At 55.6% G+C, this 98,995-nt stretch carries 94 protein-coding genes, 2 tRNA genes and 1 pseudogene; 53 read left to right on the top strand and 44 right to left on the bottom strand.

Annotated elements, in window-relative coordinates; all coding sequences use genetic code 11:
* The first annotated feature begins 223 nt into the window (after nucleotides 1–223).
* Nucleotides 224–1,558: an adenylate/guanylate cyclase domain-containing protein gene (locus tag GOV89_RS19920; RefSeq protein WP_171175851.1), complete on the top strand. Its 1,335-nt coding sequence runs from the start codon at nucleotides 224–226 to the stop codon at nucleotides 1,556–1,558.
* A 255-nt stretch (nucleotides 1,559–1,813) separates the two neighbouring features.
* On the opposite strand, the gene GOV89_RS19915 is transcribed toward GOV89_RS19920, so the two are convergent.
* The 5 genes from GOV89_RS19915 to GOV89_RS19895 all read right to left on the bottom strand — a co-directional run bounded on the left by GOV89_RS19915 (nucleotide 1,814) and on the right by GOV89_RS19895 (nucleotide 8,633).
* Nucleotides 1,814–3,097: an adenylate/guanylate cyclase domain-containing protein gene (locus tag GOV89_RS19915; RefSeq protein ID WP_170756997.1), complete on the bottom strand. Its 1,284-nt coding sequence runs from the start codon at nucleotides 3,095–3,097 to the stop codon at nucleotides 1,814–1,816.
* A 367-nt stretch (nucleotides 3,098–3,464) separates the two neighbouring features.
* The gene (locus GOV89_RS19910) at nucleotides 3,465–3,833 is read right to left on the bottom strand and encodes a nuclear transport factor 2 family protein (protein WP_171238893.1); all 369 of its coding nucleotides are present in this window, start codon (nucleotides 3,831–3,833) and stop codon (nucleotides 3,465–3,467) included.
* An 89-nt stretch (nucleotides 3,834–3,922) separates the two neighbouring features.
* Entirely contained in the window at nucleotides 3,923–5,779 is a 1,857-nt protein-coding gene (locus tag GOV89_RS19905; protein WP_171238892.1) for a BTAD domain-containing putative transcriptional regulator, read from the bottom strand.
* 437 nt (nucleotides 5,780–6,216) lie between these two features.
* On the bottom strand, nucleotides 6,217–7,416 hold the full coding sequence (locus GOV89_RS19900; protein ID WP_171238891.1) for an integrase arm-type DNA-binding domain-containing protein: 1,200 nt from the start codon (nucleotides 7,414–7,416) through the stop codon (nucleotides 6,217–6,219).
* Between the two features lie 182 nt (nucleotides 7,417–7,598).
* Nucleotides 7,599–8,633 (bottom strand): LacI family DNA-binding transcriptional regulator, encoded by a 1,035-nt coding sequence (locus GOV89_RS19895; protein WP_171238890.1) that lies wholly within the window; start codon nucleotides 8,631–8,633, stop codon nucleotides 7,599–7,601.
* A gap of 136 nt (nucleotides 8,634–8,769) precedes the next feature.
* Between GOV89_RS19895 and GOV89_RS19890 the strand changes: the two genes are divergently transcribed.
* The 8 genes from GOV89_RS19890 (at nucleotide 8,770) to GOV89_RS19855 (ending at nucleotide 15,576) form a co-directional block, all read left to right on the top strand.
* A complete protein-coding gene (locus GOV89_RS19890) occupies nucleotides 8,770–8,955 on the top strand; it encodes a hypothetical protein (RefSeq protein ID WP_171174115.1) in 186 nt (61 codons plus the stop codon).
* A 23-nt stretch (nucleotides 8,956–8,978) separates the two neighbouring features.
* Nucleotides 8,979–10,124: a TRAP transporter substrate-binding protein gene (locus GOV89_RS19885; protein WP_171234234.1), complete on the top strand. Its 1,146-nt coding sequence runs from the start codon at nucleotides 8,979–8,981 to the stop codon at nucleotides 10,122–10,124.
* A 111-nt stretch (nucleotides 10,125–10,235) separates the two neighbouring features.
* The gene (locus GOV89_RS19880; RefSeq protein WP_171174111.1) at nucleotides 10,236–10,748 is read left to right on the top strand and encodes a TRAP transporter small permease; all 513 of its coding nucleotides are present in this window, start codon (nucleotides 10,236–10,238) and stop codon (nucleotides 10,746–10,748) included.
* An 11-nt stretch (nucleotides 10,749–10,759) separates the two neighbouring features.
* On the top strand, nucleotides 10,760–12,088 hold the full coding sequence (locus GOV89_RS19875; protein ID WP_171238889.1) for a TRAP transporter large permease: 1,329 nt from the start codon (nucleotides 10,760–10,762) through the stop codon (nucleotides 12,086–12,088).
* Nucleotides 12,089–12,100: 12 nt separating this feature from the next.
* Nucleotides 12,101–13,408 (top strand): histidinol dehydrogenase, encoded by a 1,308-nt coding sequence (gene hisD / locus GOV89_RS19870; RefSeq protein ID WP_171174107.1) that lies wholly within the window; start codon nucleotides 12,101–12,103, stop codon nucleotides 13,406–13,408.
* Nucleotides 13,401–14,162 (top strand): SDR family NAD(P)-dependent oxidoreductase, encoded by a 762-nt coding sequence (locus GOV89_RS19865; RefSeq protein WP_171238888.1) that lies wholly within the window; start codon nucleotides 13,401–13,403, stop codon nucleotides 14,160–14,162. The genes hisD and GOV89_RS19865 overlap by 8 nt, the downstream gene beginning before the upstream one ends.
* Entirely contained in the window at nucleotides 14,159–15,139 is a 981-nt protein-coding gene (locus GOV89_RS19860) for a zinc-binding dehydrogenase (protein WP_171238887.1), read from the top strand. Before GOV89_RS19865 ends, GOV89_RS19860 begins: the two co-directional genes overlap by 4 nt.
* A 23-nt stretch (nucleotides 15,140–15,162) precedes the next feature.
* Nucleotides 15,163–15,576, top strand: a complete 414-nt coding sequence (locus tag GOV89_RS19855) for a universal stress protein (RefSeq protein ID WP_171238886.1) — start codon at nucleotides 15,163–15,165, stop codon at nucleotides 15,574–15,576.
* A gap of 81 nt (nucleotides 15,577–15,657) precedes the next feature.
* On the opposite strand, the gene GOV89_RS19850 is transcribed toward GOV89_RS19855, so the two are convergent.
* Nucleotides 15,658–17,706, bottom strand: coding sequence for an ASKHA domain-containing protein (locus GOV89_RS19850; RefSeq protein WP_171238885.1), 2,049 nt, complete (start codon nucleotides 17,704–17,706; stop codon nucleotides 15,658–15,660).
* Nucleotides 17,707–17,912: 206 nt separating this feature from the next.
* On the opposite strand from GOV89_RS19850, the gene guaB reads away from it, so the two are divergent.
* From guaB to GOV89_RS19835, 3 genes are all read left to right on the top strand, one after another.
* Nucleotides 17,913–19,361, top strand: a complete 1,449-nt coding sequence (gene guaB, locus GOV89_RS19845; protein WP_171238884.1) for an IMP dehydrogenase — start codon at nucleotides 17,913–17,915, stop codon at nucleotides 19,359–19,361.
* 74 nt (nucleotides 19,362–19,435) lie between these two features.
* Nucleotides 19,436–20,593, top strand: coding sequence for an RsmB/NOP family class I SAM-dependent RNA methyltransferase (locus GOV89_RS19840; protein WP_171238883.1), 1,158 nt, complete (start codon nucleotides 19,436–19,438; stop codon nucleotides 20,591–20,593).
* 110 nt (nucleotides 20,594–20,703) lie between these two features.
* On the top strand, nucleotides 20,704–22,995 hold the full coding sequence (locus GOV89_RS19835; RefSeq protein WP_171238882.1) for an ATP-binding protein: 2,292 nt from the start codon (nucleotides 20,704–20,706) through the stop codon (nucleotides 22,993–22,995).
* Here the strand turns inward: GOV89_RS19835 and GOV89_RS19830 are convergent, their stop codons facing one another.
* On the bottom strand, nucleotides 22,996–23,589 hold the full coding sequence (locus tag GOV89_RS19830; RefSeq protein ID WP_171174090.1) for a sulfotransferase family 2 domain-containing protein: 594 nt from the start codon (nucleotides 23,587–23,589) through the stop codon (nucleotides 22,996–22,998).
* Nucleotides 23,590–23,781: 192 nt separating this feature from the next.
* Here GOV89_RS19830 and recA point away from each other — a divergent pair, with 192 nt between their 5' ends.
* From recA to GOV89_RS19810, 4 genes are all read left to right on the top strand, one after another.
* Nucleotides 23,782–24,849: a recombinase RecA gene (gene recA / locus GOV89_RS19825; protein ID WP_171238881.1), complete on the top strand. Its 1,068-nt coding sequence runs from the start codon at nucleotides 23,782–23,784 to the stop codon at nucleotides 24,847–24,849.
* Nucleotides 24,850–25,030: 181 nt separating this feature from the next.
* Entirely contained in the window at nucleotides 25,031–27,703 is a 2,673-nt protein-coding gene (alaS, locus tag GOV89_RS19820) for an alanine--tRNA ligase (protein ID WP_171238880.1), read from the top strand.
* Between the two features lies 1 nt (nucleotide 27,704).
* On the top strand, nucleotides 27,705–27,992 hold the full coding sequence (locus GOV89_RS19815) for a DUF1330 domain-containing protein (RefSeq protein ID WP_171174084.1): 288 nt from the start codon (nucleotides 27,705–27,707) through the stop codon (nucleotides 27,990–27,992).
* 347 nt (nucleotides 27,993–28,339) lie between these two features.
* Complete coding sequence (locus tag GOV89_RS19810; RefSeq protein WP_171238879.1) at nucleotides 28,340–28,963, top strand: transglutaminase-like cysteine peptidase; 624 nt, start codon at nucleotides 28,340–28,342, stop codon at nucleotides 28,961–28,963.
* 186 nt (nucleotides 28,964–29,149) lie between these two features.
* Here GOV89_RS19810 and GOV89_RS19805 read toward each other — a convergent pair whose 3' ends face one another.
* The 6 genes and pseudogenes from GOV89_RS19805 to GOV89_RS19780 all read right to left on the bottom strand — a co-directional run bounded on the left by GOV89_RS19805 (nucleotide 29,150) and on the right by GOV89_RS19780 (nucleotide 34,760).
* On the bottom strand, nucleotides 29,150–29,641 hold the full coding sequence (locus GOV89_RS19805) for a hypothetical protein (protein ID WP_171238836.1): 492 nt from the start codon (nucleotides 29,639–29,641) through the stop codon (nucleotides 29,150–29,152).
* Between the two features lie 465 nt (nucleotides 29,642–30,106).
* Nucleotides 30,107–31,924 (bottom strand): translational GTPase TypA, encoded by a 1,818-nt coding sequence (gene typA / locus GOV89_RS19800; RefSeq protein WP_171174078.1) that lies wholly within the window; start codon nucleotides 31,922–31,924, stop codon nucleotides 30,107–30,109.
* A gap of 76 nt (nucleotides 31,925–32,000) precedes the next feature.
* Nucleotides 32,001–32,336, bottom strand: a pseudogene (locus tag GOV89_RS19795) (multidrug efflux SMR transporter).
* Nucleotides 32,337–32,695: 359 nt separating this feature from the next.
* Entirely contained in the window at nucleotides 32,696–33,865 is a 1,170-nt protein-coding gene (locus GOV89_RS19790) for an HD domain-containing protein (RefSeq protein ID WP_171238878.1), read from the bottom strand.
* Nucleotides 33,862–34,107 (bottom strand): hypothetical protein, encoded by a 246-nt coding sequence (locus tag GOV89_RS19785; RefSeq protein WP_171174072.1) that lies wholly within the window; start codon nucleotides 34,105–34,107, stop codon nucleotides 33,862–33,864. The genes GOV89_RS19790 and GOV89_RS19785 overlap by 4 nt, the downstream gene beginning before the upstream one ends.
* A complete protein-coding gene (locus GOV89_RS19780) occupies nucleotides 34,107–34,760 on the bottom strand; it encodes an alpha/beta hydrolase (RefSeq protein WP_171174070.1) in 654 nt (217 codons plus the stop codon). Before GOV89_RS19780 ends, GOV89_RS19785 begins: the two co-directional genes overlap by 1 nt.
* A gap of 179 nt (nucleotides 34,761–34,939) precedes the next feature.
* Between GOV89_RS19780 and GOV89_RS19775 the strand changes: the two genes are divergently transcribed.
* The 11 genes from GOV89_RS19775 to GOV89_RS19725 all read left to right on the top strand — a co-directional run bounded on the left by GOV89_RS19775 (nucleotide 34,940) and on the right by GOV89_RS19725 (nucleotide 43,819).
* On the top strand, nucleotides 34,940–35,398 hold the full coding sequence (locus GOV89_RS19775) for an Rrf2 family transcriptional regulator (RefSeq protein WP_171238877.1): 459 nt from the start codon (nucleotides 34,940–34,942) through the stop codon (nucleotides 35,396–35,398).
* Between the two features lie 51 nt (nucleotides 35,399–35,449).
* Nucleotides 35,450–36,493, top strand: coding sequence for a cysteine desulfurase family protein (locus tag GOV89_RS19770; RefSeq protein ID WP_171238876.1), 1,044 nt, complete (start codon nucleotides 35,450–35,452; stop codon nucleotides 36,491–36,493).
* 18 nt (nucleotides 36,494–36,511) lie between these two features.
* Nucleotides 36,512–38,032, top strand: coding sequence for a Fe-S cluster assembly protein SufB (gene sufB, locus GOV89_RS19765; RefSeq protein WP_171238875.1), 1,521 nt, complete (start codon nucleotides 36,512–36,514; stop codon nucleotides 38,030–38,032).
* Nucleotides 38,033–38,034: 2 nt separating this feature from the next.
* Complete coding sequence (locus GOV89_RS19760; protein ID WP_171238874.1) at nucleotides 38,035–38,805, top strand: FkbM family methyltransferase; 771 nt, start codon at nucleotides 38,035–38,037, stop codon at nucleotides 38,803–38,805.
* Between the two features lie 47 nt (nucleotides 38,806–38,852).
* Entirely contained in the window at nucleotides 38,853–39,608 is a 756-nt protein-coding gene (gene sufC, locus GOV89_RS19755) for a Fe-S cluster assembly ATPase SufC (RefSeq protein WP_171176171.1), read from the top strand.
* Nucleotides 39,608–40,888, top strand: coding sequence for a SufD family Fe-S cluster assembly protein (locus GOV89_RS19750; RefSeq protein WP_171238873.1), 1,281 nt, complete (start codon nucleotides 39,608–39,610; stop codon nucleotides 40,886–40,888). The genes sufC and GOV89_RS19750 overlap by 1 nt, the downstream gene beginning before the upstream one ends.
* Nucleotides 40,888–41,373 carry a YIP1 family protein gene (locus GOV89_RS19745; RefSeq protein WP_171238872.1) on the top strand — a complete coding sequence of 162 codons (486 nt, stop codon included), beginning with the start codon at nucleotides 40,888–40,890 and terminating at the stop codon, nucleotides 41,371–41,373. Before GOV89_RS19750 ends, GOV89_RS19745 begins: the two co-directional genes overlap by 1 nt.
* A complete protein-coding gene (locus GOV89_RS19740; RefSeq protein WP_171238871.1) occupies nucleotides 41,370–41,939 on the top strand; it encodes a Yip1 family protein in 570 nt (189 codons plus the stop codon). Before GOV89_RS19745 ends, GOV89_RS19740 begins: the two co-directional genes overlap by 4 nt.
* A gap of 11 nt (nucleotides 41,940–41,950) precedes the next feature.
* Complete coding sequence (locus GOV89_RS19735; protein ID WP_171238870.1) at nucleotides 41,951–43,171, top strand: cysteine desulfurase; 1,221 nt, start codon at nucleotides 41,951–41,953, stop codon at nucleotides 43,169–43,171.
* 77 nt (nucleotides 43,172–43,248) lie between these two features.
* Nucleotides 43,249–43,325, top strand: a tRNA-Arg gene (locus tag GOV89_RS19730).
* Nucleotides 43,326–43,330: 5 nt separating this feature from the next.
* On the top strand, nucleotides 43,331–43,819 hold the full coding sequence (locus GOV89_RS19725) for a hypothetical protein (protein ID WP_171174053.1): 489 nt from the start codon (nucleotides 43,331–43,333) through the stop codon (nucleotides 43,817–43,819).
* 62 nt (nucleotides 43,820–43,881) lie between these two features.
* Here GOV89_RS19725 and GOV89_RS19720 read toward each other — a convergent pair whose 3' ends face one another.
* Complete coding sequence (locus GOV89_RS19720; protein ID WP_171234259.1) at nucleotides 43,882–44,451, bottom strand: DUF882 domain-containing protein; 570 nt, start codon at nucleotides 44,449–44,451, stop codon at nucleotides 43,882–43,884.
* Between the two features lie 355 nt (nucleotides 44,452–44,806).
* Between GOV89_RS19720 and GOV89_RS19715 the strand changes: the two genes are divergently transcribed.
* Genes GOV89_RS19715 through GOV89_RS19700 form a run of 4 tightly spaced genes read left to right on the top strand, consistent with a single transcriptional unit; the run spans nucleotide 44,807 to nucleotide 49,048 of the window.
* On the top strand, nucleotides 44,807–46,414 hold the full coding sequence (locus tag GOV89_RS19715; RefSeq protein ID WP_171238869.1) for a murein L,D-transpeptidase: 1,608 nt from the start codon (nucleotides 44,807–44,809) through the stop codon (nucleotides 46,412–46,414).
* Between the two features lie 34 nt (nucleotides 46,415–46,448).
* Nucleotides 46,449–47,540, top strand: coding sequence for a UDP-3-O-(3-hydroxymyristoyl)glucosamine N-acyltransferase (lpxD, locus tag GOV89_RS19710; RefSeq protein ID WP_171174047.1), 1,092 nt, complete (start codon nucleotides 46,449–46,451; stop codon nucleotides 47,538–47,540).
* A 32-nt stretch (nucleotides 47,541–47,572) separates the two neighbouring features.
* Nucleotides 47,573–47,830 (top strand): acyl carrier protein, encoded by a 258-nt coding sequence (locus GOV89_RS19705; RefSeq protein ID WP_171238868.1) that lies wholly within the window; start codon nucleotides 47,573–47,575, stop codon nucleotides 47,828–47,830.
* Between the two features lie 9 nt (nucleotides 47,831–47,839).
* Entirely contained in the window at nucleotides 47,840–49,048 is a 1,209-nt protein-coding gene (locus GOV89_RS19700; protein WP_171238867.1) for a beta-ketoacyl synthase, read from the top strand.
* 62 nt (nucleotides 49,049–49,110) lie between these two features.
* Here GOV89_RS19700 and GOV89_RS19695 read toward each other — a convergent pair whose 3' ends face one another.
* Nucleotides 49,111–49,719, bottom strand: a complete 609-nt coding sequence (locus GOV89_RS19695) for an invasion associated locus B family protein (protein WP_171238866.1) — start codon at nucleotides 49,717–49,719, stop codon at nucleotides 49,111–49,113.
* Nucleotides 49,720–50,165: 446 nt separating this feature from the next.
* Between GOV89_RS19695 and GOV89_RS19690 the strand changes: the two genes are divergently transcribed.
* Nucleotides 50,166–51,713 carry a helicase HerA-like domain-containing protein gene (locus GOV89_RS19690; RefSeq protein WP_171238865.1) on the top strand — a complete coding sequence of 516 codons (1,548 nt, stop codon included), beginning with the start codon at nucleotides 50,166–50,168 and terminating at the stop codon, nucleotides 51,711–51,713.
* Nucleotides 51,714–52,181: 468 nt separating this feature from the next.
* On the opposite strand, the gene GOV89_RS19685 is transcribed toward GOV89_RS19690, so the two are convergent.
* From GOV89_RS19685 to GOV89_RS19660, 6 genes are all read right to left on the bottom strand, one after another.
* Nucleotides 52,182–53,495 carry a branched-chain amino acid ABC transporter permease gene (locus GOV89_RS19685; protein WP_171238864.1) on the bottom strand — a complete coding sequence of 438 codons (1,314 nt, stop codon included), beginning with the start codon at nucleotides 53,493–53,495 and terminating at the stop codon, nucleotides 52,182–52,184.
* Nucleotides 53,492–54,502 carry a branched-chain amino acid ABC transporter permease gene (locus GOV89_RS19680; protein ID WP_171238863.1) on the bottom strand — a complete coding sequence of 337 codons (1,011 nt, stop codon included), beginning with the start codon at nucleotides 54,500–54,502 and terminating at the stop codon, nucleotides 53,492–53,494. The genes GOV89_RS19685 and GOV89_RS19680 overlap by 4 nt, the downstream gene beginning before the upstream one ends.
* On the bottom strand, nucleotides 54,502–54,963 hold the full coding sequence (locus tag GOV89_RS19675) for a hypothetical protein (RefSeq protein ID WP_171238862.1): 462 nt from the start codon (nucleotides 54,961–54,963) through the stop codon (nucleotides 54,502–54,504). The genes GOV89_RS19680 and GOV89_RS19675 overlap by 1 nt, the downstream gene beginning before the upstream one ends.
* Before the next feature lie 2 nt (nucleotides 54,964–54,965).
* Nucleotides 54,966–55,796: an ABC transporter ATP-binding protein gene (locus tag GOV89_RS19670; protein WP_171238861.1), complete on the bottom strand. Its 831-nt coding sequence runs from the start codon at nucleotides 55,794–55,796 to the stop codon at nucleotides 54,966–54,968.
* Nucleotides 55,793–56,581 (bottom strand): ABC transporter ATP-binding protein, encoded by a 789-nt coding sequence (locus GOV89_RS19665; RefSeq protein WP_171174031.1) that lies wholly within the window; start codon nucleotides 56,579–56,581, stop codon nucleotides 55,793–55,795. The genes GOV89_RS19670 and GOV89_RS19665 overlap by 4 nt, the downstream gene beginning before the upstream one ends.
* A 106-nt stretch (nucleotides 56,582–56,687) precedes the next feature.
* On the bottom strand, nucleotides 56,688–57,869 hold the full coding sequence (locus GOV89_RS19660; RefSeq protein ID WP_171174029.1) for an ABC transporter substrate-binding protein: 1,182 nt from the start codon (nucleotides 57,867–57,869) through the stop codon (nucleotides 56,688–56,690).
* Between the two features lie 155 nt (nucleotides 57,870–58,024).
* Between GOV89_RS19660 and GOV89_RS19655 the strand changes: the two genes are divergently transcribed.
* Nucleotides 58,025–59,122: a PQQ-dependent sugar dehydrogenase gene (locus tag GOV89_RS19655; protein WP_171174027.1), complete on the top strand. Its 1,098-nt coding sequence runs from the start codon at nucleotides 58,025–58,027 to the stop codon at nucleotides 59,120–59,122.
* Here GOV89_RS19655 and GOV89_RS19650 read toward each other — a convergent pair.
* Entirely contained in the window at nucleotides 59,119–60,123 is a 1,005-nt protein-coding gene (locus GOV89_RS19650; RefSeq protein WP_171174025.1) for a GlxA family transcriptional regulator, read from the bottom strand. The genes GOV89_RS19655 and GOV89_RS19650 overlap by 4 nt on opposite strands.
* A gap of 169 nt (nucleotides 60,124–60,292) precedes the next feature.
* On the opposite strand from GOV89_RS19650, the gene GOV89_RS19645 reads away from it, so the two are divergent.
* Nucleotides 60,293–61,663, top strand: coding sequence for a class II 3-deoxy-7-phosphoheptulonate synthase (locus GOV89_RS19645; RefSeq protein ID WP_171238860.1), 1,371 nt, complete (start codon nucleotides 60,293–60,295; stop codon nucleotides 61,661–61,663).
* Between the two features lie 61 nt (nucleotides 61,664–61,724).
* On the opposite strand, the gene GOV89_RS19640 is transcribed toward GOV89_RS19645, so the two are convergent.
* Complete coding sequence (locus GOV89_RS19640; RefSeq protein ID WP_171174021.1) at nucleotides 61,725–62,399, bottom strand: PAS domain-containing protein; 675 nt, start codon at nucleotides 62,397–62,399, stop codon at nucleotides 61,725–61,727.
* A gap of 245 nt (nucleotides 62,400–62,644) precedes the next feature.
* Here GOV89_RS19640 and GOV89_RS19635 point away from each other — a divergent pair, with 245 nt between their 5' ends.
* The 11 genes from GOV89_RS19635 (at nucleotide 62,645) to GOV89_RS19585 (ending at nucleotide 73,101) form a co-directional block, all read left to right on the top strand.
* Entirely contained in the window at nucleotides 62,645–63,535 is an 891-nt protein-coding gene (locus GOV89_RS19635; RefSeq protein WP_171238859.1) for a YicC/YloC family endoribonuclease, read from the top strand.
* A gap of 17 nt (nucleotides 63,536–63,552) precedes the next feature.
* A complete protein-coding gene (gene gmk, locus GOV89_RS19630) occupies nucleotides 63,553–64,194 on the top strand; it encodes a guanylate kinase (protein ID WP_171090030.1) in 642 nt (213 codons plus the stop codon).
* Nucleotides 64,191–64,715 carry a gamma carbonic anhydrase family protein gene (locus GOV89_RS19625; protein ID WP_171174017.1) on the top strand — a complete coding sequence of 175 codons (525 nt, stop codon included), beginning with the start codon at nucleotides 64,191–64,193 and terminating at the stop codon, nucleotides 64,713–64,715. Before gmk ends, GOV89_RS19625 begins: the two co-directional genes overlap by 4 nt.
* 28 nt (nucleotides 64,716–64,743) lie before the next feature.
* A complete protein-coding gene (locus GOV89_RS19620; protein ID WP_171238858.1) occupies nucleotides 64,744–65,790 on the top strand; it encodes an ATP-binding protein in 1,047 nt (348 codons plus the stop codon).
* A gap of 193 nt (nucleotides 65,791–65,983) precedes the next feature.
* Nucleotides 65,984–67,024, top strand: coding sequence for a substrate-binding domain-containing protein (locus GOV89_RS19615; protein WP_171090036.1), 1,041 nt, complete (start codon nucleotides 65,984–65,986; stop codon nucleotides 67,022–67,024).
* Between the two features lie 93 nt (nucleotides 67,025–67,117).
* Complete coding sequence (gene pstC / locus GOV89_RS19610) at nucleotides 67,118–68,590, top strand: phosphate ABC transporter permease subunit PstC (protein ID WP_171238857.1); 1,473 nt, start codon at nucleotides 67,118–67,120, stop codon at nucleotides 68,588–68,590.
* Nucleotides 68,587–69,918, top strand: a complete 1,332-nt coding sequence (pstA, locus tag GOV89_RS19605) for a phosphate ABC transporter permease PstA (protein WP_171238856.1) — start codon at nucleotides 68,587–68,589, stop codon at nucleotides 69,916–69,918. The genes pstC and pstA overlap by 4 nt, the downstream gene beginning before the upstream one ends.
* Before the next feature lie 12 nt (nucleotides 69,919–69,930).
* Nucleotides 69,931–70,728 (top strand): phosphate ABC transporter ATP-binding protein PstB, encoded by a 798-nt coding sequence (gene pstB / locus GOV89_RS19600; protein WP_171090042.1) that lies wholly within the window; start codon nucleotides 69,931–69,933, stop codon nucleotides 70,726–70,728.
* Nucleotides 70,729–70,753: 25 nt separating this feature from the next.
* Nucleotides 70,754–71,455 (top strand): phosphate signaling complex protein PhoU, encoded by a 702-nt coding sequence (gene phoU / locus GOV89_RS19595; protein WP_171234567.1) that lies wholly within the window; start codon nucleotides 70,754–70,756, stop codon nucleotides 71,453–71,455.
* Between the two features lie 12 nt (nucleotides 71,456–71,467).
* Complete coding sequence (gene phoB, locus GOV89_RS19590) at nucleotides 71,468–72,157, top strand: phosphate regulon transcriptional regulator PhoB (RefSeq protein WP_171090046.1); 690 nt, start codon at nucleotides 71,468–71,470, stop codon at nucleotides 72,155–72,157.
* A 176-nt stretch (nucleotides 72,158–72,333) separates the two neighbouring features.
* A complete protein-coding gene (locus tag GOV89_RS19585; protein ID WP_171238855.1) occupies nucleotides 72,334–73,101 on the top strand; it encodes an SDR family oxidoreductase in 768 nt (255 codons plus the stop codon).
* Here GOV89_RS19585 and GOV89_RS19580 read toward each other — a convergent pair.
* Both GOV89_RS19580 and GOV89_RS19575 read right to left on the bottom strand, forming a co-directional pair.
* The gene (locus GOV89_RS19580) at nucleotides 73,098–73,967 is read right to left on the bottom strand and encodes an acyl-CoA thioesterase II (protein WP_171238854.1); all 870 of its coding nucleotides are present in this window, start codon (nucleotides 73,965–73,967) and stop codon (nucleotides 73,098–73,100) included. The genes GOV89_RS19585 and GOV89_RS19580 overlap by 4 nt on opposite strands.
* A gap of 52 nt (nucleotides 73,968–74,019) precedes the next feature.
* Nucleotides 74,020–75,252, bottom strand: a complete 1,233-nt coding sequence (locus GOV89_RS19575; protein WP_171238853.1) for a serine hydrolase — start codon at nucleotides 75,250–75,252, stop codon at nucleotides 74,020–74,022.
* 194 nt (nucleotides 75,253–75,446) lie between these two features.
* Here GOV89_RS19575 and GOV89_RS19570 point away from each other — a divergent pair, with 194 nt between their 5' ends.
* Entirely contained in the window at nucleotides 75,447–76,058 is a 612-nt protein-coding gene (locus GOV89_RS19570) for a 2-hydroxychromene-2-carboxylate isomerase (RefSeq protein WP_171238852.1), read from the top strand.
* 18 nt (nucleotides 76,059–76,076) lie between these two features.
* Here GOV89_RS19570 and GOV89_RS19565 read toward each other — a convergent pair whose 3' ends face one another.
* Both GOV89_RS19565 and GOV89_RS19560 read right to left on the bottom strand, forming a co-directional pair.
* Nucleotides 76,077–77,111, bottom strand: coding sequence for a phosphotransferase family protein (locus GOV89_RS19565; protein ID WP_171238851.1), 1,035 nt, complete (start codon nucleotides 77,109–77,111; stop codon nucleotides 76,077–76,079).
* Between the two features lie 14 nt (nucleotides 77,112–77,125).
* Nucleotides 77,126–77,944, bottom strand: a complete 819-nt coding sequence (locus tag GOV89_RS19560; RefSeq protein ID WP_171238850.1) for an SDR family oxidoreductase — start codon at nucleotides 77,942–77,944, stop codon at nucleotides 77,126–77,128.
* Nucleotides 77,945–78,093: 149 nt separating this feature from the next.
* Here GOV89_RS19560 and GOV89_RS19555 point away from each other — a divergent pair, with 149 nt between their 5' ends.
* The 3 genes from GOV89_RS19555 to GOV89_RS19545 all read left to right on the top strand — a co-directional run bounded on the left by GOV89_RS19555 (nucleotide 78,094) and on the right by GOV89_RS19545 (nucleotide 80,420).
* Entirely contained in the window at nucleotides 78,094–79,089 is a 996-nt protein-coding gene (locus GOV89_RS19555; RefSeq protein ID WP_171238849.1) for an NADPH:quinone oxidoreductase family protein, read from the top strand.
* A 129-nt stretch (nucleotides 79,090–79,218) separates the two neighbouring features.
* Entirely contained in the window at nucleotides 79,219–79,668 is a 450-nt protein-coding gene (gene aroQ / locus GOV89_RS19550) for a type II 3-dehydroquinate dehydratase (protein ID WP_171238848.1), read from the top strand.
* Entirely contained in the window at nucleotides 79,665–80,420 is a 756-nt protein-coding gene (locus tag GOV89_RS19545) for an autoinducer binding domain-containing protein (RefSeq protein WP_171173992.1), read from the top strand. Before aroQ ends, GOV89_RS19545 begins: the two co-directional genes overlap by 4 nt.
* 379 nt (nucleotides 80,421–80,799) lie before the next feature.
* On the opposite strand, the gene tsf is transcribed toward GOV89_RS19545, so the two are convergent.
* The 5 genes from tsf to GOV89_RS19520 all read right to left on the bottom strand — a co-directional run bounded on the left by tsf (nucleotide 80,800) and on the right by GOV89_RS19520 (nucleotide 84,593).
* Entirely contained in the window at nucleotides 80,800–81,675 is an 876-nt protein-coding gene (tsf, locus tag GOV89_RS19540) for a translation elongation factor Ts (protein WP_171238847.1), read from the bottom strand.
* 76 nt (nucleotides 81,676–81,751) lie between these two features.
* On the bottom strand, nucleotides 81,752–82,543 hold the full coding sequence (gene rpsB, locus GOV89_RS19535; protein ID WP_171234285.1) for a 30S ribosomal protein S2: 792 nt from the start codon (nucleotides 82,541–82,543) through the stop codon (nucleotides 81,752–81,754).
* A gap of 166 nt (nucleotides 82,544–82,709) precedes the next feature.
* On the bottom strand, nucleotides 82,710–83,546 hold the full coding sequence (locus GOV89_RS19530) for a lysophospholipid acyltransferase family protein (protein WP_171238846.1): 837 nt from the start codon (nucleotides 83,544–83,546) through the stop codon (nucleotides 82,710–82,712).
* 5 nt (nucleotides 83,547–83,551) lie between these two features.
* Complete coding sequence (locus GOV89_RS19525; protein ID WP_171238845.1) at nucleotides 83,552–84,307, bottom strand: GNAT family N-acetyltransferase; 756 nt, start codon at nucleotides 84,305–84,307, stop codon at nucleotides 83,552–83,554.
* 103 nt (nucleotides 84,308–84,410) lie between these two features.
* Nucleotides 84,411–84,593, bottom strand: a complete 183-nt coding sequence (locus tag GOV89_RS19520) for a DUF3553 domain-containing protein (protein ID WP_050602459.1) — start codon at nucleotides 84,591–84,593, stop codon at nucleotides 84,411–84,413.
* 43 nt (nucleotides 84,594–84,636) lie between these two features.
* Here GOV89_RS19520 and GOV89_RS19515 point away from each other — a divergent pair, with 43 nt between their 5' ends.
* The gene (locus tag GOV89_RS19515; RefSeq protein WP_171173985.1) at nucleotides 84,637–85,233 is read left to right on the top strand and encodes a histidine phosphotransferase family protein; all 597 of its coding nucleotides are present in this window, start codon (nucleotides 84,637–84,639) and stop codon (nucleotides 85,231–85,233) included.
* On the opposite strand, the gene GOV89_RS19510 is transcribed toward GOV89_RS19515, so the two are convergent.
* From GOV89_RS19510 to GOV89_RS19470, 9 genes are all read right to left on the bottom strand, one after another.
* Nucleotides 85,230–86,492, bottom strand: a complete 1,263-nt coding sequence (locus tag GOV89_RS19510; RefSeq protein ID WP_171238844.1) for a glutamate-5-semialdehyde dehydrogenase — start codon at nucleotides 86,490–86,492, stop codon at nucleotides 85,230–85,232. The two genes, GOV89_RS19515 and GOV89_RS19510, sit on opposite strands and share 4 nt — an antisense overlap.
* A gap of 33 nt (nucleotides 86,493–86,525) precedes the next feature.
* Complete coding sequence (gene proB / locus GOV89_RS19505; protein WP_171173981.1) at nucleotides 86,526–87,632, bottom strand: glutamate 5-kinase; 1,107 nt, start codon at nucleotides 87,630–87,632, stop codon at nucleotides 86,526–86,528.
* Complete coding sequence (gene obgE / locus GOV89_RS19500; protein WP_171238843.1) at nucleotides 87,620–88,654, bottom strand: GTPase ObgE; 1,035 nt, start codon at nucleotides 88,652–88,654, stop codon at nucleotides 87,620–87,622. Before obgE ends, proB begins: the two co-directional genes overlap by 13 nt.
* A 38-nt stretch (nucleotides 88,655–88,692) precedes the next feature.
* Nucleotides 88,693–89,229, bottom strand: a complete 537-nt coding sequence (locus GOV89_RS19495) for a GNAT family N-acetyltransferase (protein ID WP_171238842.1) — start codon at nucleotides 89,227–89,229, stop codon at nucleotides 88,693–88,695.
* Nucleotides 89,226–89,834, bottom strand: coding sequence for a LysE family translocator (locus GOV89_RS19490; RefSeq protein ID WP_171173977.1), 609 nt, complete (start codon nucleotides 89,832–89,834; stop codon nucleotides 89,226–89,228). The genes GOV89_RS19495 and GOV89_RS19490 overlap by 4 nt, the downstream gene beginning before the upstream one ends.
* A 96-nt stretch (nucleotides 89,835–89,930) precedes the next feature.
* Nucleotides 89,931–90,200 carry a 50S ribosomal protein L27 gene (gene rpmA, locus GOV89_RS19485; protein ID WP_039535512.1) on the bottom strand — a complete coding sequence of 90 codons (270 nt, stop codon included), beginning with the start codon at nucleotides 90,198–90,200 and terminating at the stop codon, nucleotides 89,931–89,933.
* Nucleotides 90,201–90,211: 11 nt separating this feature from the next.
* Nucleotides 90,212–90,826, bottom strand: coding sequence for a 50S ribosomal protein L21 (locus GOV89_RS19480; RefSeq protein ID WP_171238841.1), 615 nt, complete (start codon nucleotides 90,824–90,826; stop codon nucleotides 90,212–90,214).
* A gap of 210 nt (nucleotides 90,827–91,036) precedes the next feature.
* On the bottom strand, nucleotides 91,037–91,837 hold the full coding sequence (locus GOV89_RS19475; RefSeq protein WP_171173973.1) for a DUF2059 domain-containing protein: 801 nt from the start codon (nucleotides 91,835–91,837) through the stop codon (nucleotides 91,037–91,039).
* Entirely contained in the window at nucleotides 91,837–92,679 is an 843-nt protein-coding gene (locus GOV89_RS19470) for a DUF2059 domain-containing protein (RefSeq protein ID WP_171238840.1), read from the bottom strand. Before GOV89_RS19470 ends, GOV89_RS19475 begins: the two co-directional genes overlap by 1 nt.
* 123 nt (nucleotides 92,680–92,802) lie before the next feature.
* On the opposite strand from GOV89_RS19470, the gene GOV89_RS19465 reads away from it, so the two are divergent.
* A tRNA-Ser gene (locus GOV89_RS19465) sits at nucleotides 92,803–92,892 on the top strand.
* Between the two features lie 328 nt (nucleotides 92,893–93,220).
* Here GOV89_RS19465 and GOV89_RS19460 read toward each other — a convergent pair.
* The 3 genes from GOV89_RS19460 to GOV89_RS19450 all read right to left on the bottom strand — a co-directional run bounded on the left by GOV89_RS19460 (nucleotide 93,221) and on the right by GOV89_RS19450 (nucleotide 95,957).
* Nucleotides 93,221–94,294, bottom strand: coding sequence for an isocitrate/isopropylmalate dehydrogenase family protein (locus GOV89_RS19460; RefSeq protein WP_170466879.1), 1,074 nt, complete (start codon nucleotides 94,292–94,294; stop codon nucleotides 93,221–93,223).
* A gap of 96 nt (nucleotides 94,295–94,390) precedes the next feature.
* Nucleotides 94,391–94,639: a hypothetical protein gene (locus tag GOV89_RS19455; RefSeq protein ID WP_171238839.1), complete on the bottom strand. Its 249-nt coding sequence runs from the start codon at nucleotides 94,637–94,639 to the stop codon at nucleotides 94,391–94,393.
* Between the two features lie 55 nt (nucleotides 94,640–94,694).
* Nucleotides 94,695–95,957: an AraC family transcriptional regulator gene (locus GOV89_RS19450; RefSeq protein ID WP_171238838.1), complete on the bottom strand. Its 1,263-nt coding sequence runs from the start codon at nucleotides 95,955–95,957 to the stop codon at nucleotides 94,695–94,697.
* A gap of 27 nt (nucleotides 95,958–95,984) precedes the next feature.
* Between GOV89_RS19450 and GOV89_RS19445 the strand changes: the two genes are divergently transcribed.
* Nucleotides 95,985–96,779 carry an efflux RND transporter periplasmic adaptor subunit gene (locus tag GOV89_RS19445; protein ID WP_217352185.1) on the top strand — a complete coding sequence of 265 codons (795 nt, stop codon included), beginning with the start codon at nucleotides 95,985–95,987 and terminating at the stop codon, nucleotides 96,777–96,779.
* Between the two features lie 46 nt (nucleotides 96,780–96,825).
* The gene (locus GOV89_RS19440) at nucleotides 96,826–98,478 is read left to right on the top strand and encodes an aminoacylase (protein WP_174827343.1); all 1,653 of its coding nucleotides are present in this window, start codon (nucleotides 96,826–96,828) and stop codon (nucleotides 98,476–98,478) included.
* Nucleotides 98,479–98,995 lie beyond the last annotated feature (517 nt).

The following is a 98,995-nucleotide window of genomic DNA, read 5'->3' as shown; positions in this document are numbered from 1 at the left end:
AAGGACGACGCTGTTGTTTAAAAAGACTTCAAGCCAATGACCGCTACGTCCGCATTGCATACATTGGGCGTTATTAACTGAATGCCCGCATCGAGCCCAGAACGGAAGTTTTGGCGACCCTGGCTATTCCCTCAAATTCGCTGACAAGAAACTCAACCTCTCTTACGCAATATCTGTATGATATGTTGGATCAACTTTTCCAACTGCAGAACGCTAGTCTGAGATGAACCCAGTTGAAACCAAGTACGCCAAAAGCGGGGATACTCACATCGCTTACCAGGTGGTCGGTGAAGGTGACTTAGATGTAGTTTATGTGCCTGGTTGGGTTTCTCATGTGGAGCTTTGCTGGGAGGAACCGACGCTAAACCGTTTCTTGTCCAGAATTGCGTCGTTTGCGAGATTGATCCTTTTTGACAAGCGTGGAACTGGCCTTTCAGACAGGGTTTCAAACGATCAACTGCCTACGCTTGAAGAACGCGCTGACGATTTGCTTGCGGTTATGGATGCTGCAAACTCGTCGCGCGCGGCACTGATCGGTTTTTCAGAAGGTGGCAACCTAGCCGCTTTCTTTGCCGCATCACACCCTGAACGAACATCTGCGCTTGTTATGTTTGGCGCATTCGGCAAGCGCATATGGAGCCCGGAATATCCCTGGGCGCCCACTCCTGAAGAACGTCAAAAGGACTATGAGTTCGTCGAACGAGAGTGGGGTAACTTGATGGACTTGGAGCACTATGCGCCCAGCAAGGCCAATGATGAGGCATTTATGCGACGGACATGCGCATACCTAAGGAGAAGCGCCAGTCCCGGTGCGGCTGTGACTCTTCTTAAGATGAATACCGAGATAGATTTGACCAATGTTCTCCCCGCCGTCCACGTGCCAACTCTCGTGTTGCACCGCACTGGTGATCGAGACGCGCATATAGAAGAAGGGCGTTGGATTGCAGATCGGATTTCAGGCGCCCAGTTCAAGGAGCTGCCCGGGGAAGATCATTTTCCCTGGGTTGGAGACTCCGAAAGGATCATTGAAGAAATTCAGGCCTACGTCACCGGTGAGAAACCCCTCCTTCCGAGCGAACGAGTTTTGGCGACTATTTTGTTTACCGATATTGTTGGATCTACGGATCTTGCCCATCAATTGGGTGATGCTGCGTGGAAAGACCTGCTTAACCAACATGACCAACTGTGTGCTCAAGCCATCACTGAGCATAATGGGCGACTGGTAAAAGGAACCGGTGACGGACTGCTTGCAACCTTTGATGGTCCTGGCAGGGGCATATCATGCGGAAAGAAAATCGTTTCCATCGCTCGTGATTTGGGGCTTTCTGTCCGCTGTGGCTTGCATACAGGGGAATGTGAGCTTCGCGGCGACGAAATAGCAGGTGTGGCTGTCCATCTAGCCGCCCGCGTATCAGCACTAGCAGAAGCCGATCAATTGCTCGTCTCCAGAACCGTGCGAGACTTGGTTGCCGGCTCAGGCCATAACCTGAGGGATGAGGGCGAACATCTGCTTAAGGGGTTTTCGGAGAAGTGGTCGATCTATTCGGTTCATCTCTAGACATACGGTTTTTTGCAAACTTTCGAAGTATTCAGAGCCGCAGCGAACGCCGCCTTCGTCCCGCAACTCAGTCATTCGCCAATTTCTGGCTAGCGTCTGGTTTTCATGAAAGCGGTCGCCCAAATCAAAAATCGGAAATTTCAGACAAGCAACGGCCGCTTAGCGCGCGACAGCAGTCATCTGACAAAATGACTCGGATGACTGCCTTGAGGCCCAAAGCGGCCTTCAGAGCAACCGTCGCCAATGCCTGCTATTCTACTCTGCATTGTCGAAAGTCATCCGGAAAACCTCAACTGGTTCGCGGATACCTTTGAGCGTGACCTCTCCTGCTGAAACCGACGGGAATTCCTCTTCCACGGCGATCGCCGCGCGGGTGCTGAGCAGTATCTCACCGTCCTCGGCCATATCGCAGAGACGTGCCGCCACGTTGATCGCAGTGCCCGAGGCGGTGTAGTCTGATCGATCTTCATACCCGACCATGCCTACAGTTGCATATCCGAGCGATACGCCCACGCCAAACCCAAGTCTATGACCAAGCCGCTTCCATTGCTTGGACAACTCAACCATTTTAGCGCGCATCGCGACCGCGAGCCTAACCGCGTCACCGGCAGGGTCCTCGCAGGGCAACGGGTCGTTAAACAGCACCATAATCCCGTCGCCCATGCGGTGGTCGACGCCCGCTCCATGCGCGTTGATCAGCTTCCCCATTTCCTCGTGATAGGTCTGCAACACCTCGATGGTTTCTTCGGGTTCCGCAGTTTCGCAAAATGCCGTGAACCCACGAATGTCACAAAAAATAACACCCAAAAGGGAGCGATGGCTTTTCAACAAGGCCTCAGAGCCTGAGGAGATCACCGTGTCGGCGACAGCGTTTGGAAGAAAGCGTTTAAGACGGCTCATTCGCTCAATCTCGCCTACCTGTTCCTCGACGCGGTCTCCAAGTTCTGCATTCAGCTTTTCCAAGGCTCTAAACTGTCGCGCGTTTTCGATGGCGATGACGGCTTCGGTGGCAAAGTTATCGACCAAAAGCAGGTCGTCAGGTGCGAATTTGCCGACCTCTCGTCGCAGCAGAACCAGATTGCCAAGAGATTTCCCCTGCGAAACAAGCGGGACGAACACACGCGACAGGATACCATCGACGTCCACCAATTTTATCGCATCCGCATGCCTGGATTTGTAGAACTCCGTCTCGCGTATATCAGGTTCTTCGACGATCCGACGCGTTTTGACGCTTTTGTAAGGTGCAAATTCTCGGCCGACTTGAAAGACGTTGCCGACCTTCATCATAGTAGTCGCTTCCCCCGTGGCAGCAGCAATTTTCCATTCGGTATGGTCCTCATTGATCAAAACCACAAAGGTCATCGGAGCACTACACAACCGCGCTGCGTTTTCTACGATTGTCTGAAAAACTGGCGTCTCATCGTCGCGGCTTTGGCTTATGACAGTCAGGATTTCCCGCGTCGCGGCCTCACGGTCACGCGCTCGAACAAGTTCGGCTCGAAGGGTTTGTTCATAAGCGTTGTCCTGTGAGTCCGGCACAATTTGCCCTCGGTTCCTGATCACATTTCAACATGGATATCACACAAGGCTTGCGAGACCAGAGAATTGCAGAGCGGACGCCAGGCGGAGGCAGGTTTGTCCGCAAAGTAGAAGTTCAAGCAAGTTGCAGCGAAAGACCGCTGCCGTTCAATGCAGACCTTCGGGCGAAATTTCTCGGAATGACCACCATCAATGACCGCTTTCCGTTCCTAAGCCGTCATCTGACTGAAAGACTCATATGACTGCCTTGAGCCCACAGCAGACCTTTATGATTGAGCAAAGTCGCTCTAACTTTCGAAACCAAACCGAGCCACTGCATTTGCGAGCCCGGTTTGATCCATACTAGCGGCGGAGGCATTACCTGAGTCTAAGCATCTGCCCATGATTTGTTAGTGATCAACCAGCCGCCAGCAGACTTCACCAGCATGAAGACCTCGTCGCAGTCGCCGCCCATAAATCCAAGTTCACGGCACTGCACGACAGCAACATTGCCGAACACACGAATGTCGTCAATCTCCATACGATGGTCGGGCCCTGTTTGACCGGGCTGTAGTTCCGATGAAGCCCAATCGAACAGGCCTTGGATCGGTGCTTCACAAAGGTCGGGTCCAAAGTCACCGAAGAAGTTAGCGTGTTCGTGGAAAGCACTCTTAAGCAGAGCAACATCGGCGGTTTTCATACCTTCAAAATAGCGGCCAATTGCTCCGCGGATGGCATCTTTGTCGTTCTGTAGCATGGTTGTTTACTCCTCATGTCGACCATGAGTACCATGTTGAGAATCGAACGTCGGAAAATCGTCGGAACGCAGTCGGAGCCGCTAGCTCCTCAATCGGGTAACCCAAGGCCAACCAAGGATGCTCTAAAACGGTTGGTGATTGAAGCGTCGCAAAAAGGAAGCGCATTGAGACAGCGACTGACCTCGAAATGTGGGGCAAGAGCCAGTAGTTTGTTCCGCGCATCTGCAGCTTTCTTAGCCTGACCGTCCTCGGCTAATGCAGCAGCCATGAAGGCAAGGCTCTGGTCGTTGGGTTGTGTCATTTGCGCGAGTTCGTTCGCTGCTTCGACACAATCGCCCTGTGCATAAAGGGCCATACCAATGCCCCAAGTGTACCAATCGGGATAAAACGGATTGAGACGCGTTGCTTGACGAAGCTTATCGAGAGCTTCGGTCGTCCGCCCTGTAAAGACTAGGGGCCAGGCCATGTTCGCCATCGCATCGGAATTATTTGGATTCAGGTCCAAAGCGCGCTGAAAGCCAGACAATGCCTGTTCATTGTCACCGGCGGCTAAGTAGGCCGCACCTAATGCCCAGTGCGCGAAGTCCAAGTCAGGGTCAAGCTCGACGGCTTTTTGGGCGGCTCGGAAAGTCTCATCTAATGCAGCCTCGATCTCATCCGTCCAACCCATGTAAACCTCGAAAAACCACGTCCATGCCAGCCAGCCATATGCCGCCGCCATCGTCGGGCTGATCGATATCGCGCGTTCAAATAACGAACGAGCGGTGCGCATGTCATCTTTCAAAAAGTGTTCTTTTAGGGCCATACCTTGCATCAATAGGTCGTAGGCCGTCAGATCAACTTCGGACTTCGACCGAGCCCTTCGCAATTCAGTTCGTTGTATGACGCCTTTGTAGCCACGTAGCGTTGCAACAATGCGAGCGACTATCTCATCTTGTATCTCTAGCATCTCGGGTCGTTCGCAATCGTAGGTCTCACTCCAGACAAGGGCGCCGCGGACGCCATCGACTAATTGGACATCAAGGCGCAATCGTGCGGGATCCATGCGCACGCGTCCCTCAACCAGATACCGAACGCCAAGTTCGTTGGCGACTTCCGCCGGTTTGACTGGAAGAGAACGATACTGAGATGTTGATGCTGTCGAGATCACAAAGAGTGATCGGTCGCGCGATAGGCCGCTTGCAATCGTCTCAAACAATCCCTCAACAATGTGGCTGTGTCGCGCCTCGCTGGTTCTGTCAACGAACGGCATGACTGCAATCGAAGGCACTGAAGGCCGCTCCAATTTCTCTCGCGGCAGTAGCCTTTCTCCTCGTCGGATATGTTCATTCAGCTCCAATGTCAGATCGTCAGGCTGCGCGTCTAGCTCTTGGAGCAGAAGGTTTTGTAGGTCATCAAAGTCCTTAAGCGCATCGGGACGTCGACCAAGCGCCACTTTCGCTCTCATAGACAAGCGGTGCGCCGGTTCGTCGAGCGGGTCTATCGCGATAAGTTCTGTCACGATTTCGAGTGCGCGCTCGCCGTTTCCTTCGGCCAGAGCGGTTTCTGCAGCATCCATTGCTTTGGCTGATGCAGCTTTGGTCAGTCGCACTCGCGTCTCAGAAGTCCAATCATCAAAAGCGATCGATCCGATTTCCAAGCCCGAGAGAAACGCCGCCGCCTGAGCGGGAGTCAAATCGCTCACTATGTCGGACTCGACGGTATCAGGATCGACGCACAGATGGTTGCGATGGACCTCCAGTACCTTGCTCGCATTTGATCCGAGCGCCTTTTTGACCTCGTAGATGGTGCCCCTTAGCGCTGTTTTGGCAGAGCTCGGGCCGCGGTCTCCCCATAGCAAATCTGCCAATGCATCGCGGGGAATACGTTCTCCGGGCCTGACTACAAGATACGTAAGAAGCGCTAATCCGCGCTTTGTCGGAAAGTGCACCGCCGCGCCATCCATCCGTTCGAAGGAGGGAGACCCACACAATTTTGCAGATAGAAATCTCTCAGGCACCTACTTTGATCCTTGCCGCTTAGGCAATTGATGATCGCCTCTTCATTTCATTTTGGCAAATTAGCGATCAGGTTTTGATTATATTTTCAAAGAACGGGGGGGGTACGTTGGCATGCGTGGTGCTTGGTAGAACGCAGCCATTGATCATTTCATGTGGATCACTTGTGCCTTTCACAAAGGTTGCATCGGGCACATTTACCCTTCTGAACTGCCTATCAAGCCTTGCGTTAGACTGTCGCTTGGTCCGCAACTCGGTCACAGCCCAAATTTTGACGAACGTCCGCTATTTGGTTTGAAGATGCAGTTGAAAATATGCTTGTTTTCAGGTCTTGCCCCCAGAGTACACAAAAATTGTGTCGTAAACGAACCGAGCCGCTGCCTATTTAACCGCGAAGCTGCAATATCTTGCTTTCGGTCTGGGTTACGAAATCGGCCCATTTCTGCATGAGGACGCGTCGCTTATCCAGCAGATCTGAGCGCGCATAGGACCGCTCCACCTTATTGCCGATGGCATGGGCTAAGGCCGTTTCCGCGGTTTCGAAACTTGCCGTTTCATTGTCCTGAATCCACATCCTGAACGACGACCGGAAACCGTGTATGCGACCCATTTCATTCAGGTGGTTCAGTATCTTCGCCATGGCAACGTCGCTGACGCCTTTGTTCGTCCTCGGGCTTGGAAACAGGAAGTCATTGCGCCGTAGTTCGCGGCATATCTCAACCACGTTCATGGCCTCGGTCGATAGAGGGATACGGAAATCCTGCACTTTGCCTCGTTCGCCTTTCATCCTCTCTTTCGGCACCGTCCACACGTCGCCGTCAATCTCATCGAATCGAGCCCCGCGCACTGGCATCCCGCGCGCCGCCGTCAGGATCGTGAAACGCAGAGCCAGGTAAGAGGGGTGATGTTGATCCAGCCGCGAATACAGATCAGGGATCTCTTGCCAAGGCGTTGCGGGCAGGGGCTTTTGAACGCGTTCGACATAACCCAACATATGACGGGCCGCGTCACAGATGAACGGTTCCGCCTCATAGCCCATCAACTTTGCCTGCCGCAGAACCATGCGAGTGCGGTACATCGCCTTGTCGGCAGTCTCGTGCTTGGTGCGCCAGATCGGTTTCAAGGCATCGTGAATATCGCGCTGGTGCAGGGTGCTGATTCTGCAATTGCCGATCTTGGGGATTACGTGGTTCTTGAGCGGCGAAAACCACATGCCTCGCTTGCCATCGCCGCGCAGACGCTCCTTGCGCCCATCGAACACCAGTTGTGCCATTTCCTCAAACGTAGGGTCGTTCTGGCTGTTTTCTTCCTCTAAGCGCCTACGCTCACGCTCCGCAATCGGATCTTCGCCGCGTTCCGCGAAGGCGGCCCACTTAGATCGTTCTTTACGTGCATCAGACAGGGACATGTCAGGGTAAGAGCCCAAGCCCATATCTCGCCGCTTTCCGTTGATCTGGAAACGGAATGTCCAGCGCCCGCCGCTCTGCGACCGCTTTAGGGATAGGCCGCCGCCATCCTGCACGACGCTGCCTGGAGGTGCGTTCTTTACTTGAATCGCGGAAAGTCGGTTATTTCCTCTTGCCATATCTGCCCCACATTCTGCCCCACACTTGCGGTGGATTGATTTGCAACATGTTGACACAAGTTGCTACAAGCCAAATTCGCAAAATGCAACATGGACAAGGATGTAAGTTCGATTTGCAACATGTTGCAACAGCAACATGGTGCGCGCTACCCGCTCCAGAGCACGCCACGGCCATGCGGAGTCTAACGGATCTGGTTTTCCTTTGCCCCGGTCAAAGAATCTCGCGCAACCAAGCGGGTGGACAGTTCAACGGAACGTCCGGGCGCGCTTGTTTCAATCATATGTATCAATTCCAATGCTGCTTTTTGACCCATTTTACGATGGGGGACATGAACCGTTGTCAAAGTAGGTGAAACTATACAGGCCAATTCGATGTCATCGAACCCGGTGATCGAGATTTCGTCAGGCACGCTCAGTCCCATCTCTTGCGCTTGGCGCATTGCGCCCACGGCCAGAACATCATTGCCACACAGAACCGCCGTCGGGGCAGGGGTTTGAGACATGAGATTCTTTAAAGCGTCGGCACCGCTTTCGATTTCATAAGTGGTTTCCACTACGATCAGGTCGTCTGGCAGCAGTCCGCTTTCCGCCATCGCGTCTTTGATGCCCGCGATTCTCAACCGAGCACGGTCGTTGCCTTTGCTGATGCCTGAAATCGTGGCGAGACGTCGATGCCCAAGCGCGATAACTTGTTGCGCCAAGGTTTTCATGGCTTGCCGGTTGTCGAATCCTACCGAAGGTGTGCGGTTGCTTGGGTTGAAAGACCAAGCAACCAGCGCTGGTATCTTTTGCCGTTCCAGATAGTCATAGATCCGTTCTTCACGGTCATGACCGATCAGCAAAAGCCCGTCAGCGCCGCGCGCAACCAGAGTTCTGATCTGCTCTTCCTCGGCTTCGGGTTTGTAGGCAGAGCTTGAGACAAGCAGCGTGTAACCGCGTTTGTGAATCTCTTCTTGAAACGCCTGCAAACCGCGCGCAAAAATGGAGTTTTCCATCGTTGGAATGATTGCACCGATTGTGAAAGACCGCTTTGCCGCCATCACTCGGGCTGCAAAGTTTGGCGTATATCCCAGTTCATCAACCGCGCACAAAACACGCTGGCGCGTCGTTTCAACAACGCGTTGCGGATTGTTCAGACAGCGCGACACCGTGGCGGTGGAAACACCCGCCGCCTTGGCAACGTCATCCAGCGTCGGTGCGGATCGGTGCTTTGACATTTTCAAACTCTTAGTTCCGTTTGCCCTAAGTTATGCGTTTTTTGGGTGTGATGAAAGTGGTTATGTAAGCGCTTGCATTTATCATGTAAGCGCTTACAAATGAATTTGAGAGCCGATTCTATTGGGAGCCCCGAATATGTTTGTCGCTGCATCTGCTGTCGTTTTTGCGATCTACTTCGCCAACGTCGCCCTTGGTGCCTATGCGAACAGCGCGTTTCTTGGGGACGTTGGAGAGATGTTGGTTCTGTTCGCGGCGTCGATCTTGTTCGTTGTCGCAATTCTGAAAAAGGAAGCTGACCGCGACGCAACAAACGGTAGCTGAATTTTTGCTTGGGAGGGCAATTCATGAACAACGACAAGACCGAACTGGCGTCAGCCGAACGCCGTAATTTTCTTAAGCTGAGCGCAAGTGGTGCGTTCACAGCTGCCTTGGTAGCCGGGGCAGGCGGGGTGTTGTGGTCGTCCGAGGCCGCAGCGCAGACCGCTAAGGAAGAGCGCGAGCGCGAGCAAGCTGCAGACCATGTGATGACGGTCGCCACGGCCTACGTTCTGGGCGCCTCACGCAGCTATCCAATCATGCAGCTGGACCTGAAAGAGAACATCCAGAACGCCACTAATGGCAAAGTCTATGTCAAACTGGCACCGGGCGGGCAGTTGGGTGCTGGCGGGTCCCTCGTTCAGAAAGTGCAGGGCGGGACCATTCAGGCGGCGCAGCATTCGCTTTCGAACTTCGCGCCTTTTGCGTCGACTGTTGACCTGATCAACATGCCTTATCTGTGCGGTTCGAACCAGCGTTTTACCAATCTTGTCCATTCTGACACGTGGAAGAACGAAGTTCATCCCAAGGTCGAAGCTGCGGGCTTCAAGGCCCTGTTCTACGTTAACATTGACCCGCGTGTTGTCGCGGTTCGGCAGGGTGGCAATGCGGTCATCACGCCGGGCGATATGAGTGGCATAAAGTTCCGCGTTCCCGGCTCTAAGATGCTCCAGCAGTATTACCGTATGGTTGGTGCCAACCCGACGCCTGTTGCCTGGGGTGAGACGCCTTCGGCCATCAAGCAGGGTGTCGCGGATGCGCTTGACCCCTCGGTCGGGGCGCTGTTTGTCTTTGGCTTCAAGGACATCCTGAGCCATGTAACCTTCACACAGGCGGTTCCGGACAGTCAGGTTTATTCCTGTAACCTCGAGTGGTTCAACTCGATGCCCGCTGATGTTCAGGAAGGCATCATGTGGGGGTCTGAAATGACTGCGCATCAGAACCTCTCCAAAGTTCCGTCAGCACGTGCATACGCCATGGCCGAGTTGAACAAGGCAGGCGTCCAATTTCACTCGCTCAGCGAAGACCAACTGGCCGAATGGCAGGATGCGGGCGGCTATCAGAACGCCGATTGGGATCCGTTCAAGACCGAACTGGCCGGGTCGATGGAAAACTTCGAAAAGCTGGTCGAAGCCGCCGGAACGCAGGGCAAATACTACGTTCACGACGCCTAAGGCGCTATCCGTGGACGCCATCCGGGCGTCCACGATTGTTTTCTGCAGTCAGCCCGTTATCGGCCCGCCACGGCGGGCGAGGGTCTGGCTGTGCTGTCGCCGGAGGATCAGATGGCCATTCTTCATAACATAGACCGAAACGCAGAGCGCTGGTTGCTGCTGGTGTTCTACGTGATGCTGGTGATCACCATGGCGATCGAAGTGCTGCGGCGTGAGATCTTCGCTTACTCCTCGATCTGGGGCGAAGAGATCGTACGCTATTCCTTCATCTACCTCGCCTGGATCGGGGCCGCCGCTGCGGTCAAGGAACGTGCGCATATCCGCATTGATGTCATCATGCATTACCTTGGACCGCGCCCCAAGGCGTTACTGTATATTTTCGGCGATCTGGTGATGTTCGTCGTGGCCGTGATCGCGCTCTATTGGTCTTACGAGGCGGTTCATGTCTCGGCCAAATTCGGCTCGGTGACGGATGGTCTGCGGGTTTCCAAAGTCTGGTTCCTCATGGCCGTTCCAACTGGGTTTGCGCTGATGATCTGGCGGCTGATCCAATCCCTGATACGCGATCTGAAATGTCTGCGAGACGGCACCCCCGTCTTCGAAGGCGACAAGCTGTTTGACTGAGGAGAAATTGAATGCTTTGGAATTCCCTCAATCAAACCGTTGAACTCGGCTGGGATTTCTATGTCCCTGTAATTCTTTTCGTTGCTTTGATCGCCATGGCCGTGCCTGTATGGGCCGCTATTGGGTCGGCAGCTATTGTAATGCTGATCATGTCTGGCGACTTGCCGCTAAGCTTGGTGGGCGAAAGCCTTTTCACCGGTATCGATGCATTCGCGCTGACCGCTGTGCCCCTGTTCATCCTGACCGGAGACGTTCTGGTTCGTACAGGATTGTCGCGCAAGTTTCTGGACGTGGCCGAGGCGCTGACCTGCTTCGCCAAGGGCGGGTTCGGCTCGGCCACCGTGCTTGTCTGCGGCATGTTCGCGGCGATCTCGGGTTCGGACGCGGCGGGCGCTGCTGCCGTGGGCCGGATGACCATCAACCGTCTGGTCGAAAGCGGGTATCCGCGCCCTTATGCCTGTGCACTAGTGGCCGCCGGGGCCTGTACCGGCATTCTGATCCCACCCTCTATCGCATACATCATCATCGGCCTTGTTCTGGGTATTTCCGCCTCGACACTGTTTCTGGCCGCTCTGATCCCAGGACTGGCCATTCTGGTATCGATCCTGATCACCAACATCATCATGAATCGTCTATACGCCTATGAGGGCGGCGGCATAATGACTATGGGTGAATGGTTGTCCAACTTGGGCAAAGCCCTTAAATCAGGCTGGTACGCTTTCATCGTGCCGGGCATCATTTTCTACGGCATCTTTTCGGGCCGACTGACGCCGACCGAGGCCGGTGCGACCGCCGTGGTGGTCACCATCATCATGGGGTTTATTCTGCGCACGCTGACGCTGGCTGACTTCCCGTCCATGTTGGTCAGCTCGGCGAAAGTGAACGGGGTGATCCTGCCCATCATCGCTTTTTCCGCGCCGTTGGCCGAAGCGCTGGCAATCATGGGCGTGCCCCAGGGGTTCGTGGCCTCGGTAACGTCGCTGACGGATGATCCTTATCTGCTGATCCTGTTGATGATCGGCATTCTGATCGCTGCGGGGTGCGTGATGGAAACGACGCCCAACATCGTGATCCTGGCACCGATCCTGAAACCCTTGGCCGACAATATCGGTATGAACGAGATCCAGTTCTGCATCATGATGATCACCGCGCTGGGTGTTGGTTTCATCACGCCACCGCTGGGTCTGAACCTGTTCGTTGTGTCTGGCATTACCGGCGAGTCGATTCTGAAGATTGCCGCCCGGGCCGTGCCTTTCGTATTGACTATGCTGATCGTGGTGCTCTTGATCGCCTACGTACCAGCTGTCTCGACCACCTTGCTTCCTGAAATCTACCAATAGGACCTTTGCAACATGCCCCGTGACTATCTGAAAAAGGCAACCCTGACGGCGCAGTCTCATGCGACCGAGGTGCATGATACGGTCAAGACAATCCTGTCTGATATCGAGACCGGAGGCGACGCCAAGGCATTGGAATACGCCGCCAAATTCGACAAGTTCGACGGAAATGTCCTGATGACCCAGGACGAAATCGACGCGGCCATAGCGTTGGTGCCCGAGAAACTAAAAGCCGATATCCGCTTTGCCCATGACAATGTGCGTCGCTTTGCCGAAACACAAAAGGCCACTGTGTCGGACGTTCAGACCGAGATCGTGCCCGGAGTTGTGGCGGGACAAAAGGCCATACCCGTAGATGCGGCAGGGTGCTACGTGCCCGGCGGGCGCTACAGCCATATCGCCAGTGCGATCATGACTGTAACCACGGCCAAGGTTGCCGGGTGCCGCCACATCACCGCCTGCTCTCCGCCCCGTCCGGGCGAAGGGGTCGCGCCAGCGATCGTCTATGCGGCCCATATTTGCGGGGCCGACAGTATTCTGGCGATGGGCGGCGTGCAGGGCGTGGCCGCAATGACCTATGGTCTATTCGGCCTTCCACGCGCAAACATCCTTGTTGGGCCGGGCAACCAGTTCGTGGCCGAGGCCAAGCGCATTCTTTACGGCAAAGTCGGTATCGATATGATCGCAGGACCAACTGACTCCCTGATTCTGGCCGATAGCAGCGCAGATGCACATGTGGTCGCCACAGACTTGGTCAGTCAGGCCGAGCATGGGTATAACTCTCCGGTTTGGCTGGTGACGGATGATCGTGCTCTGGCTCAGAAAGTCATGGACCTGGTGCCGCAGCTGATCGACGATTTGCCCGAATTGAATAAGGAAAACGCTGCAGCCGCGTGGAGGGACTATGCAGAAGTCATCGTCTGCGATAATCGCGAAGACATGGCTGCGTGTTCCGATGAATACGCCCCCGAACACCTGACCGTGCAGGCCGAGGATCTGGATTGGTGGCTGGACCGGCTGACTTGTTATGGTTCGCTGTTTTTGGGTGAGGAAACTACTGTATCCTACGGCGACAAAGCCACCGGAACCAATCATGTTCTGCCGACCTCTGGCGCGGCCAGCTATACCGGTGGTCTGAGTGTCCACAAATATATGAAGATCGTGACGTGGCAGCGGGCAACACGCGAAGGGTCCAAGCCCATTGCCGTCGCCACCGCGCGGATTTCTCGGTTGGAAGGGATGGAAGGGCATGCACGCGCCGCAGATGTGCGTTTGGCCAAGTATTTCCCGGATGAGCAGTTCGATCTGACCGCAGATGGATGACCCGCGCGCCTTGTTTGACCTGACGGGCAGGGTGGCTTGTGTCACCGGCGCAAGCTCGGGGCTGGGGCGGCAAGCGGCACACGCGCTTGCAGCCGCAGGCGCGCAGGTTGTTGGCGTGGCTCGACGCCAAGATGCGTTGGCGCAGCTGCAAGTCGAGATTGGGTCTCGGGCCGCTTCGGTGGAAGCCGATGTTGCTGATCGTGACGGAATTGAGCACGTGGCGGAAGCCGTCAGCGCCAAGTTCGGCGCGCCCGACATCTTGGTTCATGCGGCTGGGCTAAACACGCGTGAGGTCGCCGATGATGTGACACCAGAAGGGTGGGACGCCACGCTGGCGGTGAACCTCAGCGCACCTTTTTTTCTAAGTCAGGCCATGGTGCCTGCGATGAAAGAAAAGGGGTGGGGGCGCATTGTCAATTTTGCTTCGCTGCAAACAACGCGCGCGTTTCCCGGCGGTATCGCCTATGGCGCAACCAAGGCGGGGATCGGGCAATTGACCCGCGCGATGGCCGAGGCATGGTCGCCCTTTGGTATTACTGCAAATGCCATCGGACCGGGGTTCTTCCCCACAGAACTGACGCAGGCCGTGTTCGATGACCCCGAGCGTGCCAAGCGGAATGCGGCGCAAACCTGCATCGGACGCAATGGTCGGATGCAGGATATCGACGGACCGATTCTTTTCCTGTGTTCACGGGCCTCGGACTATGTGACCGGGCAGGTTTTGATGGTGGATGGGGGGTTCACAGCCAAATGAAAGCACTGGTTTACAAAGGTGTAGAGCAGATGGAGTTCGGGGATGTGCCGAATGCAGTACCCGATGCATCTGAACATCTGATCCGGATTGAAGCCGTAGGCATCTGTGGATCAGACATGCACGCGTATCTTGGCCATGATGCGCGGCGACCGGCTCCTTTGATCCTTGGCCATGAGGCCGCCGGGGTGATTGTCGAAGGTCTTCGCGCAGGAGATCGCGTGACGATCAATCCGCTGGTGAGCTGCGGTCAATGTCCAGCCTGCGTGGCAGGTCGTGAAAATCTGTGCCCGGATCGTCAGATCATTTCAATGCCACCACGCGAAGGGGCGTTTGCGCAGTTTGTCTCGATGCCGGACAGAAATCTGGTTGTTGTACCGGATCATGTCTCGTTTGCGAAGGCCGCTTTGGCCGAACCACTGGCCGTCAGTTGGCATGCGGCGCGGCTGGCGCTGGAAGCATTGCACCCGGCGATGCCTCGTCGCGCTCTGGTCATAGGCGGCGGCGCGATTGGGCTTGCCGCCGCATTGGCCTTGCGTGCGATGGAGGTCGAAGATGTCACAATTGCAGAACCCAATGCCTTGCGCCGGACTTATCTGCAGAAGGTTGAGGACTTCAAAATCGCGGACGCTGCGATTGGAAACTTCCCGCTCGTTATCGACGCTGTGGGATATGCGGCAACACGATCCGTCGCATCAGCCGTCGCGGACCCCGGCGGCGTGATCGCGCATGTAGGTCTTGGCGAAGACACCGGCGGTCTGGACGTGCGCCGCATGACGTTGCAGGAAATAACCTTCATCGGCACATACACCTATACCGCTCGGGATTTCCGCGAGACGGCAGAAGCGATCTTTGACGGACGGCTGGGCGCGTTGGACTGGGCTGAGGAACGCGCCTTGGCTGAAGGGGCGCAGGCATTTCGCGATATCCGCTCTGGTGCTGTGGCCGCTCCCAAGATTATCCTGAGACCCTGGGCATAGTCCCGCCAGATTTGGAGGCCTCGATGTATAAAAAAGTTCTTGTCCCTATGGCATTGGATCACGGCATATCTCAGCATACGCTGGAAGTTGCACGCGCATTGTCGGAAAACGGGGCCGACATAATCGCATTGCACGTTTACGAAATGCCACAGGGGTCTGTCAGTGCCTATCTGGATAAATCCCTTGTCGCAGAAGGTTTTGAACGTGCGCGACTGAAATTGCTTGAAAAAGTCGAGGGCCTTGAAGGGGTGAAGTCCGAAATCGTCAAAGGCCATACGGCCCGAACGATCATTGATTATGCCACAAGCCAGGGTGTCGATTGTATCGTCATTGGTTCTCACCAACCGGGGTTGAGCGACTATTTCCTAGGATCGACAGCTTCGCGCGTTGTTCGTCACGCGCCGTGCGCCGTGCATGTGCACCGCGGTTTGACTTGATTTCTGGCATTGACGGCCATTGAACTTGGAAGTTCTGCAAGGAACGACCGGCTAACGTAAGCCGGTCGTTCCAATGCATGATTACCCGCGACGCCGACGGCGACGACCGCCACCGGCTTCGGCGTCGGCACCGCCGGTATTGAAGCTTGGGTTGGGCAGCCTGACAACCTGCGCCAGTTCCGGGAATGGATCAGTTTTGTGTGGAATCGCGTTGGCCGCGACGAAGTGATCCTGGAACTTTGGTTCGATAGCGGTTTCAATTTTCGTGATCTCGCGTACGACGCGTTCAATCTCAGTCCGCGCTGCGATATTGCACAGTGCAATACGTGCGCCGGTTCCTGCGGCGTTGCCCGCGCTTGAGACTTTCTCAAGCGGCGCATCCGGTATCATGCCTAGTACCATTGCGTGTTTGGTTGAGATATGCGCCCCAAACGCGCCGGCCAAAACCACACGGTCCACACGGTCGACATCCATTTCATCCATCAGCAGGCGTGCACCGGCATAAAGAGCCGATTTTGCCAGCTGGATCGCGCGGATGTCGCCTTGGGTGACGGTGATACGCGGGCCACCTTCGGCGCTGGCATCGTGGATCAGATAGGCATGGGTTCGGCCTTCGGGGACACAGCGTGCTGTGCCAGTCTGCTCGGCCGAGCCAATCAACCCGCTTTCGTCCAGCAAGCCTGCAATGCGCATTTCGGCAACGGCTTCGATGATGCCGGAACCACAGATGCCGGTGATTCCTGTGGTTGCGATATCAAGGTCAAACCCGTCCTCATCCGACCATTTCTCGGATCCGATCACGCGAAAGCGGGGTTCTTTTGTGACTGGGTCGATCTCAATCCGCTCAATTGCGCCGGGGGCTGCGCGCTGGCCCGAGCTGATCTGAGCGCCTTCGAATGCAGGTCCGGTGGGCGACGAACAGGCCAGAACGCGGCTGGTGTTGCCCAACAGGATTTCCGCGTTGGTGCCGACGTCCACAATCAATACCAGATCTTCGGATTTGCCTGGTTCTTCTGACAACGCCACGGCGGCGCAGTCCGCGCCCACATGGCCTGCAATACAAGGAAGGATATAAACCTGCGCGCGTGGATTCATGGTCGTCAGATCCATGTCACGCGCGGGCAGGGACATGCTCTCCGAAGTTGCCAGCGCAAAAGGTGCTTGCCCAAGCTCAACCGGATCCAGCCCCAACAGCAAGTGGTGCATGACCGGGTTACAAACAAATACGGTTTCCACGATCAGGGATGCGTCGATCTCGGCCTCTTGGGCAATTGAGGTCGTCAGATCGTTGATCGCTTCGCGTACGGCCTTGGTCATTTCCTGATCGCCACCAGGATTCATCATCGAATATGAAACGCGGCTCATCAGGTCTTCGCCAAACCGGATCTGCGGGTTCATCAGACCCGAGGACGCCTTGACCTCGCCGGTTTCCAGGTCGGTCAGGTGGGCCGCAATGGTGGTCGAGCCGAGGTCGATCGCCAAGCCATAGAGCCCGCCTTCATGCAGGCCCGGCCAGATTTCGACAATTCGGGCAACGCTGTCATTGTGGCCCTTGTGAACGGCCACTGTGACCTCCCATTTGCCTTTGCGCAGAACGGGCTGAAGCTTGGACAATAGCGATAGATCGGCTGTGACAGCTTCGATCTTCCATTGTTCGCGCAGGGTACGTTCCAAACGCTCAAGATCCCCGGTGGGCGAGTGCATGTCGGGTTCTTCGACGACCACGAAATACAAGCGTGTCGCGGGATCCATGGTGATAGCACGCGCCGCCGCAGCCTTGCGTACAACTTGACGATGCACCTGGCTTTCGGGCGGGACGTCGATCACCACATCGCCTTGCACCGACGCCTGACACCCCAGACGACGACCCGGTTTCAGACCACGTTTATCGTCATAGCGCTGTTCAACCGCGTTCCACTCGCTCAGCGCGTTTTCGGATACGGTGACACCATGCTTGGGAAATTCGCCATAGCTGGGTGTGATCTGGCATTTAGAGCAGATCCCACGCCCGCCACAGACCGAATCCAGATCCACACCCAACTGGCGGGCCGCAGTGAGAATCGGGGTCCCGACGGGGAAGTGTCCGCGTTTGCCAGAAGGCGTAAAGACTACAAGAGGATCGGTGGTCATCAGTGACATACCTTTTCATATTCGCGCGTATGGGGCGCAAGATATGATGTTGAGCGCAAAGGGAAAGGCCTATCAGCGGCACGATTTGCTCAGCTAGCGGCGTTTTCTGCACAGCGATGGCTCAGAGTTGCGCTTGGGGGCTTTCCCTTTGGTTAAATCCATGCGATAGGGTCGCCGTCAAACGGGCTTTTGCATGGGGTTTTCAGATGCAGATTCGTGAGGCACTCACCTTTGACGACGTTCTCCTGGTTCCGGGCGCATCTTCTGTGCTGCCGGCAACGGCGGATACCACCACGCGGGTGACGCGTGAAATCACAATGAACATCCCGCTGCTAAGCTCAGCTATGGATACTGTGACCGAAGCCCGCATGGCCATCGCCATGGCACAGGCAGGTGGCATCGGGGTCATCCACAAGAACCTTTCGGTCGAAGAGCAGGCCCGTGAAGTGCGGCGTGTCAAACGGTTTGAATCGGGCATTGTTTATAACCCGGTGACATTGCGCGCGGATCAGACGCTGGCGGATGCACAGGCCTTGGTGGAACGCTATAACTTCACCGGCTTCCCTGTTGTGGATGCGGAAGGTCGTGTCGTGGGTATCGTGACCAACCGTGACATGCGCTTTGCAACATCGGACGATACTCCGATCAAGGCGATGATGACGGCTGACAATTTGGCCATGCTGCAAGAACCCGCTGATCTGGAAGAAGCCAAAAGCCTTATGCGGGCACGACGCATCGAAAAGCTGCTTGTGGTTGACGGCCAGGGGAAACTAACTGGCCTTCTGACGCTAAAGGACACAGAACAGGCCGTCCTGAACCCCACCGCTTGCAAAGATCGGCTTGGTCGTTTGCGAGTGGCTGCTGCAACTTCGGTGGGTGATGCAGGATTTGAGCGGTCCGAACAGCTGGTTGATTCCGGCGTCGACATCATTGTGGTCGATACGGCGCATGGTCATTCTCAGGGTGTTCTGGACGCAGTCAAACGCGCGAAAACCCTGTCGAATGAGGTTCAGATCATCGCAGGAAACGTCGCCACGGGCGAGGCGACCAAAGCGTTGATCGATGCGGGTGCTGATGCCATCAAGGTCGGTATCGGCCCTGGGTCGATCTGTACGACGCGCATGGTGGCGGGTGTTGGCGTGCCTCAGTTGACTGCTATCGGAGATTGCGCCGCCGCAGCGGGTGACGTTCCGGTTATTGCAGATGGGGGCATCAAATTCTCGGGCGATTTTGCCAAGGCAATTGCGGCGGGGGCCTCCTGCGCCATGGTCGGCTCGATGATTGCAGGCACCGATGAAAGCCCGGGCGAAGTGATTCTGTATCAGGGTCGTTCGTTCAAATCCTATCGTGGGATGGGCAGTCTGGGTGCAATGGCACGCGGATCGGCTGATCGTTACTTTCAGAAGGACGCAGCCAACGACAAACTGGTACCGGAAGGCATCGAAGGGCAGGTGCCCTACAAAGGGTCTGCCAGCGCAGTGATTCACCAACTTGTGGGCGGTTTGCGCGCAGCGATGGGGTACACGGGGTGTGCGACCGTTGAAGAGATGCGCAAAAACTGCAGCTTTGTCAAAATCACCGGTGCAGGTCTGAAGGAAAGCCATGTGCATGACGTTCAGATCACCCGCGAAAGCCCGAACTATCGGGTGATGTAATCTGTGGACCTGTTGCACGCGGCGCCCTGATCCGGGCGCCGTTTTGCGTGTCCCTGCACCTCAAGGAACTCGACATGACCCCGGTAGCCCGTGTTCAGGCCTCAATAGAAATCCTCAACGAGATTCTGGACGGTGCTCCGGTTGAAAAAGCGTTGACCGGATGGGCCCGTCGCAGCCGTTTTGCGGGCTCAAAGGATCGCGCGGCAGTGCGGGATCACGTTTTTGATGCCCTGCGATGTCAGCGGTCCTTTGCAGCACTTGGTGGCGCCGACACTGGACGCGGTTTGATGATCGGAGCGATCCGGGCACAGGACGGCGACGTTTCCGCAATGTTCACCGGCGACCGTCATGCTCCTGAACCGGTGCTACCCACAGAGACGCCACGCGCCTTCCGGTCCGACGCCGAACGGCTTGATATTCCCGAATGGCTTTGGCCTCGATTTTTCGCCTCGTTAGGGCCTGACACACAGGCGTCGGCCGAGGCCTTGCAGTCTCGCGCGCAGGTACACCTGCGGGTGAACCTGCTGAAAACTGACCCGGTGTCTGCGATTGCCGCACTCCGGGCGGATGGCGTTACGGCTCAACCGCATCCGTTTTGCACAACGGCTTTGGAAGTGACTGATGGCGCGCGGAAGATCGCGCAAGGTAGGGCCTATCAAGATGGGTTGGTGGAGTTGCAGGATGCGGCCAGTCAGGGGGTTGTTGCAGTGCTGGATCTTCAGCCAGGCATGCGTGTTCTTGACTATTGCGCCGGGGGTGGCGGCAAAGCGCTGGCTATGGCCGCGCATGAGGGGGTAGAAGTCTTCGCCCACGATGTAAATGCGGGGCGCATGCGTGACCTTCCCGCGCGAGCAGAACGCGCGGGAGCCAACGTCAAGATATTGACTTCAAAAGATATTGCTGAACACGAGCCCTATGACATCGTGCTGGCTGATGCACCCTGTTCCGGCAGCGGATCATGGCGGCGTGCACCTGCTGGAAAGTGGTCGTTGACCGAAGAACGCTTGCATGACCTCACGCTTGTTCAGGCAGGTATTCTGGAAAGCATTTCCCCCTTGATCCGATCAGGCGGCGTTTTGGCTTACGCTACTTGCTCGGTCCTGGCTGACGAAAACGGGGCTGTAGTCGATGACTTTTTGCAGCAAAACCCCGAATGGACAGAAACGTTCCGCAAATCATGGCAGGTCACACACGGGTCTGATGGTTTTTTCACCGCGCACTTGACGCGCTGACCTTTCGGCAAATAACAACCTTAGGTAGAAGTTCGCTTTTCGCGTTTTGTTAAGCGCGCGTTAACCATTTGTGCTGTTACTGCCGATACCTTTGCCCTTGAGCCTTTTTAATGCCTGATACTGCCGCTTTGTTACGCGACCCTACTGCTGCCCATCAACCCTCAGCGATGCGCGTAGGATCGTTGCTGGTGTTGGCTTTATTAATCACGATAGCACCTTTCACAGATTTGGTGCCGCCCAACTGGGGCGCAGGCCTGAAAGTGGCGGGTCTCTCTCTGCTAGGTGTTCTGCTTTGTTTCGTAGCCAAAAAACAGGTGGAGCTCAGATTCGAACTGCGTAGCATTTCCATTATGCGCTTATTTTCGGAACTAGAAGATGCTCCGGTTCTAGTTGCTAACGGGTATGGTGATATTCTGCTTGCCAATACGCACGCACAAAGGCGGTTTGGTGCCGAAGCCGAAAAACCACTGACCTTGTGCCTGCGGTCGACATTTTCGAACCCGCAAGCAGTTTTGTTCAGGCTGCAATCTCAGGCACATTTGAGCGGCCGTGCATACGAGGAATTTCCCAGCAATGCCAACATGATGGCTGTAACAGTTTTCCGATTGAGACCCGAGGTATATTGCTGGCGCTTTCAGGAATGCGACGACAAAAGCTGCCGAGAGTTAACCATCCCGGTTCTCTCCGTTGGACGCAAAGGTGAAATCCTGCAGTTCAATTCTGTCGCCGAAAAGATGTTTGGGGCTGATCTTGGCGATTTTCAGGACCTGTTTTGTGGTGGGGCGCCAAGTGTGGGGGCGATCAACCAGGTTCGAACTCGAAATGGTGTGGATTCGGTTGCCGTTGCCGAATTGTCCTCATCCGGGTCGCATCGGCGATTGAGATTGATCCCTATACAACTGTCTTCACCTCCCGGGGCAGGCGCGTCGATTGAGGATCTGCCAGTGCCAATCCTTAACTTGTCTTCGGATGGCACAATTCTTGACACTAACAGGCTGGCTGCAAAGCTCTTGGGGAAAGACAGCCTCAAGGGAACCTGCATCAATGAAATTATGCGGGGGCTGCGCATACCACTTCGCGATTGGCTGGCGCAAACGGCTTCGGACGAAGACGTGCCGCGATCAGAGTTCCTGCAGTTGATCCGGGATGACAAAGAGGTCTTTGTGCAAGTAACTTTGAGCAAAGCTGCCATAGAGGGCAAGGCGGGTCTGATCGCCGTCTTGAATGATGCCACCGAGCTGAAAACACTGGAGGCGCAGTTTGTCCAGGGCCAGAAAATGCAAGCCGTGGGACAGTTGGCCGGCGGCGTCGCGCATGATTTCAACAACCTGTTGACGGCAATCTCGGGTCATTGCGACTTGTTGCTGCTGCGGCATGATCAAAATGACCCAGACTATGGAGATCTGGTGCAGATCAATCAGAACGCCAACCGCGCAGCAGCATTGGTCAGCCAGCTCTTGGCGTTTTCCCGGAAACAAACGCTAAGGCCCGAAGTTCTTGATCTGCGCGACACGATTTCGGACCTCATTCACCTTTTGAACAGATTGGTGGGCGAAAAGGTTCAGTTGACGCTCAGCCACGATCCAGTTCTCAAACCGGTGCGCGCTGACAAGCGGCAATTGGAACAGGTTTTGATGAACCTTGTGGTCAATGCCCGAGACGCGATGCCTGATGGTGGCGAGATTCGCATTGAGACTGAGGTCATGCGTCTGTCACACCCTCTCAGCCGAGATCGTGCAACGGTGCATCCCGGAGAATATGTAACGGTAAAAGTGGTGGACAGCGGCTCAGGTATACCGGCTGACAAGCTGCAAAAAGTGTTTGAGCCTTTCTATACAACGAAACGCACGGGTGAAGGCACTGGGTTAGGGCTTTCGACCGTTTATGGCATTGTGAAACAAACCGGAGGTTTTATCTTTGTCGACAGTGTGATGGGGCGTGGTACAGAGTTCACGGTCATTTTGCCGATTTGCACCGCCGCTGACGAGGTCGAAGAAAAAACTTCTGACCAACCCGACCCACAAAGCACGCGGCAAGGCGAAGGGGTTGTGCTTTTGGTCGAAGACGAAGCGCCGGTACGCGCCTTTGCAACGCGCGCATTGCGTTTGAAAGGGTATACGGTGCTTGAGGCGGACTCGGCGGAAGAGGCGCTCAGGTTGCTTGAGGATACCACTTTGAATGTGGATGTCTTTGTAACCGACGTGGTTATGCCGGGTATGGACGGGCCAACCTGGGTGCGCAAAGCGTACGAAACACGCCCGGACGCGCGGGTGGTGTTTGTCTCGGGCTATACCGAGGGCGCGTTCGGCGAATCTGGACCGGGTATCGCTAATTCGACATTCCTGCCCAAACCGTTCTCACTTAATCAACTGACCGAGGCCGTTTTTCAACAATTGAACTGATTACAACGCCGCATCGTGGATCGCAAATTCGGCGGCGAACCTGTTGCGGAATCGGCTTTCCGTATCTTTTGACAAGTTCAGGTTTGCGGCAGGCGACACGTTTTCAAGCGGCAAGTCGATTTCCATGTTTAGCCGTGTCTGCAGGAATTCCAGAATCCGGGTTTGGTTTTCGTATTTGAAGATATGCGTAGCACCACGACCGTTGCTGCGGGTGCGGAAGAACTGGCTTTGGCTGCCAACATCGGCGAACTCGGGACGCTTGTCTTGCATATAGGCTTGGACGAAAGCGTCGAAACTAACATCATGTGTGGAATGAGGGTGTCCAATCAGGTCATCGCGGTTGCGAAACCGATACCAGCTGCCCAGCCAGTCGATGGGTTCACGGACGACGGCCATTATTTCCATTTCTGTATCGTACATTTTCAGGAAGATGTTCTGAAAAAAACGATCAAATCGGCGCACCGGCGCATGTTTCAACTCAGGAGGATGTGTCACAACAAAATCCGCGCGGTCACGCAATGCACTGTGATACGCCGTGCTGCCGGTTTTTGGAACGGCAAGAAAAGCCAGACGTTCTTCATAAAAAACAAGCATATATCGCGTTCCGCTTCAATCTGATCCTCTGAGCAGATTGTCGTAAACGACTCTTTAACACAATTGCAGAAGAGTGAGTTCTGTAAGTTTTAGTTGAAATGTTCTCTTTTTGGTCCCATAAGGAACAAGAGGCGAACAAAGCAGCGATTGCCGCCCGATCAAGGGTGTGACAAAAGGGAAGGCGACAGGACAATGGCGGATCTTCTGACAATGAGCGACAAGAAAAACGCAGACAAGCAAAAGGCGCTCGACAGCGCACTGGCCCAGATCGAACGGCAATTCGGTAAGGGTTCGATCATGAAGCTGGGCGAAGGTGCCAAGCAGGATATCGAAGCAAGCTCGACCGGCTCTCTGGGACTGGATATCGCGCTGGGAATCGGTGGTCTGCCAATGGGGCGGATTGTTGAAATTTATGGCCCGGAAAGCTCGGGCAAAACGACTCTGACGCTGCACTGTATTGCCGAACAACAAAAACGTGGAGGTGTGTGCGCCTTTGTTGATGCAGAGCACGCATTGGACCCGCAATATGCTCGCAAACTGGGCGTCGATTTGGATGAGTTGCTGATCTCGCAGCCGGACACTGGTGAACAGGCACTGGAAATCACCGATACGCTGGTGCGTTCGGGGGCGGTCAACATGGTCGTGGTCGACTCGGTGGCCGCTCTGACGCCGAAATCCGAGCTGGAAGGCGATATGGGCGACAGTAATGTTGGCGTTCAGGCCCGTCTAATGAGCCAGGCGATGCGTAAGCTGACGGGTTCGATCAGTCGTTCGAACTGCATGGTGATCTTCATCAACCAGATCCGGATGAAAATCGGCGTGATGTTCGGCAGCCCGGAAACCACCACCGGTGGTAACGCGCTGAAATTCTACAGCTCGGTGCGTCTGGATATCCGCCGCATCGGTGCGATCAAGGATCGGGATGAGGTTGTCGGCAACCAGACCCGCGTCAAAGTCGTCAAGAACAAGGTTGCGCCGCCGTTCAAACAGGTCGAATTCGACATCATGTACGGCGAAGGCATCTCAAAAATGGGTGAGCTGCTGGACCTCGGTGTCAAAGCAGGCGTGGTTGAAAAGTCAGGCTCATGGTTCAGCTATGGCGATGAACGGATCGGGCAGGGGCGTGAAAATGCCAAGCAATACTTGCGCGACAACAACCGGATCGCATTTGAGATCGAAGATAAGATCCGCGCCGCGCATGGGTTGGATTTCGATATGCCTACGGGTGCTGCTGAGGATGACGATATCCTGGAAGCTTAAAGGCCGCAGAACGGAGCAAGATCATTCGGTGGGTTTCGTTTCAAACAGAATAGGAAACTCCTGTAACAAGGCGGTCCATAGGATCGCCTTGCCGCATTCTGGCACACCTCTGCTGTGGACACTTTTCTGACAGGGGGATAAACCTGCGGAGACCAAGATTTATGTGCGCCGAGAGAGCCCAATGCCAACCCTGAACGATATCCGATCGACCTTTCTGAATTACTTTGAAAAACAGGGGCATGAGGTTGTGGCATCCAGCCCGCTGGTTCCACGCAACGACCCAACGCTGATGTTCGTGAATTCTGGCATGGTCCAGTTCAAGAACCTGTTCACTGGTTTGGAAACCCGCGACTACACACGTGCCACAACCGCCCAGAAATGTGTGCGGGCCGGTGGCAAACATAACGACCTCGACAATGTGGGCTATACCGCGCGTCACCACACGTTTTTCGAGATGCTGGGTAACTTTTCCTTTGGCGATTATTTCAAGCATGAAGCAATCCCGTTCGCTTGGAACCTGATTACCAAGGAATTCGGCATAGACAAAAACCGCCTGCTGACCACCGTCTATCACACCGATGACGAAGCGTTTGAGATCTGGAAAAAGGTCGGTGTTCCCGAGGACCGCATCATCCGCATCGCCACCAATGATAATTTTTGGCAGATGGGCCCGACCGGTCCCTGCGGACCGTGCACCGAGATTTTCTATGACCATGGCGATCACATCTGGGGAGGCCCTCCGGGATCGGCCGAAGAAGATGGTGATCGTTTCATCGAAATCTGGAACGTCGTCTTCATGCAGAACGAGCAGTTCGAAGATGGTTCGATGGTCGAACTGGACATGCAGTCCATTGACACTGGCATGGGGCTGGAGCGGATCGGTGCGTTGTTGCAGGGCAGCCATGACAACTATGACACTGATCTATTCAAAACCCTGATCGAGGCGTCTGCAGATGCGACCGGCGTGGATCCCTATGGGGATCAAAACGTGCATCACCGCGTCATTGCGGACCACCTGCGATCGACCTCGTTCCTGATTGCCGATGGCGTCATGCCCAGCAATGATGGGCGCGGTTACGTTCTGCGGCGGATCATGCGCCGTGCCATGCGCCATGCGCACCTATTGGGGGCCAAGGATCCGGTGATGCACCGCCTTGTTCCAACGCTGGTGCAGCAGATGGGCGGGCATTACTCGGAACTGACGCAGGCCCAGCCCCTGATTGAAGAGACTTTGTTGCTTGAAGAAACTAAGTTCAAGCAAACACTGGATCGCGGCTTGAAGCTGTTGGATGACGAGGTAGCCGGGCTTGCCGAAGGCGCGCCTTTGCCAGGGGCTGCGGCCTTCAAACTCTATGACACCTATGGCTTCCCGTTGGACTTGACGCAGGATGCGCTGCGCGAGAAGGGTCGCGCCGTGGATACCCACGGGTTTGATTCTGCGATGGCAGAGCAAAAAGCCAAGGCGCGGGCGGCTTGGGCCGGGTCCGGCGAAGCTGCAGATCAGGCCGTGTGGTTTGATGTCTTAGATACGGCAGGTGCGACAGATTTCTTGGGCTACGAGACCGAGAAGGCCGAAGCGCAGGTTGCCGCGTTGGTCGTGGAAGGCACTCTCGTCGATGCGATCAAGGCCGGTGGCAGCGGCTGGGTTGTCGTGAACCAGACCCCGTTTTATGGCGAGGCCGGTGGTCAAATCGGTGACACCGGAGAATTGCGCCGCGTTGATGATCGCGACGACCTAAGCCGCGTGGATGACACCAAAAAGTTTGCCGATGGCAAAGTCTATGCGCATAAGGTTACAGTCGAAAACGGCACACTCTCCAAAGGGGACGCGGTCGAGCTTGAGGTCGATCACGCCCGCCGATCCGCCATTCGGGCCAACCATTCGGCCACACACCTGCTGCACGAAGCGTTGCGGGAGGCGCTGGGGGATCATGTGGCGCAGCGCGGCTCGCTGAATGCGGCGGATCGCTTGCGGTTTGACTTCAGCCATTCCAAAGCACTGAGCCTTGAGGAAATCCAAAAGGTCGAACGCGAAGTGAACAGCTTCATTCGCCAGAACTCAACCGTCGAAACCCGGGTCATGACACCCGACGACGCGCGCGAACTGGGGGCGCAGGCGCTGTTTGGAGAGAAATACGGCGACGAAGTACGTGTTGTCTCGATGGGCAAGGCCCCGACCGGCAAGGGACAGGATGGTGAAACATGGTCGATAGAACTGTGCGGCGGTACTCATGTGCGCCAGACAGGGGATATCGGCACTTTTGTGGTACTGGGCGACAGCGCCAGCAGTGCCGGTGTACGCCGGATCGAAGCGCTGACCGGGGACGAGGCCAACCGTTACCTCTCGGCCCAAGATCACCGGCTTGCTCAGGTGGCGCTGGAACTGAAAGCGCAGCCAGATGACGTGGTCGCCCGTGTGAAAGGACTGTTGGACGAACGCAAATCCTTGCAGAACGAAGTAGCTCAACTGCGTCGCGATCTGGCAATGGCCGGAGGCGCCGGACAGGGCGGCGGGGCTGATGCGCGTGACGTCAACGGTGTAAAATTCCTGGCCCAAACGCTCAGCGGAGTTTCGGGTAAGGATCTTCCCGCGCTGATCGACGAACACAAGGCCCGCCTGGGGTCGGGTGCAGTCCTTCTTATTGCAGATACGGGAGGCAAGGCAGCGGTTGCAGCCGGTGTAACGGAAGACCTGACCGGGACCGTTTCGGCGGTAGATCTGGTCAAAGCTGCTGTCGTCGAATTGGGCGGCAAGGGCGGTGGTGGCCGACCGGATATGGCCCAAGGCGGCGGCAAGGACGCATCGAATGCAGAAGCCGCAATTAAGGCCGCGGAACAAGTAATGGGAGGTTAAGATGGCAGCACTCTGGATCGCGCATGTAACGGTAACGGACGCCGAGGCATACGGAAAATACGCTGAACTGGCCGGACCAGCCATTGCCAAGCACGGTGGTGAATTCATAGCGCGCGCCGCACGGTATGTTCAGCTGGAAGGTAAAGAGCGGCCCCGCAACGTGGTCGCCCGATTCCCTTCTTTGGAGGCAGCGGTCGAGTGCTACAACTCAGACGAGTACCAACAGGCGCTGAATCACGCCCGAACCGCCAGTGAACGAGAGTTGGTCGTGGTCGAGATCACCGAATAAGTGTAGAACATAACGCTGTTTTGCTGGTTTCAGCAGTTTTCAGCTTAATGTTGGGTATCGAGCCCTTAGAGCAGCCTGCATTTGCAGGCTGTTTTTTTATTCTACTTTATTACAAAATCTTACGTCGCCTTCTTAATGTTTTTTTCCGCGTGAGTTTTCCAGAATTGTGGCGACTCTATCCAATTTCCCACCCGAAATTGTCAAATTGTAGAACGAATTTTCGCCCTTTTTCATTTGCAGGTTCTCTATGATTGCGACTGAGGCCCGTTCAGCGATAGGTTCAAGAAGTGGAATATAGTCCTGCGGTATCGGCAATCATACGAATGATACTGAACCAGGGAATAGGCATGACATCATTGATCAAAACGACCAACGAACAGATTGCAGAGGTTTTGACCGCTGCCGCGTGTGTCATTGGCCTTGGGGTCGTGTTCCTGGCTTCGCCTATTAGCACAACAGATGCCCAGGCGTCGGAAGGGCGCTTTATTCCTGCTGTTGCTTCTTCACCGCCACCGTCCGGAGCGATAAACCTGTGTGATCAGTACCGTTGGGCATGTACGGCGAAACGTTCGGCGGCCCTGTCCAGTCAACAAGAACTAAAGGTTGTCGAACAAATAAACCGGCGGGTGAACAGATCCACCCGTGAAATTACTGATCAATCTCAATATAAAACTCGCGAACGGTGGGCGCTGCCGACGGCCCTTGGGGGTGACTGCGAGGATTTTGCGCTTCTGAAAAAGCGAGAGCTGGTTCATGCCGGTGTCGATCCAAACAAACTTTTGATCGCCACAGTTTTGGACACGCGCCGTATCCCACATGCGGTTCTTGTTTACCGGTCGGATCAAGGAGATCTTATCCTGGACAACCAAACCAATCGCATCAAACCCTGGGCAGCTACACGTTACCTGTTTCTGCGGATGCAAGACCCGAAACGGCCCAGTGGATGGGTCGGCATCTACGGGCACAGCTAAGGCTAGTGTGTATTTTTAACTTTGGGTATTTGATTCACGGGCGCAAGGTTATTACGCGCCCGTAATCTCTTCTTAGCTCACCTTGGTACTTCGAAATTTTGCACCAACCAAACCGGCAACGACAAATATTTATTCGTCAAAAAAGCAGGCCTTCGAATAAGGTTCAGCGACCAAGTTAGCTTGCGATCACCGCAACTCTTCGCCGGGTTCTTCGCCACCGGGTTCTTCGCCACCGGGTTCTTCACCACCAGGCTCTTCGCCACCGGGTTCTTCACCACCAGGCTCTTCGCCACCGGGCTGTTCACCACCGGGTTCTTCACCACCAGGCTCTTCGCCACCGGGCTGTTCACCACCGGGTTCTTCACCACCAGGCTCTTCGCCACCGGGCTGTTCACCACCGGGCTGTTCGCCCTCTGGCTCGCCCCCGCGTGGTCCTTCTCCTCCTGGAGTTTCTCCTCCGGTGGTTTCCGGACTTCCGCTCGGACCAGATGGGCCCGGCCCGCCAGTAAGGCCTGTATCTTGGCCTTCATTTGCTGGACCATCCCCCGCTCTCTGATCGGAAGCGCCGATTGATGCTGTGGGGAGGTCAGTCAGCAAATCCGCAAGCGGCGAGCACTCTGCGCCCAAGCGTGCAACGATCTCCTGAAAATCAGCCCGACGCTGGATATAGCGCAGCATCCCGGATGTAACTGAATCGCATTCGCAGAGCACTCCAGGAGAACCAGCAGACTGGCGCGCCGTTTTGACAGTACACGCCCCACTTGCAAAAGCTTCGGTTACAGGAGCGACCACAAAAGTCGTGGCGGCTAAAAAAACTGGTAACTTAAGGGAACGAAAAACCATCATTAACTCCTTGGAACTCGGTACCTATCACGTGCATCCCTATGCACCATTATTTTGGTCGTGTGAGTGAAGATCATCACACTTCGGGCACATTTACACCTTGAGATCGACTTAATCGCAATATGTGGGAAGAGAGAATGGAGCAAAAATAATGCAATTTAAGGTAGAAAAGCACATGTTTTCAAGAAAAAGCCGGGTTTTTTGCCCGACTCTCCGAATTTCGTTTTTTGACCCATAGGAAGCAAAAATGCCACAGTATCGCCATTGTTTCCCATTTGGGTCGATACAGGCGCAGGTTGATTAGGCCGATTTCGCCATTCGTTTGCGTTCGTGAGGATCCAAAAAGCGTTTGCGCAGCCGCACAGCGTTCGGCGTCACCTCGACCAATTCGTCGTCATCGATATAGGCGATGGCTTCTTCCAGCGAAAATTGAACGTGAGGCGTCAGGCGCACTGCATCGTCCGAACCGCTTGCGCGGACGTTGGTGAGTTTCTTGCCCTTGAGCGGATTGACTTCCAGGTCGTTGTCGCGCGAATGCTCTCCGATCACCATGCCCTGATAGACGTCGGTCTGAGGGCCTACAAACATGCGGCCGCGCTCTTCCAAATTCCAGAGCGCATAAGCCACGGCCTGGCCGTTTTCCATCGAGATCAGAACGCCCGCGCGACGGCCCGGGATTTGACCTTTATGTGGGGCCCAGTCGTGGAACACACGGTTTAGAACACCTGTGCCACGAGTATCCGTCAAAAACTCGCCGTGATACCCGATCAGACCGCGCGAAGGTACATGCGCGATGATGCGTGTTTTGCCAGCACCGGCAGGGCGCATTTCGACCAATTCACCTTTTCGCGCACCTGTAATCTTTTCGATGACCGAGCCAGAATACTCATCGTCCACGTCGATTGTGACTTCCTCGATCGGTTCCAGCCGCTGGCCGTTTTCTTCGCGGAACAAAACCTGTGGGCGCGAGATACTGAGTTCGAAACCCTCGCGGCGCATGTTCTCGATCAGAACACCCATTTGCAATTCGCCGCGGCCGGCAACTTCGAACGCTTCACCGCCCGGCGTGTCGGTGATCCTGATCGCAACGTTCGATTCGGCTTCTTTCATGAGCCGGTCGCGGATGACGCGGGACTGAACCTTTTTACCGTCGCGGCCAGCCAAAGGAGAGTCGTTGATACCAAAGGTCACGGTGATGGTTGGCGGGTCGATGGGCTGCGCGGGCAGCGCCTCTTCGACCTGCGGCGAAACCAGCGAATCCGCCACGGTTGCCTTACTCATGCCTGCAATGGTTACGATGTCACCAGCTTCGGCTACGTCGATGGGCTGTTGCGCCAAGCCGCGGAATGCCAGGATCTTCGAGGCTCGGAAGTTTTCGATCAGCGTGCCGTCGCGGCTAAGGGCCTTCAGGCTGTCACCCGCCTTCAAAGTTCCGCTTTCGACGCGACCGGTCAGAATGCGGCCGATGAACGGGTCGCTGCCAAGCGTCGTGGCCAACATCCGGAACGGTTGGTCTTTTTGATCGACCTGCTTGGGGGCAGGGACGTGATCGACGATCAGATCGAACAGTGCGCTCAGATCCTTGCGGGGACCGTCCAGTTCCATATCCGCCCAGCCAGAACGGCCCGAAGCATACATGGCCGGAAAATCCAGCTGGTCGTCATCGGCGCCAAGGTTGGCAAACAGGTCGAAACATTCGTCCAGAGCGCGGTCAGGCTCGGCATCGGGTTTGTCGACCTTGTTCAGAACTACGATCGGGCGCAGACCTAACGCTAGCGCCTTGGAGGTCACAAACTTGGTCTGCGGCATAGGGCCTTCCGCGGCATCGACCAGCAGAACCACGCCGTCGACCATGCTGAGAATCCGTTCAACCTCGCCACCGAAATCGGCGTGACCGGGTGTGTCGACGATGTTGATGCGGGTGCCATTCCATTCGACGGATGTTGCCTTAGCCAGAATGGTGATTCCGCGTTCGCGTTCCAGGTCATTACTGTCCATGGCTCGTTCTGCCACAGCTTGGTTTTCCCGGAACGCACCGGATTGTTTGAGAAGCTCATCCACCAGGGTCGTTTTGCCGTGGTCCACGTGAGCGATGATTGCGATGTTGCGCAGGTCCATGAGAGGTCAGCCTTTGAACGGGAAGTTGTCGCGCGCATAACGCGGCGCGGCAAAATATACCAGCCCTAACCGCAGATCAGTGGCCAGCAGTCTTCGAAAACAAGTGAATGATCAGAATTCCGGCCAGAATCATGGTCAGTCCAAGTATTGCAGGCCAATCCAGCTTTTGACCGAAAACCACAAACCCGATGAGCGCGATCAGAACAATGCCCAGGCCGGACCAGATTGCATAGACAATGCCCACGGGCATGGATTTCAGGGTTAGTCCCAGCAAGTAGAAAGCAACACCATACCCCAAAATGACAAGAACGGACGGTCAAAACCGGGTGAACTGCTGGCTCGCCTGTAGGGCGGTTGTGCCAATGGTTTCCGCCATAACGGCCAATAACAAAAACAGATAGGCTTGAGGCATTGCAGTCTCGCGGGGCTATAGGGTTTCAGCACCTCGAACACAGAATGTGTGGACAAGGCAAGGTCAGTCTCAAAGTTTAACTTCCGTCGGGTCAGGTATACCTTACTGTTATCAGCCTAGAATAAGTGTAAGATACTCCACATATTTTATTAATTGTTAATGAGTTTTGTTCGATGACGACATTCGCAAAGTCGATCGTTTTTGTTTCTGGTCTGATAGTGGCAGTTGGGTGGCTTGCTGACGGGGGGTCCGTCGATAATGAAGCAGCCGGTGTGGTTCAACAGTTTGATGGTAGTCGTGTTTTTTAACGCCACTCAGAACTAAGAAGGGAAAAGGAGCCTTTGGGCTCCTTTTTTCTGTTATGCGTCTAACGGCGTCGCTTCGAAACTTTGGAAAAATGCCGCAAGTTGCGGGTGAAGCCAGTTCCATAGTTCAGGTGCTCCGGCTGTAATGGAGGGTTCAACCCGCGCTTTGAGCTGGGCGAGGGTAACGTTGTAGTCCGCCCACGACCCACCACCGTTTTCCAGATTGGCTATCGGTGTTTGAAAACGATCTACTGCCTTTGCGAACCTTGCGTCTGTACTCTTGGCGGCTTCGAACTCGAGCCACATATCCGTGAAATGCGCCTGCTGCATGTCCGGTAATAAGCCAAACAATCGCTGAGCTGCGGCCTGTTCCTTGACCTCTTGTTCGGCGTGGTTCACCTGTCCGTGAATAGGGTGATCTCCGGCGTCGATTTCGACGATATCGTGCAGAAGAAGCATCTGAAGCACACGATCCACGTTAATTTCTGATTGCGCGTGCTCAGCCAAAACCCAAGCGTAGAGCATAATATGCCAGGAATGCTCGGCAGAGTTCTCGAACCGATCCCCGGCCATCAGACGCGACGCGCGAATAACCGATTTCAGTTTGTCTGCCTCGGCCAAAAACGCGATCCGCGTTGAGAATGCGTTTTCCTCTGTTGCAGATCCGGCCAGCAAGGCCGTGGCTTGGTGATAGGCCAGCGGAAATACCTGTGAAAGATAGGCCGCGCGACCGCCATCCAGATTGGCCCGTGCAATTTTCACATGGTCCGGGTGAGGGTCCGAAGCGCACAGAACCTGAAACAGCGGCTGACACCGATCCAGGATTTTGGCAAATTGCGCGTCCGGTGTCTGATCCGATTCGAACTCCTGCCACAAAGACAGGAATGTCTGTGCTTGATCCCGGGGCAGTAAACCAAACAGTTCTGAGGCGGCTGCCTGTTCCGCCTCAGCCAGATGATCCCAGTCGGTTTCCAAGTGAATAGGATGGTCGCCAACCACGATCTCGACCAGATCGTGTAACAGCAACATACGAATGACTCGATCAATTGATACATTTGGCCCCGCCAAGGGGGCCATGACCAAGGCCCAAAGCGCCAGATGCCAGCTGTGTTCGGCAGAGTTTTCAGGCCGGGACTGATCGAGCAGTACATTTGCCCGCTCAACCATCTTCAACATGTCGGCCCGTTTCAAAAACGCAATTTGTGCCGACAACCGTTCCGTCATTGTTTTTCGATCGCTTTTTGTTTCGAGCGATGCGCAGCCAGGCGTTTGATGACAAATTGTCTGGCTTTGCGTTCCGCCAAGCGCACGCGGATTTCGGTCAAGTAGGCCTCTTCCAGCGATTGTGAAGCGGCCCCAAGAACTTCGCCGACCTCGACAAAGAAACGGTCTTCGCCAGTTTCGTCCATAACCTTCATCGTGTCTTCGGCCAGTTTGGCCGCAAGAGTTGTGATGGTGTCGGACATTAGCGGGTGTTCTCGGTCAAGCGACGTTTCACATAGTCACTGACATCGGTGATCAGCGTGTCCATGTGGCGATCCTGGAAGAAGTGGTCTGCGCCCTCGACCTCGGTGTGGGTGATCGTGATGCCTTTTTGTTCGTGCAGTTTGTTCACCAGTGACGTGGTGTCTGCCGGTGGGGCCACGCGGTCGGCTGATCCGTTAATGATCAGGCCCGAAGACGGGCAGGGCGCCAAGAACGAAAAGTCGTACATGTTGGCCGGAGGTGAAACACTGATGAACCCTGTGATCTCGGGCCGGCGCATCAGCAATTGCATGCCGATCCATGCCCCAAACGAAAACCCTGCGACCCAGCAGTGTTTCGAATTGTTGTTCATGGATTGCAGATAATCCAGCGCCGAGGCAGCATCGCTTAGTTCACCTACACCCTGATCATACTCGCCCTGACTGCGGCCAACGCCACGGAAGTTGAAGCGAAGCACGGTGAAGCCCATGTTGTAGAAGGCATAGTGCAGGTTATAGACCACCTTGTTGTTCATGGTCCCGCCAAATTGTGGATGCGGGTGAAGCACGATTGCGATCGGTGCGTCTTTTTCCTTTTGCGGGTGGTAGCGGCCTTCCAGGCGGCCTTCGGGTCCGGGAAAAATCACCTCGGGCATGTGTGCTTTGGTCCTGTCTTTTTCGTACGGGTGCCCGGATATACTTGACGATAATCGTCGGACACCTTAGAACGGTTCTAATTACATAACGTTGCGCGTCAGCGCTGTCAGTCGGAGATACGCACTGGCAGCGTCGGCGTCAATGATTTCGCGCAAATCCTGCTGAGAAGGGGCTAAATATGAAGCTGTCGACCAAAGGCCGATATGCGATGGTTGCCTTGGCGGATATTGCGTTGCAGCCAACAGACCGGCTTGTAACCCTTGGCGAGATCTCAGAGCGCCAGGATGTGTCGCTGCCTTATCTGGAACAGCTCTTTGTCAAACTTCGTCGCGCCGAGCTGGTGTCTTCAGTCCGTGGCCCGGGCGGCGGGTATCGTCTTGCGCGTCCCGCGTCGGAAATCCGTGTGGTCGAAATTTTGGCAGCAGTGGACGAAACGGTAGATGCTTTGCAGAAAGGGGCCGGGGCCTCTGGTGCGTCTTCAGGCAGCCGGGCGCAATCCCTGACCAACCGCCTTTGGGAAAGCCTGAGCGCGCATGTCTATGTGTTTTTGCATCAGACGCGCCTGTCTGACGTGATCAAGAACGACCTGGCTCCATGCCCCGCAGTGCCGAGCCTGTTCTCGGTGGTGGACGAGTAAGACGAAAAGGCGGCACCGTCATATGAAATCTGCTGGCAAAAAGATGCATCCATGAATCGTGTTTATCTGGATCATAACGCAACAACACCACTGCGCCCTGAGGCACGAGAGGCGATGATTGCCGCGATGGAAGTCTGCGGAAATCCGTCCTCTGTTCATGCCCAGGGCCGAGCTGCAAAGGCACTTGTCGAACGGGCGCGTGCACAGGTTGCAGCTGCTTTCGGCGCTGATGGTGCGGATATCGTTTTCACTTCGGGGTCGACCGAGGGCGCGGCATTAACTTTGGCCGGGCGCAATTTGCATGGTGCCGCAGTTGAACATGATGCGGTAAGGGCATGGATCCATGAGGATCTTCCGGTTTCTGCGGCCGGAGAGGTTCTGGTTGAGACACCAGAGGCTTCAACCGTTCAACTGGCAAATTCCGAGACTGGTATCGTTCAGACATTACCGCCCGGATTGGCTGTGACAGATGCCACGCAGGCATTTGGAAAGCTGCCGATTGCGTTTAATTGGATGTATGCCCAGATGGCTTTGGTCTCGGCGCATAAACTTGGTGGACCCAAGGGTGTTGGCGCCGTCGTGATGAAGCGCGGTACCGACCTGCCAGCTCTGATTAAGGGCGGAGGCCAGGAAATGGGGCGCCGCTCCGGCACTGAAAATGTCATTGGAATCGCTGGCTTCGGAGCCGCAGCTGAAGCCGCAGCACGTGACTTGGCGGATGGCGTTTGGGAGCAAATCGAAGAATTTAGAAATATTCTAGAAAACGCTCTTGAGGGCGCTGTAAAATCACCTATTTTTGTCGGGAAAGGGCGGCAACGCCTGCCGAACACCTTGTGTTTTGCCGCGCCGGGATGGAAGGGTGAAACCCAGGTCATGCAGATGGATCTGTCGGGTTTTGCGGTCAGTGCGGGCTCTGCCTGTTCCAGCGGCAAGGTTCGTGCCAGCGCGGTGCTCACCGCAATGGGTTTTGACGAGGTGACAGCCAGCAGCGCAATCCGCGTTTCGCTGGGCCCTCGGACAACGAAAGAAGATGTGCTGCGTTTCGCCGAAACGTGGCTTGAAAAAGAGAAAAAGCATCGCGCGCGGGCCGCGTGATCTGACGGAGGGTAAGTTATGGCCGCTTTGGACCAGACCCAGGTGAAAGAGGGTGTCGATCAGGAAACCGTGGATGCGGTACGCGAGGTCGGAACCTACAAGTACGGCTGGGACACTGATATTGAGATGGAGTACGCGCCGAAAGGTGTGAACCCGGATATCGTCCGTCTGATCTCGGAGAAGAACGAAGAGCCAGAGTGGATGACCGAATGGCGCTTGGCCGCGTTCGAGCGCTGGACCAAGATGAACGAACCAAAATGGGCGATGGTCAACTACCCTGAAATCGATTTCCAGAACCAGTATTACTATGCGCGTCCGAAATCGATGGAAGAAAAGCCAAAGTCTCTGGATGAGGTCGATCCCAAGCTGCTGGCCACATATGAAAAGCTTGGTATCCCACTGAAAGAACAGATGATTCTGGCTGGTGTCGAAGGTGTTGAAGACGCGCCTGCCGAAGGGCGCAAGGTTGCTGTGGACGCGGTGTTCGACTCGGTTTCTGTAGGTACGACCTTTCAGGCCGAACTGAAAAAGGCCGGGGTGATCTTCTGCTCGATCTCGGAAGCGATCAAAGAACACCCCGAGTTGGTCAAGAAATATCTTGGGACTGTCGTCCCAGTTTCGGACAACTTTTATGCGACACTGAACTCGGCTGTGTTTTCGGATGGGTCTTTTGTCTACATCCCGCCGGGCGTTCGGTGCCCGATGGAGCTGAGCACCTATTTCCGCATCAACGCCGAAAACACTGGCCAGTTCGAACGCACGCTGATCATCGCTGACAAGGGCTCGTACGTCTCTTATCTGGAAGGCTGCACTGCGCCCCAGCGTGATACGGCGCAGCTGCACGCGGCTGTTGTCGAGATCATCGTCGAAGAAGACGCCGAGGTGAAGTATTCGACCGTGCAAAACTGGTTCCCAGGGGATGAGAATGGCAAGGGTGGCATCTATAACTTTGTGACCAAACGCGCCGATTGCCGGGGCGATCGTTCCAAAGTCATGTGGACACAGGTGGAAACTGGGTCTGCCGTGACCTGGAAATACCCGTCCTGCATCCTCCGCGGCAATGAAAGCCAAGGCGAGTTCTACTCGATTGCGATTGCCAACAACTATCAGCAGGCCGACACCGGCACCAAGATGGTTCATCTGGGCAAGAACACCAAATCGCGCATTGTGTCCAAAGGCATCAGCGCAGGTAAAGCGCAGAACACCTATCGCGGTCTGGTCTCGATGCATCCGAAAGCTAAAGACAGCCGGAACTACACGCAGTGTGACAGTCTGTTGATCGGAGATAAATGCGGCGCGCATACGGTTCCGTATATTGAGGTCAAGAACAACTCGTCCCGCGTTGAGCATGAGGCGACGACGTCGAAAGTGGATGACGATCAACTGTTCTATTGCCGTCAGCGCGGCATGGACGAGGAAGAGGCCGTTGCGCTGGTTGTGAACGGGTTCTGCAAGGACGTATTGCAGGCGCTGCCGATGGAATTTGCCATGGAAGCGCAGCAGCTGGTGGCGATCTCGCTTGAGGGGAGCGTCGGCTAACAATGCGCCCGCGTTCCAAGATCAAACGGTTTGTTGACCGCACGGTTGCCAAACTATTTGTCAGCTTATGCGGCCCGTTCGTGCGGTATTGCGATGCCGGCGGTCAATTTCTGTTGTTCGAAGTGTCCAATCCACGTGATGTGATCCAAGGACGTCATTTTTGGGGTGATGTGTATGAGTTGGGTCTGCTCCAAGACATATCGCGCTATCTGCCGAAAAACGCGCAAATCGCTGATATTGGAGCCAATATTGATAACCATGCAGTGTATTGGGGGCGCGCGTGTGCAACCAAGATCGTACGTGTGATCGAAGTTAACCCGGACGCTATCGCCATCTTGAAGCGCAACATCAAGCTTAACGGCCTGGAAGATGTTGTTGACAGTTCGAAACTGGGTGTTGGAGCAGGGCGCGAGGCTGCGTCTGGCTTTGAGCTTAAGCCAGAGGCGGGCAATCTAGGCGGCACGCAATTGACACTGGGATCTGGAAATCTGCGGGTAGAGCCCGGTGATACGCTTTTAGAAGGTATGACACCGGATCTGATCAAGATCGACGTTGAGGGCATGGAGCTGGACGTGTTGGCAGGGTTGTCCCGCACGGTGGCTGCGACGCGCCCCATCATCTTTGTCGAGGTAGATCACAAAAACCGCGCGTTCTTTCAGAAATGGATGGCCGAGCAAAACTACGAAACTCTTCGGAGCTTTGGGCAAGACCGCGACAATGAAAACTTCCTGATCGTTCCGGCCGAAAAGGCCGACACGTTCAAATCGAAATGACACCCGCGCAAGATGACGCGCGAATAGAGATGAGAGCCGAGGAAAATATGCTGGAAATCAAGAACCTGCACGTGCAGCTTGAAGAAGAAGACAAGCAAATTCTCAAAGGTGTGGACCTGACGGTTGAGGCCGGCAAGGTGCATGCGATCATGGGGCCCAATGGGTCGGGTAAGTCGACGCTCAGCTATGTTCTGTCCGGTCGCGACGGTTACGAGGTGACCGAAGGCTCGGCCACGCTGGACGGCGAAGACCTGTTGGAAATGGAACCGGAAGAGCGCGCCGCTGCGGGTGTATTCCTGGCGTTCCAGTACCCGGTGGAAATCCCGGGCGTTGGCAATATGACCTTCCTGCGGACTGCAGTGAATGCGCAACGCAAGGCACGTGGCGAAGAAGAGCTGTCGGCCGCCGACTTCCTGAAAGAAGTGCGCGCGAAGGCGAAAACTCTGAAGATCGACGCTGACATGTTGAAGCGTCCGGTCAATGTTGGCTTTTCGGGCGGTGAGAAAAAGCGCAACGAAATACTTCAGATGGCCATGCTGGAACCTAAGATGTGCATCATGGACGAGACAGACTCGGGCCTTGACGTGGATGCGATGAAGCTGGTGGCCGAAGGTGTGAATGCCCTGCGCGATGAAGGCCGTGGTTTCCTGGTGATCACGCACTACCAGCGTCTTTTGGATCACATCAAACCGGACGTCGTGCACATTATGGCCAATGGTCGTATCGTCAAGACCGGCGGTCCGGACCTCGCGCTTGAGGTCGAAAACAACGGTTATGCTGACATTCTTGCCGAGGTGAACTGATGGCCTTGCCCGAAGCAAAACAAACCGCAACCGAGGCGCGGCTATCTGCGCTGACCATGCCTGACGTAGGTTGCACGCGTGCCGCGCGCGAAGACGCTCTGGCACGTGTGCTTGAAACTGGCCTGCCTAACCGTCGCGACGAATACTGGAAATACACCCAACCTGACACTTTGGTGTCGCCCGAAGCGATGCCTGCTGCTGTCTTCTCAGATGATGAGCCGTTGGTATTCAGTGAGTTCGACCGGCTGAATATCGTTTTCGTGGACGGTGTATTCAGTGCCGAGGAATCGGATGATCTGTCGATGGAAGGTGTAAGCATCGACCGGCTTGAAGACATCTGCTGCAAAGACATTCACTGGGCCAAGGACCTGTATGGCGTTCTGGAAGCCCGCGGTCAGGTACCGGTCCAGCGCCCGCTGGCAGCGCTGAACACGGCATTTGCGTCGGATGGTGTTGCCATTCACGTGACAGGCAAACCGTCCAAACCGATCAACCTGATCTATCGCCACGCTTCGCCGACGTCAGACGCGATCCTGCATCACGTGGTTCGGGTGGAAAGCGGGGCCGAGGCGACCATCCTTGAAACTGGTCCAGCAGCCTCGCGCTTTAACAAATGCATGGAAATCGACATTGCCGACAAGGGTACGCTGCATCATGTCCGTGCACAGGGCAGGGACCATGAGCGTCGCGCGGCGACCCATATGTTCACACGTCTGGGCACGGAATCGGTCTTTAAATCCTTCACTTTGACGGTGAATGGCGTTCTGACCCGCAATGAACAGGTTGTAGAACTAACCGGCGACGATGCGGTTGCGCATGTGGCGGGGGCCTGCGTTGGCGATGGCGAGTTTCACCATGACGACACAGTCTTCATCACGCATGACGCAGTGAATTGTGAAAGCCGTCAGGTGTTCAAGAAAGTGCTGCGCAACGGTGCGACCGGCGTGTTCCAAGGCAAGATTCTTGTGAAGGAAGGGGCTCAGAAAACCGACGGCTACCAGATCAGCCAGTCGCTGCTTCTGGATGACGACAGCCAGTTCCTAGCCAAACCCGAGCTTGAGATTTACGCCGATGATGTGGCGTGTTCGCATGGCTCGACTTCGGGCGCGATTGACGAAACCGCACTGTTCTACCTGCGCTCGCGCGGGGTTCCGACCAAGGACGCGACCAATATGCTGACACTTGCGTTCCTGGCCGAAGCGGTCGACGAAATCGAAGACAGCGCGTTGGCCGAAGCGATTGTCAGCCGTCTGGAGGGGTGGCTCGACCGCCGCAGCTGATGGCTCTTTCGTCAGATATTTTGGCAACTTACCGGGGGCCGGGGCGCGTTGTGCGTCGGCTTCTGGATTTGGGGCCTCGTGAAGACCGCGCGCTAGTGTTTGTCATGGGCTTTTGCATCGTCGCGTTTATTGCGCAGATGCCAGGGCTCGCACGGCAGGCTCATCTGGAAGGTGTTGAACTGAATATGTTGCTGGGCGGTGCGCTGCTGGGCACCGTGTTTATCTTGCCGTTGTTCTTCTACACGCTGGCTTTGGTCTCGCATTGGGCCGCGCGTCTGGTTGGCGGCAAGGGCACTGCTTATGGGGCAAGGCTGGCCCTGTTCTGGGCGCTGCTTTCGTCTGCACCGCTGGTTTTGCTGAATGGTCTGGTAGCTGGGTTCATCGGACCCGGACCTGCTTTGTCAATTGTAGGCTTCCTGTGGGTTGCTGTTTTTGTCTGGTTCTGGTTATCGGGTCTCAGGCAAGTACAAAGGGCGGCTGAATGACTATTCCACCACTAGGTCCACTGGCTGTTCTGACGCTCAGACGGCCTGCCGAAGCGGCCCGTCAGATTTTGGCCCTGGATCTGGGGCGAGAAGCAGTCTGGCTAGCGTTCGCTCTAGCTGTGGTTATCAGCAGCCTCGTCCAATTAGCACTCCGTTTAACGGCTCAAACTTTGCCGAATGACCAACCGTCCCAAGCTTTCGATAGCATTTCGATAATTTTGCTTACCTCTGCCGGTGGATTGCTTCTGAGCGTACTGGCTTTTCTGTTGGTCGGGCGGGTACTTGGTGGACGTGCAACGCTTTCTGGCCTGTTGTCCCTCATGATCTGGCTAAGTTTGTTGCAAAGCGTTGCGTCGTTGGCCATGGCCTTATCCACAGTGGCCTTGCCCGCTGTATCGCTTCTCTTGGGGCTGGCAACCCTGGGGTGGAGCCTTTACATAACGCTCCATTTTTTAAACGAGGCGCATCAGTTCGGCTCACTCGGCAAGGCTTTTGCTGTGATCCTGCTGGCCGCGATCGTCGCCTTGCCCATTGTTCTGATGTTCACCCCAACCGGACCTGTCTAGGAAATACGCTTATGTATGATGTGCAGAAAATCCGCTCTGACTTTCCGATCCTGTCACGTCAGGTCAATGGCAAGCCTTTGACCTATCTGGATAATGGCGCTTCGGCTCAGAAGCCACAGGTCGTCATAGACGCCGTGACTCGGGCGTATGCCGAGGAATATTCCAACGTCCATCGCGGTCTGCACTACCTGTCCAACCTTGCGACCGAGAAATACGAATCCGTGCGCGGCACCATCGCCCGCTTTCTTGGCGCATCTAATGAAGACGAAATCGTCCTGAACTCGGGCACGACCGAAGGGATCAACCTTGTCGCTTACGGCTGGGCAATGCCGCGCCTTGAAGCCGGGGATGAGATCGTTCTGAGCGTCATGGAACATCACGCCAACATCGTGCCCTGGCATTTTCTGCGTGAACGGCAGGGCGTTATTTTAAAATGGGTCGATGTGGATACAGAGGGTGGGCTGGACCCTCAGGCCGTGATTGATGCGATTGGCCCAAAGACCAAACTGGTCGCGGTGACCCAGTGTTCAAACGTCCTGGGTACTGTCGTGGATGTCAAAGCCATCACAGATGGCGCCCATGCCAAAGGCGTTCCGGTTCTGGTGGATGGCAGCCAGGGTGCAGTCCATATGCCGGTGAATGTCGAAGAGATCGGCTGTGATTTCTACGCGATCACAGGTCACAAGCTCTATGGTCCGTCCGGTTCCGGGGCGATCTTCATCAAATCCGAGCGCATGACCGAAATGCGCCCCTTTATAGGCGGCGGGGACATGATCAAGGAGGTCGGCAAAGATCAGGTCATTTATAACGATCCACCAATGAAGTTCGAAGCTGGCACGCCGGGTATCGTTCAGACGATAGGTTTGGGCGTGGCCTTGGACTACATGATGGAGCTTGGAATGGCGAACATTGCGGCGCATGAGTCCAGTCTACGCGATTATGCCATGCAGCGATTGATGGGCTTGAACTGGTTGCAGGTTCAAGGCACGCGCCCCGACAAGGCCGCTATCTTCAGCTTTACACTGGACGGGGCGGGGCATGCCCATGATGTGTCGACCATCCTGGACAAAAAAGGCGTCGCTGTTCGCGCAGGTCATCACTGCGCCGGGCCACTGATGGACCACCTGGGTGTAACTGCAACATGCCGCGCCAGTTTCGGTCTGTATAACACCACGGAAGAGGTCGACATTCTGATCGATGCCCTTGAATTGGCACATGATCTTTTCGCCTGACTTTGATCCGAAACTGAGCGCAACGGGCACGATTTCCAGTTGCACCCAAGTCGGATCAAGGTTAGCTAACGACCAACGCACCTGTAGCTCAGCTGGATAGAGCGCTGCCCTCCGAAGGCAGAGGCCAGAGGTTCGAATCCTCTCAGGTGCGCCACTTTCTTGCATGTTCTCAACCACTTTGAACGGATTCTAAGTACAGTTTCGTCGGATATTGAGAACGCCCGCAGGCACACTCTTCGAAGTGTAATTTTTTATCAGCACATTTTGCTATACACTTTCCCGATGGGGTTGGTTCGCGTCACCTTTGATGGAGGAAAGAACGTGCAAGTCATCTCTTCAAAAAAATTGTTTTTCGTTGTGGTCGTAACAGTAGCGGTTTTGGGCTGTACTGTTATTTCGGGTTATTCCCTCCCCAGCGTTATAAGCTGGATAATAGTCGGAGTGGTGCTTGCATTCATCCTTGGCAAGCTGACCGACGACGATCCAAACAGCGACGATGAAGCAGAGAGCAGCGATGTGTCTGTGTCTAATGTTTATTCTGATGTCGAAAAGGAAAAGGCGCGTGAGTCTGGCAGCTCGACCGCCGAGGCTGCATCCAGTAGCGACTCGGGTGACGCAGGCGGAGGAGGTGGAGATGCGGGGATATAGCAGGTAAAACCAGTTTTCCTGCTAAAGCGTTTCAGAAACGCGAAAACCGTTTGGTGTGCGCTTTAACCACGCCAGCTGCGAACGACTCCGCAATCCATATGAACGAAATTGGAACCGTAGTATTGGCCGACACCACCTGCGCGGCACGAAATAGCTGCTTTGGCCATCTGCGAGACCGAGCGAGAAGCTAGACGCAGGTCAGCAGCCTGACCTTCCATATGGAGCGATTTTCGCGCAACGCGACGCGACCGGGAACGCAACATAGCGTTGGTCTGCGGAGAGCGATAGCCGGACAGCAACATATAAGGTTCATTCACATCCAAAAGGTTGTGTGATGCTGCCATGATATCAATCGCGCGTAAATCGATGGATTTTACCTGATCTGTACGCCAATCACGCATGAAGTGGTTCACTTCTTTGACAGCGTCCTTGATATACTTACCATCGACCCAATAAATCATATCCAACCGTTCGCCCGTGCGACCGGAATACATACGAATGCGACGAATATCGCCGCCGCCACGCAAAAAGCCCGCTGCATTGGAGTAGGTGGGAGCTGCCGCGACTGCGGTTGCTGCAAACGCGCCCAATAGGGCACGCCGGGTCAAGCCCGAGGAACTGCTCTTTGTCATTTTTGGTTCGTCCCGTACTGTTCCTGCCTGCGCACGATGTTACGCGCGCCGTATTAATTTTTTCCCATCCCAGATGCGATTTTTATGACACAATCGGAATCGGTGGCCAAGAAGTGTTTCAGATTCACCATTTCAAGGGGGAAATTTCGGCAGTTTTTTGCGCAAATGACACAGTACTTCTTAGAAACTGTGCAACTGCGAAGCTTTCGCCGACAGGCCGATGCAAACACGCATCAGCCACCAACAGAAGCGATTGAGTAAGGTATTTGTGAATAGACAAGCTTTGCCGCCCAAACCCATAGTTGTTTGACGCACATATCCCAAGTCCAAGCTATTGAATACTCAAGGCCCTATAATGCTTTCTGTTTTCCGCACCAGTACCAGTATCTTTCTCACCGCGTGTTTTACCGCGACGGCAAGCTTTGCGAACACGGCTTCTGACCCCGCGCCGAACACCGCGTTTCAAATGGCGGTTGCGGAACACACTCCGCAGACCTCAAATATAGCAGAGTTCTATCGCACGAATGGGTTTTCACCCATTTGGGTCGGTGAAACGGTTGAGCATGCAAATCGTCGTGCCGCGCTGATAAATGCGTTGTCCAAGGCCCAAATGCACGGTCTGCCACAGTCGGATGCAACAGTCGCAGCTTTGATAGAGAAAATGGAGCAGGCCCGTTCAGTTCGTGATCTTGGTGCGGTTGAGGCAGAACTCAGCCGGGCTTTTATCGAATATGCTGACGCGCTTTACTCGGGAACTGTTGAGCCCGGACGTGTGGACGATGGCCTTGTTCGGACATTGAAACGTCGGAGCGCGGCCGAGCATTTGGCCGGTTTGGCTGATCAAGGCGCGCAATATCTGGAACAATTGCCACCCCAAACACGTCAGTACCGAGCACTAATGAAGCAAAAGCTTCTGCTGGAGGACCTGGTAAACCAGGGAGGTTGGGGCGCAACTGTGCCCGTTTCCAAACTGGAATTCGGTGACACAGGACCGAATGTTGTTAAACTGCGCAATCGTCTGGTGATGATGGGTTACATGAAGCCATCGGCCAGCCCGTCTTTTGACGACGCACTGCTGGCTGGCGTTCAGGCGTTTCAAACTGCACATGGGTTGGAGCCTGACGGCGTTGCGGGCAAGGGAACAATCACCGAGTTGAACCGGCCAGCATCGGACCGTTTGAAAGCTGTTCACGTAGCGCTCGAACGCGAACGCTGGTTGCCAAGGGAACGTGGCACGCGCCATATCCTTGTGAATCAGGCGGACTTTTCAGCCAAAATTGTTGATGACGGGCAAGTCACGTTTGAAACCCGCGCGGTGATTGGCAAGAACACATATGATCGCCGCAGCCCCGAGTTTTCTGATGTGATGGAGCATATGGTGATCAACCCCAGCTGGTATGTGCCGCGCTCGATCATAACCAAGGAATATCTGCCGAAACTGCAATCCAATCCAAATGCGGTGGGTCACATAGAAATCACCGACCGCAGCGGTCGTCAGGTTAATCGCGGGGCGGTGGATTTCACTCAGTTCACGGCGCGAAACTTCCCGTTTGCGATGCGCCAACCCCCCAGCAAAAGCAATGCGCTGGGTTTGGTGAAGTTCATGTTTCCCAACAAGCACAACATCTATCTGCATGATACGCCTCAGAAAAGTTTGTTTGCGCGTGAAGTGCGGGCGTTCTCACATGGCTGTATCCGTTTGGCGCAGCCTTTCGAGTTTGCGTATGCGCTGCTGGCAAAACAAGAGGAAGACCCCAAGGCGTTCTTTCACCGTGTTCTCAAGACCGGCAAGGAAACCAAAGTTGAACTGGATCAACATGTGCCGGTGCATCTGATCTATCGGACGGCCTATATCGGCCCCAAGGGTCAAGTGCAGTATCGTCGCGACGTCTATAACCGCGATGCCAAGATTTGGGACGCTCTGCAAAAGGCAGGGGTGGCCCTGCAAGACGTTCAGGGGTAAGCACGGGTCAAATCCTGCCAAAAGGAAACCCGTCATGCAGTTTACCGTTCAACACATTGCTGAAGCTCTGGGTGCAGAATGTCAGGGCGATGGCGGCCTTACAATTTTGCGTGCCGCCGAACCCGGAGACGCGGGTCCAACAGATTTGGCGATGGCGATGTCTCCGAAATATGCCGAGGCACTTTCGGGTGGAGAGGCACGTGCTGCGGTTCTTTGGGAAGGGGCCGATTGGCAAGCGTTGGGTCTGCGCGCGGCCATCTTTGTCACGCGCCCTCGCATGGCCATGGCAGGCATTACTTCGATGCTTGATCGCGGGCAGGGGGCCGAGCCGGGCATTCATCCGTCAGCCGTTATTGATCCAACGGCAGAGATTGGTGCTAACGTTTCTATCGGGCCTCTGACAGTTGTTGGTGCGCGCGCACGGATTGGCGAAGGTTCCGAAATCGGCGCGCATTGCACGATAGGCATCGATGCCACGCTAGGAAAGCGTGCCTTGCTGCGCGAAATGGTCAGTATTGGGGCCCGCGCGCAGATCGGAGACCGTTTTATTGCGCAACCTGGTGCGCGGATCGGAGGCGATGGCTTCAGCTATGTCACCCCCGAAGTTTCGGGTGCTGAGAATGCGCGCAAAACCATGGGCGATCAGGGCGAAGCCAAGGCGCAAAGTTGGCTGCGCATTCACTCTCTGGGGGCGGTTGAGATCGGAGATGACGTCGAGGTTGGCTCGAACTGCACAGTCGATAACGGCACGATCAGAAACACCCGGATCGGGGACGGCTCGAAACTGGATAATCTTGTCCATGTCGGTCACAACACCCGAGTCGGACGGGATTGTCTGCTATGTGGGCAAACCGGCGTGTCTGGGTCTGTAGAGATTGGGAACAATGTTGTCCTTGGTGGCCAAACCGGGGTCGCCGACAACATTTTCATAGGCGACGGCGTGATCGCCGGTGGGGGTACCAAAATCCTGTCCAATGTCCCTGCTGGAAGGGTTATTATGGGCTATCCGGCGGTCAAGATGGACACCCACACCAATATCTATAAATCCCAGCGCCGACTGCCTCGTCTGGCCCGCGACGTCGAGGCACTCAAAAAGGCTGTTTTCAAACAGTCCTCAAGCGACTAAATCATCGACAGATTGAAAATCAGGGGATCGACATGAGCATCAGCGACCGCGTCATCGCAATCATTGCAGAGCAGGCCGTGCTGGAGCCATCGGATGTGACGCCCGAAAGCACACTGGAAGATCTGGGCATCGATAGTCTGGGTCTGGTCGAAAGCATCTTTGCAATCGAGGAAGAGTTCGACATTTCAGTCCCGTTCAATGCGAACGAACCAGAAGCTAACGATTTCGACATTTCCAATGTGGCTGCGATCATCACCGGGATCGAGCAGCTTGTGTCGGAAAAGGTCTGACCTGCTCTCATGAAACGTGTTGTCATTACCGGCGCAGGTACGATCAACTCTCTGGGCCATTCGGTTCCCGACACTTTGGAGGCCATGCGCGAAGGGCGCTGTGGCATTTCGGAACTGGAGTTTCGCGACGTCGAACGTCTGGCCATCAAGATCGGTGGTCAAGTTCGGGGGTTCGAGGCGGAAGGGCGGTTCAATCGTCAGCAGATGTCCTTGTACGACCGGTTCACTCAGTTCACTCTGACTGCTGCCAAAGAAGCGATTGACCAGTCGGGTATTGAGTTTCACGGCGAATTGGCCGCCAGATCCGGTGTTGTACTTGGCACGGCGGGCGGGGGCGTTTCGACCTGGGATGACAATTACCGTTCGGTCTATGAGGATGGTAAGAACCGGGTTCACCCGTTTGTTGTTCCAAAGCTGATGAACAATGCGGCTGCCAGCCACGTGTCCATGGAGCATAACCTCAAAGGCCCCAGCTTTACGGTCTCGACCGCCTGTGCCTCTTCCAACCACGCCATGGCGCAGGCCTTTCAGATGGTACGCAGCGGGGCCGCCCCGGCGATGATCACAGGCGGGTCTGAATCCATGCTGTGTTTCGGCGGGATCAAAGCGTGGGAAGGTTTGCGCGTGATGTCCAAGGACGCCTGCCGCCCGTTCAGCGCCAACCGCAACGGAATGGTTCAGGGCGAAGGGGCTGGCATCTTTGTTTTCGAAGAATATGAGCACGCGCGCGCGCGCGGCGCGGGGATACTGTGTGAAGTTGTCGGTTTTGCGATGTCGTCGGATGCAGCAGATATTGTGATGCCAAGCAAGCAAGGGGCTGCACGTGCAATGGCGGGCGCTCTGGCGGATGCAAGGCTGAACGCCAGCGATGTCTGTTATATCAACGCCCACGGCACAGGCACTGCAGCCAATGACAAAACCGAATGTGCAGCAGTCGCAGATGTGTTTGGACCGCACGCGGATGATCTGATGATCTCGTCCACCAAATCCATGCATGGACATTTGATTGGAGGCACCGGAGCGGTAGAGCTTCTGGCCTGTATCATGGCGCTGCGGGACGGTGTCATTGCACCAACCATCGGCTATGAAGAGCCGGATCCGGAATGTGCGTTGGACGTGGTGCCGAATGAAGCTCGTGAAGCAAAGGTTGACGTTGCTTTAAGCAACGCGTTTGCGTTCGGTGGGCTGAATGCCGTCTTGGCCTTGAAGCGCGTCTGAGAATACCTGACGCTCAGTTTTGAAAGGCCGCTTTGTGACAAAGCGGCCCTTGTTGCATTAAATCAGTTTTGCAAGACTTCCAACTGATCATATCCACTGGTGAAACCGGCCAGCGACATTTCGATTTGCAACAGTTGATTGGGGGCAAGGATGGACACCATAGATATGGTGGCCGTGCTACCAGCCTTCATTGCGTCGATGTCACCTTGCGTGAAACCCAACTGAGCAACGCAGCCAACCGGGTTACAGTGATGATAGTTGTATCGCTTGCTTGGTGCCCCATCGATGGATACCGCGATCTGCGCTTGCAGCAAGGTCTCCAACGGCACGATCAGGCTGGCACCAGCCACGGCTGCAGCACCCTCGGGAAGCTTGTTGATCGAGATTTCCGCAATGGGTTGACCCTCGGCACCCGAAAGAATTTGACGCAACAAACAAGGGTCATTGTCTGCTTCGGTCTTAAGGCAGGTAATGTTCCAGTCGCCACTTGTTTCCTTAACGTATTGCTCGCCAACACGGGGGCCAGTTTCCCCCAGGTCTAGCTCTTGCGTCGCTTCGGTCTGAGGTGTCTCGGCCTGTTGTTGGGTTTCGTCAGTGGATTCTTGAGCGTTGACCGCACTGCTCAGAAAGACGGCGGCCAGAACATTCGCGGAAAGAAGGTGCTTGATCATGAATGCCTCGGTTTGATGATTGCGCTTTTTGCCTCATGTAGCATTGTTCTGAACCGGTGTCAGGCACTAATAGACCCGCCCTGATCAACGTGAACAAATTCTTGCTCTTACGGCGGAAAAGGGTCCTTCGACCATAAAGAAAGGGAGCCGTTTGATCAGCTCCCTCCCTCAAAAGGTTCTCCCCGTCGGACTGGCCGACTTATTTATGCGCAAACCCTACGAGAGCGGCGCTGGTGGGTCAACAGCTATCCTGAAAATTTAATCTGCCAATCAGCACATACACATGTATTGGCGCAGACAAAAAAGCCGTGCCCGAAGGCACGGCCAGTCGACAGGGAGGAAGTCTGCCCCACGTGATCCGAACCTCCGCAGGGCAAAATGACTATCGCAGTCAAAGGTTAACTTTGTATGCTGGACACGGATCGGTGAACTATAAGGCAGTGTTAATGGGCAAAATTATTTTTTTGGGCGGCGGTGGCGAAGGGTATGGCACTCCGCAGGAATTGACGTTGAACTACGCAAACCGCCACGGCTTGATTGCCGGAGCCACCGGAACGGGCAAAACCGTAACGCTGCAAATCCTGGCTGAAGGGTTCTCGCAAGCCGGCGTTCCGGTTTTCCTTTCGGACATCAAGGGCGACCTGTCTGGTCTGGCCTTGGCCGGAAGTCCGACACATAAACTGCATCAGGCCTTTCTGGACCGCGCTGACCGTATCGGGTTTTCGGATTTCAACTATTCTGCCTGCCCGGTGACCTTCTGGGACCTGTTTGGCGAACAAGGCCATCCGGTGCGCACGACGGTCACGGAAATGGGGCCGCTGCTGCTGTCGCGTTTGATGGAACTTAGCGAAGCGCAAGAAGGTATTTTGAACATCGCGTTCCGTGTGGCCGATGAAGAAGGGATGCCGTTGCTGGATCTGAAGGACCTTCAGGCGTTGATGGTCTGGATCGGAGAGAACCGTGCGCAGCTATCCTTGCGCTATGGCAACGTGTCGACATCCTCGATTGGCGCAATCCAAAGACGTTTGCTGGTGCTGGAAAACCAAGGTGGCTCGAAACTGTTTGGCGAACCTGCCCTGGATCTGGCCGACCTTATGCGCACGGATGATAACGGGCAGGGCATGGTGAACATCCTCGCCTCTGACAAATTGATGGGCTCGCCCCGGCTCTATGCCACTTTCCTGCTCTGGCTGTTGAGTGAATTGTTCGAAGAACTGCCCGAGGTCGGCGACCCCGAGAAACCAAAGCTGGTCTTTTTCTTCGACGAAGCGCATTTGCTGTTTGACGATGCCCCCAAGGTTTTGGTGGACAAGGTAGAACAGGTGGCGCGTCTGATCAGATCGAAGGGCGTCGGGGTATATTTCATCACGCAAAACCCGGCGGATATTCCTGAAGACATTCTGGGCCAACTGGGCAATCGCGTCCAACACGCCTTGCGCGCCTTCACAGCGCGAGACCGCAAGAACCTGCGTATGGCCGCCGAAACGTACCGAGAGAACCCGGCTTTCGACACCGAAGCCGCGATCCGAGAGGTCGGGGTCGGAGAGGCCGTGACCTCGATGCTGCAAAAGAAGGGCGTTCCGGGCATTGTCCAACGCACCTTGATTCGTCCTCCGGGATCTCAGCTGGGGCCGATTTCTGGCGCTGATCGCAAAGCGATTTTGGCGGCGTCCCCGATGGCAGGCAAGTATGACAAAGGTGTGGACCGAAAGTCTGCATTTGAAATCCTGCAGGCTCGTGCCGATGCGGCGGCAAAATCTGCGGAACAGGCAGAAGCAGACGAGGTGCTAGAGGCTCAATCACCAATGGAGCGGGAGTTTTCTGCAGCTCGCAGATACTCAGGCAGCAGGGTGGGGCGATCGTCTTCTCGTGTGCAGCGCAAGAAAGACACGTTTGCGACGGCGATGACCGAAGCCGTCATCAAGGAGCTAAAAGGAACAACCGGGCGACGTATCGTGCGCGGTATTCTGGGTGGTTTGTTCAAAAACAGATAGCGGCGCGGCGCCCAAAATGGGCGCCGACACAGTTATTTCAGGCGACGTTGACCCTCTTGTCGGCAATAGGCATCTGCTTGGGGTACCGACATCTTCGTCGCTGGAAAATCGATGGCGCGATCCCAGGTGACTCTATCCTGGCGATACAGCTGACAAGTCACTACGCCCTGGGGCGTCTGTACCTTAACAGGTGCTGTTTCCAGGTCTTCTGGTCTGGGGATGCAGGCGGCTGTTGTAACGACAACAACCGAAAGTAGGAAAACAGTTCCGAAGCGTGGTGCTTTCATTTTTTACTCTTATCAACACGTTTGAATGATCGTTTTAGATCGGCTTGAGCGGGTGTGAGTGCCAGCAACAGACCGCAGAAGAAAAACACTGCGGTGGGTCCGTTTATTCAAAAAAACGCCAAGAATCAAGAAACCGCGCCGAAGTGCCGGCGCGGCTTCACGAAATGGTTATGGATAAGTCCTATTTTTCGGGGATCAGGCCCCTTGGGCTGAATCTGAGAACAATCAACAGGATAAGACCCATAGTGAACAAGCGCATATGGGCAGCGCTTTCGACCAGATGCGCTTTCAACCAACTTCCATCCGGCATACCTGCGGTGATCAGGTTCATCAGCCATAGGCCGATTGGTTCAACCTGAACCCATAAAAACCAGATCAGAAACGCGCCAAGAACGGACCCGAAGTTGTTTCCCGATCCGCCAACAATCACCATCACCCAAACCAGAAAGGTAAAGCGCAGAGGCTGGTAGGCGCTTGGCGTCAACTGACCGTCCAGCGTTGTCATCATCGCCCCTGCGATCCCGCAGATGGCCGACCCCAGAACAAAGATTTGCAGATGGCGGCGGGTCACGTCCTTGCCCATCGCCTCGGCCGCGACCTCATTGTCGCGGATCGCGCGCATCATACGGCCCCACGGGCTTTTCAACGCCATCTGGGCCATCCACAGCAGCGCCAGCAAGACGATCAGGAACAGTAGCGAATAACCCAACTTGACCGAAAGGGTAGAGGCCGTGACCGGATCAAGTCCAAACCACTCTGCACGGGCCAGGAACGTGGGGTCTTGCTGCAACTCAACTTCGTAACCGACGACAGGAGACGGGCGCGGGATACCGTAGACGTTTTTCACACCCCGGGCCAACCAGTCTTCGTTCTTCATGACGGCGATGATGATCTCGGCAATGCCCAGCGTCGCAATGGCCAGGTAATCCGACCGCAGACCCAACGCCGTCTTGCCGATCAGCCATGCAGCGCCCGCCGCAAGCAATCCACCGGCAGGCCAGGCCAGCAGAACCGGAAGGTTCAGACCGCCGATATTGCCTGCAATCGCGGGATCAATGGCTTCGACAGCTGCAACATTGGGATCAAAAACTGCGCGGTAGACAAAGAAGCCCACGACCAGAACAGCGATGATGGTAAGGGTTTGCGCCCGGCCTTTTGGCATCTTGGTCGCCACCAGAACAGCAGCCACAACGGTCGCGGCCCCCAACAGCAGTGACAATACAATCCCGTAACCGCCAGCGCTCCAGGCCCCCGGGGTGGGCGGTGTTGATACCAGAACCACGGCCAGACCGCCGAGCGCGACGAAGCCCATCACACCCACATTAAATAGGCCCGCAAAGCCCCATTGCAGGTTGACCCCAATGGCCATGATGGCCGAGATCAGCCCCATGTTCAGGATCAGGATGGCGGTGTTCCAGCTCTGAGTGAACCCTGTCAGAAGGATCAAACCGGCGACAACGGCAAAAAGCAGCGTGTTTTTGACAGACTCGGTCATACCGCTTTCCCCTTGAACAGGCCCGTGGGCTTAAACAGAAGCACAATCAGCAGAATGACGAAGCTGACGGCAAATTTGTAGTCGGTGGACAGGAACTGGACCAAGCCTGAGGGTTCCAAGTTTTCTGGAGCCAGGTAGGTCAGCACCTTCTTCCAAGCATAGGTGATGGTCACCTCGGAAAACGCGATGATGAACCCACCTGCGATGGCACCCAGAGGATTACCAAGTCCGCCCACGATGGCCGAGGCAAATATCGGCAGCAGAAGCTGGAAATAGACGAAGGGTTTAAAGCTCTTGTCGAGACCGTAGAGCACCCCGGCCGTAGTCGCTAATGCAGCGACGATGATCCATGTGATCATCACAACACGCTCGGGGTTGATGCCGGACAATAACGCCAGATCCTCGTTATCCGAATAGGCTCGCATGGACTTGCCTGTGCGGGTCTTGTTGAGGAACCAGAACAGCAACGCCACGGCGACAACAGCCACAATCACGGTGATACCCTGAGAGGTCTTGATCGCAAGCCCCTCACGCAGCCCAGTCAGTGCCTTGAAATCGCGCGCCGAGATAATGAACCGCGCACCGTCCGAGAACCTCTGATCATCTGGCCCAATGATAAAGCGGACAAGGCCGTTCATGATGAACATAACGCCCATCGAGACGATCACGAGGATCACCGGCTTGGCCTTTTGTTCCCGGTAAAACCGATAGACAAGCCGGTCGGTGATCAACACCAGAACGATGCAGCCCAGAATGGCAAAAGGCAGGGCGAGCAGGGCGGTTGGCAGCGGCCCAAAACTGACCCCGGCGGCTTGTAAGCCCCACGTGACCAGAACAGCGATCATCGCGCCAAAAGCCATCGTGTCGCCATGGGCAAAGTTCGAAAACCGCAGGATGCCATAGATCAGCGTTACCCCCAATGCCCCCAGCGCCAATTGGCTACCATAGGCGATTGCGGGAACAAGGACGAAGTTGGAGAGCGCCACAAGGGCGTTGAGGAAGTCCATTAGTTGCTTTCACACCCCTGAAACTCTACAAGAAATTCGGAGAGACTAGTATTTTTGAAGTTCCGCTCGATCCATTCGTATCCGCGTGGAACGTAGGCTAGAAACAGCACGCCGCTTTCGAGTTCGAACTCGTCACCGCCTCGAAAGTCAACTGCGTGATCATCGGGTACTGATGTCGAAAAGTCGTGGTTGGGTTTCCCGTGAAAGCCTTCGTCGAGCAGCTGAATTTTTGTATAGTAGCCATTCTCGGCGGGCGAATGACCAAAATAGGCACCTTCATTTCCATCATGTCTGACCAAGAGAAACTGAAGCGCGCGCGCCATACTTTTACATTCATCGGCGATTTCGCATATTGAAACGCTTCGACAGTCCAGCGTGAGCGCGTAGTCAATTGCTTCTTCGAATGCGAATACAGGGCTGGCTGTAACGGTAGCGAGTGCAATTGGGTAAATTGATTGCATCCTCACCCCCCCAAGAAACTCTTGCGCACTTCGGGATCGGCCAGCAGTTCTTTGCCCGTGCCGGTATAGGCATTCCGTCCCTGAACCAGCACATATCCCTTGTCCGCAATCTCCAGTGCCTGGCGGGCGTTCTGTTCTACCATCAGGATTGGCAACCCGGTGCGGGAAACCTCGATAATCCGATCAAACAGCTCATCCATCACGATGGGCGAGACACCGGCAGTGGGTTCGTCCAGCATCAGCACCTTCGGCTGGGTCATCAGCGCGCGGCCTACGGCGACCTGTTGGCGTTGACCGCCCGACAGTTCTCCGGCGGCCTGATTGCGTTTGTCGCGCAGGATTGGGAAGAGGTCATAAACCTGTTCCATTGTCTCAGTGATATCGTCACGGCGGATGAACGCACCCATTTCAAGGTTCTCTTCCACCGTCATGGACGTGAAGATATTCGAGGTTTGCGGCACAAAACCCATACCTTTGATCACCCGGTCCTGCGGTGACAGCTTGGTGATGTCTTCACCGTCCAGCCGCACCGAACCGGCACGTACGTCCAGCATGCCGAACACAGCCTTCATCGCCGTGGACTTGCCCGCACCGTTGGGGCCAACGATCACCGCGATCTCACCCTTGTCGACGGCAATGGTGCAGTCATGCAGGATGTCCGGACCTTTGCCGTAACCGCCGGTCATTGTGTCGCCGATCAGAAAAGGGCCGCCGCCAACGTAACGCGCTTCACCGCTTGCTGAATTCGCTGGCATCATCGTACCAGCCCCGTGCGTATTGGTGATAGAGGCGTCCTTGTTCCCCTTGTCGTCGTGATAAGGATTGTCGCTCACGCGCCTGCCTCCAGCTTGTCTTTATTCTTCAGGCCGGTGCCCAGATAAGCTTCGATCACGTGCTCGTTTGCCTTGATCTCGTCCAAAGTGCCTTCGGCCAGAACCTTGCCCTCGGCCATACAGATGACCGGGTCGCAGATTTTGCCGATGAAATCCATGTCATGTTCGATGACCACGAAGGTGTAGCCGCGTTCCTTGTTCAGGCGCAGGATGGTGTCGGCGATGGTCATCAGCAGGGTACGGTTCACGCCTGCGCCGACCTCGTCCAGGAACACGATCTTGGCGTCGACCATCATGGTGCGGCCAAGCTCCAGCAGTTTCTTCTGTCCGCCCGAAACCTGACCGGCCTTGTGATCGGCCAGATGCTCGATGGTCAGAAACTCTAGCACCTCGTCTGCCTTAGCACGCAGCGCGCGTTCTTCATCCGCGATGCGCTTTCGGCCAAACCAGGTGTTCCACAGCGATTCACCCGATTGCGCACCGGGCACCATCATCAGGTTCTCGCGACAGCTCATCGATGAAAACTCATGCGCGATCTGGAAGGTGCGCAACAGACCTTTGTGAAACAACTCATGAGGGGGCAGGCCGGTGATATCCTCACCATCCATAAAGACCTTGCCGCTGGTTGGCGGCAAAACGCCCGCGATCACATTGAACAGAGTGGTTTTTCCTGCACCGTTCGGCCCGATCAGGCCGGTGATCGACCCTTTTTGGATTTCCAGCGATGCCCCGTCCACCGCGTGAAACCCGCCGAAATGCTTATGCACGTCTTCGACGACGATCATGTTATCCCCTTGCCTTTGCCCCGTGAAACGAGGTGCAGCCTTTTGTCATTGAAACAGCCCGGACACAAGGACCGGGCTGCTTGTTTTTATGGTTTTTAACGTTGGATCAACGGAAGTTGACGGTCTTGTTTTCGCCGTCGGTCACTTCGATTTCGCGATAGGAACCCGCGCTTTCACCGGGGCCGATCAGCTCAACGCCAGACGCGCCGACATAGTCGATGTCTTGACCAGCAGCCAGCAGTTCCAAACCCTTGGCCAGCTCACCCGGATAGATCTTTTCACCCGGAGCGTTAGCGACGTCCAAGACTTTTGAACCATAATCGGCCGGGTTGGTTGACCCTGCGGCCTGCATCGCCAGCATGAACAGCGCGGCCGCGTCATAGCTTTCGGGCGAGTAAGGTGACGAGCCGTCGAAGCCAGCGGCTTCTGCCATGGCAAAGTACTTCTCGGCACCTTCACCGCCGGATCCGGCGATCTGACCGAACGAACCATTCAGGTCGGGGCCAACATTTGCAGGCAGCGAGTCACCGATCATACCGCCTGGCAGGCCGAATGTATCAAAGGCACCGCTGTCCAGTGCAGACTGGATGATGCCCAGACCACCCTGGTCCAGATAGCCTGCAACGACCAGAATGTCACCACCGGCCGAGGCCAGCGCGCCCACTTCAGCCGAATAGTCGGCCTTACCGTCTTCGTGTGCCGCAACAATCGTCACTTCGCCGCCCGATGCCTCGAAAGACGACTGAATCGCGTCCGCGAGACCCTTGCCATAGTCGTTGTTGGTGTAGGTCAGAGCAATCGAGCTGATGCCGCGGTCATTCAGGATGTCCGCCATAACCTGACCTTCACGCGCATCCGACGGAGCGGTGCGGAAGAACAGGCCGTTATCCTCCATGGTCGACAGGCCGGGCGAGGTGGCCGACGGCGAGATCATAACCATACCATTCGGAATCGCGACGTTCTGCAGGATCGCACCGGTCACGCCCGAGCAGTCACCACCGATGATACCGGCGACACCATCCGCAATCATGCGCTCACCGTTCGAGGTGGCCAGACCGTTGTCGATACAGCCTGTATCGGCACGCATTCCGGTGACGGTTGCACCATCCAGCAGCTTGCCGGACTCGGTGACTTCGGCCATCGCCATTTCGGCGCCAGAGCCCATTGCCGGTGCCAGCGATTCGATTGGGCCGGTAAAGCCAAACAGCACGCCCAGCTTCACATCCTCGGCCATGGCGGTTCCCGCAAGCAAGGCGGTGGCTGCAGTAGCAGTCAGCAGCTTTTTCATATGTTTACTCCCTGTATTGAACGTCTTTGTTCTGGCCTCGACCCTAGGCAAGCTGTTTGGAAAAGAAAAGTCCTAACGCAAACGTGTTTTTACCGTTTGGGAAACTAACTGTTTTGTTAGAAACTCTTCCGTGATTGCCGCCGAAAGGGGCCGACATGCTTCGCATTGTTACACTTCTGTTTTTCACGCTCAATGCGTTCTCAGTTGCCGCACAAACCCTGTCAACGTCCGCCGGAGGCATTGAACTGACCAAGATGGTAAGCGGTCTCGATACGCCCTGGGCCGTCGGAGTCTTGCCGGATGGGGCGTTCCTGATCACCGAGCGGGACGGAGATTTGCTGTTTGTTCAGAATGGTAAGGCGACCACTGTGCGGGGCGTTCCGAAAGTTGCCGCCAGAGGGCAAGGTGGGTTGCTTGATGTGACGGTTCCACGCGATTTTCGACAAAGCCGCGAGGTATTTCTGAGCTTCTCAAAGCCTCAAAACGGGGGCGCTGGCACTGCCATTGCCGTTGGGCGGCTGTCGGAGAACGGTAAACGTCTGACCAACGTTCGGGTGATCTACGAAGCAACACCCGGCGGTTCCGGCGGGCGGCATTTTGGCAGCCGCATCGTCGAAGCACAGGATGGAACGTTTTTTGTAACCATTGGCGATCGCGGCCAGCCCGACAACGCACAGGACCGGTCTTCTCCGATGGGGTCGGTCATTCGGATAAACCGGAATGGATCGATCCCTGTAGACAACCCTTTTGTCGGGCAATCAAACATCAAACCTGAAATCTGGTCCTTCGGCCACCGCAACCCGCAGGGAGCTGCACTGGACGCGCAGGGGAGGCTGTGGGTTTCGGAACACGGCGCTCGCGGAGGCGATGAGATCAACCAACCCCGCGCGGGCCGCAATTACGGGTGGCCGGTCATTTCTTACGGCACGCATTATTCCGGCCAAAAAATTGGCGAAGGTACGTCCAAAGCCGGCATGGAGCAGCCCGAGTTGTATTGGGATCCGTCCATCGCGCCTTCGGGTTTGTTGGTGTATTCCGGCAAACTCTGGCCCCAATGGAAGGGGAATATCTTTGTCGGGTCTCTGAAATTCGACTATATCGCGCGACTTGCCGGAAAGTCTCTGCGTGAGGTCGAACAGATCAAAGGGCCGGAAACCGAACGTGTGCGCGATATCGTTGAAGCACCGGATGGTTCGATCTGGTTCATTTCAGTCGGGCAGGGCGCGGTGTACCGCATGACCCCGCAGGGCTAAACCGACAATCGCGTGCTCTGCGCGCCACGTTCCCGGTAGGGTGTCGTATTATAATGTGCCCTGTAGCATTTCGAGAAATGCGAAGGGCTGGCGAACCCACATGCAAGCGCAACGTTGATGACGCTCATATCCGTCTGCATAAGAAGATTCCGCGCTTTGTGCAGTCGCAGTTCCATGTAGTAGCGTTTAGGGGAACGGCTGAGATACCTGCGGAATAGACGCTCTAGCTGGCGGGTCGACATGCCGACATCTTTGGCCAAAATAGAAGGCGAGATTGGCTCTTCGATGTTTTTTTCCATCATCAAAATGACCTGGCTCAGCTTTGGATGTCGCACGCCGATCCGCGTCGGTGTCGACAAACGTTGCGTGTCCTGATCAGTACGGATGGACGAATAGATCATCTGGTCCGCTACGGCATTGGCCAATTCTTCGCCAAAATCATCCGCAATCAGTTTAAGCGACAAGTCTATCGAGGATGTGCCGCCAGCAGTTGTCATGCGGTTGCCGTCAACCTGAAAAACCGATTTCGTCAGTTCGACCTCATCGAATTCCTCGATAAAACTGTCAGAGTTTTCCCAGTGAATCGTCGCCTTCTTGTTGTCCAGCAACCCTGCCTTGGCAAGCGTATACGCGGCAGTACACAGACCACCGATTCGAAGGCCGCGCCGCGCCTCGCGACGAACCCAGTTCAGGACGCGTTTTGTGGTCGCTGTTTGAACGTTTACGCCTCCGCAGATGAGGACGACATCATCGCGCTGCAGTTCTTCTAGATCCGTGTCGAGTTTGAACTCGGTTCCAGCCGAGCATTTGACCGTGCCGCCGCCTTCTCCAGACAGTGTCCAAGTATACAATTCCTGGTCTGCCATACGGTTTGCGATCCGCAAACTATCAAGAGCCGAAGCAAATGATAGCAACGAGAACTTGTCCAGAAGAACAAAAACATAATGGCGCGGGATGGCCTCAGCGTTTTCCACTGTGACTGCCTGGCGTTGCACTTGCATGGCGGGTTGTCCTTACTTTGGCACTGAATACAGCCTTATCCAGCGACATATTTAGAGTTCACCATGATCAAAGCTTGTTTGCGCCGTCAAGAGGCGCAAATGGGATATGGTCACTCTTCAAAGCATTTTGTATAGAGGCCACCTGAACACTTCAGCGGAGATCAAAGCTATGACCGAATGGCAAAAATCGAACTGGCGCAACAAGCCCCGGGTTCAGATGCCAGACTATACCGACTCGGCCGCTCTGGCCAAGGTCGAGGCCCAGCTTTCACAGTATCCCCCGCTGGTCTTTGCCGGTGAGGCGCGGCGTCTCAAACAACATCTGGGTGCCGCCGGTCGCGGCGAGGCCTTCCTGCTGCAAGGTGGGGATTGTGCTGAAAGCTTTGAACAATTCAGCGCGGATGCGATCCGTGACACCTTTAAGGTGATGCTGCAGATGGCAATGGTTCTGACCTATGGCGCAAAAGTCCCGGTGATCAAAGTCGGCCGCATGGCCGGTCAGTTCGCCAAGCCGCGCAGTGCACCAACCGAAGTTGTGGATGGTGTGGAACTGCCCAGCTATCGTGGTGACATCATCAACGAATTGGCATTCACACCAGAAGCGCGCATCCCGAATCCTCAGAAGATGCTGCAAGCCTATACACAGGCTGCTGCCACTCTGAACCTGCTGCGGGCTTTTTCGACCGGTGGATTCGCGGACATGAGCCGCGTTCATTCGTGGACCCTTGGGTTCACAGATGAACAGGACGTGCAGAAGTACTCCGAGATTGCCGATCGTATTCAGGACACCATCGACTTCATGGAAGCGGCCGGGATCACGGCAGATACCACACATGAATTCTCGACCGTCGAATTCTATACCAGCCACGAAGGGCTGCTGCTGGAATATGAAGAGGCGCTGACGCGCCTGGATTCGACCTCGGGCAACTGGCTGGCTGGTTCTGGTCACATGATCTGGATCGGCGACCGTACACGTCAGCCCGACGGTGCGCATGTTGAATTCTGCAGCGGAGTTTTGAACCCGATTGGTCTGAAATGTGGTCCGACAACGACCGTGGAAGACCTTAAGGTTCTGATGTCCAAACTGAACCCCGAAAACGAAGAGGGTCGCCTGACCCTGATCGCGCGCTTTGGTGCGGGTAAAGCAGGTGAGCACCTGCCGCGTCTGGTCAAAGCTGTGAAGGAAGAAGGGGCCAAGGTCACCTGGGTTTGTGATCCGATGCACGGCAACACGATCAAATCGGCGACCGGTTACAAGACCCGTCCGTTCGACTCAGTCTTGCGTGAGGTGCGCGACTTCTTTGGCGTACATCAGACCGAAGGCACCATCCCCGGTGGCGTGCATTTTGAGATGACCGGTCTGGATGTGACCGAATGCACCGGCGGCGTGCGCGCGGTGACCGAAGAAGATCTGTCAGATCGCTATCACACCGCCTGCGACCCGCGCCTGAACGCGTCACAGTCGCTGGAACTGGCCTTCCTGGTGGCAGAAGAACTGACAAATCTGCGCCGCAACGGCAGCAAGCGCGTCGCTAGTTAAGCGCGTAAAAACAGATTTAAACAGCGGGCCTTTGGTCCGCTGTTTTTCGTTTCAGGAAACGCTAATCGTCCCGTGACACGATCAATCGCAAATGCTTGGCAGGGTGTTTGAATTTTCCCTCGACTTCCGCAAACCCATGGGCCGGCGTTGGTTTCACTGGGATTTGGACGTGAATGTCAGACACCATTTTGATCCGCGTATCCGAGATTGAAAACCGCCGCGGCGTTTTTCCAATTGCCCCGTCAGCGATCATGACGCCCAGAACGCGGCTGACATCGCCCAGATCACTTTTCAGCGGCAGCAATATCATTCGGGCTTGCATAGGCGTGCGACCAAGTACTCCACCCGAAGTCATGCCCAACTCGGCAACAGCAGGGGCCGCGAACACTTGTTCCAGAACATCCTTAATGCCTGCGCGGTCATCAGGCTGGAAGAACGCAGTCAACGGCATACCCCGCACTTCCATACCCGCAAGCGCGTTCAAATGGCTTCCGGCTAGACGAAAACGGGCCAAGCCAGGCGCAATGCGCTCGAGTATAAACGTGTATTCCAAGATATTTTCCAGACCGCGCGGGTCAATCTGGGACCGCATCGGGACACTGTCACGATTCAGTAATGCGGTCCAATACGCCTCGGCCTGGCGGATCGGCGAAAGGCTGCGCCCATTGTCAAAGCGATCCATTGCGACGATCTTTCCAAATTCTGACCCGGAACCAATCCCGAAAAAGGTTTTCATCTTCTTTACCCTTACGCCAAAAGGCTGCCATTTTTCTAAAATGCAACACATCGGGAGCAGCGGCAGCCTGCAAACCATTGCTCTGGGTAGTTTGACTCGGGTTAAATCAATTTTGGAGCAATTCTTTAACGAATGGTTAACTCGAACCAAACAATTGCGCTTTCAGCAAATACTTGCCCTGCACCGGTCAATGGCATTAGGTGCGACATGAGTGAGACGCATCAGGGCCAAATGAAGGGGCGGGTATGATCAGATCCATGACCGGGTTTGCCTCGGCACAGGGGCAGCACGGGCCACATAGCTGGACGTGGGAACTGCGCAGTGTGAACGGCAAGGGGCTCGACATGCGCCTGCGCGTGCCGGATTGGCTGACCGGGCTTGAGGCCGCGCTGCGGGCAAAACTGTCCAAATCCCTCAGCCGCGGGAATGTTACTCTGTCGATGCGCCTGAACCGCGAGGACTCGGCCTCAGAACTGGCTCTGAACGAGACAGCCATGAACGCTGCGCTGACCGCTCTTGAGCAGGCAGAACAGATGGCCTCGGCGCGTGGCATAACTCTGGCCCCATCGCGGGCCTCAGACCTGTTGGCGTTAAAGGGAATGCTGGATGCGGGATCGGATTCAGATGATCCGGGGCCACTGGTTGCCCACCTCACGGCTGAATTTGACGCTCTTGTCGACGCGTTCTTGGATATGCGCCGAACAGAGGGCGCCGCGTTGGCAGCGGTTCTGAACACGCAACTGGATCAGGTCGCCACGCTGACCGCGAAAGCGGCAGAACTGGCCGAACATCGCAGGGATAATATGGCACAGGCCTTGCGGGAAAATCTGGCGCGGGTGCTGGACAATTCACAAGGCGCCGACCCGGAACGAGTTGCGCAGGAATTGGCCCTGATCGCAGTTAAGGCCGATATCACGGAAGAAATCGACCGATTAACAGCACATGTCAAAGCCGCGCGCGATCTGTTGGGGAAAAACAGTGCCGTCGGCCGCAAGCTGGATTTCCTGATGCAGGAGTTCAACCGCGAAGCCAACACACTGTGTTCCAAAGCCCAAAGCTCGGATCTGACAGCTGTTGGGCTTGAGCTAAAAGCGGTGATCGATCAAATGCGCGAGCAAGTGCAGAACGTAGAATAAGAATGGGAACATCTGACATGGCGGATCGCCGCGGCCTTTTAATCATCCTGTCTTCTCCGTCCGGGGCAGGCAAATCCACGTTGGCCAAACGGCTGATGGCCTGGGACACAGATCTGGAATTCTCGATCTCGGCCACGACCCGCGCACCGCGTCCCGGTGAAGAACATGGGCGCGAGTATTTCTTTCTGTCAGAGGACGAGTTCAAGCAACAAGTGGCCGAAGGGCAGATGCTGGAGCACGCCCATGTTTTCGGAAACTTCTACGGTTCACCGGCAGAACCCGTGCGCAATTCGATCAACACTGGCAAGGATGTTCTGTTCGACGTTGATTGGCAAGGTGAGGTGCAGATCAGAAACTCTGACCTTGGCAAACATGCCCTGTCGATCTTCATTCTACCACCGTCGATCCCCGAACTGCGCCGCCGTCTTGAGACACGTGGTCAGGACAGCGATGACGTCATTGGCAAGCGCATGCTCAAAAGCTGGGATGAGATCAGCCACTGGGGCTATTACGACTATGTCCTGATTAATGATGATCTTGAGGCAACCGAAGAAAAGCTGAAGACCATTGTCAGCGCCGAGCGAATGCGCCGTATCCAGCAACCAAAGCTGCAACAGCATGTGCGCAAATTGCAAAATGAGTTCGAGGGCCTGTCATGACCGTTTACGCCTTGGGAGATCACGCACCGGACTTACACGAGGACACATGGGTCGCGCCCGACGCCAACCTGATTGGCAAAGTGGTGTTGGAGCAGGGTGCCTCGGTTTGGTTTGGCTGTACGATACGCGCCGATCACGAAGAAATCCGCGTAGGCGCGGGAAGCAACGTGCAGGAGAATTGCGTCATGCATATCGATGCGGGCTTTCCTTTGACCATCGGGGCAAACTGCACGATCGGGCATAAGGTCATGCTTCATGGTTGTACAATTGGAGACAACTCACTGATCGGTATGGGCGCGATCATTTTGAACGGCGCAAAGATCGGGCGAAATTGTCTGATTGGGGCAGGGGCCCTGATCACCGAGGGCAAAGAAATTCCAGACAATTCGCTGGTCATGGGTGCGCCGGGCAAAGTTGTGCGACAGTTGGACGAGGCATCGGCGCAACGCATCACACTCAGCGCACTTCACTATCAGGAAAACATGCGCAAGTTTCGCAAAACTTTAAAACCTGTCTCGTAAGACGTTCGGGCCAATTGAGTTTTAAGTCATGTCCACCGAGCTGTTAGACGAATTTGTCCAAGCGATTCCGATGCCCGCGCTGATGGTGGATCAGACGGAACGGATCATTGCCGCCAATACCGATGCAAAGACTCTGCTTGGTCAGAATATCGTCGGACGCCACTTCGCCACGATCCTGCGGCAACCGCAGGTATTGGAAGCCATTGAACAAAGCCTCCAAACCAAAAGCACAAAAAAGACGCGCCACCTGTCCAATGACGGCGCGCAGGATACGACGTTTGAGGTTGATTGCCGCTATATGAACGGTGTTGGCGCGGTATCAGGTGGGGCTGTTTTGGCCTCATTTCAGGACATCACCCATCTGGAACACGCCAGCCAGATGCGGCGGGATTTTGTGGCCAATGTCAGCCACGAGTTGCGCACCCCGCTGACCGCGTTGATGGGCTTTATCGAAACCTTACGTGGCCCGGCGCGCGATGATCCAGGCGCGCGGGAGAGGTTTCTTCAGATCATGACGGATGAAGCCAACAGAATGAACCGATTGGTTGGCGATCTTCTGTCTCTCAATCGGGTCGAAAGCGAAGAACGCGTCCGACCCATTGAACAGCTAGAACTAACGGGGCTGTTACAATCCATTCTGAACTCAGTGCGCCCTCTGGCCGAGGACGCAGGCGTGGCCTTGGTACTCGAAGCGCAGGACGGACCGGTGTCGGTCACCGGCGACAGCGACCAGTTGCGTCAGGTTTTCACCAACCTCGTCGAAAACGGCATAAAATACGGGGGCAGCGGCGGCAACGTGACAGTACGCGTTTTGTCCATGGAACGAGACACTGCGCTGAGGGGGCCGTCGGTGCGGGTTCAGGTCATCGACAAAGGCCCCGGCATAGATCCGATTCATCTGCCACGTCTGACAGAGCGATTCTATCGCGCGGACAGCCACAGATCCCGGCAACTGGGGGGAACAGGGCTTGGGCTTGCCATTGTCAAACACATCGTCAACCGGCACCGGGGACGGCTAAGAGTTGAGAGCGAGTTGGGAAAAGGCTCTGTTTTTACGGTGATTTTGCCACGGTGACGCGTTGCCAGAGCGGACTTTAAAAACCGCCGCTTCGCCCAGTCGGATCACTTTATGACACGTAAAGCGTTACAAAACGCAGGTTGTCATAAAACCGTTACACACTTGTCACAAAAGGCTTACGCATGCGGCCTAGGGGTTCGCGCAGGATCATCATGGGGGTGATCAAACATACCTTTTCAGGGAGACTGAAATGTCCTTTGTCAAACTGTCGGCTTCTGCGCTGGCGATTGCTGCCGTCTCGGCAACCACTGCTGCTGCCCGTGACAACGTACAGGTTGCCGGTTCGTCGACCGTTCTGCCTTATGCTTCGATTGTTGCTGAACTGTTCGGTGAAAACACCGACTTCCCGACCCCGGTTGTAGAATCCGGCGGCTCTTCGGCCGGTCTGAAGCGTTTCTGTGAGGGTGTTGGCGAAAACACCATCGACGTTGCAAACGCATCGCGTAAAATCCGCGAAAAAGAAATCAAAGCCTGTGCCGAAAACGGCGTGACCGACATCATGGAAGTCCGCATCGGTTATGATGGCATCGTATTTGCCAGCCAGCAATCCGGCCCCGCCTTCACCGCGTTCGAGCCTGCTGACATCTACAACGCCATCGGTTCAAAAGTCATGAAAGACGGCGCACTGGTCGACAACAGCTTCAACAGCTGGGCCGAGTTCAACGCCGATCTGCCGGACGTTGAAATCGCGATGTTCATCCCGGGCACCAAGCACGGCACCCGTGAAGTGTTCGAAGACAAGGTTCTGCTGGAAGGTTGCGAAGCCACTGGCGCGATGGAAGCCATGGTTGCAGGCGGCATGAGCGAAGATGACGCAGAAGACGCATGCCTGGACGTCCGCACCGACGGTAAGTCGGTCGACATCGACGGTGACTACACCGAAACTCTGGCGCGTATCGACACCAACCCCAACGGCATCGGCGTGTTCGGTCTGGCGTTCTATGAGAACAACACCGACAAGCTGAAAGTGGCCACCATGGGCGGTATCGCACCGTCGACCGAGACCATCGCGTCGGGTGAATACCCTGTGTCGCGTCCGCTGTTCTTCTACGTCAAGAAAGCGCATATCGGCGTGATCCCTGGCCTGAAAGAATACGCACAGTTCTTTACTGCTGATGAAATCGCAGGCGGTTCCGGCCCTCTGGCCAACTACGGCCTGGTTGCAGATCCTGAGCTGGCCAAGACCCAGGACGCCATCGCAAACGAAGTTACCATGGGTTCGGGCAGCTAATCCCGCCTTTGGCTTGAATGACCGGGGGCGGCAACTGATGCCGCCCCCAACTGTGTTTTCCGAAATTCCCAGCCAAGACCTTACGGGGGTGTCATGCCGATACTATGGCTCTTTCTGATCGTGCTTGCGATCGCCGCAGTCGGTTATGTGTCAGGACGCGCACGCGCCTTGCAAAGCGCCGGCGGAGACAGCCGGAACCTGCATTCGCTGCCAACTTACTACGGCGCAAATGTAGCCCTTAAAGCGATTGTACCCGCCTTTGGTCTGCTGATCATTTGGCTGCTGGCCCAGCCGCTATACGTGTCGTCTCAGGTTTCCGAAATGATCCCAGAGACTTCCGTCAAAGAAGGCTCGTCGCTAAGCCTGGTTATGGCTGAAGTACGCCGCACGGCGGACGGTCTGAACAACGCTGTGGCCGCCGGCGTGCTTTCGGAAGATCAGGCCCGCAACGCGCGCGCGGACGTAACCGACGTGACGCAGCGCCTGAAAGATGCCGGGCAGGTGGTGACGTCCGATATCACTCAACCGGTTCTGCGGGCTGCACAAAGCTACCGCGCCATGAATTCCACCGGTTACGCGATCATGACGGGTGCGGTCATTCTGGTGGCTCTGATTGGAGCCGCAATTAGCTGGTTTCAGACACATTCCGACTACCGTGCCCGCAACGTGGTCGAGCAGGGGATCCGCTTTCTGCTTCTGGCTGCGGCATCTATCGCGATTCTGACGACCATCGGAATCGTTCTGTCGCTGGTTTTCAACACGTGGGAGTTCTTCAAGCTCTATCCCGCGTCTGACTTCTTCTTTGGGACAACCTGGGCGCCCAGCTTTTCGGGCCGCGGCGGCGCATCGGATCTGGGGATCATCCCTCTGCTGTGGGGCACGTTCTATATCTCGCTGGTGGCTCTGCTGGTGGCTGTTCCTATCGGACTGTTTGCCGCGATTTACCTCAGCGAATACGCCTCATCCCGCGTGCGCTCTGTCGCAAAGCCGCTGCTTGAGGTTCTGGCCGGGATCCCGACCATCGTTTACGGTCTGTTTGCCCTGTTGACTGTCGGCCCGCTTTTGCTGGACGTGTTCGGCGATAACGGTTTGGGCTGGATGAAGGCAGGTACAGCCGTAATGACCGCCGGTATTGTGATGGGGATCATGCTGATCCCATTTGTTTCGTCTCTGTCTGACGACATCATCAACGCGGTACCTCAGGCGATGCGCGACGGATCTTACGGTTTGGGTGCGACCCAATCCGAGACCATTCGCCAAGTTGTTCTGCCAGCCGCATTGCCCGGTATCGTGGGTGCGATCCTGCTGGCGGCATCGCGCGCCATCGGTGAAACCATGATCGTGGTTTTGGGGGCAGGGGCCGCCGCCCGGCTCAGCCTCAATCCTTTTGAAGCGATGACAACCGTCACCGCCAAAATCGTCAGCCAGTTGACCGGCGACGCGGACTTCGCCTCGCCCGAGGCGCTTGTCGCCTTTGCCCTTGGCATGACCCTTTTCATCCTCACGCTGGGGCTCAACGTTTTTGCCCTCTACATCGTGCGTAAGTATCGGGAGCAGTACGAATGACCGACGCAAGCATGGACACCCCGAACGCAGACCGTCACGCGTCTTCGTTGATGGCCACGGACGCGCGTACAAAGAAGCGTGCGAATGCAGAGAAGCGTTTCCGCGCGTATGGTATCGTTGCAATCGCGACCGGGCTTTTCTTTCTGATCGTGCTGTTCGCTTCGATCTTGTCGCAGGGCATCCCGGCCTTTCAGCGTACCGTCGTGAGCGTCGAGTTCACTCTGTCGCCGGCACAACGCGACGAAGCAGAAGGTACTCTGTTCAAGACCAAAGCCTATTCCGACCTGTTTATCGGTGCGCTGAACGATCAGTTGACCGAAAGCGGTGTCACCGTCGATTTCGATCAGGACGCGATTGAGCGTCTTTTGGGTAAAGTGGGTGGCACGATCCGCACCTTTTACGCGGACAACCCAGACAAACTGGGGGAAGCGGTACAGTTCGATCTGGCCGCCTCAAGCCGGGTTGACGGATACTTCAAGGGTCGCGTTTCGCGTGACACCCTGCAAGACAGCCGCTTCCTGCAGCTTAGCGACCTGGATCTGGTCGATGCCCTGAAAGAGGCAGGTATCATCAAACAGGCATTTAACTGGCCCTTCATTACAGGTGCAGACTCGGGCGTGGACAACCCCGGAGGGGCGGGCATCGGCGCTTCGGTTGTTGGTTCGTTCTTCATGATGCTGGTGGTTTTGGCGCTGTCATTGCCCATCGGTGTCGCGGCTTCGATTTACCTTGAGGAATTCGCACCGCAGAACCGGTTTACGGACCTGATTGAGGTGAATATCTCTAACCTCGCCGCTGTTCCGTCGATTGTGTTCGGTATTCTGGGTCTGGCCGTGTTCATCCAGTTTATGCATCTGCCGCAATCGGCGCCCTTGGTCGGTGGTCTGGTGCTGACCCTGATGACGTTGCCGACAATCATCATCTCGACACGAGCCTCGCTGAAGGCAGTTCCCCCGTCGATCCGTGACGCGGCGTTGGGGGTAGGGGCCTCGAAAATGCAGGCCGTGTTCCACCACGTCTTGCCTCTGGCCGCACCGGGTATTCTGACCGGCACCATCATTGGTCTGGCGCAAGCCCTGGGCGAGACCGCACCATTGCTTCTGATCGGCATGGTAGGCTTTGTGGCGCGCGGATATCCCGATGGCTTCGTAGCTGGCTTTACCGAGCCGAACTCGGCCATGCCCGCGCAGATCTACACCTGGGCCGCGCGTGCCGATGTTGGGTTCTACGAGAAAGCATGGGGCGGTATTATCATCCTTTTGATGTTCCTGCTGACCATGAATATCATCGCAATCATCCTGCGCCGCCGCTTTGAACGCCGCTGGTAAGAGGGGGCACCAATGAACGATATGACACGAGTGGAGAGAGCCGTGGACTCCAAAGACATCAAGATCAACGCCAAAAAGGTTCAGGTCTATTACGGCGACACCCATGCCATCAAAGACGTGGATGTTGCGATTGAAGACAAGACTGTGACCGCCTTTATCGGCCCGTCGGGCTGTGGCAAATCCACGTTTCTGCGGTGTCTGAACCGGATGAATGACACCATCGACATCTGCCGGGTCGAAGGCGATATCCTGCTGGACGGCGAAGACATCTATGACAAGCGCGTCGACCCGGTTCAGTTGCGCGCCAAGGTGGGCATGGTGTTCCAAAAGCCAAACCCGTTCCCCAAGTCGATCTATGACAACGTGGCTTATGGCCCGCGCATTCACGGCCTTGCAAAGAACAAAGCGGAACTGGATGAAATCGTTGAAAAATCCCTTCGTCGCGGCGCGATCTGGGATGAGGTTAAAGACCGCCTGGACGCGCCCGGAACAGGTCTGTCGGGTGGTCAGCAACAGCGTCTGTGCATCGCCCGCGCCGTTGCGACTGAACCCGAAGTTCTGTTGATGGACGAGCCATGCTCGGCGTTGGACCCGATTGCGACCGCACAAGTCGAAGAGCTGATCGACGAACTGCGCTCGCGCTATTCGGTGGTTATCGTGACCCACTCGATGCAGCAGGCTGCGCGGGTCAGCCAGAAAACCGCCTTCTTCCATCTGGGCAATCTGGTCGAGTTCGGAGAAACCGGCCAGATCTTCACCAACCCCGTAGATCCGCGCACGGAAAGCTACATCACCGGCCGTATCGGCTGAGCACAGGTATTCAGAAATGTCCGATTTGACCGAACAACACATAGCGTCTGCGTTCGACCGCGATCTGGAAGCGATCCAAGCGCATATCATGAAGATGGGTGGCTTGGTTGAAGCCGCCATCATGAGCGCCGCGCGCTCTCTCGAGACCCGTGATGTGGAACTGGCGCAAGAAGTGCGGCAGGGTGACAAGGCCATTGATGCACTGGAAGATATCATCGACGAGGAAACCGCGCGCCTGATCGCACTGCGTGCGCCCACAGCCAGCGACTTGCGGTTGGTGCTGTCTGTTCTGAAAGTCTCGGGCAATCTTGAGCGGATCGGCGACTATGCCAAGAATATCGCAAAGCGCACCACGGTTCTGGTTGATGCAGGCGAGATCAATGGCAGCGCTGCAGCCCTTCGCCGCATGGCGCGCGAAGTTGAACGCATGCTGCGCGATGCGCTGGATGCCTATATTCAGCGCGATGCCGAACTTGCCACCGACGTTATCAACCGCGATGAAGAAGTTGATCAGATGTATAACGGTCTGTTCCGCGAATTCTTGACCTTCATGGCCGAGGATCCGCGCAATATCTCGTCCTGTATGCACCTGCATTTCATCGCCAAGAACATCGAACGCATGGGCGATCACGTCACCTCGATTGCCGAACAGGTGGTCTATCTGGTCACCGGAGAACGCCCAACCGAGGCACGGCCCAAGGCCGACACCACGTCGCAAACCGTGTAGGAGACGACAGAGATGTCCGCAGATCAACCGACAGTTCTGGTGGTTGAGGATGAACTGGCCCAACGCGAAGTGCTGGCCTACAACCTCGAAGCAGAAGGGTTTCGCGTCTCGAAAGCCGCCAGCGGCGACGAGGCCATGTTGCTGGTGGATGAAGATTGCCCCGACATCATCGTTCTGGATTGGATGATGCCGAACCTCAGCGGCATCGAAGTTTGCCGCCGCCTTAAAAGCAGGCCCGAGACACGTTCGATCCCGATTATCATGCTGTCGGCGCGCACTGAAGAAGTCGACAAAGTGCGTGGTCTGGAAACCGGTGCGGACGACTACGTGGTGAAACCGTACTCTGTTGTCGAATTGATGGCGCGCGTTCGCACACAGCTTCGCCGGGTTCGTCCGGCAACGGTTGGGATACGTCTGGAGTTTGACGACATCGTTCTGGATTCTGAGACACACAAAGTCAGCAGAGACAGCAAACCTTTGAAACTCGGTCCAACCGAGTTTCGTTTGCTTAGCACCTTCATGGAAAAGCCGGGCAGGGTCTGGAGCCGCGAACAGTTATTGGACCGCGTTTGGGGCCGCGACATCTATGTGGATACCCGAACTGTTGATGTCCACATTGGACGGCTGCGCAAAGCGTTGACGCAACATGGCGGTGAAGATCCTGTGCGGACCGTACGCGGCGCGGGGTACGCACTGGGTTGAGCTGAGAGTTCTTTAAACCAAGAGCTTACGACAACTTCTTGACGAGATGGTCGCAAGTGCATGCCTTCTATCCAATTATCGTGTAATCGGTATTATGGTAAATAGTCACTAAGGTTGCTTAACCGTACGCATGTATTCAATGTCTCTGTATTCCAACCAGGCGTACAGGAACGAAAATGGACCTTAGAAACAAAACAGTTGTCGTAACCGGTGCTGCGCATGGCATCGGTCGCGGTCTGGCCGAACGTTTTGCTGATGAAGGTGCGCTGGTCGTGTGTTCCGATGTCGACGACGCCGGCGCGCAATCTGTGGCGGATCAGATCGGTGGCCATGCATTTCCCTGCGATGTGTCCGACGAGGATCAAATTAAAGCACTGATAGAGCTCTCAGAAGACACTGTGGGTCCGATTGATTTGTTTTGCGCAAATGCCGGAATTCTGACGCTTGGCGGATTCGACGTTCCAGATGAAGACTGGGAGCGGATTTGGAAAATCAATGTGATGTCACATGTTTGGACAGCGCGGCATCTGGTTCCACGTATGATCGCTCGCGGTGGCGGATACATTCTGACAACCGCCTCAGCGGCCGGCTTGCTGAACCAACCAGGAGCCGCTCCGTATGCTGTAAGCAAACACGCTGCCGTCGGTTTCGCAGAATGGCTTGCACTGACATACAGATCACAAGGTTTACGGGTCTCGATATTGTGCCCACAAGGTGTCCGGTCAAAAATGACCGAAGGACATGACGTGTCGGTTGCATCCATTGACGGTATGCTTGATCCCAGTGACGTCGCCGAAGCTTGCGTCAGAGCTATTGAGCAAGAACAGTTCTTGGTCCTGCCGCATCCGCAAGTATTGGACTACATGCAGCAAAAATCAGCGGATTATGACAGGTGGTTGTCGGGAATGAATAAACTAAATCAAAAGTTTATCGGCACCTTTTAACCTATTTTCTGAACCCTGCGCATTAACCCTTCCTGAGCCACAGAGGCGATCAACGTTCCGTCCTCGGAATAGATAGAGCCGCGGTTAAAACTTCGTCCCTGCCCCGTCCAGGGCGAATCCATTACATAGAGATGCCAATTCTGAAACTGAACAGGCGCATGAAACCAAAGCGCGTGATCCAGACTTGCGCCGTTGAACTCTCCGGTAAACCAGCTCAATCCATGTGGGCGCAAGCCTGAGGACATGAGGTTCATGTCAGAGGCATAGGCCAGCAATAGGTGCTGCGTAATTGCGTCCGCCGAAGCCGCAGCAGCCATGCGAAACCAGGTTTGGTTCCGATCATCCGACACCTTCGGCGTGAACGGATCCAAATGGTCCACATCGCGCACTTCGATCGGGCGCGCTCGCAACAACTCTCCGCGCAGGCGCTCGGGCACTCGGTCAACATAAGACTGTCGCAATTCGGACCGGGACGGATAGCTTTCCGGCGCGTTCACAGTTGGCATTGGGTGCTGATGTTCCCAACCTTCGTCCTGTACGTGAAACGAAGCTGACATGTTCAGGATCTGCTTGCCGTGCTGAATGGCAACCACGCGGCGGGTTGTAAAGGAACCTCCATCTCGCGCCCTATCAACTTGATAAATAACGGGCTTTTCAGGATCTCCCGGACGAATGAAATACGCATGGAGGGAATGACACAGACGGTCTTCCACAGTTCGATATGCAGCGGCCAGAGCCTGTGCAATGACCTGTCCGCCGAAAATGCGTGTTGGTGTTTCACCCCCGGACCCCGTACCACGGAACAAATCGACTTCGAGTCGTTCAATGTCCAGAAGATCCAGTAAGATGCGTTCTGCTTCGGTCATTTTGTGCTCGCATGATCATTTACTCGACCACGGGGTATCAGGCAGACAGAAATCATTCAATCATGGCCGCATGAACCAGCGCTTTAAGCTCGGCCCGCGATGGGTACGAACTGGATGGCGACAATTGCGTAAAGAAAACGGCTGTCAGGTCATTCTGCCAATCAATCCAGAAGTAGGTCGAGGCCATACCGCCCCAACTGAAATCCCCAATCGAACCGGGTACCCGGACACGTCCGGGGTTCAAAACCACCGACCCCGCCAGGCCAAAGCCCATCCCCTCCATCGGCTGTTCCGCAAAACTTTTTGGACCCATTGATGCGATATCACCCGGTAAGTGATTGCGCATCATGAACTCTACGGTCTTGGATCCAAGCAAACGGTGGCCGTTCCCAGTGCCGCGATTGCGCAGCATATCTGCAAACTTGGCGTAATCATCCAGTGTCGAAACCAGACCGCCGCCGCCTGAAAAAGTCGTCGTGCTATTGAACGGCGATCCGTCATAGCTGTCGACCAATCGCAAGCTGTCGCCGCCCTGATCTGCTGAATTAAGCGCCATCGCGTCCCCTGCCAACGGTGTATAGAGCGATGCAAATCGGTCCCCTGCCCCAAGTGGCACCGAAAACCCGGTCTCACGCATGTCCAGCGGTTCAAATATGTGCTGTTGAAAGAATTGATCCAGCGTCTGACCTGATACCACCTCGATCACACGACCCAGAACATCCGTGCCGACCGAATACTCCCAACGCGCACCGGGCTGAAAGGCCAGAGGAAACCGTGCCAGATCCCGGACGCGATCTTCCAAAAGCCCTTGATCAGGCTTGAAAATAAGATCCTGTTCATCCATGGCTTGGGGCAGAATTCCGGGGTTGAAGGGATAGCTGAAACCACTGGTATGAGTCATCATCTGATGCAAGCTTGGCGATGGAGCGTCTTCCGTCTGCTCCAAAGTTTCAGCCCCTGCAACAAGCGCGTGCATTTCTTTGAATTCAGGAAGGAAATCAGACAGCGGAGCGTCCAGATGAAATAACCCGCGCTCAGCCAGAATCATCAGGGCAACCGATGTGATCGGCTTTGTCATGGAATAGATGCGCACCAGTGTATCGCGTTGAAATGGCAGGTTGACTTCCCGATTGCGCAGACCGCTTGCGTGATAAAAGGCCTCGGACCCGCTTTGCCGCAACAGAAAAGACGACCCTGCGTATTTTCGTTGCTCAACATAGCGGTCCATCCAGGCCCGAATATGATCCAATCGCGACGGATCAAAACTTACGTTTTGGTGGGGCATTCGACCTCTTCCATCTGGTTTCCGTGCTGAGTGTCTCGGTTTAAGGGGCGAGTTAACAGAGATTTTTTTACTAATAGGTAGCTTCCCCGAAGACTTCGGAAGCCCGCGTTGCGATGAAGTGTTAAACTGAGGCTGGCCCGGATTCGAAAGGGCTGACAGAGTCAGGTATCACCAGACCACTGGAAAGGAACACCATGACGCAAAACATAGATTTTGTTTATGATTTTTGCAGCCCAAATGCCTTTTTGGCGCATAAAACGCTGCCAGAGCTTTCGGCACGGTATGATGTTAAGTTCACTTATGTCCCTGTCCTACTACCTATCGTGTTCAAAGCGACCCATAACCAAAGCCCGTTTCAAGCCTTTTCCGAAAACCGCCAGAAAACAGCGTATCTCACGCATGACCTGCACCGCTTTGCGCGTCGGCGTGGATTGAGTTTTCACATGAGTCCGCATTTTCCGATGAACACAAAATTCGCGATGCGCGGCGCGCATTTTGCAAGGGGGAAATCTTGGGAAAGTAAATACATAAGCGCGGTTTTTGATGCGATTTGGGTGCACGGGCAAAAGGTCGATGAGATCGCCGTGCTGATCGACATCTTGCAAGAGAACGAACTGCCCGTTCGCAAAATCCGCGAGGCAATGAGCGATCCTGACGTCAAACAGAACTTGAAAGATCAAACCAAAGCCAACGTGCGACGCGGAGTATTTGGTGTTCCAAGCCTGTTCGTCGGGCCCGAGATGTTCTTTGGCAAGAACAGTCTGCCCAATGTCGAAGTTGAGCTTCTAAGTTCAAACGGCGTGTAAAACCTGTAACTTACAGGTTTATGTGAAAGTGCCGTGAAGCGCTTTCAGACCGTGCTGCGCGAACAGGGGAACATAAGCGCCGTATGCCTTGGCTCGCTCTGGGTCAGAGGCATTTCCATCCAGCGCGCGTTTATAGACACCTTGCAGAATTCCAGCCATGCGAAAGAAATTGAAAGCCAGGTAAAAACCGAAATTTTCAATTCCATCCAAACCGCGCCGCTTGCAGTATTGGGCGACAAAGGCCTGATCACTGGGCAAGCCCAGATTGTCCCGATCAATTCCGGCCAACCCGCGCCCTTGTTTTCCCGGAGGCAACTGCCACTGCATGATCACGGCTGCCAGATCCGCATAGGGATGCCCGATCGTGGACAGTTCCCAATCCAATACGCCGATACAGTTGGCGCTTTCAGCTGCGAACATCAGATTGTCTATACGATAGTCACCGTGCACCAGTGTTCGCTGCCCGTCATCTTGCGGTACAGAGCGTTCAAGCTCGGAGGCCAAGGCATCCATGTCTTCGATCACCGAAGTCTCTGACGCACGATACTGTTTGGTCCAGCGCGAGATCTGACGCTCATAGTAATTGCCTGTCGGCCCATAATCGGACAACCCCACGGCATCGATGTCGACCATGTGCAACTGGGCAAGAACCCTGTTCATCTCATTCATCACGGCCGCGCGCGTTTCGTTGGTTTCGCCCTGCAGCGTTGGTTCGGGAAAAATTCTGCCGTGCAGACGCTCCATCACGTAGAAGGCCGAGCCTATGATGCTGTCGTCCTCGCACAGAAGAAACATCTCGGGCACAGGCACATGGCTGCCTGCCAGCGCGCTTTGAACTCTGAACTCGCGGTCTACGGCATGTGCCGATTTCAGAAGAACGCCAGGTGGCTTTCGCCTTAGCACATAGGTTTTGCCCGGCGTTCTAAGCTCAAATGTTGGATTGGACTGCCCAACTGAAAACTTTGTCGCCTCTAACGGACCTTCGTAACCAGAGAGATTTGCGCTGAGATACCTGTCTACCGCCGCAAGATCCAGATGGATGTCATTGCTCATGGCTTGCCTTCCAGTCACAGGGCTTCTGCAAAGATATTTCCGGCTGTTACCACATTGATTCCACCCGAAACCGGGATCACCGCACCGGTTACGTAGCTGCCGCCACGCCCGCACAGAAACAGCATACATCCTGCAATGTCTTCGTCGCGCCCGACCCGGCCCAATGGAACCGATTTGCCAACCTTTTCGCGTGTACCCTCGTCCGCCGTGGCAAACGCCGTCATACGAGAGACAAACGGTCCCGGCGCCAGCGCGTTAACCGTGATGTGGTATGGCGAAAGCTCTTTGGCCATGATCTTGGTCAGATGCAGAACCGCAGCCTTTGAAGCCGAATAGCTGTACGCTCCGTCCCCCATGGGCACTTCACCCATCACAGACCCCACATTGACTATTCGGGCAGGATCATCGGCCGTTCCCGACTTCATCAGTATAGGCAAAAGCCGTTGGGTCAGCTCGAAAATCCCCGTCACATTGACGGACATCACCTTGCCCCACGCGTCATAAGGAAACTGGCCCAGCGGAGCACCCCACGACACACCGGAGTTATTCATAAGAATATCAAGTCGTTCGGTTCGGTCTTGAATGTCAGAAACAAGGCTGGCGATCCCTTCCTCGCTTCCGATATCTCCGCTAAACCCCTCGGCGCTGCCTGGCGCATCCAATGCGTTCAGTTCAGCGGCCACTTCGGCGCAGGCATCCCCTTTGCGCGACGCGATCAGAACACGCGCCCCCGCCCTGACCAGCGCCTCGGCCGCCATGCGCCCGATCCCTGTCGCACCGCCTGTGACCAGTGCAGTCTTGCCCTCAAGAGAAAACAGGGTTTCTGGCGTCATGATCGTGCTCCTCGTTCTTGTTCGCGCCTGTGAAAGCTTGCTCTGGCCCGCTTAATGCCGTTACGGCAGTCAGCGGTCGTTCACGTTGACAAACCCATGTTCGGCACCAAAACTTCCTAATCACAAGTTACAGGCAGAACAGAGGTCTTATGCAAGCGTTACTCAGCGTCGCACCGGGCGGACCCGAAACACTGAAGCTTACCACCCTGCCCGATCCGCAGCCCGGTAAAGGGCAGCTGTTGGTAGACGTAAAAGCGGCCGGCGTGAACTTCCCGGATACGCTGATCATCCGGGATCTGTATCAGATTAAACCGCCCCGCCCATTTGCACCCGGCGGCGAAATCGCAGGTAAAGTGCTAGCCCTTGGTGAAAACGTCACGGGGTTCAAGATTGGCGACCGCATTTTGGCGCTTACAGGGCATGATGGGTTCGCGACCCACGCAACGATCCGTGCCGACAGCGCCATCAAAATACCTGATGCGATACCGTATGATGAGGCCGCTTGTTTCATTTTCACCTATGGTACGTCCTATCACGCACTGAAGGATCGGGCGAACCTGAAGACTAACGAAACTCTATTGGTTCTGGGGGCATCTGGTGGCGTCGGATCCGCGGCTATCGAACTTGGAAAAGCCATGGGCGCCAAAGTGATAGCCGGCGTCTCTTCTGCCGAAAAGGCCGAGTTTTGTCGCCAGATTGGCGCGGACGAGGTTGTCATCTACCCACGCGACTTGAACAATGACGCGCAGAAAGCCTTTTCAGCCGAGGTCAAGAAGATCGCCGGCCCTAACGTCGTGGATGTGGTGTATGATGCTGTGGGCGGTGCATTGGCTGAACCGTCCTTACGCTGCATGGCCTGGAATGGACGCTATCTTGTGGTCGGTTTTCCCGCAGGTATTCCGCAGATCCCTTTAAACCTTCCGCTTTTGAAGGGCTGTCAAATCGTCGGCGTTTTCTGGGGCGCTTCTGTCTTCCGTGACCCCAAAGGCCATGCCCAGAACGTCGCGGATCTGTTCGCCTTTTATGCTTCAGGACAAATAAAGCCTCGTATCAGCGCGCGGTTCCCACTCGAACGCGCGCATGAGGCGCTCGAGCAGATGTCGCAGCGCGCGGTTCTCGGAAAACTGGTTGTCACAATGGGTTGAGCTGAACGCGAAACAACCACCTTGCGCGAGGGTTTGCACCAAAGTCGCAAATTGGAATTTGTAATGTAATGTCAGGTGGACAATCCGGCCTTTTGCTGTCTATGAACCATTAATGGGGATTTTATAGATATGCATAAAGTTCTGGTATTAAACGGACCTAACCTCAATCTGCTTGGCACACGTCAGCCTGAGGTCTACGGCAGTACGACTTTACATATGATCGAGGAACGCTGCCGTCAGCATGGCGCGTCCGTTGGGCTGGACGTGTCGCATTTGCAGTCCAACCACGAGGGCGTCTTACTTGACGCAATCCATGCCGCGCGCGGTGTGCAGTCTGGACTGATCCTGAATGCGGGCGCTTATACGCACACGTCGATTGCCCTGATGGATGCCATTGCCTCGGTTGAGTTGCCTTTGGTCGAAGTGCACCTGTCCAACATTCATGCCCGCGAACCCTTCAGGCACAAGTCTTATATCGCTCCGGTGGCACTGGGTCAGATTTGTGGTTTCGGCGCCGAGAGCTATATCCTGGCGTTGGACGCGCTGGCCGCGCATTTGAAGGCAGGTGACGCCGTATGACTTTGAAGGAATACCTGCGTTTTGTCAGCTATACCAAAACCATGGAAGACCTGTGGGATGCTCATTGTCGCCAGATGTCCCAGTATGGGTTCGAACGTCTTATCTATGGATATACGCTTTACAGAACTGCGACGTCTTTGGGCGATCCCGAAGACTTTGTAATTCTGACCAATCACAAGCGCGCCTATGTCGACGGATTTCTAAAGGACGGCCTGTACTTTCACGCCCCAATGTTGAAATGGGCATTGGACAACGAAGGCGCTGCAAGCTGGAAGATGCTCCAGGACATGAACTCCAGCGGCACTTTGACGAACGAAGAACGCAAAGTGTACGAGTTCAACAAGTCCATGGGCGTTGTGGCTGGCTATACGGTCAGTTTCAACTCGGTGTCCATGCGATCGAAAGGCGCGATTTCCCTTTCGGCCAAAACCGGCTTGAGCCAGGAAGAAATTGACTCGGTCTGGGAAGAGCATGGCGAAGACATTCTGTTGATGAACAACGTCGCACACCTGAAAATTCTTACATTGCCGTTCAACCCGCCAAACCGCGCGCTGACAAAACGACAGCGGGAAGCTTTACAGTGGGTGGGCGATGGCAAGACAACGCAAGACATCGCTTTGCTGATGGGGCTGACATCGGCCACGGTCGAAAAGCACCTGCGACTCGCGCGCGAAGCGTTGTCGGTCGAAACAACGGCGCAAGCCGTTCTCAAGGCATCGCTACACAATCAGATGTTCATAATGGAAGCCTGAACGCTAGATTTTGACGCCATCCCGCGTCAGTTTACCCTAGGTAAGGAAATCAGTACTTTTCAGATCTATCCTAAAAGTTGCAAAGTGAGAGTGTTCCGTGAGTGGTGGCTTTAGCCAGGGAACATTCGATTGGATCTTTGCAATAACAGAGCTCTCCAATCACTCTGACAAAGGGGCGTTTATTCTTCCGCGTACCAGTGTCGGAATTTTGGGGGGCCCCGACCATCCCCATCAAGCGGGGCCCTCCATTTCATTCTCAGACAACAGAAAAACGTTCATCGCGACTGATTTTGCGCGAACAAAAAAGGGTTACGCACAGAGTAACCCTTTCGTTTTGCAGAGATAAGGCCCTCAAGCAGAACCTTTCTCAATAACGTGCTTAGCCTTGAGCGGCTTTGGCAACCTCGGCTGCGAAGTCTTCTTTTTCGACCACGATGCCCTCGCCAACTTCCAGACGGATAAAGCCAGTGATGGTTGCGCCCGCTTCTTTGGCCGCTGCTTCAACGGTCAGGTCAGGGTTCACAACGAACGACTGGTTCAGCAGGGTCGATTCGGCGACGAATTTCTTCATACGGCCTTCGATCATCTTCTCGATCACCTGCTCCGGCTTGCCGGATTCGCGGGCGATGTCCATCTGAACCTGCTTTTCTTTTTCGACAACAGCCGGATCCATGTCGGCCTCAGACAGAGCAGCGGGGTTCACAGCTGCGATGTGCATCGCAACCTGCTTGCCGATGGCTTCGTCGCCGCCCGACAGCGCAACCAGAACGCCGATTTTGCCCATGCCGTTGGTGGCCGCGTTGTGAACGTAGGACACAACGGTGTCGCCCGACAGTTTCGCCATACGACGCACCGACATGTTTTCACCAATGGTGGCGATCTTGTCGGTCAGGGTGTCTGCAACGTTCTTGCCACCCAGATCAGCGGCCAGCAGTGCCTCGACATTGTCGACGCCTTCCGCGGCGTATGCGATCTTGCCAACCATTTCCTGGAACTCAGCGTTCTTCGCAACGAAGTCGGTTTCCGAGTTCACTTCGACAGCAACACCGTTGCCACCGTTCACGTGAACTGCAACCAGACCTTCTGCTGCGGTACGGCCCGATTTCTTGGCCGCTTTGGCCAAGCCCTTGGTGCGCAGCCAGTCAACGGCTTCGTCCATGTTGCCGCCGGTTTCGGTCAGCGCTTTTTTCGCGTCCATCATGCCTGCGCCGGTCGAGTCGCGCAGTTCTTTAACCATTGCTGCTGTGATTGCCATCTTTGGCTCTCCTCAATTCAAACGGAATTGGGGCAGGTCATACCCTGCCCCATATGTCATTTACGTGACGGGCAGCTTACGCTTCGGCAGGTGTTTCTGCTTCGGCGGGGGCTTCTTCTGCAACGGCTTCTTCAACCGGAGCTTCTTCGAAGGCACCCAGATCAACGCCAGCAGCACCCATCTGAGCGGTCATACCGTCCAGAGCGGCACGTGCGGCTAGATCACAGTACAGCGCGATTGCGCGGGCTGCGTCGTCGTTGCCGGGGATGATATAGTCAACGCCGTCGGGCGAGCAGTTGGTGTCGACAACAGCCACAACCGGGATGCCCAGCTTGTTGGCTTCGGCAATGGCCAGCGCTTCTTTCTTGACGTCGATGACGAACAGCAGATCCGGTACGCCGCCCATCTCGCGGATACCGCCCAGCGAAGCTTGCAGCTTGGCCTGGTCACGTTCCATGCCCAGACGCTCTTTCTTGGTCAGGCCTTCGGCGCCCGATTCCATTGCTTCGTCGATCTGGTTCAGACGGTTGATCGACTGGGAAACGGTTTTCCAGTTGGTCAGCGTGCCGCCCAGCCAGCGGTGGTTCATGTAGTACTGAGCCGACTTTTCAGCAGCATCTGCGATCGGCTGAGCTGCCTGACGCTTGGTACCAACGAACAGAACGCGGCCGCCTTTGGCAACGGTGTCACGAACAGCTTGCAGAGCCTGGTCCAGCATCGGAACGGTCTGGGTCAGGTCCATGATGTGGATGCCATTGCGCGAGCCGTAGATAAACGGGCCCATGCGGGGATTCCAACGCTGTGTCTGGTGACCAAAGTGAACGCCAGCTTCCAGCAGCTGACGCATGGAGAACTCGGGAAGAGCCATGCTATTTTCCTTTTCCGGTTTACGCCTGGGCGGGGGTGAAAGAAGCGGATGCTCCAACCGGCGGTCTTGATGAGGATGTCTCCCTCAAAAAGCCCAAACCCCGCCTGCGGGTTTGAATGGCGCGCGTATACGGCAGGTTTGGAAGCAACGCAAGGGCCAATTGCCCTTATTTCTCAAGCAAAGCCAAAGCATGGGCGTGCCTGACGGCATCTTCACAATGCGCTGCCAACGCTTTGCGGTTTTCAAAATCGCTTACCTTTGCCGGAGCGTGATAAATCAGTTCAACAGAACCTTGCCTGTGCGCGCCAAGTGTCTTGAGCAAATGCGGGCCGAACTCCATATCGCCCCACCAGCCGTAAAATCGTTTGGGCTGTCCTTTGGGCGCATGAAAGACGACCGAAACCGGTTGGATATACATGAAGTCGCGCAGCTCATCCGCAAAGAACGCCGCGAAAAGCGTTGTTTTAAATGGCAAAACACGCAATCCATCCGTCGAAGTGCCTTCGGGAAAGAACAGCAGCTTGTGTCCCGCTTTCAGGCGGGTTTCGAACAGTTTGGTCTGTTCTTTGGCTTTTGCACGGTCCCGTTGGATGAACACGGTGCCGGTGGCGCGGGCCAACCATCCGACTCCGGGCCATTTCGCGACTTCGGCCTTCGACACAAAATAGACCCTCTTACGCGCGTTCAGGGCAAAAATGTCCAGCCAAGAGGTATGATTGGCCACCACCGCCCCCTGCTCTTTCATCAACACGCCAGAGGTTCGGAACTCTATGCCGAGTATCCGAAACGCACTGCGGCACACAAATTGCGTGATGAACGGCGTGACGGGTCTGCGCACTCCGCACAACGGATACTCAACCAGTCGAACGGCTAAAAGCAAGAACAAGCCGCCAAAGACCAAAAGGGCAAGGGGCAGCCCGCGTACAAAAACCAAAACCCATCCGACTACTCCAAGTTCGATCGGATCAGGTGCGTCTTCACTGTTCCAAAGCGGGTCGTTCACGGGTGTCAGGCTCCACCGTAGATGCGGCGCTGCCGGTCGTTCATACGAGCAGTGTCGAGGATCAGGCACACATCAGTGGTGTTGAATTTGTGATCGATAAAGGCGCCCTCGCCCACGAAACCGCCAAGTCTCAGGTAAGCTTTGATCAAAGCAGGCACCTGAACCATGGCCGCCCGACGGTCCAAGGCGTCCTTGGCAACCAAATCCATGGATTGAAAAACGTCAGGCTGCGCGCGTACCCGCAATTCGGGCGGGGCCAGATGGTTGTGATGCAACATGGATAAAGGTTGCGCCAGCGTTGCGACATCCGTGCCGTGAAAGCTTGCGACCCCAAACAGCACTTCGATCTCACGCTCGGTAACATAGGCCGCCAGCCCGTTCCAAAGATGATACATGGCAGTGCCGCCACGATAGTCGGGATGCAAACAGGACCGACCAAGCTCCAACAGCTTACGCCCACTGCTTTTCAACACCGTCAGATCATATTCATCTTCTGAATAAAACTGGCCCACTTCCGCGGCACGTTCACCCGGCAACATCCGGTAAACACCAATGATTTCGCCAGTGTTGTCGTCATATGCCAACATGTGATCGAAATAGGGATCAAACCGGTCTTTCTCTAACCCTGCCTCGTGATCCACCAAGTCGCCACCACCACCCAGTTCGCGCACGAAGACGTCATAGCGCAGGCGTTGCGCAGCTTTTAACTCCGCCTCGGTCTCGGCCAGCTTGACGGTAAAGGTTGGGCCTGTATCCGGCATAAAGGTGGTATCCGCTTTCTTTTCGCCGCTGATACCTCAGTTGATCAACCGAAGGCAACAACCGGTGATTTGACCCATGTTGTTAACCTTTCCTAAACCAGTTTCACGGATCAAAGACCGGCATCAGGGCGATGCGCGTTCCGTCGATTACCACTTTCCCCTGCTCGCGAAAGTTCACGGTGATCTTGCCTGCGATGTTGGATTGAACCTGTCCAACGCCCCATTCGGGAAAATCCGGGTGGCGGACAAACATGCCCGGTGCAAGAATGGCATTCATGTCTGTCATGCTGGGCTCCTGAATCCGGCGGCAGATACAGCAGGAGGTACGCATGGGCGCTTCGGACGTCAACCTGGCCGAGTTGATCGGCTCTCGGATCTGCCATGATCTGATCAGCCCAATCGGGGCCATCACCAACGGGCTTGAGCTGTTGGATATGGTTGGCGCTGTGCAAGGCCCCGAGATGGAGCTGATCTCGGGCAGTGTGGGCAGTGCGGGCGCACGTATTCGCTTTTTCCGGGTGGCGTTCGGGTCGGCCAGCGAGCAACCACTTGGGAGAGCCGAAATCACTGAACTGCTCAATGATGTCGAACGCGCAGGTCGTGTGCGGGTCAACTGGAACCTGACCGAACCTGTGCCACGCAATCAGGTCAAACTCGCCTTTTTGGCACTGATGTGTTGCGAAAGCGCGATGCCGTTGGGTGGCACCGTCGATATCACAAGTCTGGGCGCGAATTTGACGGTGACCGGCACGGCAGACAAGCTGAACGTGGACGGCGACCTATGGAAAAACGTGGTCACAGGACGTTTTCCAAACAAGCTTACGCCCGCGCAGGTACAGTTTGCCCTGCTGCCGGAAACAGCCAAGGCGATTGGACGGCGCGTCGCGGTAGAAACCACCGCAACGCGCGTTTCGCTCAGGTTTTAAGCCCGGGTCGTTCCGTCCCCACGGACCAGATACTTGAAACTGGTCAGTTGCGCCGCGCCCACCGGGCCGCGCGCATGCATTTTGCCTGTGGCGATCCCGATTTCCGCGCCCATTCCGAACTCACCGCCATCTGCAAACTGGGTGGAGGCATTGTGCATCAGTATCGCACTGTCGAGACGTTCAAAGAAACGGGCCACCGCCGCATCGTCTTCGGTCATGATGCAATCAGTGTGGTTGGACCCAAATTGCTGGATATGCGCAATCGCTGCGTCAATATCTGCCACGGGTTTGGCTGCAATCACGCTATCAAGGAATTCCTTTCCCCAATCGTCTGACGTCGCGGCCTGTGCACCATCTACCGCCAAAGCGCCTTCGGCGTGAACCTCGACTCCAGCGGCCAGCAGCGCCTCGATCACATCGCGCCCCAGTGTTTCAACAACGTCCTGATGGATCAGCAAACATTCGGCGGCCCCGCAGATGCCTGTGCGGCGGGTCTTTGCGTTCAACACAACATCGAGCGTCTTTTGCGGATCAGCAGCTTTGTCGATGTAAATATGAACAATGCCTTCGAGGTGAGCAAAGACCGGCACACGGGCCTCGCGCTGAACCAGACCCACCAGCCCCTTGCCACCGCGCGGAACGATGACATCGACACAGTCGGTCAGGGTCAACAACTCCTGCACCGCCGCGCGATCCCTAGTGGGCACCAGTTGAATGGCGTCCTCGGGCAAGTTGGCCGCTTTCAACCCTTCGACCAGACACGCATGGATCGCGGTCGAGGAATGAAAACTCTCGGACCCACCGCGCAAGATGACAGCGTTGCCGGACTTCAAACACAGAGCACCGGCATCAGCAGTCACGTTGGGACGGCTCTCATAGATCACGCCAATGACGCCCAAAGGTGTACGGACCCGCTGAATTTTCAATCCAGTGGGGCGCTCCCATTCAGCCAGAACTTCGCCCACCGGGTCCGCCTGATCCGCTACGGTGCGCAGCCCGTCGACCATGCCCTGAATACGGGCCTCATCCAGCATCAGCCGATCCATCATCGCCGGGCTCAGGCCCTTTTCACGGCCAAACTCCAGATCTTTTTGGTTCTCTTCGATTATCTTCGCACGATTGGCCCAAACCGCATCCGCAGCGGCAATCAAGGCAGCGTGTATACGCTCGGCGCTTGCAAAAGCCAGATCACGCGATGCGTCTTTGGCGCGTTTCCCAAGATCGGCCATCAATGCGGGAATGTTGTCGAAATCTTTCATATCGCGTGCCTTTCAGGTCATCTTTTACAGTGCTTACAGGGCCAGATCATCCCGATGGATCAAAGCTGCGCGACCCGGGTACCCCAAAGTCGCTTCAATTTCAGACGACTTGCGCCCCTTGATCGCGTCGGCTTCCTGCGCGGTATAGCGGCTGATCCCTTGCGCCAATCGGCGGGCATTTGGATCAAGAACGGCAACAGGGTCACCGCGCCCGAAATCGCCAGTAACTTCTAGAATACCCGCAGGCAGCAGGCTTTTGCCATTGGCCAGAGCGTTGGCAGCCCCGTCATCCACGGTGATCTCTCCGCGTGGTTTCATCGCAGATATCCAACGTTTGCGGGCTGCATGCGGGTCCAAGGTGGCAGTAAACCAGGTTGAACTTGCTCCATTTTCAAGCATTTTCAAGGGGTTCAAAACCGATCCTTCAGTGATGGCCATTGTGCAGCCACCTGCGGTGGCCATCTTGGCGGCCATCAGTTTTGTCTTCATCCCGCCCTTGGACAGGCCTGAGCCCGCATCGCCTGCCATGGCCTCAATCTCGGGCGTAATGCGATCAATTTTCTCGAAGCGCGTGGCCGAGGAATCCTCGCTCGGATTGCCCGAATAGAACCCGTCTACATCGGACAGCAGAATCAGTTGATCGGCCCCAACCGTCACTGCAATCTGAGCGGCCAGGCGATCATTGTCACCATAACGGATTTCGTCCGTAGCAACGGTGTCGTTTTCGTTCACGATCGGAACCACACCAAGGTTCAACAAGGTCTTCAATGTGGCACGTGAGTTCAGATAGCGGCGGCGGTTCTCGCTGTCTTCCAGCGTCACAAGCACCTGCGCCGTCGTTATCTGGTGCGGCGTCAAAGCCTCCTCATAGGCCCGCGCCAGACGGATCTGTCCCACTGCGGCAGCCGCCTGTGATTTCTCCAGAGGCAACGTAGCCATCGGCAAGCCCAGCACACCGCGACCCAACGCAATCGATCCGGAAGAGACCAGGATTACATCTGTCCCCTGCCCCTTAAGCCAGGCCACGTCCTGCGCCAACGAGTTCAACCAGTCAGACCGAAGCAACCCGGTATCGCGATCCACCAACAAAGCAGATCCGATTTTTACAACAAGACGGCGGGCTGAGGTCAGGGTTGCCAAGGCTGCGCCTCCTCAGCGGGTTTCCGGCGCACGCGATTGTCGTCAATCTGTGCCCTCAACGCACGCAGAACCTCGGTCACGCCTAGATGCGCGACGCCCGACATGGTCATGACAGGGCCACCCACGGCCTCTTCCAGTTCGGCTTTGACCAGTTCACGCTCTTCATCGTCCAGAGCATCGACCTTGTTCAATACGGTGATCCGGGGTTTTTCAGCCAGCTCACCGCCATATGCTTCGAGCTCGTGAATAATAGTCCGGTAATCGTCAGCGACTGATTCAGAGGTACCATCAACCAGATGCAACAGTACGGCACAGCGTTCAACGTGGCCAAGGAACCGGTCCCCGATGCCACGCCCTTCATGTGCGCCTTCGATCAGGCCGGGAATGTCGGCGACCACGAATTCAACGTTGTCGACCCCAACAACACCCAGATTGGGGTGCAGCGTGGTGAAGGGATAATCCGCAATCTTCGGGCGCGCATTCGATGTGGCTGCCAGAAAGGTCGACTTGCCCGCATTGGGCATACCCAGCAACCCCACATCCGCGATCAGCTTGAGCCGCAGCCAGATGGTTCTGTCGATACCGGCCTGTCCCGGATTAGCCCGGCGTGGTGCCTGATTGGTAGCGGACTTGAAATGCAGGTTTCCGAAACCGCCATTGCCGCCCTTGGCCAGCAGAACCCGTTGCCCAACTTCGGTCAGATCACAGATTACGGTTTCTTCGTCTTCATCCAGAATTTCGGTACCAACGGGCACGCGCAGAAGGATATCGTCTCCGTCCTTACCGGTACGCTGCTGGCCCCGGCCTGGCTGGCCATTCTTAGCAAAGAAATGCTGCTGATACCGAAAGTCGATCAGGGTGTTCAACCCGTCCACAACTTCAGCCCACACAGACCCGCCTTTGCCGCCGTCCCCGCCATCAGGTCCGCCGTATTCGATGTATTTTTCGCGTCGGAAGCTGACGCAGCCGCTACCGCCGGCCCCGGACCGGATGTAGACCTTTGCAAGATCGAGAAATTTCATGGTCTGTCCCCTACTGCAAAGGCCCCATCGGCCACAAGTCAGAGTTTTTTACTGTATGTCCAGGTGGGCACATTCGCATCACGCGCCACCGAATAGCTTTCCGCATCGCCCAGATACTGGAATCCGCAATGGGTCAGCACCCGAGCCGAGGCGGGATTGTCCTGAAAAACACTGGCAAACATGGTCGCGTTCTGCAGAGGGTTGGCATTGACCAATGCTTCAACGGCCAAAGATGCAATGCCCGTGTTCCAATAAATAGGCGCAACCCAATATCCAACCTCGGACTGGTTCCGATCCAGTCGTTTCAGTGTGATCAGACCGATCAGTTCCGGGCCACCGTCTTTTATTGCATCCATAACCCAAACATCTTCGTCCCGGTCTTCTGCCATCGAACGCGTCACAAAAGCCTCGGTCGAGCCGGGCGCCAGCGGGTGCGCGATGCTTGTGGTCATGCGTGCCACGCGCTCGTCCCTCGCGTAGTGCTCGATCAGTCCCATGTCCGAACGGCGCAGCGGGCGCAGATCGAACCGCTCGGTTTCTATGACCGGCTGATTTATTATTGCTTCAAGCTTCATTGGTGTGTTCCTCCTCCGAACAACACAAAAAGGACGGACGCAACCGTAAGCCCGGCCAACGTCCACATTAGATATTTTTCCGCAGGGCGACCTTCAACCGCATGAGCAATTCTATCGCCTGCGAAGGTCCAGATCGGGTGCAAGACGACCTGGCAGATAAACAAACAAAGAGCGATCGTGAACGTTGCGTCCAAACTGGACGTGCCAGCCGCGACGAAACCAGTAAACCCAGCAATGATCATGGCCCAGGCCTTGGGGTTCAGCGGATGCACGATCAGTCCGGCCCAAAAACCCGGCACCGAACCACTTGCTCCATTTCGCGACAAGCGAAGATTGGCGATCTTCCAGGCCAACCAGCACACATAACCAGCAGAGGCGTATTTCAGCGCGGAAAACACAAAGGGCGCTTGTTCCGCAATTTGCATGAGACCAAAACCCACCGGCCAGATAATCAACTGCTTGCCTAGCACGACACCTGCAACAAACGGCAGGGCCGCCCGGAAACCATAGCGCGCACCTGTTCCCAGCAGAACCATATTGGCCGGTCCCGGCGTGCCCACCTGTGAGGCGGCGAAGATTAGAAAACTGGTGGTTGCGACGGGCATCGGTTTTTTGGGATCACAACTGCGTTAAAACGAAAAAGGGACCGGCATTTTCTGCCGGTCCCCCATGAATTTTTTATTAACCTTCTGGGTCTCGGCTTACTCTGCGGCCTCCGCCACTGGCAGGACCGAAATGAAGGTGCGGTTTTTGAGTCCCTTATGGAACTTCACGGCGCCATCGGTGGTTGCAAAGATGGTGTGATCTTTGCCCATGCCTACGCCTTCGCCCGGCCAGAACTTAGTGCCGCGCTGACGTACGATGATGTTGCCTGCGATGGCTGCCTGGCCACCATACAGTTTCACGCCAAGGCGGCGACCAGCTGAGTCGCGACCGTTACGGGAGGAACCGCCAGCTTTTTTATGTGCCATTCTCTCTCTCCTTAGCCTTGAGCCAGCTCTTTGGCTTGCTCAACCCATTCGGGTTTCACTTTGATGGTGTCGATAGCAGCAATCTGCTCGTCCGACAAGGCGGCCAGAGCGGCAAAGCTCTCGATACCGGCCTCAACCAGCTTTTTGGCGGCGGCAGGACCGACACCGTTCAGCTTGGTCAGATCGTCAGCGGCAGCAGCAGCGGCGGGTGCCTCTGCTTTGGCTTCAACTTTCTTGGCAGGCTTTGCGGCAGGGGCTGCTTCGCCAGCCGGTGCCGAACCGGTTGCAGCTTTGATGCCCGACTTGTCAGCGCCCGACGACAGGATGTCGGTGATCTTGACCAGTGTCAGTTTCTGACGGTGGCCAACGGTACGCTTCGAGCTGTGCTTACGACGGCGCTTGACGAATTTGATGACCTTGTCACCTTTGATCTGTTCGATCACTTCGGCCTGTACGCCCGCGCCTTCAACGAAAGGTGCACCAACAACCGGAGCGTCGCCGCCCAGCATCAGAACATCGTTGAATTGAACTTTTTCACCTGCGTCGGCAGCCAGTTTTTCAACGCGGAGCACATCGCCCGCCTGAACCTTGTACTGCTTGCCGCCAGTCTTGAGGACCGCAAACATGCGTCTTTCCTTTTCATACCCGCGTTCTGTGGTCCCCTTTTCGGGTGTTGCTGGCTTAAGCCACCTCGAACAGCGCGCCCTTCTCGGGCTGTGTGACTGACCCTTTCGACATATCTTAAGGGTCAAATAATAACGATACCCGGCGCGGATGACCGGCCGGGATGCGCGCTTATCCATAGAATAGGCGGGAAAGTCAACACCAAAGCAGCATCACAACTCAGAGGCCCTGAGAGTGCGCGCAACCGCTTGCCCCAATTGGTAAGAAATATCGTTGAACATGCGGTCAAAGCCCTCAAAAAGCGCGTCGTTCAGAGCTTGCCCAGTTTCCGTTCTTGAAAAGGCGATGTTCTCACGCATCTGCGCCTCGTCCAACGGACGATAGGCCAGCAACAAAAACGCATAAAGCCAGGCTTCGGTGTCTTCGGTCCGGCTGTCCTTTTGCGACAAAAGCTCGGCCAACAGGCCCTGCGTGTCGGCGCTTGAATCAACATCAAGCCCGCGAAAAAAGTTGTAGTCCGATGTCAAAGAGCCCTGAACGTTCTTTTCAATCAGTTCGTTCACTTCGATATATTCCTCGACCAAAGCAAACCTAGCTGTTGCGCGCTCGGTTGCTGCAAACGCATCACGGGCCATTTCTTCGATCGTGGGATCCGACATGGCCTGGCGGGCCGAGTTTTCAAGCGTCACTATGGTCCGACCAAGGTCGCTTTCAAAAAACACAATGGCCTGATCAAGTTGCGTGTCCGACATGCCGGTCTCAAACGCTTCGGTCAAATGGTCCTGCATCCAGATCGGGTCATAGATGTCTTGCACTTGGGCCTCAAAGAACGCACCCCCCGCATTGTTCAAAAGCGTTTCATCGAGATTTTTTCGGTGCTCCTGTCCTTCAAGCACCAAAATCTCCATCACCTCAGCCAAATGCATTGCCTGCGCCAACCGATCGATCTTTTCGTTAGCCGATGCAGGCAATCCTAAAACGGCAAGGGCCAAAGCAAGCAAAAGACGCCGCATCAAATATCCTGAGCGGGATGCAGATCAGCCATCCGCGCGGCAAGAACCTCGAAGCGCCGGGCCATGATCTCGAATTGAATGACATTCAAAAGCTCATAGACTTCCTGCATCAAGGGCTGTTCCAGCGCTTCGACATATGCGTTGACATCCTCGTCCGAAAAGTCCTGGTACGTATAAGCCGCGCCTGCAAGGCTGGAGAGTTGCAGAGACTGGCGCATCGCAGGTTCATTTCTTTTCAATAGCTCCCGCAAGCCTTCCGCATCCGTCTGCAATTCGATCACGCCCGATGCGCTGGCGGCCAGAAGGAAGCGCAGCTGTATTTCCTGCCACGCCCGAAGCGCTGTGCCGGTCGAATCAATCGCCGCATTCATACGCTTGAAGCTTTCGACCCTCTGAGACCCGTCCTTGATCAAATCCGAAATGATCTGCTGGCCTTCCAATTGCTTGGCCTCGTCGTCTTCATTCATGTGCGAGTCGTTTTCGACCGCAACCAGACGCTGCCCCAGATCGGACGCGTAGAATTCAACCGCATGTGCCAAGGCCTCATCGGTTAGCGTTTCCTCAAGAATGGAAACAGCCGTCTCATGCATGGCATCGACATCGAATACTTCATCTGTCAGGCGCGCCCAATCCGAGCCGAACCCGTCCGGGTCAATGCCAAGCATCTCAGGCGCAGAACGAGAGCTGAGCGTGATGCTTTCCAGCGCCACATCAAATCCGGTTGTGGTCAGAAACGCCTCGATCCGGTCCCGGTTGGCCGCAAACAGGGGCGCGACTGCCAAAACAAGCGCCAAGGCCGCCAAGAAAAGCAGAGATGTTATGCGATGTGCAAGCTGTGTCATGCCAATTAGAGTAGGCGTTTTCCGCCCGCAGGCAACGGAAAAACCCGGCTTTGACAGTTTCTGGAATTTTCTGCTTGCACCCCTGCCCGTTCCTTACTAAATCCCCCCCTCACAGACCCCCGCGGAGAGGTGCCGGAGTGGTCGAACGGGGCGGTCTCGAAAACCGTTGTGGGTGCAAGCCCACCCAGGGTTCGAATCCCTGTCTCTCCGCCACTATTCTTCTTTGAATTAATCTATTTCAATAGATTAATTCAAAGAAATCCGAATCCATCCCCCATTTTAACCGCCATCCCAAAACTGAATGAAATGGTAAGGGCGGGTCTAACAATAGGCCATGAAGGCACTAGACCGCGTAGATAGCCAAATTCTTACATGGTCGAAATTAGGAGTTTGTAAATCTGGATGTCCGCTATCCGCTCCTAAGCTGTCACCTGACCAAAAGACTCAGATGACTGCTTCGAGCCCAAAGCTGCCTATCAATAAACGCTTCTACGGATGTTTGCGCCTACTTGAACAGCATGAACCGACATTGAAATTTCTCTCACGGCCCCGCCTCGATCGCCTGGATCAGTGCCGACGTAAACTCCTCAGTCGTTGCGGTTCCGCCAAGGTCGTACGTTGGCTTGCGTTGAAGGGTTTGCGCTACCGCAGTTTCAATTGCCTCAGCCGCGCGTAGCTCATCGAGGTGACGTAGCAGCATGGTCAGCGACAATATCAATGACGTCGGATTAGCTATTCCCTTATCCGCGATGTCGGGTGCGGAGCCGTGCTGAGCCTGCGCTATGGCGAAGCGAGGGCCAAGGTTCAGAGATCCCGCGACGCCGAGGCCACCGGACAGCTCTGATGCAAGGTCTGAAAGGATATCGCCAAACATATTTGTTGTTACGATCACACCAAATGCCGCCGGATCGCGGACCAAATGCGCGGCCGCAGCGTCAACGAGCAACTCGTCATAGTCGATATTGGGATGCTCGGCAGCCACGGCGCGGCAGCATTCAAGAAACAGTCCGTCCGAGACACGCATCACATTTGCTTTGTGCACGGCTGTTACCCGGGAAAAGCCGTCCTGTTTGGCATGGCGAAATGCGGCTTCTGCAATGCGCATGGAAGCATGTCGGGTGATCTTTCGGAACGCGAGTGCGGTGTCGGGGTCAGGCATAAACTCTCCCGGTCCCTGATGCATGTTGCGGTCGGCGTAAAAGCCTTCGAGGTTTTCGCGCATGACGGTCAGGTGAAACGGTTTAGAGGCTGCCCTGGGAACGCCTTCCCATGTCCGTGCTGGGCGAACATTGGCGTAGAGTTCGAGATCCTTGCGCAAGGTGCCGGAGGGATTAAGACCTCCCTCTGCAGCCGGAGGATAAGCGTTGTGGGACACGGGGCCGAGGACTACGCCGTCAGCCTCCTTGGCAGCGGTGCGGACCGGTTCCGGGATTGTGCTTCCGGTCGCCTCAAGCGCAGCGAAACCGATGTCAGCCTCAGTCACAATTATCGGCCGGTTGCAGATGGGCGTCACGGCGGCAAGAACACGTTGCGTGGCCGACGATATTTCAGGGCCAATCCCATCCCCGGCGAGAAAAAGGAGTTGAAGCGGAGATACTGTGCTCGGTTCAGTCATGAGGATTGCTCCCACGGAGGTTGTTGGCTCTTCGTTAGGTTGGCTCAGTTGATGCGATCCAAGATGGCAATTGGTATCTCATTGAGCAAGGACCGGTTAGTCCGCAGAGCCGTCGTTCGGCCAATTTTGCTGAGCGTCTGCTTCGAGCCCAAAGCCGAAGTGCTTCAATTTTTCATCTCGCGCTCGCAGCATCTCGGTCAACCAAGTTGAGCCGTTCAGCACCAATGCTGTGGCGCGGAGAAAGCGGTCGTCTGTGTATGCCGCAGCGAAAGTCCTCATGCCAATGATTGGGTCACGGGACGTAGCCACCGTACGACCAAAAACGGATTGTCTGCTTTCGCTCATTGCATGGCAGCCTAACATCCAAAAAAGATTTGATGTTGCAGGATGCCTTAAGCACTCATTTGTCGGTTTTTTTCTTTTCTTTCCTGAAGTTGCTGGGACTGACACCGCGCCATTTCTTGAAGGCTCGAGAAAAGGCCGTCGCGTCAGAGTATCCAAGTCGTTGAGCGATTTCGGAAATCGTCTCGGCGCCATACTCTAGAGCTGCTTCGGATTCCGCGCGTTTGAGGTCTGCGATTACCGCAGATATGGTCTTGCCATATGCTGCGAGACGTCGGTTGAGAGTGTCCGCATTGTAGCCGCAAGCCATGGCGGCGGTCTCCACGTTGAACTCCGGGTCGCCCAAATGTCGGCGAAGTACATTAGCTACCGAAGCCAGTGTGTCTGCAGGCGCAGAAAGTTCTCGGCCCATAGGCGGCCCTTGGGATGTGGCCACCAGATCTGGGCTGATCCGGTGCGACAACCATACGGATGGAAACCGAAACGAAAAGCCTTGAGCATTACACTTGATGGGTCTGATGCCGTGGAATTCTTTCGGAAGGGCACTCGGGTCATACAATTGGACGATCACCTGCCCCGGGTCCCAACGGAAATCCAAAACCCGGTGCAGCAGACCGATCCAGAGCGCTATTTGAAAGGCATCAGACTGTGCCGGCGAGACAGATGGCTGGAAACCACGTTTGACGGCATAGTGGGCATACTCTCCCTCAACGAGCAAGGATTGAGATACTGCATTACTTTCTCGCGCAACAGCCGTTGTGAAACGCGTGATGAAGTCTCCCAAGGTAACGGCCTCGTTGAGCTCCGGTGCCATTGGCGCAAAGATCCGCCAATCGAGACTCTGCGCAACCTTTGCTGCAAAATCCGGTTGCGTACTTCTCGCGATTTCCTCGTACACAGTGTAGGCCGTGTCATGCGTGATGAAGGCATTCTGGTCCATCAATCGCGCGGCGTTTATTCCGTGTGCATTCAGAATTTTGTCTGCCAAATTGCCTTGCGCCTCGTAGGCGGCAACCACCGGGGCCAGAATTGCCGCGCGTACAAGCGGAACATTTTGCTTCGAAGCTGGTCCGGAGGGATGACTAGCCATTTTCTGATCTCCTGAGCGCGCCGTCGCCGGATGATACTCGATAATGCCAATGATTCTCCGCTTACCTGACAGTTTCCGGCGAATTTCTTGTTCACCTGCGGAAAAATGCCAAGCAAAGGTGCACACCATGTTGGTATGTTTCCTTCTGACATGATCACGGCCGTCGCATTTGTCACCCCCAATCGTTTCCCCGCCGAAGCCATTCGAGAGGGTTTCAAGGTGTTCACTCAACGGTTGAAAAAAACAGTTGTAACTGGCTTGATCCTGTTTGGCTCGGGGGCAGGCCTGCCAGTCCCCGCAATAGCCGAGATCACATCAACGGTCACAGGCGTCGTCGTTCCTGCGAGGGCGTGGGACGTTTCAGCCGAAGTCAGCAATAAAATCAACCGGTTGCACTTTGTGGAAGGACAAGTCGTTGCGAAGGGTGACTTGTTGGTTGAATTCGATACTGGCTTCAAAGAGTTGGAGCTTGCTCTGGCAGAAGCGCAACTGAATGAAGCATTGGTCGCAGTTGAAAAAGCTCAAGAAGATTTTGTGCGGCAGCAAGAACTGAAAGACCGCGAAACTGTTTCAGAGGCTCAATATCAGGAGGCTTTGTTCGCATTACGAGCTGCGCAAGCTTCCGCACAGACACTACGCGTGCAGAGCGACATGGCGGCATCTTTGCTAGCCGCGCAAAAGCTTTACGCGCCGTTCAGTGGGCAGATGTCATCGCCGAACTACCGTGAAAACGCCAATGTGAATATCAATCGTGGCCGGGAAGTTGCCACACTTGTACAGCTCGACCCGATCCATGTACGCGCGCCGGTCCCACTTGAACGAGTGATGGCCCGGCTTCTGTCAGGACAAAGTGAGGTCGCAATTCACGCCTCAATCAAGGTGGGACTCGTTCTGCCAGATGGTTCTGAGTTTCCGTATATGGGAAAGATCGTATCAGCGAGCTTTGGCCTGAACGCCGATACAGAAGAGGCGGTGGTTTTGATCGAGTTTCCCAATCCGGATCACTTGCTACGACCAGGGATGGAAGTCGTCGTAACAGGCTATGAAAATTAGAAACCTCCCCTTCTGCTCGTCTCAAATTGTGAAAGGAGCTTGATACATGCCCAAGTCAGTCCCCAAGAAACTTTTCCTAACAGTATTTTATGCTTTTTCGTTTGTGATGCCTCTAGCTTTGCAGGCCCAAACCTACGATTTGGTCATCCTGAACGGCCGTGTCATGGACCCAGAGACCGGTTTTGACCAGATTGCCAATGTCGGGATAAGCGACGGGTGGATCGTCAAGATCACCACCGATCCGATTGAAGGCGAAGACGCACTCGACGCCACAGGCCATGTCGTTGCTCCCGGGTTCATCGACAGCCACACGCATTCCAGCCAGAAGTACGCCATAAACATGAGCATGCTGGATGGCGTGACGACGGCCTACGACAGCGAGGTGGGTGCCCTAAACATTGCGGATTGGTATGCCCGCGAAGAAGGTCAGTGGCCCATAAACTACGGAACTTGTGTATCGCATGAGATCGCACGCATGGTCGTTTTGGATGGTCTTGAGATCGGTCGCCCGGTCGACGCAGCCGATCTTTTTGGGCTGCGCGCCGCTTCCAGCATGAAGGACGGCGTGGCTGACTGGTCGGTAACAAGGGCAAGTGTCGACCAGCTAAACCAGATCATGCAAATCGTGGATAAGGGCCTGCAGGAGGGCGGTCTCTGCGCTGGCTCTACAGTCGGCTACGCGGGGGCAGGTATCAGCACCTATGAGCAGTTTGAACTCCAGCGAACTGCCGCACGATATGGACGCGCAACAGGGGTTCACGGCCGGTTTCACACCTCTCCAGCAAACCCTGAAGCGCCTCTTGGCTTCAGCGAAGTTTTCACCAACGCGTACTTGCTCGATGCGCCTCTGATCTACAGCCACAACAACGACTACGGTTGGTGGGAGATTGAAGAGAAGCTGCAGATGGCAAGAGACAAGGGCCTGAACATGTGGTCCGAGTACTACCCCTATACAGCAGGGTCGACGTCTATCGCCTCCGATCAACTGAAGCCCGAAGCCATTGGTGCCCTCGGCCTCGAATACAAAGACATTATGTATGATCCGGGTCAGAACAAGTTCCTGACCGAAGAAGAGTATCTGAGGGTTGCGGCGGATGATCCGGGTCGCACCGTTATCGTTTTCAACCCTGCGCGTGAGGAATGGCTGCCCCAGTGGCTGCGAGTTCCGAACATGGTCGTAGGAAGCGACAGCATGTGGTACACGGAGGACTTGGGCCTAGCAGGTGACCCGTCCTTGTTTGCTGGCCATCCTCGTACATCGGGATCGCATACGACCGTGCTTCAACTGGCACGCGACGAGGGGGTCCCACTAATGTTCACCTTGTCTCAACTCAGCTTCTGGCCGGCATTCCACATGGGCGCCACTGGCGTGGACTTCCTCGATGTGCGTGGCCGCATTCAGGAGGGCATGGCCGCTGATATCGTGGTCTTCGATCCGGAGATGGTAGGGCCCGGTTCTGGCTACGAAAGCGGAACGCAAGGCTTGGGTCCCGTCGGTTTGCCCCACGTGATCGTGAACGGTATCTTCGCCAAACGAGACAACGCGGCGACCGGCGAACTGGCCGGAAAGCCGATGCGGTTTCCGCCAGAGGACGAGCCGCGCCACGTTACCGTTGAGACTGAAGTCTGGCTTAACACGTTCACGCTGCAGGACGCGGCATTGGATGGAACAGGGCCGGGATTTGGAGCCGGCGACTGATCGGGGTTAGTCAATCCGGATATCCGGCCAATGACCTATGCCGAGAAATTCGCTGCGCTGGCAGACTCTCGGCATAGCAGACGTGAAGACCGCAGGCGAATTTCTGCGATTGCATTCGCCGCAACCGCACGAGTCCGGAATGTCCCGCAACTCGGACGACCGAAGCGCACGCAGCGAGCGTCCGGTTTTGGAAAAGGTCAGTTTCACCCTGTTCAATGTCCGCTTTCGGGAAAACGCGCTGCACTGCTGCGAAGTAGTCCTTGATTTGATGGACGCGCGGCCACGAATTTCGCTGCACCAGCATCGGGCCGGTTTGTCCGCAAAGCGGAACTTGCGCAAGTATTCCGGAGCGACCGCTTTCGGCATAAGCAGACATTCAAGTCCACGAAACCGGTTCTTCTGTTTTCGATGTCTGCTTTCAACAAAGAGCGGACGTTCGGCAATATTGGGCCAATTTCCGGTATGCGGACGTAGCGGTCATTGGCTTGAAGTCTTTTTAAACAACAGCGTCGTCCTT

It is taken from the genome of Ruegeria sp. HKCCA5763 (assembly GCF_013034545.1).
GTDB lineage: Bacteria > Pseudomonadota > Alphaproteobacteria > Rhodobacterales > Rhodobacteraceae > Ruegeria.
Note: the sequence above shows the minus strand (reverse complement) of the source record. Positions and strands in the feature narration are given on the sequence as shown.

Excerpts from the sequence above, each read along its gene's own strand:
- GOV89_RS19920 (WP_171175851.1), top strand. The coding sequence starts at position 224 with ATGAACCCAGTTGAAACCAAGTACGCCAAAAGCGGGGATACTCACATC.
- GOV89_RS19910 (WP_171238893.1), bottom strand. The coding sequence starts at position 3,833 with ATGCTACAGAACGACAAAGATGCCATCCGCGGAGCAATTGGCCGCTAT.
- GOV89_RS19905 (WP_171238892.1), bottom strand. The coding sequence starts at position 5,779 with ATGGATGGCGCGGCGGTGCACTTTCCGACAAAGCGCGGATTAGCGCTT.
- GOV89_RS19900 (WP_171238891.1), bottom strand. The coding sequence starts at position 7,416 with ATGGCAAGAGGAAATAACCGACTTTCCGCGATTCAAGTAAAGAACGCA.
- GOV89_RS19895 (WP_171238890.1), bottom strand. The coding sequence starts at position 8,633 with ATGTCAAAGCACCGATCCGCACCGACGCTGGATGACGTTGCCAAGGCG.
- GOV89_RS19890 (WP_171174115.1), top strand. The coding sequence starts at position 8,770 with ATGTTTGTCGCTGCATCTGCTGTCGTTTTTGCGATCTACTTCGCCAAC.
- GOV89_RS19885 (WP_171234234.1), top strand. The coding sequence starts at position 8,979 with ATGAACAACGACAAGACCGAACTGGCGTCAGCCGAACGCCGTAATTTT.
- GOV89_RS19880 (WP_171174111.1), top strand. The coding sequence starts at position 10,236 with ATGGCCATTCTTCATAACATAGACCGAAACGCAGAGCGCTGGTTGCTG.
- GOV89_RS19875 (WP_171238889.1), top strand. The coding sequence starts at position 10,760 with ATGCTTTGGAATTCCCTCAATCAAACCGTTGAACTCGGCTGGGATTTC.
- hisD (WP_171174107.1), top strand. The coding sequence starts at position 12,101 with ATGCCCCGTGACTATCTGAAAAAGGCAACCCTGACGGCGCAGTCTCAT.
- GOV89_RS19865 (WP_171238888.1), top strand. The coding sequence starts at position 13,401 with ATGGATGACCCGCGCGCCTTGTTTGACCTGACGGGCAGGGTGGCTTGT.
- GOV89_RS19860 (WP_171238887.1), top strand. The coding sequence starts at position 14,159 with ATGAAAGCACTGGTTTACAAAGGTGTAGAGCAGATGGAGTTCGGGGAT.
- GOV89_RS19855 (WP_171238886.1), top strand. The coding sequence starts at position 15,163 with ATGTATAAAAAAGTTCTTGTCCCTATGGCATTGGATCACGGCATATCT.
- GOV89_RS19850 (WP_171238885.1), bottom strand. The coding sequence starts at position 17,706 with ATGACCACCGATCCTCTTGTAGTCTTTACGCCTTCTGGCAAACGCGGA.
- guaB (WP_171238884.1), top strand. The coding sequence starts at position 17,913 with ATGCAGATTCGTGAGGCACTCACCTTTGACGACGTTCTCCTGGTTCCG.
- GOV89_RS19840 (WP_171238883.1), top strand. The coding sequence starts at position 19,436 with ATGACCCCGGTAGCCCGTGTTCAGGCCTCAATAGAAATCCTCAACGAG.
- GOV89_RS19835 (WP_171238882.1), top strand. The coding sequence starts at position 20,704 with ATGCCTGATACTGCCGCTTTGTTACGCGACCCTACTGCTGCCCATCAA.
- GOV89_RS19830 (WP_171174090.1), bottom strand. The coding sequence starts at position 23,589 with ATGCTTGTTTTTTATGAAGAACGTCTGGCTTTTCTTGCCGTTCCAAAA.
- recA (WP_171238881.1), top strand. The coding sequence starts at position 23,782 with ATGGCGGATCTTCTGACAATGAGCGACAAGAAAAACGCAGACAAGCAA.
- alaS (WP_171238880.1), top strand. The coding sequence starts at position 25,031 with ATGCCAACCCTGAACGATATCCGATCGACCTTTCTGAATTACTTTGAA.
- GOV89_RS19815 (WP_171174084.1), top strand. The coding sequence starts at position 27,705 with ATGGCAGCACTCTGGATCGCGCATGTAACGGTAACGGACGCCGAGGCA.
- GOV89_RS19810 (WP_171238879.1), top strand. The coding sequence starts at position 28,340 with ATGACATCATTGATCAAAACGACCAACGAACAGATTGCAGAGGTTTTG.
- GOV89_RS19805 (WP_171238836.1), bottom strand. The coding sequence starts at position 29,641 with ATGCTGCGCTATATCCAGCGTCGGGCTGATTTTCAGGAGATCGTTGCA.
- typA (WP_171174078.1), bottom strand. The coding sequence starts at position 31,924 with ATGGACCTGCGCAACATCGCAATCATCGCTCACGTGGACCACGGCAAA.
- GOV89_RS19790 (WP_171238878.1), bottom strand. The coding sequence starts at position 33,865 with ATGACGGAACGGTTGTCGGCACAAATTGCGTTTTTGAAACGGGCCGAC.
- GOV89_RS19785 (WP_171174072.1), bottom strand. The coding sequence starts at position 34,107 with ATGTCCGACACCATCACAACTCTTGCGGCCAAACTGGCCGAAGACACG.
- GOV89_RS19780 (WP_171174070.1), bottom strand. The coding sequence starts at position 34,760 with ATGCCCGAGGTGATTTTTCCCGGACCCGAAGGCCGCCTGGAAGGCCGC.
- GOV89_RS19775 (WP_171238877.1), top strand. The coding sequence starts at position 34,940 with ATGAAGCTGTCGACCAAAGGCCGATATGCGATGGTTGCCTTGGCGGAT.
- GOV89_RS19770 (WP_171238876.1), top strand. The coding sequence starts at position 35,450 with ATGAATCGTGTTTATCTGGATCATAACGCAACAACACCACTGCGCCCT.
- sufB (WP_171238875.1), top strand. The coding sequence starts at position 36,512 with ATGGCCGCTTTGGACCAGACCCAGGTGAAAGAGGGTGTCGATCAGGAA.
- GOV89_RS19760 (WP_171238874.1), top strand. The coding sequence starts at position 38,035 with ATGCGCCCGCGTTCCAAGATCAAACGGTTTGTTGACCGCACGGTTGCC.
- sufC (WP_171176171.1), top strand. The coding sequence starts at position 38,853 with ATGCTGGAAATCAAGAACCTGCACGTGCAGCTTGAAGAAGAAGACAAG.
- GOV89_RS19750 (WP_171238873.1), top strand. The coding sequence starts at position 39,608 with ATGGCCTTGCCCGAAGCAAAACAAACCGCAACCGAGGCGCGGCTATCT.
- GOV89_RS19745 (WP_171238872.1), top strand. The coding sequence starts at position 40,888 with ATGGCTCTTTCGTCAGATATTTTGGCAACTTACCGGGGGCCGGGGCGC.
- GOV89_RS19740 (WP_171238871.1), top strand. The coding sequence starts at position 41,370 with ATGACTATTCCACCACTAGGTCCACTGGCTGTTCTGACGCTCAGACGG.
- GOV89_RS19735 (WP_171238870.1), top strand. The coding sequence starts at position 41,951 with ATGTATGATGTGCAGAAAATCCGCTCTGACTTTCCGATCCTGTCACGT.
- GOV89_RS19720 (WP_171234259.1), bottom strand. The coding sequence starts at position 44,451 with ATGACAAAGAGCAGTTCCTCGGGCTTGACCCGGCGTGCCCTATTGGGC.
- GOV89_RS19715 (WP_171238869.1), top strand. The coding sequence starts at position 44,807 with ATGCTTTCTGTTTTCCGCACCAGTACCAGTATCTTTCTCACCGCGTGT.
- lpxD (WP_171174047.1), top strand. The coding sequence starts at position 46,449 with ATGCAGTTTACCGTTCAACACATTGCTGAAGCTCTGGGTGCAGAATGT.
- GOV89_RS19705 (WP_171238868.1), top strand. The coding sequence starts at position 47,573 with ATGAGCATCAGCGACCGCGTCATCGCAATCATTGCAGAGCAGGCCGTG.
- GOV89_RS19700 (WP_171238867.1), top strand. The coding sequence starts at position 47,840 with ATGAAACGTGTTGTCATTACCGGCGCAGGTACGATCAACTCTCTGGGC.
- GOV89_RS19695 (WP_171238866.1), bottom strand. The coding sequence starts at position 49,719 with ATGATCAAGCACCTTCTTTCCGCGAATGTTCTGGCCGCCGTCTTTCTG.
- GOV89_RS19690 (WP_171238865.1), top strand. The coding sequence starts at position 50,166 with ATGGGCAAAATTATTTTTTTGGGCGGCGGTGGCGAAGGGTATGGCACT.
- GOV89_RS19685 (WP_171238864.1), bottom strand. The coding sequence starts at position 53,495 with ATGACCGAGTCTGTCAAAAACACGCTGCTTTTTGCCGTTGTCGCCGGT.
- GOV89_RS19680 (WP_171238863.1), bottom strand. The coding sequence starts at position 54,502 with ATGGACTTCCTCAACGCCCTTGTGGCGCTCTCCAACTTCGTCCTTGTT.
- GOV89_RS19675 (WP_171238862.1), bottom strand. The coding sequence starts at position 54,963 with ATGCAATCAATTTACCCAATTGCACTCGCTACCGTTACAGCCAGCCCT.
- GOV89_RS19665 (WP_171174031.1), bottom strand. The coding sequence starts at position 56,581 with ATGATCGTCGTCGAAGACGTGCATAAGCATTTCGGCGGGTTTCACGCG.
- GOV89_RS19660 (WP_171174029.1), bottom strand. The coding sequence starts at position 57,869 with ATGAAAAAGCTGCTGACTGCTACTGCAGCCACCGCCTTGCTTGCGGGA.
- GOV89_RS19655 (WP_171174027.1), top strand. The coding sequence starts at position 58,025 with ATGCTTCGCATTGTTACACTTCTGTTTTTCACGCTCAATGCGTTCTCA.
- GOV89_RS19650 (WP_171174025.1), bottom strand. The coding sequence starts at position 60,123 with ATGCAAGTGCAACGCCAGGCAGTCACAGTGGAAAACGCTGAGGCCATC.
- GOV89_RS19645 (WP_171238860.1), top strand. The coding sequence starts at position 60,293 with ATGACCGAATGGCAAAAATCGAACTGGCGCAACAAGCCCCGGGTTCAG.
- GOV89_RS19640 (WP_171174021.1), bottom strand. The coding sequence starts at position 62,399 with ATGAAAACCTTTTTCGGGATTGGTTCCGGGTCAGAATTTGGAAAGATC.
- GOV89_RS19635 (WP_171238859.1), top strand. The coding sequence starts at position 62,645 with ATGATCAGATCCATGACCGGGTTTGCCTCGGCACAGGGGCAGCACGGG.
- gmk (WP_171090030.1), top strand. The coding sequence starts at position 63,553 with ATGGCGGATCGCCGCGGCCTTTTAATCATCCTGTCTTCTCCGTCCGGG.
- GOV89_RS19625 (WP_171174017.1), top strand. The coding sequence starts at position 64,191 with ATGACCGTTTACGCCTTGGGAGATCACGCACCGGACTTACACGAGGAC.
- GOV89_RS19620 (WP_171238858.1), top strand. The coding sequence starts at position 64,744 with ATGTCCACCGAGCTGTTAGACGAATTTGTCCAAGCGATTCCGATGCCC.
- GOV89_RS19615 (WP_171090036.1), top strand. The coding sequence starts at position 65,984 with ATGTCCTTTGTCAAACTGTCGGCTTCTGCGCTGGCGATTGCTGCCGTC.
- pstC (WP_171238857.1), top strand. The coding sequence starts at position 67,118 with ATGCCGATACTATGGCTCTTTCTGATCGTGCTTGCGATCGCCGCAGTC.
- pstA (WP_171238856.1), top strand. The coding sequence starts at position 68,587 with ATGACCGACGCAAGCATGGACACCCCGAACGCAGACCGTCACGCGTCT.
- pstB (WP_171090042.1), top strand. The coding sequence starts at position 69,931 with ATGAACGATATGACACGAGTGGAGAGAGCCGTGGACTCCAAAGACATC.
- phoB (WP_171090046.1), top strand. The coding sequence starts at position 71,468 with ATGTCCGCAGATCAACCGACAGTTCTGGTGGTTGAGGATGAACTGGCC.
- GOV89_RS19585 (WP_171238855.1), top strand. The coding sequence starts at position 72,334 with ATGGACCTTAGAAACAAAACAGTTGTCGTAACCGGTGCTGCGCATGGC.
- GOV89_RS19580 (WP_171238854.1), bottom strand. The coding sequence starts at position 73,967 with ATGACCGAAGCAGAACGCATCTTACTGGATCTTCTGGACATTGAACGA.
- GOV89_RS19575 (WP_171238853.1), bottom strand. The coding sequence starts at position 75,252 with ATGCCCCACCAAAACGTAAGTTTTGATCCGTCGCGATTGGATCATATT.
- GOV89_RS19570 (WP_171238852.1), top strand. The coding sequence starts at position 75,447 with ATGACGCAAAACATAGATTTTGTTTATGATTTTTGCAGCCCAAATGCC.
- GOV89_RS19565 (WP_171238851.1), bottom strand. The coding sequence starts at position 77,111 with ATGAGCAATGACATCCATCTGGATCTTGCGGCGGTAGACAGGTATCTC.
- GOV89_RS19560 (WP_171238850.1), bottom strand. The coding sequence starts at position 77,944 with ATGACGCCAGAAACCCTGTTTTCTCTTGAGGGCAAGACTGCACTGGTC.
- GOV89_RS19555 (WP_171238849.1), top strand. The coding sequence starts at position 78,094 with ATGCAAGCGTTACTCAGCGTCGCACCGGGCGGACCCGAAACACTGAAG.
- aroQ (WP_171238848.1), top strand. The coding sequence starts at position 79,219 with ATGCATAAAGTTCTGGTATTAAACGGACCTAACCTCAATCTGCTTGGC.
- GOV89_RS19545 (WP_171173992.1), top strand. The coding sequence starts at position 79,665 with ATGACTTTGAAGGAATACCTGCGTTTTGTCAGCTATACCAAAACCATG.
- tsf (WP_171238847.1), bottom strand. The coding sequence starts at position 81,675 with ATGGCAATCACAGCAGCAATGGTTAAAGAACTGCGCGACTCGACCGGC.
- rpsB (WP_171234285.1), bottom strand. The coding sequence starts at position 82,543 with ATGGCTCTTCCCGAGTTCTCCATGCGTCAGCTGCTGGAAGCTGGCGTT.
- GOV89_RS19525 (WP_171238845.1), bottom strand. The coding sequence starts at position 84,307 with ATGCCGGATACAGGCCCAACCTTTACCGTCAAGCTGGCCGAGACCGAG.
- GOV89_RS19520 (WP_050602459.1), bottom strand. The coding sequence starts at position 84,593 with ATGACAGACATGAATGCCATTCTTGCACCGGGCATGTTTGTCCGCCAC.
- GOV89_RS19515 (WP_171173985.1), top strand. The coding sequence starts at position 84,637 with ATGGGCGCTTCGGACGTCAACCTGGCCGAGTTGATCGGCTCTCGGATC.
- GOV89_RS19510 (WP_171238844.1), bottom strand. The coding sequence starts at position 86,492 with ATGAAAGATTTCGACAACATTCCCGCATTGATGGCCGATCTTGGGAAA.
- obgE (WP_171238843.1), bottom strand. The coding sequence starts at position 88,654 with ATGAAATTTCTCGATCTTGCAAAGGTCTACATCCGGTCCGGGGCCGGC.
- GOV89_RS19495 (WP_171238842.1), bottom strand. The coding sequence starts at position 89,229 with ATGAAGCTTGAAGCAATAATAAATCAGCCGGTCATAGAAACCGAGCGG.
- GOV89_RS19490 (WP_171173977.1), bottom strand. The coding sequence starts at position 89,834 with ATGCCCGTCGCAACCACCAGTTTTCTAATCTTCGCCGCCTCACAGGTG.
- rpmA (WP_039535512.1), bottom strand. The coding sequence starts at position 90,200 with ATGGCACATAAAAAAGCTGGCGGTTCCTCCCGTAACGGTCGCGACTCA.
- GOV89_RS19480 (WP_171238841.1), bottom strand. The coding sequence starts at position 90,826 with ATGTTTGCGGTCCTCAAGACTGGCGGCAAGCAGTACAAGGTTCAGGCG.
- GOV89_RS19475 (WP_171173973.1), bottom strand. The coding sequence starts at position 91,837 with ATGCGGCGTCTTTTGCTTGCTTTGGCCCTTGCCGTTTTAGGATTGCCT.
- GOV89_RS19470 (WP_171238840.1), bottom strand. The coding sequence starts at position 92,679 with ATGACACAGCTTGCACATCGCATAACATCTCTGCTTTTCTTGGCGGCC.
- GOV89_RS19460 (WP_170466879.1), bottom strand. The coding sequence starts at position 94,294 with ATGACTGAACCGAGCACAGTATCTCCGCTTCAACTCCTTTTTCTCGCC.
- GOV89_RS19455 (WP_171238839.1), bottom strand. The coding sequence starts at position 94,639 with ATGAGCGAAAGCAGACAATCCGTTTTTGGTCGTACGGTGGCTACGTCC.
- GOV89_RS19440 (WP_174827343.1), top strand. The coding sequence starts at position 96,826 with ATGCCCAAGTCAGTCCCCAAGAAACTTTTCCTAACAGTATTTTATGCT.